This window comes from Paenibacillus sp. FSL R5-0914, assembly GCF_038004525.1.
In the GTDB taxonomy this organism is placed as follows: domain Bacteria; phylum Bacillota; class Bacilli; order Paenibacillales; family Paenibacillaceae; genus Paenibacillus_AQ.
In genome coordinates, this window is the sequence record NZ_JBBORH010000004.1 from 1 (window position 1) to 115,343 (window position 115,343).

100 protein-coding genes and 1 pseudogene (1 of these 101 running past the window's edge) are annotated in these 115,343 nt (G+C 37.8%); 64 read left to right on the forward strand and 37 right to left on the reverse strand.

Translation table 11 applies throughout. From position 1 onward, the window contains the following. The 8 genes from MKX60_RS29230 to MKX60_RS29265 form a co-directional block, all read right to left on the reverse strand. Positions 1-1,192 (reverse strand): peptidoglycan DD-metalloendopeptidase family protein (locus tag MKX60_RS29230; RefSeq protein WP_341061738.1); only part of this gene is annotated, 1,192 nt, incomplete at its 3' end. 21 nt (positions 1,193-1,213) lie between these two features. Continuing rightward, a complete protein-coding gene (locus MKX60_RS29235) occupies positions 1,214-5,563 on the reverse strand; it encodes a CD3337/EF1877 family mobilome membrane protein (RefSeq protein WP_341061740.1) in 4,350 nt (1,449 codons plus the stop codon). Between the two features lie 3 nt (positions 5,564-5,566). Continuing rightward, positions 5,567-8,203, reverse strand: coding sequence for an ATP-binding protein (locus tag MKX60_RS29240; protein ID WP_341061741.1), 2,637 nt, complete (start codon positions 8,201-8,203; stop codon positions 5,567-5,569). 31 nt (positions 8,204-8,234) lie between these two features. Then, the gene (locus MKX60_RS29245) at positions 8,235-8,636 is read right to left on the reverse strand and encodes a TcpE family conjugal transfer membrane protein (protein WP_341061742.1); all 402 of its coding nucleotides are present in this window, start codon (positions 8,634-8,636) and stop codon (positions 8,235-8,237) included. Between the two features lie 6 nt (positions 8,637-8,642). Then, positions 8,643-8,954 carry a hypothetical protein gene (locus MKX60_RS29250; RefSeq protein WP_341061743.1) on the reverse strand — a complete coding sequence of 104 codons (312 nt, stop codon included), beginning with the start codon at positions 8,952-8,954 and terminating at the stop codon, positions 8,643-8,645. A gap of 30 nt (positions 8,955-8,984) precedes the next feature. After that, a complete protein-coding gene (locus MKX60_RS29255) occupies positions 8,985-10,136 on the reverse strand; it encodes a conjugal transfer protein (RefSeq protein WP_341061745.1) in 1,152 nt (383 codons plus the stop codon). A 15-nt stretch (positions 10,137-10,151) separates the two neighbouring features. Continuing rightward, complete coding sequence (locus MKX60_RS29260) at positions 10,152-10,532, reverse strand: hypothetical protein (protein ID WP_341061746.1); 381 nt, start codon at positions 10,530-10,532, stop codon at positions 10,152-10,154. 208 nt (positions 10,533-10,740) lie between these two features. Continuing rightward, positions 10,741-11,718 carry a replication-relaxation family protein gene (locus MKX60_RS29265; RefSeq protein ID WP_179087389.1) on the reverse strand — a complete coding sequence of 326 codons (978 nt, stop codon included), beginning with the start codon at positions 11,716-11,718 and terminating at the stop codon, positions 10,741-10,743. 795 nt (positions 11,719-12,513) lie between these two features. Here MKX60_RS29265 and MKX60_RS29270 point away from each other — a divergent pair. Continuing rightward, positions 12,514-13,827: a ParM/StbA family protein gene (locus MKX60_RS29270; RefSeq protein WP_341061747.1), complete on the forward strand. Its 1,314-nt coding sequence runs from the start codon at positions 12,514-12,516 to the stop codon at positions 13,825-13,827. A 55-nt stretch (positions 13,828-13,882) separates the two neighbouring features. After that, positions 13,883-14,344, forward strand: a complete 462-nt coding sequence (locus MKX60_RS29275) for a hypothetical protein (protein ID WP_341061748.1) — start codon at positions 13,883-13,885, stop codon at positions 14,342-14,344. A 370-nt stretch (positions 14,345-14,714) separates the two neighbouring features. Here the strand turns inward: MKX60_RS29275 and MKX60_RS29280 are convergent, their stop codons facing one another. Further along, positions 14,715-14,867, reverse strand: a complete 153-nt coding sequence (locus MKX60_RS29280) for a hypothetical protein (protein WP_341061749.1) — start codon at positions 14,865-14,867, stop codon at positions 14,715-14,717. Between the two features lie 622 nt (positions 14,868-15,489). Between MKX60_RS29280 and MKX60_RS29285 the strand changes: the two genes are divergently transcribed. Beyond that, positions 15,490-16,500 (forward strand): hypothetical protein, encoded by a 1,011-nt coding sequence (locus tag MKX60_RS29285; protein WP_341061750.1) that lies wholly within the window; start codon positions 15,490-15,492, stop codon positions 16,498-16,500. Between the two features lie 111 nt (positions 16,501-16,611). Next, positions 16,612-19,035: a type IV secretory system conjugative DNA transfer family protein gene (locus MKX60_RS29290; protein WP_341061751.1), complete on the forward strand. Its 2,424-nt coding sequence runs from the start codon at positions 16,612-16,614 to the stop codon at positions 19,033-19,035. Positions 19,036-19,177: 142 nt separating this feature from the next. On the opposite strand, the gene MKX60_RS29295 is transcribed toward MKX60_RS29290, so the two are convergent. Next, positions 19,178-19,513: a hypothetical protein gene (locus MKX60_RS29295; RefSeq protein ID WP_256715909.1), complete on the reverse strand. Its 336-nt coding sequence runs from the start codon at positions 19,511-19,513 to the stop codon at positions 19,178-19,180. A 119-nt stretch (positions 19,514-19,632) separates the two neighbouring features. Continuing rightward, positions 19,633-20,277, reverse strand: a complete 645-nt coding sequence (locus MKX60_RS29300; protein WP_341061752.1) for a helix-turn-helix domain-containing protein — start codon at positions 20,275-20,277, stop codon at positions 19,633-19,635. A gap of 427 nt (positions 20,278-20,704) precedes the next feature. Between MKX60_RS29300 and MKX60_RS29305 the strand changes: the two genes are divergently transcribed. The 28 genes from MKX60_RS29305 to MKX60_RS29440 all read left to right on the forward strand — a co-directional run bounded on the left by MKX60_RS29305 (position 20,705) and on the right by MKX60_RS29440 (position 51,797). Next, a complete protein-coding gene (locus MKX60_RS29305) occupies positions 20,705-21,325 on the forward strand; it encodes a hypothetical protein (protein ID WP_341061754.1) in 621 nt (206 codons plus the stop codon). Between the two features lie 103 nt (positions 21,326-21,428). Then, complete coding sequence (locus MKX60_RS29310) at positions 21,429-21,914, forward strand: hypothetical protein (RefSeq protein ID WP_341061756.1); 486 nt, start codon at positions 21,429-21,431, stop codon at positions 21,912-21,914. Next, positions 21,911-22,756: a S1 RNA-binding domain-containing protein gene (locus MKX60_RS29315; RefSeq protein WP_341061757.1), complete on the forward strand. Its 846-nt coding sequence runs from the start codon at positions 21,911-21,913 to the stop codon at positions 22,754-22,756. The genes MKX60_RS29310 and MKX60_RS29315 overlap by 4 nt, the downstream gene beginning before the upstream one ends. A gap of 11 nt (positions 22,757-22,767) precedes the next feature. Continuing rightward, entirely contained in the window at positions 22,768-23,673 is a 906-nt protein-coding gene (locus tag MKX60_RS29320; RefSeq protein WP_341061758.1) for a replication-relaxation family protein, read from the forward strand. A 19-nt stretch (positions 23,674-23,692) separates the two neighbouring features. After that, positions 23,693-25,222 carry a hypothetical protein gene (locus MKX60_RS29325; protein WP_341061759.1) on the forward strand — a complete coding sequence of 510 codons (1,530 nt, stop codon included), beginning with the start codon at positions 23,693-23,695 and terminating at the stop codon, positions 25,220-25,222. Between the two features lie 42 nt (positions 25,223-25,264). Beyond that, entirely contained in the window at positions 25,265-25,954 is a 690-nt protein-coding gene (locus tag MKX60_RS29330) for a hypothetical protein (protein WP_341061760.1), read from the forward strand. A 9-nt stretch (positions 25,955-25,963) separates the two neighbouring features. Beyond that, complete coding sequence (locus MKX60_RS29335; RefSeq protein ID WP_341061761.1) at positions 25,964-27,031, forward strand: hypothetical protein; 1,068 nt, start codon at positions 25,964-25,966, stop codon at positions 27,029-27,031. Continuing rightward, positions 27,028-28,491: an ATPase, T2SS/T4P/T4SS family gene (locus MKX60_RS29340; RefSeq protein WP_341061762.1), complete on the forward strand. Its 1,464-nt coding sequence runs from the start codon at positions 27,028-27,030 to the stop codon at positions 28,489-28,491. The genes MKX60_RS29335 and MKX60_RS29340 overlap by 4 nt, the downstream gene beginning before the upstream one ends. Before the next feature lie 10 nt (positions 28,492-28,501). Next, the gene (locus tag MKX60_RS29345) at positions 28,502-29,542 is read left to right on the forward strand and encodes a hypothetical protein (RefSeq protein WP_341061763.1); all 1,041 of its coding nucleotides are present in this window, start codon (positions 28,502-28,504) and stop codon (positions 29,540-29,542) included. A gap of 15 nt (positions 29,543-29,557) precedes the next feature. Then, the gene (locus tag MKX60_RS29350) at positions 29,558-30,427 is read left to right on the forward strand and encodes a hypothetical protein (protein ID WP_341061764.1); all 870 of its coding nucleotides are present in this window, start codon (positions 29,558-29,560) and stop codon (positions 30,425-30,427) included. 89 nt (positions 30,428-30,516) lie between these two features. Then, the gene (locus tag MKX60_RS29355) at positions 30,517-30,729 is read left to right on the forward strand and encodes a hypothetical protein (protein ID WP_076315930.1); all 213 of its coding nucleotides are present in this window, start codon (positions 30,517-30,519) and stop codon (positions 30,727-30,729) included. Next, the gene (locus MKX60_RS29360; RefSeq protein WP_341061765.1) at positions 30,726-30,869 is read left to right on the forward strand and encodes a hypothetical protein; all 144 of its coding nucleotides are present in this window, start codon (positions 30,726-30,728) and stop codon (positions 30,867-30,869) included. Before MKX60_RS29355 ends, MKX60_RS29360 begins: the two co-directional genes overlap by 4 nt. Before the next feature lie 24 nt (positions 30,870-30,893). Continuing rightward, the gene (locus MKX60_RS29365) at positions 30,894-31,274 is read left to right on the forward strand and encodes a hypothetical protein (RefSeq protein WP_076315929.1); all 381 of its coding nucleotides are present in this window, start codon (positions 30,894-30,896) and stop codon (positions 31,272-31,274) included. Positions 31,275-31,288: 14 nt separating this feature from the next. Beyond that, the gene (locus MKX60_RS29370; protein WP_341061766.1) at positions 31,289-31,786 is read left to right on the forward strand and encodes a hypothetical protein; all 498 of its coding nucleotides are present in this window, start codon (positions 31,289-31,291) and stop codon (positions 31,784-31,786) included. A 20-nt stretch (positions 31,787-31,806) separates the two neighbouring features. Continuing rightward, a complete protein-coding gene (locus MKX60_RS29375) occupies positions 31,807-32,130 on the forward strand; it encodes a hypothetical protein (RefSeq protein WP_341061767.1) in 324 nt (107 codons plus the stop codon). Between the two features lie 89 nt (positions 32,131-32,219). Next, positions 32,220-32,786, forward strand: coding sequence for an AbrB/MazE/SpoVT family DNA-binding domain-containing protein (locus MKX60_RS29380; RefSeq protein ID WP_341061768.1), 567 nt, complete (start codon positions 32,220-32,222; stop codon positions 32,784-32,786). Between the two features lie 30 nt (positions 32,787-32,816). Next, positions 32,817-33,446 carry a hypothetical protein gene (locus tag MKX60_RS29385; RefSeq protein ID WP_341061769.1) on the forward strand — a complete coding sequence of 210 codons (630 nt, stop codon included), beginning with the start codon at positions 32,817-32,819 and terminating at the stop codon, positions 33,444-33,446. Positions 33,447-33,449: 3 nt separating this feature from the next. Next, positions 33,450-35,708, forward strand: coding sequence for a hypothetical protein (locus tag MKX60_RS29390; protein WP_341061770.1), 2,259 nt, complete (start codon positions 33,450-33,452; stop codon positions 35,706-35,708). A 12-nt stretch (positions 35,709-35,720) separates the two neighbouring features. Continuing rightward, positions 35,721-39,560 carry a hypothetical protein gene (locus MKX60_RS29395; protein WP_341061771.1) on the forward strand — a complete coding sequence of 1,280 codons (3,840 nt, stop codon included), beginning with the start codon at positions 35,721-35,723 and terminating at the stop codon, positions 39,558-39,560. A gap of 99 nt (positions 39,561-39,659) precedes the next feature. Further along, entirely contained in the window at positions 39,660-39,941 is a 282-nt protein-coding gene (locus tag MKX60_RS29400; RefSeq protein ID WP_341061772.1) for a hypothetical protein, read from the forward strand. Between the two features lie 525 nt (positions 39,942-40,466). Continuing rightward, positions 40,467-42,179 carry a fibronectin type III domain-containing protein gene (locus tag MKX60_RS29405; RefSeq protein ID WP_341061773.1) on the forward strand — a complete coding sequence of 571 codons (1,713 nt, stop codon included), beginning with the start codon at positions 40,467-40,469 and terminating at the stop codon, positions 42,177-42,179. Positions 42,180-42,459: 280 nt separating this feature from the next. After that, positions 42,460-42,690, forward strand: a complete 231-nt coding sequence (locus tag MKX60_RS29410; RefSeq protein WP_341061774.1) for a hypothetical protein — start codon at positions 42,460-42,462, stop codon at positions 42,688-42,690. Between the two features lie 447 nt (positions 42,691-43,137). Continuing rightward, positions 43,138-43,395: a hypothetical protein gene (locus MKX60_RS29415; protein WP_341061775.1), complete on the forward strand. Its 258-nt coding sequence runs from the start codon at positions 43,138-43,140 to the stop codon at positions 43,393-43,395. Positions 43,396-43,433: 38 nt separating this feature from the next. After that, positions 43,434-44,105 (forward strand): hypothetical protein, encoded by a 672-nt coding sequence (locus MKX60_RS29420; RefSeq protein WP_341061776.1) that lies wholly within the window; start codon positions 43,434-43,436, stop codon positions 44,103-44,105. Positions 44,106-44,170: 65 nt separating this feature from the next. Further along, positions 44,171-49,669 carry an RHS repeat domain-containing protein gene (locus MKX60_RS29425; RefSeq protein WP_341061777.1) on the forward strand — a complete coding sequence of 1,833 codons (5,499 nt, stop codon included), beginning with the start codon at positions 44,171-44,173 and terminating at the stop codon, positions 49,667-49,669. 12 nt (positions 49,670-49,681) lie between these two features. After that, the gene (locus MKX60_RS29430) at positions 49,682-49,966 is read left to right on the forward strand and encodes a magnesium and cobalt transport protein CorA (protein WP_341061778.1); all 285 of its coding nucleotides are present in this window, start codon (positions 49,682-49,684) and stop codon (positions 49,964-49,966) included. A 1,136-nt stretch (positions 49,967-51,102) separates the two neighbouring features. Then, positions 51,103-51,417, forward strand: coding sequence for a hypothetical protein (locus MKX60_RS29435; RefSeq protein ID WP_341061779.1), 315 nt, complete (start codon positions 51,103-51,105; stop codon positions 51,415-51,417). A gap of 98 nt (positions 51,418-51,515) precedes the next feature. Further along, complete coding sequence (locus MKX60_RS29440; RefSeq protein WP_341061780.1) at positions 51,516-51,797, forward strand: hypothetical protein; 282 nt, start codon at positions 51,516-51,518, stop codon at positions 51,795-51,797. Between the two features lie 210 nt (positions 51,798-52,007). Here MKX60_RS29440 and MKX60_RS29445 read toward each other — a convergent pair whose 3' ends face one another. Then, positions 52,008-53,765: an SIR2 family protein gene (locus MKX60_RS29445; RefSeq protein WP_341061782.1), complete on the reverse strand. Its 1,758-nt coding sequence runs from the start codon at positions 53,763-53,765 to the stop codon at positions 52,008-52,010. A 912-nt stretch (positions 53,766-54,677) separates the two neighbouring features. Between MKX60_RS29445 and MKX60_RS29450 the strand changes: the two genes are divergently transcribed. Further along, positions 54,678-55,223, forward strand: coding sequence for a hypothetical protein (locus MKX60_RS29450; protein WP_341061783.1), 546 nt, complete (start codon positions 54,678-54,680; stop codon positions 55,221-55,223). Between the two features lie 262 nt (positions 55,224-55,485). On the opposite strand, the gene MKX60_RS29455 is transcribed toward MKX60_RS29450, so the two are convergent. Then, positions 55,486-56,577, reverse strand: coding sequence for a tyrosine-type recombinase/integrase (locus MKX60_RS29455; protein WP_341061784.1), 1,092 nt, complete (start codon positions 56,575-56,577; stop codon positions 55,486-55,488). Positions 56,578-57,134: 557 nt separating this feature from the next. Between MKX60_RS29455 and MKX60_RS29460 the strand changes: the two genes are divergently transcribed. From MKX60_RS29460 to MKX60_RS29490, 7 genes are all read left to right on the forward strand, one after another. After that, complete coding sequence (locus tag MKX60_RS29460) at positions 57,135-57,548, forward strand: hypothetical protein (protein WP_341061785.1); 414 nt, start codon at positions 57,135-57,137, stop codon at positions 57,546-57,548. Positions 57,549-57,656: 108 nt separating this feature from the next. Continuing rightward, on the forward strand, positions 57,657-58,760 hold the full coding sequence (locus MKX60_RS29465; protein WP_341061786.1) for a DUF6012 family protein: 1,104 nt from the start codon (positions 57,657-57,659) through the stop codon (positions 58,758-58,760). A gap of 30 nt (positions 58,761-58,790) precedes the next feature. Continuing rightward, entirely contained in the window at positions 58,791-59,255 is a 465-nt protein-coding gene (locus MKX60_RS29470; RefSeq protein ID WP_341061787.1) for a hypothetical protein, read from the forward strand. Between the two features lie 164 nt (positions 59,256-59,419). Further along, positions 59,420-60,412, forward strand: coding sequence for a helix-turn-helix domain-containing protein (locus MKX60_RS29475; protein ID WP_341061789.1), 993 nt, complete (start codon positions 59,420-59,422; stop codon positions 60,410-60,412). Beyond that, the gene (locus MKX60_RS29480; protein ID WP_341061790.1) at positions 60,409-60,876 is read left to right on the forward strand and encodes a hypothetical protein; all 468 of its coding nucleotides are present in this window, start codon (positions 60,409-60,411) and stop codon (positions 60,874-60,876) included. Before MKX60_RS29475 ends, MKX60_RS29480 begins: the two co-directional genes overlap by 4 nt. A 664-nt stretch (positions 60,877-61,540) precedes the next feature. Further along, positions 61,541-63,151, forward strand: coding sequence for an AraC family transcriptional regulator (locus tag MKX60_RS29485; RefSeq protein ID WP_341061791.1), 1,611 nt, complete (start codon positions 61,541-61,543; stop codon positions 63,149-63,151). Between the two features lie 117 nt (positions 63,152-63,268). After that, positions 63,269-64,267, forward strand: a complete 999-nt coding sequence (locus MKX60_RS29490; protein ID WP_341061792.1) for an ABC transporter substrate-binding protein — start codon at positions 63,269-63,271, stop codon at positions 64,265-64,267. Between the two features lie 382 nt (positions 64,268-64,649). On the opposite strand, the gene MKX60_RS29495 is transcribed toward MKX60_RS29490, so the two are convergent. From MKX60_RS29495 to MKX60_RS29505, 3 genes are all read right to left on the reverse strand, one after another. After that, positions 64,650-64,928, reverse strand: coding sequence for a hypothetical protein (locus tag MKX60_RS29495; RefSeq protein ID WP_341061793.1), 279 nt, complete (start codon positions 64,926-64,928; stop codon positions 64,650-64,652). Between the two features lie 411 nt (positions 64,929-65,339). After that, positions 65,340-65,639: a hypothetical protein gene (locus MKX60_RS29500; RefSeq protein WP_341061794.1), complete on the reverse strand. Its 300-nt coding sequence runs from the start codon at positions 65,637-65,639 to the stop codon at positions 65,340-65,342. Between the two features lie 215 nt (positions 65,640-65,854). Beyond that, on the reverse strand, positions 65,855-66,070 hold the full coding sequence (locus MKX60_RS29505; RefSeq protein ID WP_341061795.1) for a hypothetical protein: 216 nt from the start codon (positions 66,068-66,070) through the stop codon (positions 65,855-65,857). Positions 66,071-66,603: 533 nt separating this feature from the next. On the opposite strand from MKX60_RS29505, the gene MKX60_RS29510 reads away from it, so the two are divergent. The 8 genes from MKX60_RS29510 to MKX60_RS29545 all read left to right on the forward strand — a co-directional run bounded on the left by MKX60_RS29510 (position 66,604) and on the right by MKX60_RS29545 (position 71,458). Next, positions 66,604-67,497: a tyrosine-type recombinase/integrase gene (locus tag MKX60_RS29510; RefSeq protein WP_341061796.1), complete on the forward strand. Its 894-nt coding sequence runs from the start codon at positions 66,604-66,606 to the stop codon at positions 67,495-67,497. 64 nt (positions 67,498-67,561) lie between these two features. Beyond that, positions 67,562-68,290 (forward strand): hypothetical protein, encoded by a 729-nt coding sequence (locus MKX60_RS29515; RefSeq protein WP_341061797.1) that lies wholly within the window; start codon positions 67,562-67,564, stop codon positions 68,288-68,290. Between the two features lie 89 nt (positions 68,291-68,379). Then, positions 68,380-68,832: a hypothetical protein gene (locus MKX60_RS29520; RefSeq protein WP_341061798.1), complete on the forward strand. Its 453-nt coding sequence runs from the start codon at positions 68,380-68,382 to the stop codon at positions 68,830-68,832. Between the two features lie 134 nt (positions 68,833-68,966). After that, on the forward strand, positions 68,967-69,341 hold the full coding sequence (locus MKX60_RS29525) for a hypothetical protein (RefSeq protein ID WP_341061799.1): 375 nt from the start codon (positions 68,967-68,969) through the stop codon (positions 69,339-69,341). A gap of 105 nt (positions 69,342-69,446) precedes the next feature. Continuing rightward, a complete protein-coding gene (locus tag MKX60_RS29530; protein ID WP_341061800.1) occupies positions 69,447-69,770 on the forward strand; it encodes a hypothetical protein in 324 nt (107 codons plus the stop codon). 318 nt (positions 69,771-70,088) lie between these two features. After that, on the forward strand, positions 70,089-70,910 hold the full coding sequence (locus tag MKX60_RS29535; RefSeq protein WP_341061801.1) for a hypothetical protein: 822 nt from the start codon (positions 70,089-70,091) through the stop codon (positions 70,908-70,910). 11 nt (positions 70,911-70,921) lie between these two features. Beyond that, the gene (locus tag MKX60_RS29540; protein ID WP_341061802.1) at positions 70,922-71,110 is read left to right on the forward strand and encodes a hypothetical protein; all 189 of its coding nucleotides are present in this window, start codon (positions 70,922-70,924) and stop codon (positions 71,108-71,110) included. A gap of 51 nt (positions 71,111-71,161) precedes the next feature. After that, positions 71,162-71,458 (forward strand): hypothetical protein, encoded by a 297-nt coding sequence (locus tag MKX60_RS29545; protein WP_341061803.1) that lies wholly within the window; start codon positions 71,162-71,164, stop codon positions 71,456-71,458. A gap of 549 nt (positions 71,459-72,007) precedes the next feature. Here the strand turns inward: MKX60_RS29545 and MKX60_RS29550 are convergent. Both MKX60_RS29550 and MKX60_RS29555 read right to left on the reverse strand, forming a co-directional pair. After that, positions 72,008-72,235 (reverse strand): helix-turn-helix domain-containing protein, encoded by a 228-nt coding sequence (locus MKX60_RS29550; RefSeq protein ID WP_341061804.1) that lies wholly within the window; start codon positions 72,233-72,235, stop codon positions 72,008-72,010. Positions 72,236-72,436: 201 nt separating this feature from the next. Continuing rightward, on the reverse strand, positions 72,437-72,676 hold the full coding sequence (locus tag MKX60_RS29555) for a type II toxin-antitoxin system HicB family antitoxin (protein ID WP_341061805.1): 240 nt from the start codon (positions 72,674-72,676) through the stop codon (positions 72,437-72,439). Between the two features lie 167 nt (positions 72,677-72,843). Here MKX60_RS29555 and MKX60_RS29560 point away from each other — a divergent pair, with 167 nt between their 5' ends. The 12 genes from MKX60_RS29560 to MKX60_RS29615 all read left to right on the forward strand — a co-directional run bounded on the left by MKX60_RS29560 (position 72,844) and on the right by MKX60_RS29615 (position 83,383). Continuing rightward, entirely contained in the window at positions 72,844-73,602 is a 759-nt protein-coding gene (locus MKX60_RS29560; protein ID WP_341061806.1) for a LytR/AlgR family response regulator transcription factor, read from the forward strand. 886 nt (positions 73,603-74,488) lie between these two features. Then, positions 74,489-74,872: a hypothetical protein gene (locus MKX60_RS29565; protein WP_076315903.1), complete on the forward strand. Its 384-nt coding sequence runs from the start codon at positions 74,489-74,491 to the stop codon at positions 74,870-74,872. Positions 74,873-74,915: 43 nt separating this feature from the next. Continuing rightward, positions 74,916-75,725 (forward strand): peptidase, encoded by an 810-nt coding sequence (locus tag MKX60_RS29570; protein ID WP_341061807.1) that lies wholly within the window; start codon positions 74,916-74,918, stop codon positions 75,723-75,725. A gap of 709 nt (positions 75,726-76,434) precedes the next feature. Further along, complete coding sequence (locus tag MKX60_RS29575; protein ID WP_341061808.1) at positions 76,435-76,629, forward strand: hypothetical protein; 195 nt, start codon at positions 76,435-76,437, stop codon at positions 76,627-76,629. 65 nt (positions 76,630-76,694) lie between these two features. Then, positions 76,695-77,216: a hypothetical protein gene (locus MKX60_RS29580; protein WP_341061809.1), complete on the forward strand. Its 522-nt coding sequence runs from the start codon at positions 76,695-76,697 to the stop codon at positions 77,214-77,216. 143 nt (positions 77,217-77,359) lie between these two features. Next, the gene (locus MKX60_RS29585) at positions 77,360-78,175 is read left to right on the forward strand and encodes a YkgJ family cysteine cluster protein (RefSeq protein WP_341061811.1); all 816 of its coding nucleotides are present in this window, start codon (positions 77,360-77,362) and stop codon (positions 78,173-78,175) included. 19 nt (positions 78,176-78,194) lie between these two features. After that, the gene (locus MKX60_RS29590; protein ID WP_341061812.1) at positions 78,195-78,689 is read left to right on the forward strand and encodes a hypothetical protein; all 495 of its coding nucleotides are present in this window, start codon (positions 78,195-78,197) and stop codon (positions 78,687-78,689) included. A gap of 219 nt (positions 78,690-78,908) precedes the next feature. Beyond that, the gene (locus MKX60_RS29595; RefSeq protein WP_341061813.1) at positions 78,909-79,385 is read left to right on the forward strand and encodes a hypothetical protein; all 477 of its coding nucleotides are present in this window, start codon (positions 78,909-78,911) and stop codon (positions 79,383-79,385) included. 214 nt (positions 79,386-79,599) lie between these two features. After that, positions 79,600-81,243, forward strand: coding sequence for an ATP-dependent nuclease (locus tag MKX60_RS29600; RefSeq protein WP_341061815.1), 1,644 nt, complete (start codon positions 79,600-79,602; stop codon positions 81,241-81,243). A 5-nt stretch (positions 81,244-81,248) separates the two neighbouring features. Then, positions 81,249-82,367 (forward strand): UvrD-helicase domain-containing protein, encoded by a 1,119-nt coding sequence (locus MKX60_RS29605; RefSeq protein ID WP_341061816.1) that lies wholly within the window; start codon positions 81,249-81,251, stop codon positions 82,365-82,367. A gap of 249 nt (positions 82,368-82,616) precedes the next feature. Beyond that, positions 82,617-82,910, forward strand: coding sequence for a hypothetical protein (locus MKX60_RS29610; RefSeq protein ID WP_341061817.1), 294 nt, complete (start codon positions 82,617-82,619; stop codon positions 82,908-82,910). After that, on the forward strand, positions 82,895-83,383 hold the full coding sequence (locus MKX60_RS29615; protein WP_341061818.1) for a hypothetical protein: 489 nt from the start codon (positions 82,895-82,897) through the stop codon (positions 83,381-83,383). The genes MKX60_RS29610 and MKX60_RS29615 overlap by 16 nt, the downstream gene beginning before the upstream one ends. A 238-nt stretch (positions 83,384-83,621) precedes the next feature. On the opposite strand, the gene MKX60_RS29620 is transcribed toward MKX60_RS29615, so the two are convergent. Beyond that, positions 83,622-84,338, reverse strand: coding sequence for a hypothetical protein (locus tag MKX60_RS29620; protein WP_341061819.1), 717 nt, complete (start codon positions 84,336-84,338; stop codon positions 83,622-83,624). 85 nt (positions 84,339-84,423) lie between these two features. On the opposite strand from MKX60_RS29620, the gene MKX60_RS29625 reads away from it, so the two are divergent. From MKX60_RS29625 to MKX60_RS29640, 4 genes are all read left to right on the forward strand, one after another. After that, positions 84,424-84,573: a hypothetical protein gene (locus MKX60_RS29625; protein WP_341061972.1), complete on the forward strand. Its 150-nt coding sequence runs from the start codon at positions 84,424-84,426 to the stop codon at positions 84,571-84,573. Positions 84,574-85,134: 561 nt separating this feature from the next. Further along, positions 85,135-85,965, forward strand: coding sequence for a hypothetical protein (locus tag MKX60_RS29630; protein WP_341061820.1), 831 nt, complete (start codon positions 85,135-85,137; stop codon positions 85,963-85,965). Between the two features lie 263 nt (positions 85,966-86,228). Further along, the gene (locus tag MKX60_RS29635) at positions 86,229-86,462 is read left to right on the forward strand and encodes a hypothetical protein (RefSeq protein ID WP_341061821.1); all 234 of its coding nucleotides are present in this window, start codon (positions 86,229-86,231) and stop codon (positions 86,460-86,462) included. Between the two features lie 132 nt (positions 86,463-86,594). Beyond that, on the forward strand, positions 86,595-87,224 hold the full coding sequence (locus tag MKX60_RS29640; protein ID WP_341061822.1) for a hypothetical protein: 630 nt from the start codon (positions 86,595-86,597) through the stop codon (positions 87,222-87,224). A 953-nt stretch (positions 87,225-88,177) separates the two neighbouring features. Here the strand turns inward: MKX60_RS29640 and MKX60_RS29645 are convergent. The 18 genes and pseudogenes from MKX60_RS29645 to MKX60_RS29725 all read right to left on the reverse strand — a co-directional run. Further along, positions 88,178-88,636 (reverse strand): hypothetical protein, encoded by a 459-nt coding sequence (locus MKX60_RS29645; RefSeq protein ID WP_341061823.1) that lies wholly within the window; start codon positions 88,634-88,636, stop codon positions 88,178-88,180. Positions 88,637-88,649: 13 nt separating this feature from the next. Then, positions 88,650-94,601 (reverse strand): RHS repeat domain-containing protein, encoded by a 5,952-nt coding sequence (locus MKX60_RS29650; RefSeq protein ID WP_341061824.1) that lies wholly within the window; start codon positions 94,599-94,601, stop codon positions 88,650-88,652. Positions 94,602-95,000: 399 nt separating this feature from the next. Then, a complete protein-coding gene (locus MKX60_RS29655) occupies positions 95,001-97,718 on the reverse strand; it encodes a DNRLRE domain-containing protein (protein WP_341061825.1) in 2,718 nt (905 codons plus the stop codon). 841 nt (positions 97,719-98,559) lie between these two features. Continuing rightward, complete coding sequence (locus tag MKX60_RS29660) at positions 98,560-98,766, reverse strand: hypothetical protein (RefSeq protein ID WP_341061826.1); 207 nt, start codon at positions 98,764-98,766, stop codon at positions 98,560-98,562. Positions 98,767-99,130: 364 nt separating this feature from the next. Further along, a complete protein-coding gene (locus MKX60_RS29665; RefSeq protein ID WP_341061973.1) occupies positions 99,131-99,394 on the reverse strand; it encodes a YolD-like family protein in 264 nt (87 codons plus the stop codon). 83 nt (positions 99,395-99,477) lie between these two features. Then, the gene (locus MKX60_RS31755; RefSeq protein ID WP_445670779.1) at positions 99,478-99,786 is read right to left on the reverse strand and encodes a hypothetical protein; all 309 of its coding nucleotides are present in this window, start codon (positions 99,784-99,786) and stop codon (positions 99,478-99,480) included. Between the two features lie 211 nt (positions 99,787-99,997). Beyond that, positions 99,998-100,198, reverse strand: coding sequence for a hypothetical protein (locus MKX60_RS29670; RefSeq protein WP_280788578.1), 201 nt, complete (start codon positions 100,196-100,198; stop codon positions 99,998-100,000). A 347-nt stretch (positions 100,199-100,545) separates the two neighbouring features. Continuing rightward, positions 100,546-101,061: a hypothetical protein gene (locus tag MKX60_RS29675; protein WP_341061828.1), complete on the reverse strand. Its 516-nt coding sequence runs from the start codon at positions 101,059-101,061 to the stop codon at positions 100,546-100,548. Between the two features lie 158 nt (positions 101,062-101,219). After that, positions 101,220-101,564 (reverse strand): hypothetical protein, encoded by a 345-nt coding sequence (locus tag MKX60_RS29680; protein WP_341061829.1) that lies wholly within the window; start codon positions 101,562-101,564, stop codon positions 101,220-101,222. 88 nt (positions 101,565-101,652) lie between these two features. Then, the gene (locus tag MKX60_RS29685; protein ID WP_341061831.1) at positions 101,653-102,216 is read right to left on the reverse strand and encodes a hypothetical protein; all 564 of its coding nucleotides are present in this window, start codon (positions 102,214-102,216) and stop codon (positions 101,653-101,655) included. A gap of 494 nt (positions 102,217-102,710) precedes the next feature. Continuing rightward, complete coding sequence (locus MKX60_RS29690; RefSeq protein WP_341061832.1) at positions 102,711-102,950, reverse strand: type II toxin-antitoxin system HicB family antitoxin; 240 nt, start codon at positions 102,948-102,950, stop codon at positions 102,711-102,713. 120 nt (positions 102,951-103,070) lie between these two features. Next, positions 103,071-103,454 carry a hypothetical protein gene (locus MKX60_RS29695; RefSeq protein WP_341061833.1) on the reverse strand — a complete coding sequence of 128 codons (384 nt, stop codon included), beginning with the start codon at positions 103,452-103,454 and terminating at the stop codon, positions 103,071-103,073. Between the two features lie 164 nt (positions 103,455-103,618). Next, a complete protein-coding gene (locus MKX60_RS29700; protein ID WP_341061834.1) occupies positions 103,619-104,341 on the reverse strand; it encodes a phosphoadenosine phosphosulfate reductase domain-containing protein in 723 nt (240 codons plus the stop codon). Between the two features lie 412 nt (positions 104,342-104,753). Beyond that, positions 104,754-104,933: pseudogene (locus MKX60_RS29705) on the reverse strand (manganese catalase family protein); the annotation flags it as partial. Positions 104,934-104,976: 43 nt separating this feature from the next. After that, positions 104,977-111,372 carry a calcium-binding protein gene (locus MKX60_RS29710; RefSeq protein ID WP_341061835.1) on the reverse strand — a complete coding sequence of 2,132 codons (6,396 nt, stop codon included), beginning with the start codon at positions 111,370-111,372 and terminating at the stop codon, positions 104,977-104,979. Positions 111,373-111,394: 22 nt separating this feature from the next. Next, positions 111,395-112,132 carry a hypothetical protein gene (locus MKX60_RS29715; RefSeq protein WP_341061836.1) on the reverse strand — a complete coding sequence of 246 codons (738 nt, stop codon included), beginning with the start codon at positions 112,130-112,132 and terminating at the stop codon, positions 111,395-111,397. A gap of 37 nt (positions 112,133-112,169) precedes the next feature. After that, the gene (locus MKX60_RS29720; RefSeq protein ID WP_341061837.1) at positions 112,170-115,019 is read right to left on the reverse strand and encodes a hypothetical protein; all 2,850 of its coding nucleotides are present in this window, start codon (positions 115,017-115,019) and stop codon (positions 112,170-112,172) included. A gap of 17 nt (positions 115,020-115,036) precedes the next feature. Further along, on the reverse strand, positions 115,037-115,343 hold the end of the coding sequence (locus tag MKX60_RS29725; protein WP_341061838.1) for an HlyD family type I secretion periplasmic adaptor subunit. 1,031 nt of this gene lie beyond the right edge of the window; only the last 307 of its 1,338 coding nucleotides appear in the window; the start codon falls outside the window, past its right edge; it ends in the stop codon at positions 115,037-115,039.

The following is a 115,343-nucleotide window of genomic DNA, read 5'->3' on the forward strand; positions in this document are numbered from 1 at the left end:
CATCCACTTCTTCATGTGTTCTTGCCAAGCAATAATCACCTTTATATGATTTATTCGCTTTAATACCAAACATATTATAATTGCATACCGCGTTCTTTCCTCTTCCAGATTCAAGTGCAGCTTGAGCAAGGGTGATACTTGCGGGCACCCCGCTCCTACGCTCCTCATACTGAGCCATTACAGCGTACTGGATAAAAAAGGGGTCGGTCAGTGATCCAAGATTTGGTGGGATGTGCACCTCTTCTTTTTCCTCTTCTTCGCTTGGGTCTGGAACAGTAGGAACGTTACCGTTACTAGAAAAGTTTGAAGAAGCCCCCCACCCCCCTCTAAGTAAGGGCCTAGTATAACCGACTCCATTTTCGTTGAATGGTGCTATTAAAGAACCATCGAAGTTAATATTACTTAGATATAACATTTTCTTAGACAAATACTTTGGGTGATCCCCAGTAAGGTACGAAGATACCGGTGTATCCCACTTTACTTTTTGAAAAGCTTTAAAGGCTTCCTCGCTTGCCACATCCGTAAGTTTCGAAATCAGCATAACGTAGGGCTTAGGATCCGTTGCTTCTTCTCCATCAGGGATTAGTTCGTAATGTAAATGAGCACCGGTTGATCGTCCTGTGTTCCCCGATAAACCGATAATCTCTCCTTTTCTCACGACTTGTCCAGTGGTTACAAAGGCTTGGCTAAGATGCAAGTAACGGCTGCTCATAGCGATTTCCGGATCGCTGTTTTGTACGACAACATAGATACCCGCATTTTGAGTGGATTCGGCATCGGAGTTTGTTGGAAAACTTACAGTCGTTACGACTCCTTCAAAGGAACTGGCGACAGGAGTACCCTCTGGGACACCAATATCAATCCCAGAGTGAAATGACGATACTTCTCCTGTCACGGGGTGCACCCGCTTCCCATAGTCACTCGTGATTAAGTCCTCCATATCGGATGCATATATCTGTGGTGGGAGGATCTTATCACTAATGACGTTTGAACTGATCACAGCATTTGCGGAAGATACTGCGCTAGCGATGATGAAGAAAAAAAGGAAAATCGCGATACCTAAAGCTAATGCACCTAAGACATATGGATTAGTTAGCAGTTGTAGGGCCTGCTTTTTTAGCATGTCCGTACCTTTTTTTTTGAGCTTCTCTAATGCCTGGCGCTTAGCTATTTCTGCAAGACTATTACTCATGATTCGCTCCTTTAGAACCTATCAACTAGGTTTTCCGGGTTTTTGTTGTGGTGTTTGTCTAGCGATTCTAGCTTTTTGTTGAACGGATTGACTGAGACTTTCGGCCGCTTGGGTAACTGGAGCGGTTTTACGAGCACGTTGCATTGTTTTTAAATGTCTGAGCTCGTCCTCTAATCCGCTTGAAATATTTGGAGAGATTTTTTGTTTAACCTCCATAGCCACTTTTTGAACTTGTTCGGTATTGATCTGGATCTTCAGATCTTCTACAGGTCCGGAACGATTTAATGCGGTTTTAGCCTCTTCCATTTTTGTTTTAAGAGTAGAATTTTTGATGTTAACAGTCTTAATATCAAGTTTTGGCGTTACTTTCCGGTTCACTCTCACATTCTGAACGACCTCTTGCTCAACGGTTCGGGTAGAAGAGTTAACTTTAGGTAACGTAACGGACTCTGAAACCTTAGTGTTCGTATGTTGTTCTTGTTTCTTGATTTCGACATGAATACCACTACGTTGATCAATTCTCACCTTGTGCATCCTACGCTGACGAAGGGATTGCTCAGATACATTACTTGTAGACTGGAGCGGTAATATAGTCGATTTCGCCTGTTCCAGCGTTGCCTTCAGCTCTGGATTTTTGATATTGACTTGTTTCATATCCACTTGAACATCTTTACTGCGCTTAATGTTCACTTTATTCAGTGAACGTTGTTGAACGGACTGCTGGGATACATTGTTTGTCGATTGAATTGGTATGGAAGTACGCTTACTAGGTTCCATTCCAGTTCCCAATTGTCGTACATTCACAGTTTCTGCATGTACTTGTGTGCCTTTATAGCGCTTGATGTTCACTTTATTCAGTGAGCGCTGTTGAACGGACTGCTGGGCCACATCATTCGTGGATTGGAGCGGCAATATAGTTGCTCTAGCTTGTTGCATTCTAGCTTTCAGATCGGATTGTTGAACATTTACGCGTCCAACTTCCACCTTAGTGCCTGAATTACGGTTAAGGTTAACCTTATGCAGCATATTCTGTTGAACGGACTGCAGGGATGTCTTTCTTGTGGATCGGAATGGTGCTAATGCTTCCGCTCCCTGCTCCATCTTCGCCTTCAACTCTGGATTTTTGATGTTAACTTGTTGCATATCTATCTGAGTACCAGATCTGCGCTTGATGTTCACTTTGTTGAGGAGTGTTTGTTGTACAGACTGGCTAGCTACACTGCTTATTGCTTGAAGCGGCAATACAGCAGATTTTGCTTGCTGTAGATTGGCTACAAGATCCGCAGGTCTGACGTTCATTCGTCCCACTTCCACTTGCGTCCCAAACTTTCTTTGTACCCGCACCTTATGAAGCTGGCTAAGCTGGGCTGAAGTAGTCGTAGTCATGTTCGCAAGCGCTGCAGGAGTCTTCCCTACGTTACCTTCCACGGAAGAGCTAACGTTAACCCGATACTTTGCTCGTAATCGAGAAGGCATGATAGAGTAGGTATCTTCTGATAGTTTTGGATCCGCTTGGATTCTTCCAGTAAATAACCGTTTAATCTCCATTTGCTGAGTAACTTGTCTCCGCTTAAGGGTAATCGGTTTAGTCTGTTCCTTTTGATCCAAACCACCAATCAACGTCTGGTCTACAATTGTGCGACGTACTTCTTGCTTCTTAGCAAGGTTACTACTCACGGAACTGTCTGGAAGCTTCGGTAATTTTGTGAGAACAGAAGCCTGACTTACCGGACCTACGATATAAGAAGGCGGAGGAATAATGACCTTATCCTGTTTAGCTTTAATATGAGTCACATTACTATCGAGCGATTGTTTAATATTTTGGTGTAGCTGTCCTTTACGCTCCTTCATTTGCGATGCGATAGCACTTCCTGGGATTTGAGGAACGCTAGAACGGAATGATTCGGTACTGATAGGAGCGGACTTATACAATGGAGTAACTTTGGTTTGACGGTCAGCCGCATTTTTTTGATGTTTCTGTTTAGATAGGTAACTCTCCGGTAAAGCCACTACTTTCGTATTTTTGTTTGTGATTGGATCAATCTTTTGGCCAAGAGCGACTTTGCGATCGTTCATCTGACTCGTTATATTGCCAGTCGGAAGCTTCGGCATCTGCGAAACAAGGAAATCTGTACTCACGGGTGCGGCAAAATGAACAACCGGTTCAGGAATATAAATGCCTGCTGCAGGAGGAGCAATTTTACGTAAAGCTTCGTTTGCCTGAAGGAGTTTCATTTTATACTCGTTAAATTCAGGCATTTCATCAAATACCGGAGCGATAGAAGTCCGGCTATTCCGGTGCATCATGGTCTCATTTACCTTTTGAGTGGTATTCAGCCCAGCAACTTTAAACCGTGAGTCCATGTTCTTAACGAAGTCAGTGTGTTCGACTGGATTGCCTGTTACTTGTGAAGTATCGATTGCACGCTTGTACTCCACTTTATAACGCTCAAAAAGTTGGATCATACAGAAGTCGTTCACTGAAGTCTGTAGCTTATGGTTCTTATTAAGGGACTTCACTCGAGCCATTTGATTAACGGCTTCTTTCGGACGATTAACCATATGGGAAGCAGCCTGGCGGATCGCATTCTCGTTTCCGTATACGGTAGCGGCTACTTCTTGGTCGTTCATACTTTCTTGAACGCCTTGTGTTAAGACAGCCTGTTTCATATCTCCACCATCGTCTTTAATTTCTTTGAGGCGGTTCTTTTCTTCCTTCCATTCTTTGTCCATGCCACGGAATGGATTCTTTGTGCCGTTACGTAGGTTCTCATTCACTCGTTGTACATAAGGGGTGTATTGAACTTCTTCCCCTGACTCGGTGGCAATACTCTCTGCTGCTTGCTTCTCCCGCTGATAACGGAGCATCATACTAGAGCTTGTAGCGTCATTAAGGACTGTGGAAGCTTTTGAAAGTGAGCTTGGATTAAAGGTACTAGGTACACCTTCCCGCTCCTTGCTGTTAAAGATTCCACTGACTTTGTTAGCGGCAGTGTTATAAAGAGTTCTGGTTACGTTACGCTGAAAGGCATCCACAACCGTTGACTTTGCTTTAGGTATTTGTGGGATAACACCTGTAGCTTTAGAGAACACACTATTAATCTCTTCTCGGTATTTAAAAATAACAAAGATTATCACGGATTCTAGTAGGAGGCCAGTGAACCAGCCCTTTCCCCCCTTAACCGCGACCACATCATAGGTTACGTGACCCATAACGAGAGATAGATCTAAGAAAAATATAGTCATGGCGGTCGTTACTGCATAGCCGATCAGTTTAATAAATTGAGAACGAATGACGGCAATACCAGCTTCTCTACCAGGAAGTAATGAAGCTAACAAAGTAACGGACATAACAGCTGCGTGAACGATTAACTTCAGACGCATAAATATGGTCATCACCGCCCAGAAACAGAAGAAACCTAATATAAAGAGAGAAAAGATAAAATATACAAGGATGATAATCATTTGCTCTGCTGATCGAGCAGCCCCCACGCCGGGATACTTATCGGCTGCTTCAGCTAAAGCCATATCTCTTTCTCCCGAGAATGGTTTTGAAGTCAGCACCTTATCAAATAGGACGGGATCTTTTGTTGAAATTTCAGTGTTATCGAACTGTAACATCGAATAAGGACGAATGACGAGTTCATTCCAAACTTGCTCGGAGATCACAGTAACTCCGTTCTCAGCGTTTGTGTTCAACCCAGTGGCTTTTGCTAAGCCTTTGTACATCGTAGTTCCAACAGAACTTACCATTTGATTGGCCGTTTTTAAGAATGCACCGGACTGTGAAAAGAATGCTATACAAATAACCAGTGCGATAAAGAAGGATAAGGATTGTTGTAATCCATCCAGGAAGCGGGTACGCACCATTAACCAAAGGATGTAGGAAACGGTAATCATTACAGCAATACCGCCTAAGCCATCGAATAGTCCTCCAGAGGTGATAACGGCTCCATTTACACCTGTAATATTTCGGATAATGTCAGATACACTGTCTATCAGAGAGTCCATGAAGGAGAAAGTAAATGCTTCACGGGCTAGAAAGTTAAAGAAGCGGGTCAATTGTACGGATACTAGAAAACACATGGACAACATTTGGTCAAAGGCATTGACTAGACTATCCTTCGCGGCGGCACTTACTTGCCAAAAGTGATGGTCTTCAGAGACCGTTTGAAACGAATAATGAGAAACGCCATATCTGTTATACAGTGCATCTTTGTTAGTATCGCTTGGTACCATCGTATCAAGGGAATTTGCGTAAATTATGCTAGCAGGGATAGAGGCTACGATAAAAAATACTAGAACTAGACCAAGGATGATCGACAGCCGCTTACTTTTTTTGAAACCGAGCGTCGAAGCCTTTATTTTCATTGACTAGTCCTCCTCTTCCTCTGAAGATGCTGCTTCATCCATATACTGCTGGAACTGTTCCAACACGGTGAAATCAGACTCCTCCGTATCAGTTCTTGGTTCAGCAGCAACTACAGGTGGACGTGTATCGAAGCAATCAAAGAGATGCTGGAAGACAACATCGATTTGTACAAGCCCAATACGACCATAGAGATCTTGCATTAAACACTGACCATTCGCTAGATTCTTGATCATATCGATATTCTCTTGGGTATCTTCCAGTCCAAAGTAGGATAAGGTATTTTTTATCTTCTTCGTATCCTGGTCACGGAAGGCGAACTTAACGCCAATATTCCCTGCTAAATCCCCGGCAACGTCAGTTGCGTTTTGTGTGACTATGATGGCTCCGCCTTTTAAGCTTCGTCCCGTACGAACAACCATATCTGCTAGTGCCTTACCCGCTTGGGTAGAGAGTAGTGCCCATGCTTCATCCATGAGTACGAATTTAAAGATGGATCGATCATGATAGATGAATTTAGTAGCGAAGCGGGCTATAGCAAACATTAAAGCTACGCTCATCTTCTCTTCCAGTGAGTAGTTTTCAGGCAGTTTTTCTGGAGAAGGCATCTTCAGATTTTGAACTTGTAATATATTAATGGCATAGTCCATTTTGATTGTTCGTTCTCCACCCGTACCAAACAAGAGTTTTGCAAAGGAGAGGGAGTGAAAACTTTCAAGTATTTCACCCAAGATTAAGGCGTCTTCACGTGTTTTTCCCATTTCAAATAAAACCGTAATACATTTCGCGAGATAAGGCTCAGTTTCACTTGCAACTTTGTTTACTGCTTGTGAAATATAACTGTAACCACGTTCATTTGTTTTCGTGGAAGAGAGATACGCTAAAATCTCAACAGCCGCTTCTTTTGCTGTTTCAATATCGTCAAAAAACATGACAAAAGGATCAAGTTTTCCCATATCTTCTTTCGATGAGGATAGTGTGGCGACCTGAATCTGTCCAGCCAGTTCAGGTAAATCCTCTGGCCAATTGGAACGTTCCCCTTTCGGGTCAAATATTAAAGTCTTTCCTCCCAGTATGGCTGCATTCTGATATGCAAGAAGGTTAGCTAGGACGGATTTACCCCCGCCCAGTGTTCCAGTTACTGTCATACTTGGACTGCGGTTTTCTTGACTCGCAAGTGCGGGGTCGAAAAATACAGGATGATCTAGTGTACCGGTAGTTCCGATATATAATCCCTTACCATCACCCAGTACTTGGGTAGCACCTATCATTCCTGAGGCTAGTTTTTCGGGTGGTATACGCTGTATATAGTCCGAAACATAGCGCGGTGAACCGGGAATAAAGTCATTAAACAAAAGCCACTGATCACCTGCAGGTAGTTCTACTTGTACGTTACCAAAATCTCGGTAATGGTCCTGAAGGATTTTACAATTGCTCTTCAGGATGTTTAAGTCTGTATGATAAAGGCCATAGGTAACATGTGTGATAAATGTAGGGTTTTTACGCTTCTTGTACTCATCCTCTAAATATAGCGCCCGCTCTTGCTTTTCTTGCAAATCGATCGGTATATTAGCGCCTGCTTCGTGGATATTTTTGACTTGATTATCGATATCCATTTTCTTCTTACTGAGCTTTTTAATTGCCTCAACCGACTCCATAACCTCAACCTTGATACTCATTTCTACAGGAAACGGTAATGTGGCTGCACTGTAGAGCCACTCACTACCTGGCATCTCTGCACTTTCTGGTAGATCAGAAAGGACCATATATGCATGATAGATATACTGATCTTTTCCATCACAAAGTTGCTGTATTTTAATGCGTCGTGGGTGAGAACAATCCATTTCCCCTTCTGTGAGTGTGATAACCTGTCTTGAATCATAAAAGAAGGTATTTAAGCCACTGCGTATACCCTTGGTTTTTTTCGGAGACCAATGCTGCTCTTCTGTTGACCGCAAACTAGGGTCCGCAATCCCCCACCAAAAGTTTCGTTTTATGAGCCACTCCGTTGTCATAGGTGTACCTCGTGTAATTTTAAGACGGCGGGATAGACGATCAAAAATTTGTCGTTCTTTTACGAGATAACTCTGAAACTCATGCTCGAAAATTTCAGGTTCATTCATTCCTGATATATTCTCAATGGTCCGCATGGGATGGCGTATGAGTTTTTTGAGTTCTACTGCGATACTACCCACTTGTTCTAATAAATCTTTATCTTCACTTTTAGGGAGATACACGGCGATATACGGACGATAGTCCGCATTATTGGCCCCATTCTCAGTATTGTAGTTCCCTTGTAGATACTCATCCATTTCACTTACTATTTGAGTCGCACGTTTTTTCAAGGGGCCAGAAAGTCTTTTTTCTTTTAGTAGTTCATGATGTCGATGGATATCATGTGTTTTTGGCAACCAAAGGATATGAAATTGATGTGTTAATAAGGATAAAAAAGAGGTTTGGCTAATTAATCTATCTATTTTCTGCTGGTCACTTAGATGGTCGTAAATAAATGAACTGATTTCATAAATTGCCCATACCTCTTTATTGCGGTTAAAGATCAAGTTTTCTTCAAAATATGCGATTGGAAATTCAATACTGACTTTACTAGGTTTCTTCTTCGCTGGTGTTAAGAGTGATGACAAATTTTAGCCTCCTTTGAAAAAGAGAGCGTGACTATCCACGCTCTCGTTTAGTTCGAAACACAACTTTGCTTCGGTACACGTATTTTTTGTTGTGCTCTATCTTACGGTACCTATGTAGATGCTTAGGACGTATTGAGAAGAGGATCATACTATATAGCCATTTATGGGGCGCTTTCCCATCTAGTTTTTGTTTTGTGATTATCCAAGTGGATAACAATGGGAGAAAAACATAGATGTACGCTCCTGGTATGAAGAATAGTATTTTACCGAGGATAATCCAAAACACTTCAATAGCACAAAAGGTAAGAACAACACGTAGATTTGCGGGAACGGGTAACTTTTTGCCTTCTAACGCATAGATAACCCAATCCAAATTCCAAATCTTTGTGTAGTTAGATACGGTGATCCGTGGTGGATCTTGTTTTTCATTCATGCTGCATTACCCGAAGAACATAGTGAAGAATTTCCCACCCAAAGTCTTCATGGATTCCCAGTTCATGATCATCGCAAGTACAAGGGTCATAGCAAAAAAGCTAAGCATTTTCATCCAATCTCTAACGAACATAAAATAAGCACCTACACACAACAAAATCCCAGGGATAACAGCACCAACATTTTTTGTTAGCCAGTTCCCTATGTTTACTCCAGGATCAGTGGCTGCGAATGCTGGCATTGCTGCAAACATGGAAACTACGAGAAGCAGAGAAACTCGAAGTGCTATTCTATGACTTGATTTGTTTTTCTGAAACATTAATAAAAAACCCTCTCAGCGCTAATTTCATTAATTTGGTGTTGCCGTCGAACTTGATTCAGGAGCGGGACTTGCAGATGATATCGGTAAATTAGTTGGTGTCTGATCTTCATTCAATTGATGAGTTCCTACTGACAACACGTAAAACTTTCCATTTGTATCAGTGGCGTTTAATGTCCATGTATTAACAAATAATTCGCCTAGATCGTTTTTAACAATGACAGAAGCCTCAATACGATAGTAAACAGGTATGCCATCTTGTTCTGTAACCTTATACATTGCTATAGATTCAACGGTATCTAAGGTGAAGTCAGATGGAATTAAGGTATCTGGTGATGAAGCATTATCTGAGTAATAGTACTTAAGCTGGCTAACATTTCCCTCTAAATAAGTTTTAAGAAAGCTTTCTGATAGTTCCTTTCCTCTAGAAAGCAAGGACTTATCAGAAACAATATTACTGTCGTCACCATCGATTGAGGCTCCCTTTTGCTGATTGCCAATAAATCGTGGGTACGTTTCAATTAGAGGACCATCATCCGTCAGAGTAACTGGAACGACCATGTATGTTTTTTTGATAATGGTCTTTCCACTTGTTAAATTAGTCGGTGTAGCTGCACTATTAGGGACATTTGAATCTGTCCCTATTTCCAAAGGAGCTTTAGTGTTGCTCATTTCTACTTCTCTTCTAACCAAAGTAGTGATATCAAAATGTGTAGGATCGATCATTTTTGAATCATAGATTTCTGCTGAGAGTACCCGTGACTCGCCTTTAACTTCAAAAAACTTTAAGCCGGCATCTTGATCGATGTTAATTATGAATTTGCTAATACGATTGATGCGGTCATTTGCATTAGTGGTATTCCAGGTAAAATACTCTGTGGCAAAATCTGTTGCGAAGCCTTTTACTGAATCAGAGATTGTGGGTGAATTGCTTTCAACGTTGGTCACTTTTTCAATGATTTGTGGTCCTCGTGCGAAAGATACCATTCCTCTAATCAGTATAAATAAACAAAAAGTCCAAAAGAGAATTCGTAAAGCCCTCTTAGGTGCCATGGTTTTTGGTGCACGCGGTTTAATCGACTTGTCTGATTTCAATTTCTTTTTTTTCTCTTCTTTTGAGGCTTCAAGAATCTCAGCCTCATCAGACTCTGCTTTTTTTTTGTTTTTTGAGAACAATCCCAAAACGAGATCACCTGCCTAAGAGGATTTTTTGTTTTTTTTACCAAAACTTAAAGAAATAATAAATATCACTACAAAAACAAGGATTAAAGCATGTTTTGTATCTAAGACCATCAACCAGCGCCAACTATCTTGAATTCTCGCCCACAACCCTGGGATTTCATTTACGATTGCGTTTGAGGAATAATCAATGATCTCTGCTACTTTTTCATGAGAATCACTTGGGGTCGTTGGCTGCTCCGTAACAGTTGGAGTTGGTAATGGCGTAGTTGTAGCAATAGCGGGTGGATCAGAAGCAGAATTATCCAATTTGCTAGGACTACGAATTAGTAGTACTGCAGCTATTAGAATGAAAAGTACACTCACACAGGCAATAGCTACTTTTTTGTTTTTTGTCATTCATTCACCTCCGATTATAGTATATATATTAATTAACTAATATGATATCTAATATATATACTAACATAATAGTATATTGTGTTGTACATGGTAAATATAAAAAAGACGAGGTTGTCAACTGTGGACAATTCTCGTCTTTTTTATGTTTACTCTTTTCGAATGGTTATAAAAATAATCAATTAATTTTCTAATAGGTATCATTGATCCCCTATTCAGTTGGAATTAATTTTTCATAAGAAGAAATTATGTCACCAATATCTCTACCTGTAAAAACCCTGTGCTTTTCTCCAAACACTTTTTTTGCAGCTTTCTCAATGTTATGGAGCCGGGTGTTATAGATGGCATCGGGAACAACAAATGCAATGATCCCCTCTCTTATTATTTTATTGCTGGAGATTTTTAGAACGTTATTATATCGAGCAAGTTTGTTTTCAATTGAAACTTGATCTGAAAAAAAAGGAGATCGTTGAACTGGCTCAGTAGATCTGTCTAATTCTACATAGAATAATTGCTCCCCTATTCTCAACACTGCATCTGGACGAACTGTAATTGTCTCGGCATCATCTTGAACAGCCAATGATGGGTACCAGTCCCAGTCATGAAACTGTTTTAAATCACTTTCTTCATTCATCCATTTATAGCGGAGGTCTAGATAGACCTTTGCTAATTCCCAGAAGTGTTGCTTTTTCGCTCTCTCCATATCTAATTCATGTTTAGAAAGCCTATTCTCTTCTAATATTCCTCTTTTCATTTCAACAACTTTTAAACCACGGGAACTAAGATAATACCAAGACTCACCGAGAATTTCGTTTTTTCTTTTATGTACAGGTAGATTAGAAGAATCAGGGTTGAAATTTGAAGATTCTATCAATCCTCTATCTTTCAAACGTTTAATTGTTCTTCTAGTAGCTATGATTGCTCTTTTTTGATTTTTTATATCCAACTCATTCCTTACTTCATTTGTAGCTAATGTGTATTCAGGATAATGAAATTGAGTTGTGTCTAGAAAATATATATTTATCGCTGTTGATTGGGGCATGCATCTGCAAAAGTAGAGATCAGTTAAGAGATTCCATTCACGTGCTGTTATTAGATCAATTACCTCTCCTATTGATAAATCGCCCTTCGGTGTCCTTTTATTTTTCTGCTCATCTTTTTTTCCTGAGGACTCATTATTAGCTGCCATAATCTTCTCTCCTTTATTTATCCATGAGTGGGCTGGGGTTGAAAATCATAAGGGTGGTTAAACCGTATTAGTCGCGTTTTTAAAATTGAGTTAAACCCTTATATGAAAAGGAATGTTTAGAAAATCCCTTAATTTAACTTGCCAACATATTAATTAACATACAACACAACATAAAGCTTTACAAAAACGAATTTTAAAAACATTAAAGGTCTTTACATTTGGTATTTGAAAAATTATACATAAAGCATTACGTGCGACACTTATTAAAATTCGAAAAATTCCTTTAGAATAAGTGTCTGTTAGAGCCTATCAAGTTAATACAAAAATAATTGAATTCGACTACTATGTATTGAGATCTATCAAGACAAATCAGTATGAATTACTCGAAATTACTAGTCGAAGTCTTGGGTTATTAATAACTAGAATTAACAGTAGTTTCTCATTTCAATTATCATCTAATAATAGGAATTCAATCTAAGTAGCAGAAAAAGATTCGGAATCATTCGGATATACTAATCATATTATTACAAGATTAGTATCAGATAAGAATAATTCAGCTGTTTCAATGAGATATAATTGAATTTTCACCAAACGGAGTATATTATGGTGGAAAAATCGTGAAATTATTATTACTTAATACGTATTTAATTAATAAAAGATTAGTATGTTATTAAGATTTAATTATTTTTCTATATGTACAATGGTATGACAACATCGTTATTTAATTTGACTAAAGGTGAACTTACTACTATAATTTTCTTTAGAGACTATGTAAATTATGGGAGGAATGATTATATGAAATTTCAGTTCAATGTGGGTAATGACCTAGGTAATAGCGAACAAGATATTTATGTAGATGGAAAGCTAGTACAGCAGCCCAACGTTTTTTCTATAGCTGGACAAATCCCTTGGGTAGATGACGATACTGATGTTGTGAAAAATTTGAAAAATATCTATGATAATCTAGCTGTTTCTATTATTGCTACTGCGGGCATCCCTACGGGCCTTTACCTTATTGGGAAACATGCTTTAAAAACAAATGGAGAAAATGTAACTAATCTCTACGTAAAAGGAAATAATTCTAAAGCAAATCAAACGGTGCCTTATGTTAATACATTAGGTGTTATTGCTGCTCGTGCTGTAGAAAAAGCAAATGAACAAGGTGAGTTACCTAATGAGATCAGTGTGGATGTTGATATGGCAACAGCCCTTCCCGTTAAGCAACATACACCATCGAATATCCAAACACTTCAGGGTAACTTCTTAAATAGTACGCACAATGTTACAGTTCATTTAGGCCTTACTAAAAAAGTTCTTGTAAAGATTAATTTTATCTATGTACATGTATTGCAAGAGGGATCACCTGCAGTGTTTTCACTTCAGATGAACTCTAGTGGAGCTTGGCGCACAGCTGGATATCAAGGTAATAATGATGAGAAAAACCCTATTTTTTCTGAATTCGGAAATACATATAGCATAGAAAATATCGATGGCAGTTACTTTGATGGGAAAAACATCCTCCATCTTGATTGTGGTGATGGTACTACTGATACACCATTTACTAGAGGTGATTCGGTAGACAAAGATTTTGGGAGTGGCGTGAATCATGGAGTAGGACATGCAATCGATCCTGCAACTAACGATTTATTAGCTTTAGCACCTCATGCTTTTAACTCAGTATCAAGACAGCAATATAGTGAGATATTGAAATCTCAATTCACATCAAGAAAACATAAGTTCTTAAATGAAGCCCTTCAAGCATTCGGGCCACATATAGATAATCAAGTAGCGCAGATCATGAAGCATGTAAGTGATCAAACTTTAATAATTGGAACAAATGATATCGATATTATTGTCGTTTATGGTGGCGGTAGCATATTAATGAAGGATAAACTTTATCCTAAACTTAAGGAACTCGCTGATAGATTGAGAATTCAGCTACTATATGTACCGAAAGAATATGCAATTACATTAAATGCTGAAGGTTTAGACTTCTTCGTAAAGAGCCCTATTTATGCAGCTTTAAAAGAAGCAAATATGAATACAGTAAAAGGTATTAAAACTAACACAAAGAATTCTAACAAGGAAGTTGCGGCTACAAACGAATAGTTTGGGGTCCTCCCTACTTATAACATTGATTACTTCTTGAGGGGGTGAACCAGAGATGAGGAAAACAGATGCACAGAGAGGAAAAGCTGCTGCATTTAAGCTCAGAGAGGACGAAGAAGAATTGGTTCTTCAATGGATTAATGCACAGTCAGTATATGGAGATTCGATGCGTTATCTCATTCAGAAAGATATAGCCGAAAATGGAATAAGAAATCTCCAGCAGTTCGTTCCTCGTTCAAGAGATATTGAATCGATTAAAAGACAGTTGATGGAAAACAATACGAATCAATCCGGTTTAAAACCTATTGAATTACCTTCCATCGAGAATGAGAATAAGGGTAGTAATAATAATTTCACTACCTACAGTGAAATTGATAAGAATAAAGATAGTGATTCTTTTATAAAGGATACAAATTTGAGTGAACCTGAAAACACTCACTCTACTAATACTGAGATTGAAAATCGTCCTGCAGGAAAAACTTTCAGCAACGATGTAATAAGCTCATATCAGAGTTAGTTATTTTGAAAAAAAGCCCTTCATCATTATGATGAAGGGCTTTTTTCTTTTCTAAAAATAGAAACCTGGTATTAATTCTTAAGAAAAGTTAATTAGGCCTGAAATAAAAGGGTTCGTTGTTTCATCGTAATTGATCTTACATTGCTGTTTTCCTAATAAGTATTTTAAAGAGATATCATTATCATTTTTTGACTAAGCTTAGAAAGCGGCGGCAAAGATGAACGAGAAAATAAATCTATAGATTAGCGCTGTGCTGTTAACTACACTCTCTGATAGCGGAGTACCCTGAAAGTGTGTCACTGTCATCGATCTTGGGCTGTTGCTGCCGGAGCTTGACTATCTACTCATACCGCTCACGGATCTTCGGTATTTACTCCTCACGTAACTTTTCGGACCTCTCAGTTGGCAAACGATTAAGCTCCTCTTTCTGTTCCGGGCTGACCTTATAAAGTTTCGTCGTTATGATATCGCCTATTTCATAAACTGTTTTCGATTTCTCTAGAACCTGGTTCTCCTTGTCCATGTTCGATCTCTTTGTTTCTCTCTTTTCTATTATTTCGTCTGTCTGGCCTTATTATAATTCCAAACCATTTCAACTACCTTTACGTAACGGCTGCTAAGTTATAATAGCCTCTGCTTTACGTTATCTAGTCCGTTAATGTATCTTCCTTAGTCTAACTCTTGTTTTAATAGAATGTACATTTTCATTAGAATCTAATACTAATTAGATTATTATATTATTATTACTATATCATTATAAAGTACAATTAAGTGTTTATCATGGATTTGAGTTGAATGTTTTTATAAGTGTGACTTTGAATTACTCTGAATCACCCCTGTAATTCAGAGTAATTCAGCAAAATAATAATACCTATTAAAATGTGCTGAAGTAGATTAATACGCATTAATATAGATTGATACGACTTGAAGTGTATTTTTACGAAAAATAGCTGAATTATGACACTAATTCAGATTAATTCGGGGCTTTACTAATTCGAATTAATACAAATTAATTCGAATTAGTCTGAGTAAGCGTGAATTGAAACATACTAATTTACTTTGAAATCTATTGGATTTTACTATTTATTTGTTAATGGATATTGTAAAATGTAGTTATGAGAATTTGGGGAAGGAGTGTTGTGTGAATGGAGTACGAATTTAGTGATATCCGGACAAAGGAAGAAGTAGAAGAAGCCAGCAAAGAAGAAATGAGAGAGCTATTAATTGAAACATTTGATAATGTATCAGTTCTCTATGAAATTTATAAAAGACGATCGTGGTTAGATAAATTGTTCACAGATAATATCTTAAGTATGGATAAGGATGCACTCTATGTATCCAATCAAGTGGCAACTATTTGTGAAACTCAAACTTATATGATTAATAACAGACGACGAGAACTGTTAGATTATATCAATCCCATTTCTATGGGAGAAGGTAGTAGTAAAACCTTTAAGCATAATTATATATCTGTGTTTAAGATGAAAATGATTATAGGTCTTACAGGTGAAGGATCCGAATATACGGTCCCACAATTAAAAGAAATTATCTATAGTGGGGGGAAACCCACAACTACGACTAATAAGTCTGAAGAACCAACGAGTAGTGATCAAATGTTTCAAATGATGCAGAAAATGAAGAGATTTGAGAAGTTTCTAGATATGATCGAGTCAGATGAGTTTTTTAAAGAAATAGATAGAAGAGTTCAAGTTACTACTGATAAATTATTGAAAGAATCATCAAGTGATGATGAAGTGCATGAAAAGATAATCAAACTATTTGACAAAATTGCATACGGTAACGAGTCTGTACCTATTAAAGAAGAGCTTTTTAAAGAGTTCGACTCTCTTTTGGAATTATATCCAAAGCAATCGTACTCAATAAATATGTATAAAACCGCTGCAGATGAAAAAATCACGAGATTTAAGCAAGATGAACGAGAATTACATGTGCAAAAAGTTAAAGGAACTATTGCCGATTTAATTGAAAAATACTCAGTATCGAATAGTGATAACGAAAGAGATACTATAAAGAATCAATTATCGAGACTATCAGACCAAAATCCAGACATGAGTTTTGATATTAGAATGTGGCTATCTACACTTTCAAAAGAAAAAGCAAAAAAAGGCTTGCTGAGCCGGTTCTTCTCTAACTAAAAATAGCATCTATCCATTCTCAAGTTGAGTAATTGGAAAGATGCTGTTTTTTATTATATATATTAATATTATATTTATGTATTATATATACTAATAAAGGGGGAATATATATTGAAGTTTTTTGGAATGATCCTCGGAGGGATATTATCAGCGTTTGGTCATATGTTTGGTTTTATATTCAAAAATGTTTACATTGAGATAAGAAGATTCAGTATGGATCCTGCGAACAAAAATACATTATGGAATATCCAGGCGTTTTTATTACTTGGATTCTTCATGATAAACTTCTTTTGGTTAATCGGTAAGTACCAAGATCAATTTTATGGGCTATCGGATCCCGTATTTTACAGAGCAATCCCACTTTTAATCCCATGTTTCTTGGGACATATCATTTACTCGTGTCCAATTTTATTTAAGAATAATTACTCCAAACCAATTATTCAAACATTCCTCAATGGATTAAGCAGCCTGGCTTTAGGACAAATAATAATGAGATTTCTCCCCTATACAATGGGACTGATAATCACTGTAGTGATTTTTATTGCTGTAATTACTTTTACTTTGTATTACACATTGCATTTTAATGTGAAATCAACAACTTTTCATAAATTAACAGCTGCTGTTGAACAATCTGAAATAAGCTCCTCCAAAAATAACAGGAATAAATCAGTTTTGAACATGGTGAAGAGGAAAGACAGTATTTCAGAAGAAGAATTATATGAATTTGACGGAATAGGTCTGAATAAAGAAGGTTGTCTATCTCACTTTAGATATTATTCTGAAGAATGTCGTTTAGATTTATTTCATACAATTCCTACGAAAGAGCGCCAAAGTCAGCAGATGTCCCTTAATAGGAATGATCGAGCACAACATGAGCAAATATTAGGGGGAACTGGCGCTGGTAAAACGGTATTAGCAACAAATTTAATCGTACAAGATTTGTTGAATGATTATATTGGTAGTACGATTATTGAACCAAAGGGATCTCTTATCAATCGTCTAGCACACTTTTTGACACGTGTTGGAAGACCATTTCGTAGGTTAGACCCACAATGCGAGACTACAGATTGTCTGAATCCTCTCTTTGTTCCAGAAGGAGAAGATATCGAACCAATGATAGAAGCAAATGTATCAGCTTTTCATGGTTATCTCGGACCAGATGCTGATATATTTTTCAAAAATAGATCAACTAATCTAATGAGGGTTTGTATAAAAGCGCTTAAGTTAGCTTATGGTAATAATTGTGGATACAATGAATTAGACCGTTTAGTACAACCTATGAATGATGATTATAGAGCAGAGGTCTTATCTGTAATTATTGAAAAGGGTTTTGAGAAACAAGTAGGCTTATTAAGAGAATACACTCGTAACATGGCTGCTAACGAAAAGACTAGAGAATACACAGAAAAAACCAACTCAAATCTTTATGATTATCTTACGATGTTAACTAGTAATAGGCATATACAAAAAATTCTTTGTGGACCGTCTACTTTTAATATTGATGATTCAATAAAAAACGGTGAGATAATTTTGGTTAATGGAGCTTATGGAACCTTACAAACTTTGACATATACGGTTGGGCGTTTGTTTATAAATCTCGTAAGAGCAAGTACCTTCAGACGTGATATTAAAGGTGAAATTCGACCACATCAAATAACGATCGATGAGATTGAAATGTTTGCCGACGAAGAATTCTCAACATTCTTAGAAATGGCAAGAGAATTCGAAGTTTTTGTTCGAGTAATTCATCAAGGAAATGAACAGTTAAATGATGTAAGCAAAAGATTAGGTGCAATGGTAAAACAAAATGCAGTGCAGAAATATCTTCTAGCAGGATTAGAGAATGAAGATGCGGATTATTACGCTAGTATGATTGGTGAATTTTATGAGATAGGACAGAGTAGTGGGACTGATGAGATGTCTACAACAGGGTTTAAAACACAAATAAAGGAGGAAAAGCGGTTTAAAGTACTACCGTCTGAAATATTACACCTAAAAGGATATAATCCAGAAACAGGTGAATCAGGCGAGTGTCTCTTCCGTCAGGTACATAACAATGTACGGTTAGAACCGGTTAAGGGATTATTTAAACCACTTCCTAGGGTATTATTTAGCCCTTTAGTTTCTGAAAAGATCGAGGATGATAATAATTTGGTAGATGAAGAACTTTACTCAAGTGATGATTTTGAGGATTTGCATGATAATGAAACGTCAAATGTAGAAAATGAACAACAGATTATTTTAGAAAAACTTAAAAAGAAGGCAAGTGATAAGAGAAGGGATGAAAATGAAAGTGAAAGTGTGAAAATAAATGATACCTTAAATATTGATGGCACAGAGATGACGGAGAAAAATGTAATTAGAAATCCTTTATGGGATAGTGAAGAAGATGTTACTGATTCAACGAGTGAAGAAATGGGAGTTGAAACTACTAAACTAAATGTGACATATAAACCAGCTGGTATCGATGACAAAACTTTGCTAGTAGCACAGAAAATTAGAAAGATCTCTGAAGAGGCTAGGAATAAACAATAAATAATAACCTAAAAAAGTATAATCTGAAAATACATTAGAGGATATTTTCTTAATATCTATATGTTAACTACTGATTGGATCTTAAGAGTTAATTAATGTTTACTAGAATAAAAAAAGCAAAGCGGAGTATTACTCCGTTTTGCTAATCTCTAGTTTCCTCTTTTAATGTTGTAAACAAGTCATTGAACTTATTATATGCTTTTACACCAAGAGGTGTTAATTGGTACAGTTTTTGTCGGCCACTAGTTGAGTATCCCACGAGACCAAGAGATTCAATCCAGTTAAGAGCAGTGTTCAAATCACCACGTCTAACTTTTGCTTGGAGTGATAAATCCTCTTTATTAAAGCTTTTGTTGGCCAGCGTTTGCATTACTAATCTTGAAGCATTTGGTATTTGCGCAATCATACGACTCAAATAGTCTTCAAGTGGAGAGTCAAGCTCGAAGTCGATAGTCGTATTATGTTCCGTATTATACACGAGAGTATCACCACCTATATTATATGATTAATCAGTATATATATATATTAACACATAAGACACAAATATATCTCTAGAATTTAATTGAAGAACAAGAAATATGAAGGCAATAGATGTACTTAACGAATAATTAAATTGCGAATAGTTCGAATAAAGGGTTTATATGAATAGTCTAGATTCTGGACATTGTTTATCTTAGTTGCTTTTGAAATTTCATTTTGGATTGAGATTGCGAGAATTTTAGGGATCTTGATGTTATTATCTTCAAAATCCTCAAAAAATGACAGTTCTCCAGTAGTTTCATCATATCTCTTTACCATTTTAAGATTAACATACCAGCCACTTTTAATACGCAAATAACCATTTTTTTCTAATGAATGTTCAAACAAAGAGAATTCAAATAAAGATTTAGATTCAAAAAAGGTTTGTGTAGAAGAGTGATATGTAACAGTATCATTGATGTCTATCCGAATAAACAGAACTTTATTTAAATCAAGATCTATAAATTCAAATTCATTTGTTGGATTTGAGACTATGTGACCAGCTATCCTCATTAATTCATTGAATGATACCCTATATCCTAGTGCGAACTTTTTTAATGTATCAGGTTTAGGGATGATTTCAAAATTAGAGAAATTCTTTCTTCCAAGCTCTACATCTCGAATATAGCCATGACTTAATGAAGTTTTTTTTGCAGCAAGCCTTAGGCTGTATCCGCATGAATGTCTTAACTTTTCTAAATATCCCCCAATAGTTTCATCCATATACAATATAATTCTCCTTATGTAATAATCTTCTAATGTACAATATTTAGTGCAAGAATTTATGGATTAAATAACCATTTAATAATGGCGTAACAAAAAAAGAAATGAAATATCAATCTAAACATAAGAGTAATTTTACACGTTTGTAATTTTTTTTAAAAGATACGAAGTGTATCATTATAAGGGAAAATTAATATCAATTAGAACAAAACGGTTTTTTTAGTTATTGGTTAAAGAATGATTTGATGAGGGGATGAAGAAAAATAGGTAGAATGCGTCCTTTAATCAAAAACATACAAATTAAATCTTGAATAAATACAGGAAAGTATTACAATCGAATTAGTATATCATAATAATTCAATTATTATGATATACTAATTAATTCTTATTAGATGTATGCATTTCTCAAATTTAGAGAGGTGATAAAATGTATCAATTTTACGATCCATCAATTAAACCTATATTAACAACTGATTTAGAAGGTAGATTTATCAAAGTTCGAACATATGGGCTTTTTAATTATGGATATCCAGACATAATACTTAATGAATATATTGAAAATTATGAAGAATTATTTTTCTCAATAATTGATCGAATCTTTAGAGTTGAATTCGACATTAACGGCACCTGGAGTCATAATGGAAGACTATTCAACCTAGAATTAGGGAAGGGTAATTTAGCAACTTTAGTCTTTGCACCAATAAATGATTTCGTGAAAATTATAACGATTAATAATCCATTTAATGAAGATCCAGTAAAATATATAACGAAAGGATTAACAAATATTTATGATCACCCTGAATTAGAAGTACAAGCATCAATAATGTTTTCAAAAGAAATCTTGGCTTTTGCAGTTGAAGAAATCAAAAAAGAGGGAGCAATCAATGAGGACTACACTATTGAGTATGAGAACTATCTATACTTATTTCATTTAACAACAGATCGGTATGGTAAAAGACTTTTTCAGATAATACATAAAGATTGGGGGTTAACTCCAATACTAAATACAAACAATAAAAATAGAAGTCACTTACAACGTATAAAATAGTGTCTTCTATTTTTTTAATATATATAGTAATATACTAATATATTAATTAGATAGTATTATATATAGATGTAAAAGTGATTCAGAAGTAGAAGGGAGCATTAGTTTGCCTCATGACAATTTTATTAAAGAACTAGATTTTGTCTTAACTCATCCGTCGTGCAGTGTCGAAAATATAGAATCTTTTTATAACCAATGCCTATTTATTTACGAAACAGTACCGCTGTTTGTAATTATCAATCATATGAAGGAAACAAAACCTAAGCTATTAAAAATTTGGGCGAATTCAAACAAAACGGTAAGTAAGCTGCTTGAAGATATGGAAATACAGAAAGATGATCTCGATAAGAAAAGAAAAGAAGAAATCCTTGTTGAGGTTGAAGATAGCTCATTACAAATTAGTCAGAACGGTTATTACATATTAATTTGGAATACTGAAATTGAACAATCCAAAATTGAAAGCTGCTTTAAACGGAAGACGTTAAAAGTGATTTCAAGGAGCTTCAAACATCTAGAATTAATAGGCTATAAACTCGAAAAAATAAATCAATATATTCTATATCTGAAAAATAAAGGAGAGTTGATTATATGAATATGTCAATCTTAGGAAACAATATGCTTGAATACAAAACCTCGCTCCGTCGAAAGATGATCCATCAAGGAGTTGTAAAGAGTATTGAAACGCATAGTCCATTTGGTGAGTCTATGCAATGTGCAATCATTGAACTGAAGAATGGTCTTAAGGGTATGATTCACGAAAATCAGTTCGATAAACATAAATTTCGATCTCTTGTTGGTTTTTTGGATCACAAAATTGACTACATGGTTTTAGATGTTACAAAACAGGGTCTTGATCCTAAGATTGTAAATGTATTTGATGAGGAAAAAGGAATAGTATTACTTTCACGAGTACAAGCTCTTGAAGAACTGCAAGAGGATTTTTGGGAAAATGCTGAAGTGAATCATGTATGTCCTGCAGTTGTATCCGGATTCGAGGAAGAACGGTTTTATGTAATGATCAAAGGAGTTTCATGTGTACTCCCGATCAGAGACTATGAATATGACTGGACGCCTTCTGCGCGCAACGTAATTCCACTTGGTAGTGAGATTACAGTGAAAATAAAAGAGATCGACCATGAAAAAAAACGTGTTATTGTATCGCGAAAAGAACTGATGGAAGATCCTTGGACTCGTGTTCATGAAAATTTCAGAATTAATGATTTCCACACCGGTGTGATAACTAGTGTTGTAGAGAATATAGGAATTTTTGTGAAATTAGCACCTGGTATTGAAAGTCTGGCTTGGTTTCCGAACCGCGTCCCAAGTCATGGGGATTTAGTGGGTATGACCGTTTCAGTCATGATTAAAAATGTTCAAGCGGGCGGCAAAAGAATTCGAAGTAAAATAATTAAATTCCCACATCACTTATATTAGGAGGAGATTATATGGAATCCCAAGTATCTCCTCTAATAATTGCGAATCAACCAGGGATTAGAATGCATCCTACTTGGGATGATCCCTTTGCTTTCGTAGTTTCTTTGGATCCACTCACTAGGCATGAATTTTTTTATATTAACGGAAAGATAAAAGACGGGTGGATCACAGATAGAGATATAGAAATCATTCGATTTCTTGCGGTACATCGCTGGATTACATTGTCTCAATTGACTCGGTTGTTCTTTTCAGGTGGCGATAATACTACGGTTCGAAATAGATTGAAAAAATTAATGAAATTAGGATTGCTGAGAAGGATTCAATGGAAAACCTACTGTAATCCACTTCAAAATCGTCCAACAATTTATGAGATGGGTTCAAGTGCAGCTGACATTCTGAAGTTTAGATATGGAGCATTTTTAGGGAATAGAGATCCTCGAAGACCAAAGGAAGTCTCTATGTTGTTCCGACACAAATATATTATTACTAACGAATTCTTCATATTACTTAGAAAATCTTTTAATGTTATACATTTTGAATTTCATCCAGTTTTAAAGCATAAAGAGGATCAGGTAGTACCAACTGCTCACTTCATTTTGGAAACACCAAAAGGGAAAAAGCTTGATTTTCATTTACTTTGCCATCGTGAAGAAGAAAACTGGCTTAAAACCATTCGCTACCAAGCGAAATTTTGTAAGGAGTACTTTGATGCAAACGGGATAAGATCAACTCTTGTTGTGCTTGTGTCATCCGATGAAAAGGCGGAATTAGCTAGTAAAATATGCGAACAAGAGGGAACCAGTGACTACACATGGTTTATAACTGATCAAGAATTAGAAGAATGTGTAGACGATGGATTAACAAATAGTTTTTTTGTTTTTAAAAACGGAGAAAAGAATTATTACGACCTTAGATGATGAAAAATGAGGTGATCAGTTGCATCGTCTATTCTTAGTATCGGATGATGAAGATTTTGCACAGTGGGTTAAAAAAGAACTTTCTGATTATGGACGCTTTGTAAGGAAAATAGATGATTTTGAGTTTTTTATACAACAGTGGAGTACTTCAGAAGCTGAGATCATAATCGCGACAGAATATGCAATAGAATCTGAAAATTCATTTTTCAAGATACTTAATCAAGTTGAAATTCAAGATCCATTTATAACGATAATGCTAATTTACTTTCGTGAAGAAGATGCATTTATTCAAAACTTAAAGGACAGAAATGTAGTTTGCATTTCATGGAATGATCTGGACTTTGGGCTAATGAAGAAAAGATTAGAACAATCACGTTTAATTAAAGAACTGCAAACAAGAGCTGAGTCTTATCCTCAAATGCATTCTAGTAATAAAAGTGAGTATGTAAGTGACGATACAGACGATACAGATGTAGAAATCAAGATTGAACAACCTGAGCTAACTATACAGTTCGGATTGGAGATAGTTGATAAAGAATCTCCTTTGGAAAATTCTTTAACCGAAAATACAGAAAAGCATTATGTAAATTCATATTCACCCATTGAAAGTAAGGACTTATTTAATGAAGAGTTCGAAAAAAAAGATGAATATATTGAGAAAACTTATGTCGAATCACACCAAGAATCCTCAGATGAAACAGATCAAGAAGACTCCCCACAATTAAAAGTAAGTGAAGATAAACAGAGTGAAGAAGAAGTGGTTTTATCAAGAAGAAATCAAACGAAGAAACGTTATCCCAAACTTCCTAGTCTTCCTAAACATGAAAATCAGATTATTTATAAAGATAGAGTCATTATAAATGAAAAGATAATTGGAACTGTTCTAATTGCTGTAGCAAGCACTAACCGTAGAGCAGGATCATCACATAATGCAATACAGATTGCACGTTATTTAAGCGGAGACTCCTTTGAAGTAGCATGTGTTGAGTTACTAGACATTAACGTGAATCCATCGGTATTTAAATTTCTAGATGATGGAACAAAAAAGTCTAAAAAAATGGACGATGGTTTTCATTCAGAAGGAATTGATTTTTATCCAGCAGCTAACTATGAGAAGTACATAAAAATTTTGAATGCAGAGTACCAATATGTTGTTGTTGATTTAGGTCAGATAGTTACGAATCAAGGAAGGAAAAGCAAAGAAGGCCGTTTTTTCAAAGAATTCTTCAGAGCAAATATCTCAATAATCAGTACCTTTCCAGCAATATGGGACTTTCAGTTCTTAGTTAACCTAGTTGATAAACTATTAAACAATTCCTGGAACAAGCCATTTAATGTGTTGGTGAATTTTACAGATGACAAGAGATATAAGAAATTTACAGACTCATTTACTAGTAGAGAAAAAAGAAATCTTCAGCTTCAGTTTTATCAAAACAACTTTCTACCTGATCCCTTAGATCTAGAAGACGATACGATATCTATTGTTCCTGAGATTTTGAGTTCAGTTATTCCTTCTAGCAAAAAGAAAAAGAGGTTTTATTTTTTTTAATCATTCGTTTTAAATTACCTAATACTTTAGGAGGTTTTTCATTTGAAATTTAAGTTGCATTATTTTTTTTCAATTTTAGTTTTATTAATTGGATTTGGAGGGCTTTTTGGATATGACCTATACATAAAACCTTATGTGCTCTCTCAGAAAGTCGTTAAAGTGAAGGTCGCTTCTGGAGGGTATCTCCCTAAAAATTATGAACTATCTACAAAAGATCTCTATCTTGAAGCTGTCCAAACAAAAGATGTACCTATAAATGCAATACATAGCATCAAAGATGTTGAAAATAAGATACTCAACGTGAATTTAACAGATGGAGTTATATTAACTGAATCTTTGGTTGATGTAGATGATTTGGAGCCAGGTCCAAATGAAGGGATCTATCCAATACCAAAAGAAGCAATTTACGCAATTAACGGCTCGTTGCGAAGTCGAGATAAAGTAGACATTTACCTAGTGAAGGATCGTACGAAAGAACAAAAGAGCGCATCTTCTGATGCAATAGATGTTCCAAGTGTAGATTCAGCTTTTCTAACAGCAGTCACAGTAAATTATGTAAGAACTGAGGACAATAATGATGTTAAAGACACTGAAAACGGTAATATCACAAACCGTACAACATCAACTGGCAAGGTTTCGGTACCTGAACTTAAAATACCTAACGAGGACGCAAAGCAACTTAAACAATATCTTGAACAAGGAGATAAACTTTGGATTGTCAGAGTTGAGTAGGAGGAGAAAATGAAAACGATATTCACAAACGGGTTAGATCAAATAACGGTTAACACGTTACGAAACATAGGCTATACAGTGATTCCACAAAACATAATACCATCTTCAGAACAACTACAAGATAACATATTAATACTTACTAGCGAAGTAGTTGATATTCAAAACCTCTCAACTATCGAGAGCGAAAATAAGGAAGCAGAAGTAATTTACTGGTATTTAAAAAAGGGAGTAAGAGGTTATCAAGCAATTCATGCTATCTGTGAACTGAATGGAGTTTATTTTGTACCACCACGAGCAACAACTGCTAATTTAATCGAAAAAATTAAATACATTCTAGAAGAAGATAATGATTTAAATGGAAATCTAATAGGTTTCTTTGGATCAGCTCCGGGAGTGGGTTGTACTAGTAACGCCAAAATTTTCTCAAAAAGAATCGCAGCCAAAGGAAAAAAAGTTATACTGCTCGGTCTTGATCTCTATGATCCGGGAAATGAACGTCAAACAAGCATTAGTTTGGATTTATTACGCCCACGTATAACTGGGAAGTTACTCCAAGCAGAAGATATTAACCTACTACTTAAACAAGATGGATATCTTTACTTACCTGGTAATCATGACACGCTCAGTGCACTAGATTACCAAGAGGATGAAATTGAATATTTACTATCATGGTGTAAAGAACACGCCGATGTAGTTGTTGCTGATTTTGGATCAATCGCAGAGAGCGCAGCTTGGTATGTGGGTATGCAAATATCAAGTTTAAGAATGATTGTTACACATATGCGACACGAGTATCGCTTAAAACAATTCATGGAATTGGCAAAACAACTAAGTATATACCCACACGAGTTCTCATTAATAATTAATCGGTCGAATGTTGCAGATGTTGTTACTCCTAAAGCGCTTGCTATGCAAATAGGGTCTGAAGTATTAATTGAAATCCCTCAGTATCCGAATTATCCAGAAAATCTACCTCTTGGGAAGAAAGAGACAATTCGAATTGATGAAATAGTAGATGGATTTCTAATTGCTCTTGGTTTGGCAGAAAACAAGCAAAAGAAAGGACTCTTTTCATGATTCTTGATAAGACAATTTCAACTTCTTCGTCAACCGTACCGTTCTCTCTTAAAGAACGAATGATGAAAAATCGCATAACAAGTACTGAAGACTTCTATTCATATCTAAATAAAATGAAAAAAGATATTACTCCGGAATTGCGGCGGGAGGATGAAGACTATTATGTACTCAATGCAAAAGCATTAATGGGAGACTTGCAAGCTATATCGTACTTCATGAATGAGATTGAGAAATATGTTCGGAAAAATCCATATGGTGGAAAAATACCGGATGCATACAGTAGCATTACTGAAGCATTGTACCATGAATGGAAGGGCTATGGACCAGCTTTCAAATGGATCACTGATCGCTCCTATAGCGATTCAACAGGGCTGCAAATCATTGGTGAACAGATCTTCTACAATAATAAAGGCGTGTTTAGTAAGTATCCTTATAAGATGCCCTCGTTAGACCGGGTAGAGCAGCTTAAGCGTACATTGATGAAGGGTGCGCCAAGTGCAAAATTGAATAAAGATAAGCCTTCTGCAGAGTTTAAAATGGATGATCCCCTGTGGCCAGGGCGATTCATCCGTATAGCGATATGGGTTTCTCCACGTGTCTGGGATGGCTTTACTACTATTACTATGCGGCGGCAAGTTGTAGAGTATATGAATTTTGATGAACAAGCTGGTACTAGCTCTATCCCTGCGGAAAGCATAGACCTACTAAGAGATCTAAGTTATCTATTTAGAAACACTGTAGTAGCCGGTCCTGTTGGATCAGGGAAATCAACATTTGCTAATACAATCGTAGGTGAACAATTACAAGGATCAACCTCTTGCATGGGGGTAGTCATGATTGAAAAACATCCAGAATCAATATTGCCTTATCAAATTAAAGGACATCGTATTATTCCGATTCAGGCTGAAAATGATGAACTAATGGAAGTTGGAATTGAGTCACTTCGTCATGATCCTAATATTCTCTTTATGACAGAAATGAGATTCCATGAGTGGGAATTTTACTTTTTCAGCGGAGAAAAGGGGTACAACGGTATAATCGGCACTTTTCATACAGTTGATTCTGAAGATATTCCATATCAAGGTGCGTTCGCTGTATTTACTCGTTTGGGAGGTAGTCTGAAGGGCCATTTAATCTCTGCGATGAAATCCTGTGAGATAGTTTTCATTATGGAACCTACAGATGCAGGTGAGAAAAAGTTAACCCGGATTTCAGAGGTCTTCTATGATGAAGCGAAAAATTCCGTATTTGCCAGTGATATCATGCGTTACGAACAAGCTACCAATGAATGGACTTATAATGATCAACTTACAGAGAGTATTGTCAAAAGAATGCAAAAAAAGAATCCGGAAGTTACTCAGCGGTTCCTTGAAGAGTTGAAAAGGTTGACTAAACTCAAACCAATGAAAGATCCATTGAAAGAAAGCTTAAAGGCAAAAATTGTACTCAACAGTCAGTGAGGAGGACTTTATGAACAATATAAGCGATTATGCTATTCGTCTTTTTTTTCACTTTTTAGTTGTTCTGGGTATCTGGAAACTAGTAAAGCCCCTCATTGATGAACAACTTCGTTATATAGCGAAGAAACGTGAATACAGGAAGAATGCAAAACATTTTAATGAAGCATCTAAAAGGAATAAACGATTTATCTATCGACATTTAGATAATCTATTGTATCTAACTCAGGATAAGTATGAACCTTTTGTTAGTGTAACAAAATTCATACTTCAAAGCGGATTTCTACTGGTCGGTATATTTATTATTACTCTATTAACAATGCAGGAGCTCCCATCGCTGTTTAGTTCAGATCCATTTTTCGATGGAAATCTGCAAACCAGTAATATAGATACAATTAAGTCTGTTTGGAAGTTACCGATGTTATTGGCAATATTAGCAGGAAGTATTCCATATATAGTTATGCGCTATAAATATACTAAACGACAAACAGAAGGTAGTTATGACTTATTAGATGTTGTGAAAATATACGCCAAATATACTTACTTATCTGTGGACGCTGCTCTATATGCAACGTCAGACTTCCTTATGGATAACAATGTACTTAAACGGCCTCTGAGAATACTTGCAGATGAGTTTTCAAATTATAGCAATGAAACGATGCTGCAAGGCGAAGCTCAAAGATTCGCTAGTACTGTCTCAACGACCTTTGCTCGTATATTCATCAGCGATTTATTAGATGCTGAGAAAGAAGGTAATGTTAATCTCAATCTTTCATTACTTGAATTAAACGATTCAATGGAGCAACAAAGAGAAACAATTTTAACTGTAAAAGCAAACAATAGTGATGCTATTAAACTAGGTCTATACGGAAATCTCCTTGTATTTATATTATCCATCAGTACATTCATGTTTATGCTAAAACCAGGATTGTATTTTAAATTACAATTTCAAACTCCGATTGGAGTCACATTTTTTATGATTATTGTTATTAGTTTTGTTATAGCATTTCTATTCAGTATCCTTCTTTCGAGACCAAAACTAGATTACCAGTAAGTGAGGTGAGAAACATTGGATAAATTATTTACTATAGTTTCAACAATTGGAATAGCGTACTTCGCATTATTGGTATTTCTAAGTACTAGCAAGAGCCACGAACGAGATCTATTTCGCAAACAAATCAATGTTAGAGCTGTAATGATGAAATTTCAGAGTGATCAATTCCAAGAGAAATTAGACAATTCTGGATATCCGGTAAAAGCCCAAAATGTTAACTTTATTCGTTACGCAACGGCCCTGATATTTTTCTTATTCATGTTCCTCAGTTCATATGTTAGAGAAATAACGCTGTCTTATAAAGAGCTTTTAATTCCAATTCTCATTTTATTAATTAGCAGTCCAATGAAATATTTACCGTTGGGATGGATTTTGAATAGGAAGTTTCAGCAAAATATCCTCCATAAGGATGGGGAGATCGTTTCATTTTTAAAACAATATCAGAATAATCGACTTAGAAATAGAGGCTATATTGAGTTTGGAGCTTTTTGCGCACAAGTTGCTCCAACATTTGAATATCTTAAAGATGATTTAAATGAACTAGCAGAAAAGGCTACAGATGATGGTGTAGAAGAAGCTATAAAATATTTTTGCGATAAGTTTCCTGCGAATCATCATTTCATGTCCAATGTTCGTTCGATCCTACTTGCAACAGAAGGAATGGCTGATAATAATGAGGCAATTGAATATCTAAAAAAACAAAATACTGCAATTTCAAAGATCTCCAGTGATCACTATCAAAAAAAATGGACAAGGATAGGGGACTGGGCTGGCATCATTAATGTAACCCCATCTATTAGTACATTCTTGATGATCGTAGTGTTGTCCTTGCAATATATCATGTTACTAAGAGGGAACTTTAATGGAGTTAGTCTCTTCCGTTAAAAATAAATATTTATATTACGATTAGGAGGGATCAAAAAAAGTTTTTGCAGGATCTAAAATAACTCAAATTAAAAGGAGAGAATTTAATAATGAAAGATCAAACTATGGGACATGGGCTTTATATCGCAGTAGGTTTTGTATGTGTGGGATTGTTGATACTTTTTCTTTTTCCAATTGTACGTGATTTAATTACGGATGCAACAAGTAAAAAGCCTACTGTACCTACCTCGATGATTGTTACCCCTGCTAAGCAAACAAATTTGATTATTACTCTACCTGATGAAGCTGTTCAAGCAGCATGAAAGATCAGACTATAGGTATAGCTATTTTTCTTGGTTTGGCATTTGTTGTGGCCGCAATATATCTTGGGGCAGCAACAGGAATGATTGGTGATGGGCAAGATAATATTATCTCTTACACAAAAAAAGTTGAGCATTATTGACTATTAGAAAGGAGTTTTTGTTAGTTGAAAGAGACCATCCTCCGGGCATTATTCATGTGGCTTATCCTGTTTGTTATGCTCCAGCCCATTTTTACATATATTGACTACCTGCTGGATCTTCAGGTTAAGGCAAACACTTCTTATATCACTCAGAAGGCTGCAACAGAGGGGATGGTCACTTCATCAATGAAAAGTGAAGTGATCGCTAATCTCACCGCTGTAGGGTTCAGCGCTTCCGCAATTTCTATAAAGAGCACGACTGAAACGGTTCAAGATCGTAAATCAAGACTCGATGTTTACATCACTGCTCCACGGATAAATTTGTTTCCATATAATTTCTCATCGAACATTGCATCGTTAAATTACTATGGTCACGGATCCATTATGAGTGAATACCTCGATTAAGGGATGATACTAAAATGGACTATATTATTAAGCTGGCTTTCGCATTTTTAATTTTTATGTTTACTTGGTTCTTTCAGGTGCAAAATCAAGAATGGGATGTTAATCGATCATTATTAAAGGATGCAAATAATATGGCAGTACATGACGCAGCACAAGAGATTAATGAAGATCAGCGTTCTCACGGACTTCTTATTATAAATTCAACTGAAGCATATGCCACATTTAAAGAGACACTACAGAAGAATCTTGGATTAGACAGCGAGCTCTCTCCACTAGAAGGGAGCCGCTTCCATGATAAAGTGAATATATTAGAGTTTGTAGTCATTGATGAATCCTCAAGTGTGAGCTTCCCTTTTCTCTACGAGGATCAACGGTATGGGATCACCAAATACATACAAGGACCGTCTGTGATCGCAGTAATTGAGACTAAGCATCCTCAACTGTTAGCTACTGGTAAGTTGCAGGAGCCTATACAGGTACCTGCTGTGCAGGAGTATAAATTCAATGAATAATATGCGGGGAGTTGAATCAGTTGGGCATAATGTGCCAAGAAGATGCCACTTTTGCAAAGACCATGACAAAGGATGTTTTAGTGCGTGTGGTATTCTCTAGCGAAATCGCATTGTCTATAGAAAGGGATAATATGGGAGTTGTAAAAAGACTCGTTATAATGATGGGGAATACTAGTCAAGTCCTTGATTTACTAGATCATGATAAATCAGAAAATGAAATTTTACAATTTATTGAGACGCAATATATAGAACTGAAAAGATCATTTGAATCTTCTGTCTTCGAGAAAAAATTCAATATAATGTTGGGTTTATCATGGAAAATTAAATTTTATATAGAAAATTAAGTAAAGTTATTTATTTGAAAATATTTCTTTAATTAACTTACAATTCGTCTTACAATATATATATAAGATGAAATGTAAGGAGGTAAAACGTGAGAAACTATTCTGCGACAGTATCATCCAAAGGGCAAATTGTTATTCCGATAAAAATAAGGAATGAGTTAAAAGTCAAAACAGGAGATAAGATTGACTTCATTCTTCAAGGCGATGTCATCACCATTCAAAAGGGAATTCGTTTTACTTGCCCCGCTTGTAAAGGCAAGAAAGATCACAATGATGAAATATGCTTTGTTTGTGATGGTAGTAGTGAGATTAACCCAAATGTATCACTTTTCTATGAAATTGAAAGGGTAGTTAGTTACTCTATCTCGGTAAATTTGAACAATGATAGGAGTGACGATGAAAATCTATCAAGCTCTTTTCCAAAGATTCAGGTACATACAAAACGATATCCAAAGAATGTAATTGCTTGGTACCAAGATTACTTGCAAGCGAAAGCTGTGGAACAATTTGTTGATCGCGGTGATATCGAGAACAACACTCTTGATATAACCGATATTGTTGATAGTTTTAATTTAAAAGAGGTCAAAGCTGCTATTATCAAACATTTGCCTTCTGTTAAGAGGTTATCTGAACTCGTAATCACAATTAATGACTAAAAACTACTATAAAAAAGGGAGATGTAATTAATGAATAAAACAATGATGAAATCAATTTTGGCAACAACTATGTTATTTAGCGCAGTTTTGGGAAATGGAGCCATAACAAGCGCAGCTGCAGTTAAACCGGCTGCTACAACAAAGCCTGCAGCTACACCAGCACCAATTATGAGAGATAATCTGTTTAAATTTGGTCTGAAAAAAGAAGTGGATCTTCCTGTGACGATTACGGCTGGAGGACTAAGTTATACTCTGGAGAAATTGATGGTTTATGATGTGAAATCCAAAGATGCTCAGGCAATCATTAAAAAGTATGGATATCGTGAACAAGTTTTTAAACAAGCTACGAAATATCTGGTATGGACAAAAATCACGATTGAAAATAACAGTCAAAATCTTATTCAACTAACTTCGAAGAGTCCAGCTAGCAAGTGGATTATCAATACGAATGGATCAAATCTTGCTGGTTCTATGCCAAAACTTAAGGCAGATGAAATAAATAGTAAAGAAGCCTTGTGGAATTGGAAATTACAACCGGGTCAGAAATTATCGACCTATCAGATGTATGTATCAACAGAGGATTTTACGGATCTTTCCATAGCCATATATTTCGGTGGTGGTTTTGATGAAAAATTTATTGTAAAACGTCAAGGGGAATAAACAATGAAAAAGATATATTTAACTGTACTAATCATTTCATTAGTACTTTCCTTTATACCTGAATCTATCGAAGCTGCAGATTCAACAAGTAAAACCATATCCATACCGGCTGAAACTTTAATTGGCTCTTCAAATAGTCAGAAAACATATTATCTAGACATCCCAAGTGGGGTGTCTAGTACTTCTATATTAACATCTTCATTAAAATATAATGGTACCAATCAAAAAGTTAGTCTTTCGATAGAGAATGGGAAAATAAAATTGATTTTAAAAGGTGTCCCGAATAAAGAGAGGATTGATGGTGTAAAAGGATATGCTGCTTCATATGAGAAACCATTTTATACTGAACCTGGAAACTCAATTTGGCGATATTCAGACGGTAGACGTTGGCAGATTAATGAATGGGATCCCAATAATAATTCGCAAAAACATTACGATCGTACCGGATCAGGTAATCCTTCGGATGATCCCCCAACATTAACAGTAGTAACTAAATCGGATGCTTCTAGAGATGGGATAAAATGGTACAACGGTAGTGTTAATGCAGGTATTGATTCTGCAGATATCGTCGAGTCATCTGTTCGTATCAATGTCGATGATAAAAAACTACCTCTAAATTATGTTAATCATAATATTGTGAATGGGAACAGATTTATTATCTACCACACTCTTGATAAGGACAAAGTGGACTATGATCCTGAAGAAGTCAGTGAGAGCTTTGGAAAAGGAGGGAATGCGCTCGGAAGAAGGTATAAGACCTTTTTGAATTATTGGTACACTGCATCGGCTAATGTAACATCCTACAAATACAGTGGAAATGTCTCCTTTGACTATAAACTCCCTACAGAACCTACACTTATCGGTACCGTAACTCTAAATAAACCTAATCCAAATCCTACGAAGCTTGGGAATAAAGATGAACCCGTACAAATTTCATTAATGGGGCAGTTGCAAGGATACAATGATGCTTCAAACATTGACGAGTGGGTGTTCTATGCTAAAGAGAAAGATAGGAACAACACACTCAAGACGAAAAAGGAGTCTGCAAAGACATTTAACGTTAGTACTCTATTTGATTTTGTGATCAAAAAGTCGAGCGTTACAGGGGAATGCCTTACCCAAGAATATGCGCTAACCGTTCTCGTTCGTTTCAAAAAACCGATCGTTACAAAGAATGGAACCATCACATCACTGGAACAGCCTCTACAAATTTCGGCAACTGTTTGTAAAAACGACCCACAAATTACTTTTCCTCCACCTCCGACTAAGCCAACAGAACCGGAAGGAAAGCCACCTATAGCAAGAATTTCAGCGCCGAGATATGTCAAAGCAGGAGACGATACACTAATTAGTGGTGCAGCATCCTATGATCCAGATGGATACATTAATATCTACGTGTGGGAAACTTCGGGTGCGCAAGGAGAGATCGGTAATGCTTCAAAAGGTTATGTGTGGTACACACCAGAACAAATTGGTAAAACATTGCCTATCGCGCTCACAGTTGTAGACAATGAAAATCAAACCGGGAGTACGAGTATAGAAATTACCGTCACTGAGCCGAAGCCATCTGCAGGCTTATCCATAGAAGGAACGCTTAAACAAAATCGTAAGATGACATTATTCAATAGAAGCCAGAGTCCTACAAGGTTTCCCTTAGTATCGAGTAAAACGCAAGTTACCATCACTGCTGTTTCTGGTGGGACGAATGCAGATATCAAGTATAGTGGCACATTGTCTGATTTTGAAAGCAAAGACGTATTGTTTAAGAAACCTGGAAAATATAAGGCTACGATTTATGTGGAAAACACGCTTGGTTACTCAGATAGTAGTGAGATTACTTTTGATATCGTTCCAGATGAAGTACCGTATAATTACTTTACTCTACCAGGAGTAGTCTATCGAAGTCCCGACTTTGGGAGCAAAGCGATTGTTTCATTAGATGATATTTCATATTCTCCTGACAAAGATGTAATCGGCCGCAGATTATGGGAGTATCGTTATGATTCTAATAATGATGGCAGCTTTGAAGGAGAAAAATGGGTGATATTTAGTAATGAAAATGCGGATCGTTTGAATTTAGAGCTGAGTGAGGTAGGGAAATATGAAGTCCGACTTACAGTCTTTGAAGAATTTGGTCAACCAACTATTGATGAGTTTGTGACAGAAGCTGACCGGAAATCTACAAATTCAGATGGACAAAAGTTAAGTTCACGGACAGTAGTAGTGAAAAATCGAGCGCCAGAAGTGGATTGGTCCTGGTAGAAAGGTGCTTAAATGAAAAAAATAAAAGAAATTTTCTCTCTAGTCCTTATAATCACTTTATTATTCGGATTAATGCCTAGCCAGAGCATATATATTCAAACCGTAGAAGCTGCGACTGGTGATCCGAATATCGTCAATTATAAGGATGTTAACATTCCTGCTTACTCCGAGTACAATGATGCAGGATGGAACTACGGAAATTCAAATATAACTATAAATAATCAAAAGCTTAATAACATTAAATACAATAAAACAACCAAACAATTAACATTTGACATTAGTCCAGATGCATTATTTACTTCAAAAGCAACTATCGCTCGTCATAAAGAAAGTGGTTCGTCGAGTATAGTCCAAGGTACAACTATGTGTGTTGGCGCAATAAGTGAGGGGGCAATGTCTCAAAATCTTCCGACTTACGCGTATGGTTGTCCATCTGGACCATATGGTCAATATGTCATGTTTAAACCACTTGAAAAACTGTTTTTCAAAGCATACGATACCGAACCAAATGTCGTTGATACTAAAATTAATTTAGCAACAGATACCCCTTATTCAAATTGGATTGGTTCAAATGTTTTTGATGGTATACCCAAAGGGATATCTATAGAATACTCGCTACAGATAGGCTATCAAAGAAACTCGGGAGGTTTGGCACCAGAAAATGGTTATGATTTAATATCTTTTGGTCATACCATTCGATTTGTATACCCCTTAATAACGAACAGTCCACCTACCATTTCGTTAAATACACCTAATAATCAAGTTCTGCAGAACGAGCCTGGACGCAATACACTTAACATCGAGGGGTATGTCCATGATCCAGATAATGATGATCTTATCGTAAGTGCGGAGATACCCAATGTATTTTATAGGAAGACGGTAGTATCTCAAACGAAAGGATATCAGTATTTCTCTATTCCTGTAGATGCTATAGGTGACTCTATTCCTCCAGGGGATTATACGATGACTGTAAAAGTAGCTGATCCTGCGAATTTGTCGGAATCTGTGAATATGACTTTTAAAGTTACCAATAGACTTAAGCGAAACGCTTTTGTCCTCGTGAATAGTCCTATCGAGAATAGCGGTACCACCTATGAAGACTATGAAGGAGATGCTAAGTACGCTGATCGAGTGAGATATGATCATGATCCGAACTACTTTGATAACTCAATGGGGATTATAGGGGATTCGGGACTATGGAGGACGAGCCTTTACACTTCATTTCCGTATACCGGACAATATGTAGTGAGTTATCAAGCTAAGGATATACCGAAACAGGATGCTCGCTTTGCTGAATATCAGATGTGGAGTAAAGATGCCGCATCTACGATGAGCTTTAAAGTCCATCGCAAGCCAATAGCGCTTTTTTCAGCAAGGCTTATCAATGGAAATGTTCAATTAATAGATTCGTCCTACGATTTAGATCATATTACAAGTGCTGATAAAGGGATTATGCAGTGGCAATGGCAATATAAAAAGAGTGTAGATGAGATGTGGATCGACGGGCAGCCACCTGGGGGAGTTTTTGAAAAGGACAGTTACGACATCCGTTTAAGAGTCCGTGATGTGGATGGAGATAATGGAATCGGTGTATGGAGTGATTGGTGTCAACGTACTGTGGGGAATGCGTCTATTAATCTACCACCGGTTGCGTTATTTACCGTTGATCCGAATATCGTTTCCTATCGTAAATCTACCACCATTACAGACAAATCTTTCGATCCAGATAATGATCCATTAGATGTATATTACTGGACTGCAATCAAAGATGGTTGGAATAAGGTATGGGAACATTGGGGTGGAGCGACAACACCGCCGAATATCGCATCATTTGGTGAAGGGAATTATCAAATCAATCTACAAGTACATGATAATCGTGGCTTGTGGTCGGATTGGTATAGTCAAAATGTACAGGTAGTCAATCATCCACCGGCTGCCGCATTTAAAATGCCTAGCGAAATTTACCGCGACACGATCATCACAATGGATAACTTAACACCAGATCCGGATGAAGATGGAGATGCTTTATCTTATGCCTGGAATGCAAAATTTAATGATTCTCCTTACTACTGGGCAGGAAACAACCGTTACCAATCTATGACCATTCGTGATCTTATTAATCGTAACGGTATTTCACACAAAAAGGCCATTTCTGATAGTTGGGAAATGCAGCTTACAGCCTCTGATGGAAAGTTAAGCTCTTATGCGACGCGTACATTTATGGTTAAGAATCATGTTCCTGTTGCTAAGATTAACGGACCTTCATCCGTAAATCAGTATGATACGAAACAATATACGTCTGAGGATATCGATGAGGATACATCAGATCAAGGCTCGTTAGAATACTACTGGAAAGTAACGAACAGTACTGGTGAAGTGAAATCATATCTTACTCGCGATATTACGCTTACTTTCTCAGATCCAGGGGTATATACGTTAGAACATTGGGCAATCGATCAGATAGGAGATAAGTCGAATATCGCTGGATTGCAAGTCCAAGTGAAAGAAAACTTGGCACCTACTATGACTTTAACTAGTCCATCAGGTACAGTAACGAACCCATCTGTGATTGACTCGGAACAAGGCGATCCATTAATCAAGTGGACTTACGCGGATCCGGAAAATGATTCACAAGAGAAATACAGGTTAGAGTTCTTTACGAAGGATGGTCTATTAGTCTCCACCATAGAAAATCCGGATCCTTCAGGATTGCTCAGACAATATCAAATCCCAAATAATACATTTGAACGGTTTGAATACTTTACAGTGCAAGGTCGGGCATACTCCAAATTTTCATGGTCAGATGTATCAAATGAAAAAACATTCATCATCGATAATGCACCTAAGCCGGGATTCACTCTGATCACAGATACTGGTAAAGATGCGACTAAGGTACCGATCTACCGGACGGACATTCTGAACATTAAGAGTACCGCCTCTGATCCGGACGAACCAAAAGGAGATACAATAAGCCACAAGTATTTCTTAAAACCATCAAGTGGAACAGAAGCCCTAGCAAGCACTCAAAAGGACTTCACGAAGCAGTTTAGTAGTAATGGTGTATTCACCTTTAGACAGCTTGTAACGGATTCTCTGGGGCTGTACCGTGAAATATCCCATAGTATAACAGTTGTGAATCGAATTCCAACAGTTAATATTACGTATCCAACTAGTACGGACTCGTCAAAACCAACGATCGCAAGTACACTCACACCGATCATTAAATGGGATTATCAAGATGAGGACAAAGACCTGCAGCAACGTTATAAGGTGCGAATTATTAACTTGGCCACCGGTGCAATCAAGGTACAATCTGGTGAACAAGTATCAAGCGCTAAGCAATGGCAGATTCCAGCCGCTTCTCTGATTGAAAATGAGAAGTATGCTGTAGAGGTTGAAGTTTTTGATGGGTTCAGCTGGAGTAATGTTTCTGCGCGTAAATACTTCATGGTGAACCTATTAAGTATAAAAGGTGGAGTGAAGCATACCGAAGAGTGGAATAATAATCGCAAAGGTTATAACTTGAAAAAGAGCGGAAATGAGGAGAGTCCAAGAGGATACAACGTATTCTGGGCAGGAGAACGATTTGTCCTGCAGGGGATAGCAACAGGTCTACCTGATACTGTGGAAGTAACGATGACAGGCGGGTATACCACGCAGTTAACGCCAACCAATAGCGATAAGACACTTTGGACAGGTGAACTCTATGACAGCTCTTTTGAAAAGCTTCCAGATGGACCCGTTTCGTTTACTTTTACTGCTAAAAATGAATACAACACAAAAGTTGATGTCGTATCAGTGGTAATTTCTGATGACTGGACAGAGTATTTCAGAAGTCATCGAATCAAGTAGTACAGTTTTAAGATATTTATTGGAGCTGCTTGTTGCAGCTCCAATTTTAAAATGAGGGTAATATTATTGTTACACATAGAATATGAGGAGAATTTATATATGAGCATTACATATAAAAAAATCACACGCTATCAAAAATACCTCATTAAAATGAATATGAACGCAAAGTTTTGGTATATGGTGCAATTAGAGATTCGGGTTGCAGAAGTTGAGAACGTCGTGGATGCTGTAATAATTCCTAGTGAACATAAATTGAGTATAGAAGAGCTTGAGAGGGATATATTTAATTTCATTAAGTTAAATCCTAGAAAAGTTTATTTTAAAGAGTATAGATTACATTCATTTTCGGTCGTTGAGGCATATCATCTTAATGCAAGTTAAAGATGTCAATTGAAGTGAAAAGAGGACAGTCTAGTTAATTACAACTAGACTGTCCTTTTGCGTATAATTCCTTATCCGACAAGACTTAGCAATCTGATCGCATGTATTCTAACGTCAATGGAAAAGAGATTCAAATCTTTTCAACTAAAACTGTGTTTCTATTACAATTAATTGACTGGATTAAACAAAATGAGTGTGCTCACGTTGCTATGGAAAGCGAGAGCATAGGTGAATTTTGGAAGCCTATTGTTAACTTACTTGAAGCCGAATGCATTGAAATTTTAGGTGTGTATGCCCAACATATGAAAGCTTGACCTGAACGTGAAACGGATGTTAAGGAGGAAGGCACCGGACAGCTAATTTATATAGAACAGCCAACATTTATCTCTGAGACTCAGATACAGACCTTGTACGATCTTAGACACAATAAAATTAATATATAGTTTACAAAAAAATACATTGAAATGAGAATATCAGAAGTATTCTTAGTATTGGATTGAAAAAAAACTCATAAAAGGAGAATTTATGAAAAAAATACTGTGCTATATATTATTGATATTATTGATACTTACAACAACAAATGCCAATGTAACTGCTTCACAATCCTTAGAAATATCAACAAAAGGATCCTCTATTTCAAAAACTGTTAGTAATTCAAATGAGCATACTGCAAAAAAAATAGATTCAACGTTAAATAAATTAAAAGAGCTAAAAAGCAATCGTAGTCAAAATGCAAAGTTTTATATAGACAACAAAAAGGTAATAACAGCACACATAACTAATTATCCACAACATTACTATTCTGAGAAAAACAAAACTTGGGAAGATATCGAGAACAAGATAATTCCGATTAAAAATTCGCGCTTACTATCTAATTCGGAAAGTGAGTATGAGGAAGGATCTGAGGCTAATTCCTTTAAGATAAAATTTGGAAGTGTTAATAAACCCAAGGTTAATTACTCAACTGGGGAATACTCTATATCATACCTTCCTCTTAATATCGCTAATAATATAAAAAAAGAGTATTTTGAGGATACTTTAACTTATAAAGGAGCTTGGGAGAGTACAGATTTAACTTATAAGATTATGAATGATCGTTTAAAGATGAACATCATCTTAAAGACGAAAGATGCACCAAAAAGTTTTACGTTTCTTATTGACGTTGATAAAGTAAAGATATCTGATATCGATAAAGATGGAAATATATATTTCTTAAACGATAAAAACGAAAGTATTGCAACAATTCCTCGAATGTGGGTAAAACAGGAGGGGGATAAGGAAATACTATATGATCGTATAGATACATCTCTATATGAAAAGGATGGCAAAACATATCTAACAGTTAATGTAAACGATGAAGGCCTAAATTATCCATTGATTATCGATCCAACAACGGTTGAAACATATAATACTAGATTTTTAACTTATAAGGTCAATATTAATATACCTGATATGAAATTTCAAAATATTCAATATATGTACTTTCAAAATTATTTTGTCCCTCACACTGATGATAATGGTGATGTTAATCCTCATCATCCAATGAATGTTTACTTAACGGAAACTAATGAGGAGGGCGAGAATCTATTTGGTAAAAATGTATCCCCTGTTGATGATGGAACTCTTGGTGTGAAAATTGGCGAAACTTCACACCAAGAATTTGATGAGGATAAAAATGCTATATTGTCTTCCTTGACTATTGATGATCCTAGCTCACTTACTGCGATTCCTGCCAATAAACTAGTTAAAGGAATTGCGTTCTGGAAGTATGAATTACATAATTACTGGGATATGAGAACAGAAGTTTATATTGAATATACAAGTGCTGATTTCGATAGCGGTATTCCAACTACACCCATTCTTATGATTAATAATGTTACCCGGAATAGTATTTCTCTTAAATGGACGCCTTCTAGAGATGATGTTGCTGTGAAAGAATATAATATTTATTCTCATCCTAAGAATGAGTTATTGGCAACAACTAATTCGACAACATTGAACTATGAATTTCTAAACCTCTCCAAGAATACATTCTACCAATATTATATTGTAGCAAAAGATAATTCTGGTAATGTATCTAATAAAAGTAATGTGCAGACTGTGAAAACGTATAACGATTCAACGCTATATAATTATAACCGTGATGGTAGGTTGAGATCCGTAATATATCAAGATGGAACTACATTTTATTTTTATTATGATGGAAATGGAAATTTAATATCTTCGAGGGTGGATTAAAGGATAGGACTAACCCTGAAAAATGGATTCTTTTGAAGGTGATTCCAGTCGCTTGCTGTAGTTCTCTGTTTCCTCAAAAATAGAGTAGTAAGATTGATGTTACAGTTGATGTTATGTCCTGATATCGAACGGAATTTTTCAGATGGTCAAAGCTTTTCAGGCTCGATTCCCGATTTGATCTCAGTTAAGTGACTGCGATAATAGACGATTCTAGTTTCGATGAAAATGAATTGATCAATAGATTCATAGCCTGGGTTATTTCAGAAATTTATGGCGGATTATGTTGAGGAGAAAATTAGTTAAATCTATTGCACTGGTTCTTAGTTTTGTTCTTTTACTTCCGAATCAACCTGTGGGAGCAGCCGAAGGCTCTTATCCGGAACAAGAGACATCTTATGAAAGTTCTTTGCTTCCGTCCGACACCAGTCCAATTCTTCCAGAAGATTTTTCGTTAAACTCTGATTTGCTTGATCAAGAAAAGGCATGGATTGAACAAGAACTAAACAGTTAGCTATTGAGGAGCAACTGCAAGTTCAAAGCTTACAGCGAAAACAAGCACTGCGATAAGAGCAAGAAGCCGCAGCAGGAACAAGATCTGATTCAATCACTACTTCAAGATATAATCGATAGAGCGGCGAGCCAGGCTATATCTAAAAATCGCGAGCTTACCGAACGAATTACCCGAATTAAAACAATGGAATTAGAAAGAAAAAGCTCTAGCCGATCTTAACGAAGAAAAAGCAGGACGCGATATGGAGTCATCGCAGAAGAAGTCGGTCTGAATCAGAAGCAAATTCAGGAGCTGTTAAACAGCGGTAAAACAATTGATGACATTGAACGTGAGTGGCGAAAACCTGCCGGGGAAATTCCGGAAATCAAACTCACCCATAGTTTAGAACTCTGGGTGAGTCAACTAGTATACGAACCCTTATCTGTCAGCAAATCGGTGTATGAACCTTTGTCCGTCAGCCAACTGGTCTATGGCACCGACAATGCATATGATCAAATGAAATCCGATGCGCCAAACGTCGATTTGAAACAATTTAATACTTTCGGTGCGTTTGGTGCGCCTCCTAAACCGGAAGAGTCAAAACTTGATATGCTCAAGGTAAAGCTGGATGAAGCACCTTATCGGGTAGAAATGGAAGGAGAAAGTGTGTCCACCGTTTCTGGTTCTTTATCTTTGTCGAAAGAAGATTTAACCTTTTTACGCTAAAAAGAACCTATGATTCCGGCTCGTCACAGTTGTATGACATGGATGTCAGTCATTACAGTTATGATACTTATGAAAATAATGTCGCTGTAAATTACAATGTGAAAGAGCATCAAACCTACTATACAATTACACACAATTATCATGTGCTAGTCAATAAGTACAAATGCAGTACAAACGCCCTTGTTATAACAGAACAAGACTATTATTCACCTTCTTTACTGCAAATCTCTCGTTATAATTCCAGTGCTGTAAGAGATCAGGCATGGAACAATTTGCCCAGCAGTTATGAAGTAGCCGGAGCCAATATGTGTAGTACTTATGATCGTTATTACGTAACTAAATATTATAGAAACGGTTCTACAGGATCTCAAACTGAAGAAATAGGAAATTATGATGGGACTGCATATATGGGTTCTTATACGACTATGCAACAGGCATCAAATGCAGCGGCGCAATATCAAAACGGGATGTCGTTCAATGGTGGAATCGTTACAGGCGCTTACGCTTTTCAAGAATATGTAGGTACACCCGAGGCACATGCGGCTGATGGAATTGGCTCCAAGAGAATACTGAATTCAGGGAATATGGCGACAAGCGCGATCTTGGAACTGAGAATTCCATTAAGTGCAATCCCAAATGCAGACTTAAGCAAAGCGGTGATCATTGCGGCCAGTGATACTGTCGACGTGGATATAGTTCAAAAAAATTAGAGCTCAGATTGTATAGAGGTAGATAAAAATTACGAAGATTCATTTAATTTTAGGAGGAATAAGAATTGAGAAAAAAAACAGTAATGCAGAAAGTATTAATAATTATATTATGTTTAATAGTACTTTTTCCTAATTACCTGATGAATGCAGCATCTAGCAAAAAAGCAGATAATTTCAGTGATAGTTCTGCCGAAACAATCATTACTGATAATTATATGGAACAAAATAATACGTTACCTACAATACCGATCCCAAAAGATATTACTTCAGCGGCCAATGCTGTTTATGATTCTGAAATACCAAAAGAATTAGCAGAAATAATGGCATTGTCATTTCAAAGAAATACCCTGAAGGGATATAGACAAGGTCTTACCTCTACGCCTAATAGAGTGGATGATTTAAAAAGAGAAGAAATTGAAAAACTCGTCTCGGCTGGAGCAAGTATAGTTGATGTTTATTGGATTAATTTAATTGCTAAAGAGTCCGCATTAGCACCAATGGTTATACTGGAAATTAAAAAAAACGAAGAGAAGCCTTGGAAAGACATCGAGATCCAAATACGAAATAAAGTTTTCGATGTACCAGCCACAGTTAAAGATGCCGTATATCAGGATACTTTTGAGACGGAGTTCTCTTTGAATCCACTAACGGTTACGGATGAGGTATATGGCAAAACCATACTTAAGGGGCAACTCGACAAAAATGTGGGGGAAATGACGACAACTAGTTTTACTTCCATGGTCAACAGTGTATTTTATGGGCTAGCAACTCAGCAGCAAATTAATCAAGCGAATAAGCAGCAATATTCAGATCGAAATGCTTCTAGTGAATTCATTGACCCAGCTTCTGGATCTTTAACATGGAAAGAGAATGAAATCAGTCTGCCCGGAAGAGATGGTCTGGATCTTAATATCGGGATAATGTACAATTCCAACCAGTCATTCGCACACATGAGAGACTATGGATCTTATGGGCAAGTAAAAAAATATAATTATCTAATTTCGCGTTATGATTTAGGCATGGGTTGGTCCTTTCAATTTCCTTCCGTTCAGTTAGTCGATGGTTATATCTACTACCATGATGGACAAGGGGCTGTGTACAGGGTTGAATTTAACGGTAGTGATTCTTTAGTCAACTACACACATTTAGTAGGGTATCAAGGAAAAGACAAGCAATTCATTCAAGATAATGGAACGTTTAGGAATAGTCTATCAAGTTCAGCTTACTATTTAGAATATAGCGATAAAAAGCGAGAGTACTTTGCTAGCGATGGTCGCTTGTTAGGAATTGTCGACCGATTTGGAAATACAATCACGTTCGAGCATATCGATCGATTAACCTATGATGGACAAACGAATAAGGTGATCTCTACCATTACAGATAGTGTGGGGAGAATAGTAACCTTCGATTATGAGAGTAATCTAAATACGACAGATACGTTTAATGGAGAAAACATTGTTCTACGTGTGCTTAATGCCGATCGAACTGAAGCGCAAAATGTCACCTTGACTAAATGGAGAAGTGAAACTAGTCTTGATGGGATTCCAGTTGGATATACACCTTATTTATGGAAGATCAGAGATCAAATAGGTCAATATTCTTGGTTTGAATATGATAGTGTGCCTGCAAAATTCCACTATGAGCAAAAAGAAGCGAATAGTTATGCAGGGTATAATAGTTATTTCAGATTAAAAGAAGTTCATTATCCTCTTTCAACGACTAATTACGACTATGACCTAGCGACGAGAAATCTGGGTGTCTACGGCTTTGGAGAAGAGGTTCGAATAAAATCAAGAAATGATATGGCAAAAAACACCTATAATCAGGTCAATTATACGTATTTGGGAGATTACACAGGATACTCTACGTATTCTGATCCCAATAATTTGCCTGAAACATACGGATTTTCATCTACTTCTACAGTGCAAAGTACTTCAGCAACCAAGGGATTGTCAACCACTACACACTTTAATGGACTACAGCAGAATATCGCGACCATAACGCAAGCGGCAAATGGTGAACGAAAAGAGGCACGTAATACAGCATTTCATTCAATATTCAAATATTTACCGACACGCACAACTAGTGCAGACTTTGCTGTTGGCGATAATGACAGCACTGCAAATACCTTGTATACAGATATCTCCTACACCGACTGGGGAGCAGTTCAGAGTCAGACGCAACCCTTAACATTAAGTCAAATCAACAACCCCAATACTAAAAGTAAATATACGACGTCATTGGACTATGAACCTAACTATCATTTCATAAAGTCAAAATCTTGGTACCAGAATGATTCTACTTTTGTCTCTGAAAATTATGAATACGATAATAATGGCCGAATAAAAAGCATTACAAATCCTAAAACGGAAATAACCAATTACACCTATGAATTAGTACCTGGTGATACGGGGAAAATCAGTAAAGTTATTGAAGAGAAACCCATGGAAAATGGCCTAGTAGCTAAAGTGACAACGGTTTATGGACCTGAGAGCAATTATGCGTACCCCACTGAAATAACTAACAATTTCACTAACATCTCCACTAGTGGTCAGGCAACACCTTCGTTCACCCAAAAAAAGATGTTATATGATATGAGCTCAGGTGCACTGAAGGAAGAAACGGATCTAAATGGTAAGACAACGAAGTACACCTATGATTTATTAGGTAGGATCAAAACCATTTCCTATCCGACAATAACCAATCTAAACGGAGAACGGTATGATGTTGAAGATCAATTTAACTACACTTCAGGTATGTTTAATTCTTCCTTATTTGATTCAGAAAATCAATCGGTTTATATGATTCAGGTCAATAGCAAGCGGAAATACACGCAGAAGTCGAATGGAGCGATCACGTATTTATCCAATCAAAATCAGTATTACGATGGATTTGGTCTCCTGAGACTCGAAGAAAACATGGATACCGGAGCGAAGACCCAATACCATGTGGATGATTTATCCAGAGCCGTTTATGTGAAAGATCCTGTAGAGAACGTAACTACCGCAAAATATAATGCTTGGGGTCAGCAAAATGAAGCTGAAGATACGTATGGTAATTTGTACATTAGTGAGTATCATCTTAAGCTCCGTAAAGAGACAAAATACATGGTGGCGGCTTCCGGAGTTGAAGCTTATCGTAGAACGAACGATGCCACACTGAAGAGTAGTTATATCGAACAAAACTATGATCAATGGGGTCAATTACTCTCCAACGTAACGTATAAAGACTGGCCCATTCAAAATGTATCTACGAAGATTTCCGAATCGTATAGTTATGATATTGCGGGCAATGTATTGACCTACACAGATCCGAACAATAACAAAAGCGACGAGGGAGTAACAACAAAGTACACGTATGATACGTTAAATCGCTTAAATTCTGTAAAAGATTCGATGAATCAAATTACCCGTTACCAATATGATCGCAGCGGTCAGGTCATACATACAACCATGCAAAGTGGTAGTAGTGGACCAGTGGTTAGCTTAAAGAGTAAAGCTAATAATGAATTGGGATTACTCTATAATAAGAAAGATGCTGCATTGCTCAGTGAGAATCAAACCTATAATCAACTAGGGTTACTTACACAAAAAACGGATCGCAATGGTACGGTTTCCAATTATCAATATGATGAAAGAAATCAGGTAGTCATTAGTTTACTCACGGGTACGGGAGGGAATACACAACAAAATAAGAGTATCTTTGGGAGTAGTGGAATCAAAACGGACACCAATGAACTTTATCTAAATGGAACAAAGGTCGCCTCGCAAACAGAAACGATAGATAATTCGAAAAGAGTAACAACATTACTCTCTACAAATACAACCGACTACTCGGCTTCGACAGGTTATGTCTATGATAAAGCTAATCGAACCACGAGGCTAACAGGGACACACAGTGGGATAGGAACCTTTTATATCAATTATCAATACAGTATGCAGCGACTAAATAAAGTGCAAACCAACGGAAGTGCAACGCTTAATACGACGGAAGCGGTGAATGCTACCTATGCGTATTTTCCAACAGGACAGGTAAAAACGATTACCTATCCGACCTTGGCAAATGGAACTGTATTAAAAACAGAGTATACGTATAATAGCTTAAATCAGTTATGGACAATGAAAAATTCAAAAGGCACAAAGGTTCTCTCCTCATACACGTATCTATACGACAACAACGGAAATATAACCTCAGTGACAGAAACGCTACTTGATGGAACAGAAAAGACAACAATGTATGCCTATGACAAATTAAATCGACTTTACAGTGTTACACGTCCTGCTGGAGCCGGAATTACCACATATGCTTACGATCTGCAAGGAAATCGACAGATTGTCTCGGATACATCTTCGATCTCGGTTGAATATGCGGATACAAGCTATACCTATGACTTAAAAAACACATTAACTAGTGTTACAAAAGATAGCACCTCAACGACAATAAGTTACTTACCTAGTGGGTTAAGATATCAAAAAACGAGCGGTAGCCTAAAAACGCAATATAACTATAATGGGAATGGAGAGGTGATCTCAGAGACCAAAAGTAATGGACAGAAAGCAAACTATGTACGGGGAGATCGATTGCTAGTAAAAAAGGATGTCACTACAACTACAACAAAGGACTATTATTATTTATACAATGGTCACGGTGATGTGGTACAAATCTTAGATACAAATGGGAACGTTGTTAATTCGTATTCTTATGATTCATGGGGGAATATTACGAACCAGACAGAAGGAATCTCTAACTCTTTTAAGTATGCAGGGGAAATATATGACGAAGAAACGGGGCTTTACTATCTGCGGGCGCGGTATTATGACCCTTCTATCGGGCGATTTATAAATGAGGATACGTATGAAGGGCAGATTAATAATCCGCTGAGTTTGAATTTGTATACGTATGCCACAAACAATCCGTTAATGTATATTGATCCAACGGGAAATTGGAATGAAAAACTAGGAATTAACTATACAATTAATGAGATGAAAAATCAGTGGACTTCGGCAAATACACTATCCGAAAAGAACTATTGGGCAAATGAAGCTGAAAAATTAAGAAAACAAGCACTTCAGGCAGGATATTCAAAAGCAGATATAATGCAAAGTACGGATAAAATGATACCGATGAAAGAAATAATGAAACAAGCAAATCAGACGTTTCCTACTCTAAGTGCTATACAAGGTTTTACACAGGATTTAAGTAATTATGTTGAGAATCATCCAGGAGAAGGCGTGGCTCTTTCTGGAAGTATGGGCATGTTTAGGGCAGGTAAAATCTCTAAACTAGAAGTAGGGCTAAACTTTACCGTTACCACTACTGCTCGGATGGAAAACCCTTCAAGATTTGTTCCAGTCCAAACATTGACTTCTGCAATCAAGTATGGAAAGGAGATGGATGATGAAAAAGGATCAGCTGCTAAGATGTTTTATACAGTGATGTATAAGAATGATCAAGCTTATAACTTAGAAGTTCTTTACGATAAAGCATCAAATACTGTTTTTCATTTTTTATATACAAGAAATGAAATAGAGAGAGCAGGACTTCCTGCTATATCAAAAAAATGAGGTGGAATTAATTTGGTTGAGAGAAGTCCAAAAGATCGTCTATATTGGTTAATGGAAATGTTGATGGATAATACAATTGAACCTTCTAATTTTTGTGATGAGTTTTACAAAACCTATGAACATGAGCTGGAAGAACCTTTAACTAGTGATGAAAAATCAATGTTCATGTTAATTTCAAAAGTAGGTTCTCGATTCTCTGAGTTTGAGGATGACTTAAAAAATTATCCTAGTGTGTATACCACTGAACAAGAGCTCAGAAAAATAGTTCGTGAAGCACTACAAAAATTGGTGAAATAAACTGATATTAGAACCACATGTGAGTCATGCTCCATGTGGTTTTTCTTTCGAAAAGAAGACAGCTTTATACATCGCCTCCGTATGTGAACATCACGGCATCAAACACGAGCGGCTTGGAGAATTCACTCGGATTGGGGAGATTATGGAAACGGACATTGCCATTGAGTCTTATGAAATCGGCAAAGCGATTATACGCAACGTTGCGTATTGTGTGAGTTGTTAGAAAGGGAAGGAAGGATCGTACATTGGTACCTACCATCTCGAACCCTTACGGAAGCGCTTCATTATGCTTTTATTGTGCGAGAAACTGGGAATGGTTTATAGTAACAGTTGGACCATTTAGGTATTCATTATATGGAAATATCTAATGTGGTTATGAAGGAGTCTAGATTGTTTTTTAGTCTTATCTACTCTGATCAGATTTTAGTTGGATAGATACTAGGAGGGCACATAAATAAAACACTTAAGTTTAAGGTATTAGTATTTTGCATTTTAATTAGTATATTTTCTGAGGGGCTAAACGCCTATGCATCTTCGGAAAGCAATTTTGTTACGAATGATCAATTACAAGACATTATGGAATAACTCAAGACGGACAGGACCACAAAAGAAGAATTGCGGACAATGGTTAAGCAGCCAGGGGACATTACGGAAGAGATCACCAGCAATTAATAGATACTCAAAAAACGAGAATCGCAATTCTTGAAGGAAATATTAACGCTCTAATTGTTGCTAAACTTACATTATTCGGCGGAATGTTTATCAGGGTTTCCAAAAGGAGCTCTTCATCTAAAGTAGAAGAGGTAGAGACACGGCTCAATGAAATGAAGCATTATCAAAAGTTGAAACCGTAAAGGAACTTAACATCAATCTCAATGTGGCAATGTGTGAAGATTCGAACTCTTATGGTTCAATTCTTTTGTAAAACAAAGCCCCTAAACATGTATTGCATATAAACGCGTGTTTAAACATACGTGTTTGCACGCATATCGTCCCCAGCGTCCCGCTCTTACGAGCTTGATCCCCGCATTTCTACTTCTTTCACTGATTGTTTGCTACTATTTTGTTCGTTCGATATGGCTGCACCGAAGAGTGGAACAATAACCGCAAAGGTTATAACTTGAAAAAGAGCGGAAATGAGGAGAGTCCAAGAGGATACAACGTATTCTGGGCAGGAGAACGATTTGTCCTGCAGGGTTATAGCAACAGGTCTACCTGATACTCTGGAAGTAACAATGACAGGCGGGTATACCACGCAGCTAACGCCAACCAATAGTGATAAGACACTTTGGACAGGTGAACTCTATGACAGCTCTTTTGAAAAGCTTCCAGATGGACCCGTTTCGTTTACTTTTACTGCTAAAAATGAAAACAACACAAAAGTTGATGTCGTATCAGTGGTAATTTCTGATGACTGGACAGAGTATTTCAGAAGTCATCGAATCAAGTAGACAGTTTTAAGGAATTTATTGGAGCTGCTTGTTGCAGCTCCAATTTTAAAATGAGGGTAAAATGAAGGTTACACATAGAATATGAGGAGAATTTATATATGAGCATTACATATAAAAAAATCACACGCTATCAAAAATACCTCATTAAAATGAATATGAACGCAAAGTTTTGGTATATGGTGCAATTAGAGATTCGGGTCGCAGAAGTTGAGAACGTCGTGGATGCTGTAATAATTTCTAGTGAACATAAATTGAGTATAGAAGAGCTGGAGAGGGATATATTTAATTTCATTAAGTTAAATCCTAGAAAAGTTTTTTTCAAAGAGTATAGATTACATTTATTTTCTGTCATTGAAGCATATCAACTTAATGCAAGTTAAAGATGTCATTTGAAGTGAAAAAAGGACAGTCTAGTTATTACAACTAGACTGTCCTTTTGCGTATAATTCCTTATCCGATAAAACTTAGCGATCTAAATATTTAAGGTAATTAACAGTTTTCCTATCTTTCGCCCAGAATTAATTCGTTGAGCAATGGATTTCGGTTATGCATCTTTAATATAGAATAATCAATAGTTTAATTTAATTTGGTTAACTCTCCTCATATATTGCGAGTAAAGGCATATACGAAATTCCGTTTAAATGTCGTCTTACCGATGAAATAGAAGTATCTAAGCGAGATAAACCTTTCTTGAATTGTTCTATATCCCCATCGAAACAATTTCTAATTAATGGCCAGTCTACTCTCGAAAGCTTGCCTTCGATAATAAAGTCCTTAGCAAAAACATTGAATTGTCTTCTCCATACGTAGCATCCAAATGGGGCCCATGGTTCAAAAGTATGCTCCACGTTATGTATATAGAGTAAATTCATTATCCATTCAAATAAATCAAAGGCGTCTCGATACTCGTCCTCTGTTGGAAGTAACATACTTAGAAATGGTTGTATTACTTTATAGAGAAAGCTGCTTTCTGGAGTGATCGATTTATTAGGAAGTTGGGTTTTAGTGTATTCGAAGACATTACATCCATGTAATTGTTGAATCAATGAAATTGTATTCTGGTCGTTTGAATCGTAGCGCCCTTTTTGGAGAAGAATGGTTTTAATCCAGTCATAACGATGATTTGCAACCGCAACAATACCTGCTGTATACATTGTAAGTAAAGCTGGGTATTGTCGGAGCTGTATAATCTCAGTTGAACCACCGATACCTGGGAGAGAAGCAATTCTATTCATTACCTTCTTAAATAAATCATGGTGATAAGGTTCCTCTCCATAAGCTATTAAAGGAATAATTAATCCAAGGAGTTTTGAAGTGAGATTAGGATACATGTCTAACTGTAATTCGAAATCTTTAAAATCATTAATTGGCATTTCAATAATTTTATTTCGAAGATTCAAACTCTCTGTGTTGAGATAGTCTTGAAGAACGATTTTTTCGTTCTTAGATATTAAATTTTTACTAGTTATTAATGCAAGATCGAATGTCAACGGATATGGTTTCTTCAATGTAGCAATGCTATCTACTTGTTTTTGAAACGAGACAAAGAAATCGTCAGCTCCAGACATTCGAATGACCTGAGCGTCACGATGCTGAATAAGCCGCTCTGCGCTGGTGCTTATGGAACCAACAGCAAGCCAATACCACGAATATCTTCGATTAACAGATCGATACATGGCTGCTTTCAATGCTTCATCCCATTCAGCTGACCAACCGGCTAAAATCAATCCGAATTCATCCAGTACTCGATCTAGAATACGATTCATAGCCTCTGAATACTCTTTAAGTTCTTCAGGAGTATTTTTGATTCGCGTATCACGATAATCCCCATGAAGCTTTATAATAGTGCAGTTAGAATGAATAAGAGGTCTTATGCCTTGTAGTGCATCATCTGAGCTAGCAACATCAAAACTTACTCCTAGTTCCTGCAAAGCCATTTCTAAAAGAGGATCGAAGTTGGTTGTCAAAATGACTCTAATATATCCTTCACTAACTAGCCATGCGATTGCTTTATGAGCGGGAGTAGGCAATTTTTCTCCAGATTCCCGCTCCTCATCATTAGGTTCAAAATACCGTTTTAATAATGCTTGTCTTTCGTCTGGTGTCTTGCATACGTCTGCTAATAGAGTATCATATCTCGGTGAATCACCGAATTTTTGAATATACCATTGTTCAGGATCTCCGTTCGTACTTTCACCATGTGCAGCTGCAATTTTCTCACATAAATCCAGAACAATTTTCCAACCGGTGGGAATGTTTGCACTTCTAGAAATACCAGAACCAAGCATTAATGCATAAACACCAGGAGAAGAATTGATAGAAAAAGAAAGTGATAAGATTGGATCCATTGAAATCCTCCTATTTAAAGCCTCAAGAGTTTAAACTGCTATTAGATTAGTAATATCGAAAAATAAAAAAATGATATCTAAATGTTTAGCGCTGAATTATCACCTATTGGGTAACAATTCAGTTGTCTGCACTACCAAGAAAAAGGATAGAAAAGAAAGGGCTGTCGCTATTCCATTTAGCTAACATGTTCTGTTATTTCAAAACATTGCGTTAAAATACGTTCCTAATAACTGCAGTTGTATTTTCCATAAATCCTCTCTCAGTTAAAAGTTTTCTAATCCCAAATCGTTGTAGGTGTATTTTTCATTATGAGAAACGGGTTGAAATCTTTACAAAAATCAAGAAGTTTTCGGCTTCTTCTACATAGAGTTCTGTAATTTCTCCAAATGGTTCTTTATAACAAATGAAGAATAATTGCATTGAGCACAGCCAAAGCCAGCAATTTTATCACTTTTCTCTACTACGGCAATCAATTCGTGGTCGGTTTATATTTAATTGTTCAATTATCTTAGCTGAGGGTCTTTTTACACCACCGTCAAATTCTTGATTTAGTTTAGAAAGTTCTTCAGCAGCGATTAAAGATACAGCCTCACACTTGCAACGGAATTCATTTCTAGTCACCTCGTCCGCTCATTTATAGATACATATTCTACCATACAAACGCAGGGAAATCTTGAAGAAAACTGCCCGTTAGTTGAACAAAGGCAACTGATCCATTGAGAGGCTACCTTTGTGTCGTATTGAGCTATCATTCCCCGTTAGCTTAATGATCAAATGGACCGAAACCTGAAAATGGTGTTTGCTGAAGACTCTGTCTTCTTGACTTTACTAACTAATGTTACATTTCCATAATATATAAGATATAATACCACTAGAATTATTTGTAATATCATATAATAGGAGACAATTTAATGGGGAATATAACAAAAAGTACAGTTAAGAATACAATGGCTAGATTTATGTTAACTCAATATGGAAAAATATATTTGAAACAAACACATCTTGATGAGATCTGGAATGAAAAGGAATGGTTTGAGAAACTCAAAAAAACATTCAATAATAAATGTGCATACTGCGACAAGAAAAAACCACTTGAAAGAGAACACTTGCTTATGATGAATGCCGAGCAGTGTGGTCTACATCATCCTGGGAATATTGTTCCATGTTGTAAAGATTGCCAAAAAAGAAAAAGACACAATAAAGATGATGATCCCAAAAAGAAAGGTAAATACTTTAGTTGGGAAGAACAGCTCGAATTTGAATGTGGTGGAACAAGCTCTGCTTTTTTTTCAATCCGACAGCGAAAAATTACTGATAGTATTATTGAAAATAAGTATCCAAAAGACGTAAGTAAAATAATTCAATCATCAATTGATACTTCAATTCAATCTTCGATCACGGAATTAGAGAAATATATGAAACCATTACAAAAAAAAATTGAAGAATCTATAAAATAAAATTCAAAATCAAAACCTTCTAACAAATAGTCCTACACCGATCTTTCAGATAACGTCTTATTCACTAACTTCACGATTTTTTCGTACCAGAAGTATTTTCGAAGAGATTGAACAATCCTGCCCGTTAACGTAACAAAGCTACCAATATAAGCCGGTAGCTTTGTTCGTTTTTGCTATTCAACTATAATTTCCCTTTAGCTTAATGGGACGTCACAGTCTACAACTTTATTTTCTTTAGACACTTATTATAGCGTACAACGCATCACATCTTCGGCAAATGAATATCTACAACCTCACTTACATCATGCTCCTTCTTAAGTGAATTTCGGAGATAATTGATCTTAGTAGTACGATCGAGTGTATGCCCAAGAGTCTCCGCAATGTGGCTTATAGGTGCTCCTGCAGCATAAGCTGTTTGTGCAAAAAAATGACGCAAGTAGTGGGGAGTGGCACGCTGATTAAGGGTTGTAGTAAGAGAAGCTTCTTCCATCTTTTTCGATAATGAAGAGGACAAGCTGCTTAATGAGTAATGCTTTCCATATCTGTTTGGATAAAAGGGTGTTTGATCTTTTGGATTAAGTTCGCTACTTAGTCCTAGTCGTTTTCGATACTCTATTAATTCTTCTAAAACGTAATCTTTAATGTTTGCATATCTAATCTTTCCACGCTTAGTAAGTGTTCTAAGATAGTAGCGTTCCCGCTTACTATCAAAAGACAAAGCTCCCCAAGCTGGAACTCTAACCTCGTTTAAACGTAATCCGGTTGTCGCTAACAATAGTAGAAGGGACTTTACTTTCGGCTGATCATTGTAATACATTATTGAGTTCTTCAGAACCTCTTCATCGAATTCACGCATTGGGATTTCTTCTTTATTGATTCTGACAGTAGTTAGGCCCCGAGATAACTTTTTGCTTATGTACTCTTCCTCGTAACACCAATCCAAGAAACTCTGAACAATCCCTATTTTTTTTGCTCGAGTTGTAGTCTTCTCATATTTACGTTCCATCAAATCCTGAAAGTTCTCAATATCGGAGCGGGACAAATCACGAATATCTGATTTTCCAATGGCAGCACTATATGACAGAAGGTTAAGGATTTCTCTAATATAATCCTTTTTAGTATTTTGATTGCGATTTGTACCTTTTAGATGAATAAAGAGGTAAAGCATCCCGTAATTAGATATTTTTTCATAATCATAGTTTCCCTTTTCATCTTCACGCTGAGAGGCATAGGACATGAGTCTGGAATAGGAAGATTCATCCAAGAGTAAGTCGCGAGTAGAGGAGGAATCAATATTATTCAAATGATTGCCATTAGAAGTTAAAATTTGATATTCGGTGCTTAAGCTGTTCATCTATGTCTCACTCCAATATTAAAGTTGAAAAAAATGATACGAACTTGTTTTCCGATAACATAATTATATAAGAAATCTAAAATTAATCTACAATCGAAAATAATGGTCTATTCTTTTTGATTAACTACTATAATCGAACATTTATAATTATATTAGTAAATCTAAAAGTATATTTAATGAAAACAACGATATACCATTTAATTAATATACTAATATAGTATTATATATATTAGATAGAGAATCGAAATAATTGAAAGGAGAACCTAAACTGCTAATCCTTATTTTATTGATTCAGGTGCTATTGATCTTAACTTCATTTAAAAAGTCATATAGAAACGTTGGAATCAGTTTTTCTGTTGGTTCTCTCATTTACGGAATGTTTTTAGTCTTCGATCCACCTAGTACTGAGAAAGATCTCCATTTTGAAGGTGTATTCTTTACAATCATCACCATACTCATTGTAATCCCAATTTATGTGATTGGATCTATTTGGTGGATAGAGGCATATCTGCAGAGGAGAAAGTCTGTATTACATAAAGAAAATGGAGAGAATCTTAATGGATAGTAAAGGGTGTTTGGAACCTATGCCGCTCCTAGTTTCAGCAATAGAGTTATCACTGGGTGTTGTTTGCGATTTCAAACCGGAAAGTCTCAAAGTAATTGAAACTGAGATTAATAGAGTATATCCAATAGGAAATGAGCCAATGTTATCTACAATAATTAGCTATGGTGTTTATCTTGGTGAAGTCTTTGTACGAAATGTACCTGGAGCATCCTGGGGGCTATATACAGGGGATGACTTATTAGATCTTGATATCCGGATCGATCGTAAAGAGCATTCTTTCGTAGGTTATCCGCTTAAGAGAGTTATGGATTTTTGGTTTGACCGTTCCCTAGCCCTCTCAGTTTATTATCAGATGAATCTTGATATGTTGGATGGCGTTATTCAACCTGAGGGCAGCAGCGCCTAGAATGATTGTAAAAATCAGTATTGCTTTTCGATGAGTCAGCAAACAAGACGAGATTTTTAGTAAGTAAAAAAAAGGACATTACCATCTATATTTAGAGAGGTGTTAAAAATGGAACGTGAGACTAGTACAATGCTCTATTTTCTATCTAACCTACATCCATTCGGTTTGAAATTAACGGAATCATTTATAATCCAGACGATTTTAGAACGTGCGAAACGAGAAAGAAAAGACAAGAGTAATAAAGAAATCTATTCTCAAGGTCTTAACATCTTCAAAGATAAGAAGAACAAACGAGTTTCCGACCTGATCGAAGAGGCTCTACAAAAAGGGTATCTCACTATTATAGGATGGCAAGATGATCAACGTATATTCACCATGACTGAAGAGGGACTGTTAGAGCTTGCTATATATTGGACAGATGGATTCTCAGAGCAATATAAATCATTCGCTTTAGAGGTTAACAGACTCTTTGAAAAGGTAAAATCTCCAGCCCCACCGATAATTACTATAATGAAGCTATACAAAAATAATTATACCTTAGATAAGGTTTATTCTAATTTCATCCAAGAAGTTGATACTAGAGGTCATATATCTAGGGAATACCATTCACACTTGTTAAATGAATTTGCAGGCGTATCGGACGTCCCGGACAGCTATTATATGTTCCATTTAGCACCTAAACTATATGTACCTTGTGAGTTGCAAGGAAAGAAAGTAACGTTGGAAATACAAGGTATAGACACTCCAGAAAATCTTGTGATATCAAGCCCTTTTCCAAACAAAAGTTATTATGCTGCAGGATTGAAAAACGGTCGTAAGAAGAGTTCTTTTGGATTTTATCCGATTATTGCTAGTAAAGAAACTTTTCCTGAAGAATTAGAAATTCTTTTGCGCTGGAGAATAGAAGAAGAGCTACTGTTAGATCATCAACTAAATATAAAGTTTGATTTTATGAATCATGAGGGCAATCTATTCTCATCAGATCAACGATTTTCACGTAGTGCTAAGATGAATGAATTTTCTCTGGTGAGCTCTGCGATTAATAGTGATATATTTTCAAAAAACCGAAAAACAGATGTTGTAGTTAAAGACATTTTCAATCATTTTGAACTTCGTGAAAGTATTAGTCTATCGAATTTCCCCGTGGAGCTTCACTCTCTTTCTTGGTCAGGGTCTCATTATGGAAAGTGGCATAAGCAAAGAAATTTGTAACTAATTCAATATGAAATGGAAGTGTGCTGAGTGTATAGAAAGATATTTAAGAAACAGGGTAAACCGTTGAGATTTGGAGACCAAATCATCACCACTTCATCTTTTTTTGCTATTGTTAATCCTGTAAAAACCAATTTTAAGAATCGTGACAAATTTTTAAATAACTTCGCAAAGCAGGCATACATACACGGACTGAGTACCGTTAATAAGCCAAGCCATGTATTGTATTGGTATGACGGACCTATCAGGAATCAAGGAGTTGACCTTTGGAATGATGGTGCATATCATCGCACTCAAAAAGGAGTAGTTGGAATTTCTGCATTATTTCTAGCAGATTCTGAAGAGACAATAGAACTGGCAAATAAAGCAGTTCATGTGTTGATCGAGAATAACAATCTAGTATTGTTACTTCCAGAGTATGCTGAAGAATTTGAAATGTACAAGATGATGTTCCCAGATGCAGTACTATTGAACGAAGAAGCTGGATTAGTATAATAAACCCAATTCCAATAATATTAAAAAGCTTAGACAGAAATACAAATATTAACCCATCAGCTGCAAAGTGAGATTGGCGTTTGAAGGTGTCCTGGATCGCCGCTCTCTTCTTCAGATGGATTTGTAAGTATAAGATATGCAATAAGAGAAGAGGAGTCGAATTAATGGGAGAATATTTAAATATCAATCAAGTGGCCGAAGAACTTAAAGTAACCTTGTCCACTGTATATAAATTAATTGATCATCCTGATCCATTAAAGAAACTTGAACCGGTTAATCCAGAGTCTTATCGGGGCGAAGGAGGTTACCGTTTTCGCAAAGAAGATGTGGAGCGGATTAAGCCTTTATATATAAGTAAGGATCTCACTACAACTCAAGCTGCTGCACGTATAGGTAGATCCAAAACTTTTCTTCAAAATCTGATGAGAAACGGTGAGCTGTCGTATTACGAAGCATATTTTCGGGGAAAGAATACATTCTTTATAAAGGAAGAGGATCTTCTAGAGTATGAACAGAGTAAACCCTCTAACGTAAAGTCTAATACCCTATATGATAAAAAAACAGGTGCATTCTTGTTCCAGCCCTACTTAAACAAAGAAAACGGCAGGATCGCTCGAATTATGGAAATGGAGCGGATAAGTCCTATGAAAATAAAAGCTAAAATGATAGACGAAGGTGGAAAGGGAATTTCATATGAGGAAGCGATCGCTACATGGAAGCCGCTTATTCAATTAGAACGTAAGGAAAGTAATAGCGCGTATGGGTATGCTTGTTTCAATTTTCCCATTCCTACTTTTTTAGATTCCATGATTTATACGATAATTGAGCAATTTTATCAGCATGTAGGGCCTGCTAATATGCGTATTTCAAAAGAAGAAGCTTCTCTAGTAGTGAAAGTGAAAAAATGTGTGTTGAAAGGTATTTCCCCTTTAACGTATCCAGACTTCATAGATAAGCTTAAATTGTATATTAGATCCGGAGAAATAATATCTGAAGGGGAAGATACGGTCATTAACACGTGCTTCTCACCGATAACATTCTACCTGCAGGAAAGTCGGAAATCCTTGATATTAAAACAAGCGTCTGAAAAAGGCATGACTATTCAGGAATGGCTCGAAGATCATTTTAATAACTATGAATGGGGAGAAGGCGTGTGATACAAATAAGAGTTTCATACAACATATATCTGATCAGTTTGCTGGACGAACTTATATCCGATTTACTAGTAAGCAATCCTGAGTATCGTATGGCAGGAGATATTGGTGATAATCCGATAGTTAATACACTAAGTCGTGAGGTTGGCCACAATCCTATGTATTATGCCTTACCCACGAAACGAGGGGTGACGTTTGATCTAACTAAATTGAGGTCATTGAGACAAGAGTTAGTTCAAATGAAGGAAGAATCTATTCAAATTGCTTTAGAAGTTATTACTTTTGAATTAAGCAGGATTAAATTAGATAACTATATAAATTGTTCAATAAAAGATGATGATTTTGAGCTGCAGTATAATGATTTTTCCTGGAGCGGCTCTGCAGAGAGTATCATTGCTGCAACTCTAAAAGTTGATGAAACTTGTGATGCTGCAGATTTCTGGATTGGATTTACTAGAGTTTCCTGATGATGTTGACTTGATTGGATTCATTGAATAGGTCAAACGATATTAGCAGAAACATCAACGGCTGAATGAAGAAGATCTATTACATAAGTAGAGGACTGGTGAGAGTAAGCAAACACACAAAAAATATTATCATCGCATCTGGGGGTTGCATTAATAGTTAAAGCAGTTACTCAAAGTATCGTAGATCAGTTTAATTAAGATCTCGAATTCTTTAACCAAAATTGGATAATAAAGAATAAAAGTCTCAGTCAAATTGACTGAGACTTTTATTCTTTAAAAATTCTCCATCGTAGCTGTCGCAGAACACCCAATTTGCCCAGCTCCTCCACATCCATGACCGATTCTGTAGTTACCAGGTGCGGAAACAGTATGTGTTTCCCCGAAGATATGATCTCAATCCACGCTCGCGTATGGAGTGCGACGGAGGAGCAGCCAAAAGTATACGGATAAAGACAGCTGTCTGGAATTCGCTAAGGAGTCTTATTATTTTCTGATGGAAGTAACAAGACTTTTTTGGATTATGATTTATTCTAAGTTGAACAAGTGTTAATTAGTCGCCTTGCCATCACTCCTCTGTTTACGTCGACGTTCCTCTCACAGATTGATTAATCGAGTCCATACATGATATGTTCAAGATAGAACATACGACTAGGAGGCTGCAGCTATGCTTGTACTGACAAATGCCCGAGTGATTCCTTGGGAAGCAGCACAGCAAACCGGAATTATTCACATAGAATCGCCTTCGCTGGTGACCTGTACAGCCACGGTGAACTTCCACTATGGGCAGGTACATGGCGTTTTACATAAAGGCCAGACCCTTTTCCTGTATCCCCCATGCTTCCTGGAGCTTATACATACTCCGGTTTCTGCCTTCACGATATATCATATTGGCTTACTGGAATACGGATTAACGAAAGAGACTCATGAGAAGCGTGTCTATGAACTTACCTCAGAGAACTTGCCTGCACATGGATCAAAGACTGGAACCAGTTCACAAGGGCTACGGATTCTTGCCATTATCCAGGAACTTACCGACAAACGTTCAGGCAGCATTCAGACCAAAGAAGCCCGCTCCCATTTTCTGCTGAGTGAGTTGCTTGAGTTGTTCAAGCTGGCGGTTAAACCTGCCACAGAAATGGTAGACAGCGCAATTCGGGATGCTATTTACTATATAAATGATCACTATGGAGATCATATCACCCGGGAAGACATTGCCCGCATGACCGGATTTAACGCAAGCTATTTCTCTAGATTTTTTCAAAAACAGGTGGGACGCAGCTTCCAGGCTCATCTGACCCGAGTTCGGATAGATAAGGCAAAGCAATACCTCCTATCCACACAGGCCACATTGAATGAAATTGCCTTGCTGGTAGGCTATGCTGACGGTCTATATTTAAGCCGCAAGTTTAAGCAATTCACCGGGATCAGCCCAAGTGAGTATCGATTACAGCCACGTGCGAGACGGATTGCAACCGTTCAGTATACAGGGGATCTGCTTGCCCTCGGCATTAAACCCGTGGCCGCTTCCTTCCTTCCTTGGGCCCTGTCTCCATTGATCCAGGATGAGTTGCATGACGTAATTGATCTGGATGAACATGGCGTGGAAGAAATACTACGCGCTGAACCGATTGATTTAATCATCGCACCGGATTACCTGTACTACTTGCCGCACAAGCTCGAACAACTTGAACGTATATCCCAGGTCATTGTTCTCCCTTGGAACCAACTGGGTCGACTCGAGACTGTTCGTCTGATTGGCCGAATTGTAGGACGAGAACAGGCAGCCGAGGATTGGATCGAACATTACACAACACGGGCCAGAACCGAATCTGATCGACTAAAAGATTTTATTAAGCCTGGAGAAACGGTTGGTCTGTATGAGCTGTGGGAAGACGGCACCATTTGTATCTGGAATGCAACCGCCAGAGCAGCCTATAACGTGTATTATGGACTTCATCTTACTCCCCACCCTAACATCCTCCGGGATGTTCTGGAGCCTGACAATCATCAATACATCGAAGAAGATCAATTGGCAGAATATGCAGCAGATCATATGTTTCTTGTTCTTCCGGCACATGAAGGTGGCCTGTATCACGATTCACCAGATACACTTAGCGAGCGCCCGGGCTGGCGCAAGGTTATGAATAACGGAAATCGTCGCATATACCCTCTCCAGCTGGAGCAATTCTGGTGTAATGATGCCTTGTCTCTGGAGAAGCAACTTGAACTTATGGTAGATATCCTGATTCGGGAGAATAGCGTTAAGGCGAGGTAACATTTGTCCATATTGAATTGGTCACATTTTGAGATGGACGTTACATGTGCACAAAAGCTACGATACATAGGAGGTTTAATTGAGAAAGATAATCATTATTGATTGGGGAGAAGCAGAATGACAGGGGTTAAATCAAAATGGTGGGCCGGGCTCATGATCTTTTTACTCGTGATAGGAATTATTGGCTGCTCAGGCCAAGCGGAAGAAACAACAGAAAATAAAACTTCCGCTCCTGCCGTAACAGAAGAACAACCAGAGACCAGCGCAGCAGCAACACAGGTCATATCGACAGTTAACGGAGATATTGAAATTCCCGTAAATCCTCAGCGTATCGTTACGCAAGGTTACCTTGCTGATTTTCTGGCACTTGGCGTCAAGCCTGTAGGCGCGCCAGATTATGAGCTGGAAAGCCCATATGTGCTTGATCATATTGAGGGCGTGGCAGACATTGGCCGGATTGACGGCGGATCAGTTGAGAAAATTTTGGCACTACAGCCTGACCTGATCGTTACTGTAGGTGGAGATGAGAAACTGAATGAGCAATATCGTAAAATCGCACCGACACTCATCATCCCTTACGGAACATACGACAATGTCCATGAAGAAATCACCGCTTTTGGTGAAATCTTGAACAAACAGAAGGAAGCCAAAGATTGGTTATCCCAATTCGAAGTAAAAGTGCAGGCCGCCAAAGAGTCTATTCAAGGACTAGTCAAGGAAGGTACAACCTTCTCCAACTTCAGTCTATTCGGCAAAGAATGGTATATCAACGGGGATGGTGTCAATCGCGGTGGACAGGCCATCTATCAACAGCTCGGACTGAAAGCACCAGACATTGTACAGAAAGAGCTCATTAATCAGGATAAAGATACCGTAGCGATATCCGAGGAAAAGCTTGCAGATTACGCAGGTGATTATATCTTTCTGGATTTGTCCAACGGAGGTTCACTGGATGAAGGTTCAGCGGTTTGGTCATCCCTGGATGCCGTGAAGAACAATCGCGTGTTCAAGCTTGACGGAGAACGCTTCTGGCCCTATGATCCACTTGCCGTGGAAGCACAGGTTCAGGAAATTGCAGATATGATTAAGGAACGTTTCGGTAAAACAGAGAACTAAAGTTTAATTCCTCTTGTCCGATATACAGAGAAAAAGAAGCTATTCAGAGATTCCCCTCTGAATGGCTTTCTTTTTTGGTATGATAAAGAAAGAACTGATAAACATTTTCCAGATAATAGCTGGATAGTGCTCAATTGGATTTAGACTATAACTGATTCCTCGTCTTCTCTTAATAGAGACTCGTCTGTAGATCTACGTCGAATCTCAGGGGAAAGCACATACTATCTCTTCTTTCTCTTATGTATTCAGCTCATACTCAGGTACCATGAGCTCTCGATCATGTCACTGTTGGCATGGAAAAAAGTCCTTCTAGCGAATACTAGCAGGACCTGTTTTACCGATGCAATTTGATTTCACTCGTTTAAACGATCAATTGTATTAATTAAATTGGTTTAATATTGAGAACGGCAACAGAATTTCCTAGTTGTAATACTGGATAACTAAGAACGGTATCAAGATTAATGTATTCAAAAACTGCTTCTCCTGGCGGATTATCTGGGTGGACTTGATAAATAAAAGCATTGATTCTCCGTGTAGGATTGGTGTTGAAAACCATTTCAACGAATTTCCCTATATTCATTCTTACAAGATCAGATGAAGCGAAATAACCAGTAACAGGTGACTTTCCGTAATTTACGTAATTTGGATAATTATTATTCATCGTCAAATCAGTCCTTCGCAATTAGAATATAATCCATACTATTCCAAAAGAGGGCTAATGACTGTGGGCGATTGCCCAATTATGATGTTGGGATTTGAACGGTCCTAAAAGCAACTATCTGATCTTGAAGCTTATGAAAGTTCCTCACCGTTACATCTAGAGAACCCAACCCTTGTCTAATATCCGTAACTACAACGAATGATTCTTTTGGATCTAAAGGTTCGACTTGTAAACTAATAATTCCATATAAGGCATCAGGGCTTATTGCCACTGTCAGGCTTTCGCCCCTAGGGATTGTGTTGGTAACCGATCTGTGTATATCTGCCTGGAAATTACGCTGATTAAAGTCGAAATTAAAATACATTGAAATGTCCCCCCATTGAGTTCTTGTCTTCCGACAATATATACCTTTTATAAAAGCGAGTTTTCGCTTCTTATTTGTTCCTTATAACAAACATGAAGTGGCATATTATTATAAATCACAGTTGTTATTCCATTTGTTGCTTTATATTCTTCTGTAAATATGCCAGTTTCCATTACATAAAAGTCGTACTTGGTTATGAAACGCGGGTCATTATCAAAGTACCTATAAAACACAGTAATTTCATTACCATCTATGTACGCCGAAAACGGATTGATTATTTGATGTTCCACTGTAATTGTTTGACCCACTATCGATAGTAGCTTAATTTGCTTAATTCCAATTTCCATGGTATGCACTCCTCTATATCAGATCACTTCATTAATATTTCCATATTAGTTAATTTGATTCATTACATGACGAAAACGATAGCCTTTTATCGGCTTTACACTGTGAGTGACTCTATTAATTAATGTAATGTCTCATCTCATGATCCATGTTCCCGAAATAAAAAAACCTCGGAGAAATCTCCAAGGGCTTTTTATTTCGTGATTGATGCTTTCATTTAAAAAGAAGAACGATGCTTTCTACGGCGAACTCTGGACTGCACAGGAATGGGGGGAAGGTACACTTTTTTTGTAGCTAGCTTAGATGCGATTAAATTTAACACGCTGGCACCTAAGGAAAATAAGGAGTCGAGTAAGGAAATGATAGCCTGCCAACCGATAACAGATACAATGATACCAAGCGTATTAAAGATTTCATGGATAAAGTGTTGCATAATAAAATTCCTCCTTAGTTTTGGGTATTCATAGAAACGATGAAGATTTGAACGTGCGGGCTTTACAGAATCTCTCTTATGAGAGCTTTCAACAATAGAGTAGAACGAAAAGCGAAAAGTCTAACACTTGCAGCATCTTAAATAATGCCGACTGATGCAGCATTCAACTTGTAGCCCGTAGGTGGTTGTTTCGCACCTGTTTTTTACCTCCTCAATATTTAAAATGTCTAAAACACCAGTTATTCATGTTTTGGATAACAAAGGAATTTCCTTGTTTTCATTCGCATATTGGCTCTTGCTACCAAATCAGCGTTAGTCCACTGGTTCAAAATGTCTTTGTGCCTTTCTGGAGTAATCATCGTTCCATCATGACTAAAAGTTGCGGCATGGTTTTATCTTTTTCGTTTCGTCGTCTTCTCTATACGAAGGACGACGAAAAGAGATATAATGGAAATGTAGAGGCCGCATTCTACCGTTTCATAACGTCGATTTATTCGTCGTCCTCTATATTTTGAATAAAAGAGAGGTTCGCAATGTTTGAAGAATTTTTGAATCAATATAAACAAATGGGAAAAGCAGATAAGACGATTCAGAATTATTTGACAACCTGGACCACCTTTGAAAAATGGATACGGTTAAGTGATCCGGATTTGGAAGACGCAGGTTTTGCAACGCAAAAGGATATTTCAGATTACAAGAGATATCTGCTACAGTATGGCGGCAGGAATGGGGGACCGGCCAAACCATCGACTATGCAATTAATATTTGTCCAACTAAACGCGATCTTCCGTTTTTTTGCTCAGAACAATTACATACCCGATAATCCAGTAGGACCGATCAAAAAGCCTCCTGCAGCTCGTCGTCTTCCGAAATGGCTTTCCCGGAATGAACAGAATGCTTTGCTTCGGGATGTCAGGTACAGGGCAGACAAAAGGGAAAATGCAATTATACTGACTTTTCTCCGGCTCGGACTAAGGGTGCACGAGCTTTGCGATCTGCAGCTCACGGATCTAATCATGAGCAAACGGAAAGGGAGCGTATATATTCGTGGTAAAGGAGACAAGGATCGTGAGCTTCCTATTAATGCAGAGCTAAGGGCCGCCCTACAGGGTTACCTAGCAGAAAGAACTTCTTCCAGTCCTTATGTGTTTGTTTCTAAGCGATCTTTAAAATGCTCTGAGCGCGGAATTCAGCATATCGTCGAGAAGTATCGAGCACGAACGCGAATCAAGGATCTATCTTGTCATAGCCTCCGACATACGTTTGGTCATGATTTGATAGCTGCCGGTAATGATCTGCAGAAGGTGGCCATGTTGATGGGTCACTATAAGGAGGACGGAACACCGAATATTGCAATGACCATGATTTACACTACGCCGGGTGTTGAGGATCTGGAGGCTGCGGTGGAGTCGATCAGCTGGACATGATTAAGGAGCGAAACAATTTGATAGCAGTAAATAGTAGATTAAATATCTTGAGGGGGAAATTAGGATGCATGTAAAAGATGTTGCAAATGTATTGGTGGGAACGAGGAAGACTTCTTCGAGAGAAGATATCCAAAAAGCTCTATTCTCCGTATTTATGTTGGAAGAATTCTTTGAAGGTAATAGAGAGATCACTGATTTGTTTAATAATCTTAACCTGAGTTTTAAGTACCTTGTAAAAGAAGAACATTCATTAAATGAAAGATCTTTGGACAGAGCAGTTGGAAACTTAGGTAAGTTGCTTCCTAAGCTGTGCCACAGTCTCGTTATTCCAGAAAAAGTGGAAGTTTTGTCTAAGAAAGAGATGGAAGCTGAGTTAGAGTTTCTTCAAATCAGGAAAGAGGAACTGGACAACAAACTGTCTGAAGAGGGTAACCTGAGCGAAGAAGAGTTCGAGGAGTTTGTCGGCAGACTCCTTTGCTTAGAGCTGTCGGTAAACAGAAAGATAGGCGTTTTAACTCCACTGTTCCTTGACTTCGAAAGAGCGAAAAATGCCAAATACAGTCTTCATGAGTTTAGGATAATTGGAGGTATTCTGCTGGGTCTTAGACAAACTTTGGGCAAGGAGTCACAAACTTTGGATGAAGAAAACAGAGTCAATTTGATCTCCTCAGCAAGACAGTTCATTGAGCGCCTAAAGCTGGGCAGTGATTTAAATGAAAGTATGAACGAAATGGCTTCTGCTATGGAAGAAGTGCGCAGAGGCAAAGGAAATACTCTCCTAGATCGAGTTTAATATAACGATTGCATTCATTCATTGGTCTGCGCGTCTCCTGGGGCTGAAGATCTGGAAGCAGGTTCGGAGTCGATCAGGAAGATGAAGAATTGTACTTCATCACCTGGAGTACCGGCGAAGAAGAAGTCCATTCGAAGGGAGAGCTCCTGCCAGGTATCCAAGAAGTGGATACACTGAGAGCCGCGGGGATTGTTTATCCAAGAGGGAAATCAGATGAGGATCAGTATCAGGCGTTGAGATCTGTAATGACTCAACCTACTTATCGTTTTGCCGGAATGGTGGTTCCCCGGGCTATGGTATTAACATGCAATTTTGCTCCGGACGAATACGAATACAGTGGTAGGTTCGATGATGAGTACATGGGATTTGTGTATGATCCAGAAAAGAACCTTCTGGATATCTCCTCCCCAGATCCGGATGCAGAAGTGCCAGACTGGATTATGGAACGGATCCCTGTGTCTGCTGTAATGAGGATTGATCAGGCTCCTGACCGGAAGAAAACAACGTTTATTGTGAAGGTTGAGCCAGAAGCAGTCCAATAATGTTTTGCAGCTAATGAGGATGATTTACCACTACCAGATGCTGAGGATCTGAAAACTGCAGTAGAGTCGATCAGTTGGACCTAGAAGCGAGGCTGAGAAATTGTGAGGAGCATTAATAAAAGGGAGGGGGAAATTTGGGTATTACTTTGAATATTAAAGATCTAGTCCCCAAGTGGGTAGTAAGTATTTCTGGTAGGTTTACAAATGATATCCTGTTCGATCCTTATTCATTGAAGATTTGGAAAAAACTTATTATCACAGTGGGACAAAAAAACTCTAGTTTTGAACCATGGTTTATCGAGAAGCTTGCAGGTTGTCGATCAATGACCAGATTATTATATTCTCAATTCCATCTTTCTAAAGAGTTGACCATTGAAAGCATCGTTTTTACTGTTGGGATGGAAGCTCTAGATCGAGGAGAACTACCTAACAATGAAAAAAGAGTCATTCAATATTCTCAAGCCTTATTAACTAAGTGGTACAGTGAGCTGTCGGATAACAATATTTAAAAAAACAGGTTTGAAACTAAGATAGGGAAATCCATACCACTAATAAGTCCTGTTGGTAAGAGAAGCGATGAAGAATTATTATCGATATTAAAAGAGCCTGAAAAATTGAGAAGAGAATTTTTCAGGACCTACTCTACTGAAAAATCTATAGATGATAAGTTCAGAGTTTTCTTACCTAATATACACGACTTTATAGATTGGAAAGATGAAAATAGTATTATTATTAGTTTAAATACCTTTGAAACCTTTGAATTGGGCTTTTTTAGAATCGGATACGACTATAATTCACTAGATGAAACGCTAGAGAAAAAAGCACATGTTAGCTGTGCAGCTGTATCTAAAGATAAACGAAAAGAAGTTGCTAATTTTTCTGATGGTGAGACGTTTGGAGATGAAATTAAAGAATCTAGAGCTATCTGGATGACATAGAGGAGATGTTTATTTGCCACGGAAACTGAAAGAGTCGTCTTATAAGATTCAATAAAAAATCAAACAATGAGATGCCAAAGTGCCGGACTGGATTATGGGGCGATTTCCTGTGTCTGCCATGATGCTGGTTGAACTGGCTCCCGGGCGGAAAGAAACCATCTTTGTGTTGAAGATCGAAGGGCAGGACGTCGAGTGAGCGATTATTCCATCGGATCAAATACGCCGGCACACTGCCGGCTACTACTAAGGGAATACCGAGTCCGGTTATCAAAAAAAGGGATTCAATATTACGATTATATATAATTGGGGGTTAAGTGATTGGATAGTAACGGAAGGTTTCATTCACAAAGGATAGGATTTGAAAGACCAAAGCTAAGTTTAGTAGACCTAAATGATGTTTTCAAAGTGATACTTGATAAATTAGAGAAAGAAAAACACTTCACAATATTTTACGGTGAAGATATTGGTTTTCAAGGATGGACTCCAGGAATTGTCGGCAATAATTTTGAAGCATATTGTCTGTCGGAAATTGGCCGCCGTATTAAGAGTCCATTTCATCAAGAAAAATTAAAGTATAAAGAAGTTGATTTATTTGACTTGATTGAACTTTTGTATAGTAATATACAATTAGAATCTCGCTCTGCATTAATGGAACATACTATTTTAAATTCTACTGAGGCAAAAGAGTATTCCAAATCCATTTTCCGTACTCAGATAAATAATCAATTATCTAGATATGACTTGGGTTGGGAGCTCACTCATGAAGGATATATAAGAGAACTAGTAACAGCTGAATTTCGTGACCTAGTAGATAACCCGATTCAAAGTGGGCATGAAGAGCGAGTGGATTCATTTATAAGAAGGGGTATTAAAAACTTCCTTGAATATGGTGCTACACAAGAAGATAAAAAGTCTGCTCTAGTTGAAATTGGTAATGGACTTGAATTTATAAGGAAAGAACTAGAAAAGCAAATGCCAGCAGCTGAAGATGATATATTTCACCTGCTCAATAAGTTCTATTTACGACATAACAATAAAAATCAAAATGTTGATTATGATACTGAAATATATTATCCGTGGATGTTTTACACATATATTTCAACATTTGATGCATATGTAAAACTAATACAAAGGCAATAGAAGAATAATGCTTGAACATCGGGCATCGAGGAACGGTTTATTTTTGTGGAAATGCTAAACGGCAAGGATTTCGAGCGGTCACGATATCAAGCCATGCGGTTGATGATCCGAAAGAGGATTTGGTGTATCTGGATACGCTGGATAGGCTGGGTCGTGATTATGACCGAAAAAGAACTTCATCAAATGGAACTGCTAGTTAAGGAATCTCGAGAATCTAAAGATCAATCCGCTAGGTAGTTCTTGCTCAGGAAATGGCCGAAAATGCGAACATCAAGGCAGCTGCTAACGAAGAACTTGCTTTGAAAACTAAGCAATATCAAGAGGAAATGCAAGAGATGAAGAGAGAGTTACAGCAGATTAAGGATGAGGCTGAAAAGAAGGAACAGAACTTTATACGCGAGATTGAAAAGCTGCAGTTAAACGCTGAAATCGATAAAGAGCGTGCCATATTGGAGACACAGCGTAAAATGATGGATAAAGAGACTGCACTGCGTGATAAGGTATCAGACCTACGAGAGCAAATCTCGGAAATAAGAAGCGGAAAATAGATTGGAATTATTTGGGGTGTACGGTTTGTTTTCGTTCTTGATTCAAGAGGTTAGGGACTGATGGGAAGAGGCTATAATACACTCTAATCAAAAACAGTAGGAGTTGGACATGAAATTAAAGTCCTTAACTTCCGCTGTTTTTTTATGTGGGGAATGCTTTGCTAGGTTAGATCTCTCGCTCGAATTTAGGAGGATCAATGGGTACTTTGCAACGGATTAGACAATATGTAGACGTTCGATCAATATATATAATTGCCGAAAAGAATCTAGTATGATTATTGCGATGGAGCTTAATCGGAGATGGCACGATATGGGTGTGATGGTTTAAACATATGGAAGGCAAAGAAAATGCTTATTTAGGTTGATGAGCCAACAGCAAGCATATGACTGAATGCTAATTGCTAGGTACGAAACGGATTAATATGGTACTGGAAGCTGCTAAGTAATACAGTTAGGATTGCCGATATATAATTATTGACAACACAAGGGTTAACGACTTTGTTAACTGTTCCACCTGGGGGAGTAGTAATTCTACTCCGGCCTGCTGCTTCATAGTGGCCATTCGTACAGATCTGCTTCAGTACATCCCATGACTAGACAAATGGCTCTCATTTGTTCTGGTGACATTGGTCGTTTTGTATTTTCAAACTGAGAGATCATAACTCGTGACATAGAAATACCCGTCTTTTCAAATACCAAGATACATAATTGATCTTGAGTCAATCCTTTTGAAAGACGAATAGGGCGCAACAGGCACATCCCACGGGATAATGCCATAATACCCTCCTACCATAAAAAGGGGTAAAGATGTTCGAGCGAATTATAACATATTAAACGCATTATTGTTACTCAATTAGTTTGTGAAATGAATTATTGATATAAAACCTTGAGTTTTTTTAAAGTATTTTGATTAATCGCTTGAACGCAAAAAAACCGTACCCTAATAAGCTGGCGGCCGGGAACGGTTTTTGTACTGTGTTAAATTGCTGTTGAAATGAAGGAATTCGTGAATCTTGGAATTTCCATACGCAAGACCTTAGTTGCATATAAATTCAGGGACGGATTGCTCGCAAGAGAGATTTCAATTAGCTCTTTAGCACAGAGCAGTGCTTCTTCTTCCGTGTCACCTACAGCGCTGAGACGAAGTTCTGGAACATAAATTGAAAAATTTTTTTCGGCATAATCTTCCTCTATTAACAAAGTGAAATCTTGTGACATGATGTATCCTCCCTAGGCATATGAAACTGTACTATTTATAGTACGATTATATCTTAAATATTGTGAGTGTGAGAGAAATTACCTAATCGGTTTTAATTTAGGTGTGAATGGTAAATTTAATGTCGAAATTTAACGATATATGAAAGAAAAAGAAAGGTGTTTGCGAAATGAATATGCAATTAACGGCAATTGTCGCCGAAAATAAGCCATTGGACCGAGAAAAGTTAGCGCGTTATGCTCATGATTTAGGTATTGAAGTAGTCAGTAAGGTTGCATCTGGGGAATGGCTTATTGATGAATGTGAGAAATATGAACCAGATATCTTATTCTTAAATCTTAGTTTAAATGGGATTGACGGCCTATCAGCATACCAAATTTTATTGGATAGAGGAATTAAGCCCTACTTAATATTGGTAACTAGTAATATGAATTCGGAGCTATTATTGACCGGATTTAAATTGAATTGTTTAGATATTTTGAACAAACCAATAAGATATGAACAATTAGTTGACGCGGTTAATAAAGCAAGGGAACTAGTGAAAAGAGACTTACTGATCTCGAAATCCACTCCAGGCAGAATCATTAAAATTATATCCCTATACAAAAAAATATACATAAATGAGAATAATCTTATTTATGCACATAAATTGAAGGGGGGACACAAGTCACTAGTATTTATAGAGGGGGAGTTCAAATCAGGGATCGAAACAACCACAACATTAACAGATATTTTAAAGCAATGTTCAAAACAGATTTTCTTATCAAACCCTTCTAATCTTATTAATCTTAATTATATTAAATCTGTATATGTCAGTGAAAAGTCGATGGGTACTTATATTATAAAACTTGCATATAACGATGTAGAAATTGAGTTGTCACGGAGGAAAAAGAGAGAGTTTGATCAATTGTTCTCTACTATAAACTAGCCGGACCTCTATTTCTCCTTATGTATCCCTAAGTTGGAACTAAAGTTCTCAGAATTCGAACTCTTCAGTTTTCCTTAACCTTCAAATCACCATAAATTTCAGGATATACATTGCCACGTGAAAATGGGACAAGGTGTCTTTTTTTAGATCAATTACCTCGGAAATTATGACTCTACTTCATACTAAACATCAAAAAAAGGTGAAAAAAATCGCTATAACCTGCTATTGTCTCTTTAGGTTCACTTGTTAAGTAAGCTGATAGGAATAATAAAAGGAAGCGGGTGTAGTGCATATGAAATGGAAAGATAGGGAATCGTTTGTCACAACCTGGAGCCAAACAACACATTATTCCTGCAGCACATATCGTGGTGTGTCCTTCATGAGCGAACGCCACATTTAGAGACATTAAATCAGGCTCGGAGAAAATAGTGTAGACAATATTAACATGAATCGCTTGATTGATTTCCAGATCAACTGCGGATCACTTTGCAACGCAGATTGGCGATTACTTCACCATCAAACAACGATTCCCTTTATCTTGAGTAGGATACTCCCCTATTCATGCGGAACGATATGGGTGAGCCGGCGTACCGGTCTACAACTTTATTTTTTTAGTCTAATGCTTTATTTTCCTCGTGTGCGGTACTCTATAGAATAAATGTATAAATAAAGAACAAAGTATAAAATTTAATCAATAATGCAAAATAAATACATGGAAATAATATACTAAAATGATAACATGTGATATATTTTAGTGGATGAACAAACATCAGTAGTTAATGAATCAACTTGAAATATTACAAACCTAAAAACAAAGTTGCTTTCTTCGATGGTAAAACCTTAATACTAAAAAACATCTGGAGACATCAAGAAAGGATGATTAATTATGAAATTGCAACATAAAATTTATGCGGGTATGGTTTTTGTAGTTTTAGTCGGTGGAACAAGTTTGTTTATCTCTAGAAATAACAATGAAGCAGATTCTTTATCCCCCAATTATTTAATAAATGATCAAGGACAAACTTACGGACATGGACCTTACCCGTCTGGAATCTCTCAAGAACCTGAATTAATCAGAGCAGTTGGTGAAAATGGAACTATCGGATATGTTAAAGCAACTGATTTAGATTCGGAAGTAACCTCGCCTGAAGAGGCAATAGTATATGAGGAAACTACGAAAGATCTGGAGTACAAATCAATTCCTTTATATAAAGACGATGGTAAAACGGTAATTGGGAAATATAAAATGTATTTTTCACATGGGGATTAATGGAAAAAAATAATCCGAAATTAAAAAAAATGGAGGAATTACAATGTTATCAAATTTAAAAAGAACCGGTAAAGTCTTAATAGTTAGTGTTATGGCAATGGTGATGGTAGCTCCAGTAGCTTTTGCAATCACGCGATCTGACCCCTTTGATACACCTTCAATAAAAGGCCATAAATATACCTTTACATCTGAGGTGTGGGATAGATATCCTACTAAAGGTACTACTACAGTAGAAGCAGTGGGAGATTTCTCAACGGTTAATGCACCTACGCCAGCAGGTTATATGGGTGGACAAGCACGTTTGTATAATAGCAATAACGGTGCTTTGGTACATTCTAGCACTTGGAAATATAACGATTCTGATGCTTGGAATATGTGGGTTTATTCACCTAGAACAACTACAAATGGTTATTATTATGCTCAAAATAAAGGCCAATTCTATAATATAGATGGATATGTTGAATATACAGGCAATAAATCACCGATTTTGCAACTATCTGGCAACCAAAGTTTAAATTCTAAAAACCTAACTGAAGCATCTGAAATTATGGAAAAATTATCTTTAAAAAAAGAGTATGATGTTAATAATAACGGTGAAACCTATGGATCTGCTTTATCAGAAAAAACAATTGGTATGGAACCAGACTTAATCTCAGCAATTGGTACTAATGGTGTTAATGGTTACATAAAATCAGAAGATCTTTCACCAAAAGTGTCAAGTATTGAAGAGGCACTTGAGCTATCTGGTGGTAATGGAGAGGTGAAAATTATTCCTCTTTATGCGGTAGATGGAACTAATGTTATTGGTGAATTTAAATTAGTAACAAACTATGAATTAGTAGAAAATCAATAGATTTTAGTTGAGAAATAATAATGAAACTTAATAAATATCAAAGGCGTTCCTCGTTTTAAGAGGAGTGCCTTTTGTCATTTAAAGTGTATGAAAAATAACTGAATTTTTCACTCTCGATCTCCAAAAACTATTAAATTTTCAAGTTATCCAGTGTCAGAAATGTATATAGATTCATTATAACCTGTTCTGGTTCGAACTATTACAATGTTCTGTATCAAATCCTCAGGTAGTGAGAGTCGGTGGGCTGCACGTGGAGGAAGTAAAAAGGATGGATGGATTCAGAAGTCCTAAGTATCAATGAATTCAAAAATAGACCAAGATACATTTGATGATTTTTTTATTGAGCAGATCACGGACGAATAAATACGAAGAAACAATCTGGAGGGTAGTATTCGCTTGCCTTGGATAGAGAACTTGATTTTTCATTTTATCGAAATTCTACTGCAAATTAGGTGAAAGCTTATTAAGAAACTATAATGATTAATCAACTTATTTGATATGGGTTGATTTTTTTGTCCGAATCGGAAGGAACAGTTAAGAGATCAAGCTCTTGTCTGTCCAATGACACAAAGTTGCCTACATTGTAGCGGATAATGATTTATTTAAGAAATCGGACTTATTTCACCAAAAATCAAATATCTTTTATAGCAATAAATTCATACCAAAGGATTTGTTAGACAGGTTACCAGACTAAAATGAGGTGAAGATCGTGGAGGAAATAATTGAACAAGAAGAGCTTCTCCTAAAATCTAAGGAGTTTAAACTCTTTTCGGGTCCGGTGTTGACTCGAATATTTAATAAGACAGGTGTAGCCGGTTATGAAATTGGTACACTTGGATCTGCAGGTTTTTTAAAATATAAAGACAGGTTTTTGGTGTTACCACTAAACATGTTGTCACATTAGGTAATGAACTACTTCCTCTATCTGACATCGCAATTCCTTATCAGTATCAAGGTGGATCAAAAGTATTGACTCTATTGAAACAAGCAGTTGATTTTGATCGAGATATAGCAATCTTTGAAGCGGCTCAAACGTCTGCAGTATTTATGGAACAGGAACAAAATAAATGTTTCTTGGAAGATGGTTTGATTAATGAAGATCCATTAGGTTATTTTGAGAATAAAAGCAATGTTGTATTTCTGCATGGTATCTCTAAAGAAGAAACTGACGTGGATTATGATGCATTCGTAGTTGATATGACAACGACACCATACACGACCTTTATTGATCGAGTTGATGAAGAATCGCAGAGAATAGTATTAATGGCAGACGTGGATGGGACTAATGGATTTGGTCAGACATGTCACCCACTGCCCGATTTTGGTGGGATGAGTGGTTCATTTGCTTATTCGTATCAAAGAGAAGATACTGAAAATCAGTTTCGATTACTAGGTATATTATCTAATGGGAATAAAGAAACAGGGTTTTTATGGGTCATACCCATAAATGAAGTCGTTGAAATATTAGAGAAGGAGTTCTTCGGTAATTAATGGGGTCGAGCAGATTGCTGCTCGGCACTTTACATTTTAAGTGGAGTTAAGCTTCTATAGGTCTTTCACCTTACAGGAGAAGGGAAATAGTCATATTTTGGCGAATATTTACAGGTGGATATTATACATGCTGGAGGTAGTTTATGGCTAAGAAAGAGCGTTGCTTCTGTGGAAGCGGGAAGGCTTCGAAAAATTGTCATCGGGTCGCTTTTGACAGTCGTGCGGCACATCTATTAAAACTTTATGATCAAGTTGAAACTACAGTTGATTCATACTTTAAACTTAATGAGAATTCCCACCAGTGTTTTTCGGGATGTAATAATTGTTGTAGCGATTTCTTTACAGTCTCAGAAGTTGAACTTGAAATAATCATGGATGAAATTCATACTACGTGGACTGAGCAGGAAATTATCAACCTATATAAAAAGGTGATGGATAATGTCAGGGCTTTTCAAGCTGAACATCCAGATTTAGATAATGCAATCCTGACTCAGCTTGATTACGAAGGCGACCTAAGTAAGTTCAAGTCATTTAAAGGTGGTAAAACAAGAACAAGCTTCCCGTGTCCCCTTATTAATGAGGAAGATGGAAAATGTTCAGTCTATAACAAACGCCCAATGGTATGTAGAACGCATGGCACAACTCATTTTGAGCTAGATGAAAAGCTAAGCTCAATTGAGAGTGCAGTGTGTGAATATATCCCGAGTCGATTACAAAATAATGTTATTACTCCTGATGCATCTGACTTACAGACAAAGTACGAGGAGACAGTCAATGTCACTTCTAAGTTGGGGTCGCTTTATATTCGGAAAATGCCACTATTTTACGGTATTCATACTTTCGCTTTGATGCAGCGATATAACCCTACTAAGCCAATGGTGGTAAATAGACACAATTTAGATATGTCGATTCAAGAGAGTAATTTGATGCAGCTAAAAAGAGCTGCAGCTATTAAGTAAGTGACAAGGGAGTTACTATATGGGACATGGAAAGCAAATATTTATAAGAAGAAGTCGCATCAATAACAAAATGAAGCTGAATAGAGATGAATGGGATTATTACTTCAACCTCGATAATGTCAGAGTTCGAGTAAAGGACTTTGATTTGAGTGGTAAATCAGTCAGCTTTTATTTTCATGCTGGTAATTGTCATGTTTATAAAGATTCCTCGAAGGGGTGCTCATTATTTCTTCAAGGTTTGGTTGATTTAGAAAAGCACAAAGATACAGATAAATCGAATCCCAAGCATTGTCCATATGTTAATCAGCTAATGCAGGAAGAGCCGGATTGCATGTTTCCGATTAATCTATACAAATATAAATGTGGTCACTACAGTACAGGTCAAGGGCAGCACAGGTTTTGTATTTCTGGCACATTAAGCAGACCCATTCCGGTAGTCATTTTGGGGTTCATCTATCATATGAATTGTGGTTCATGTTCAGAGGAAGGTTACTATACACTCAAAAGTTTTTAATTCAGTTGAAGGAGAGTGATAATTCTCATGTATACAATAAATCTGTTTGAGTCATCTATGCACTCGAATCATCTGAACAATAATACATACATAAAGTTATAGTTCGATTTGAGAGTTTTTGAAAACATTTATTTTTCCAATATCATGATGTCGGATCAAATACACAGACTACAAAATATTTTAGACATACAGGTATCTGCAAAGCTTAACTCCACTCTTTTGAAGAAAGTTGTTGGTGAAGTCCAACCTAATATTAGGGTGTTTAATCAAGGCTCCGGTTACAGGGAGTGGGAGTGGATTTTTGATTCAAATGATATTTCTGCTCTCGAAAGAGTTCGATCTGGCGATTTATACTTTACTGTTGAAGTAACGGCGCTTGTCGAAGTACGGGAGAATGGAAATAAGTTTATTGCTGTAACTGGTAATCAGCAAATAAAGATATCTGAATCGGACTGGATTCGATTTCTACAATATTTTGGCTATTCCACAAAGTACGGAATAACCCTTCCTGCATCGTTGTTAAACGACAAGAGTTGGATTCAGGCATATGAGCAGCTCGATGTTGCTCGTGGGCATATGCAGCGGGGTATGACCTACGATGCCCTTCGGCAGTGTCTCTCAGTAATTGAATCGTATACTGATGTTGGAAACGGTCGAGGGGGACCATACAGCCCCAAAGTATGGGGGACTTCCTAAGTGATATTACGGAGCAGAAAAGAGATGGAATTACTGGATTGTTAACCGGAGTATCGACTTACTTAAATAAAGTTGGGCATCACCGTAACTCAAAAATAAAAGATAACGGAAACCTACCTGCTGTTCCTATTGACCAGTATGAAGCTGAGCTAATGATAGGTGTATCTCATTTAGTAGTAGCATATTTAGAAAGACTGAGTGGGGGAAGCTACAATTGAAAATTAACAAGGTGAAAATCCAAAACTTTAAGAGTTTTTACGGGGAGTTCGTCTTAGAATTTAGTGAGGGAATGAACATTATAGTAGGCAACAACGAGGCAGGGAAAAGTACTATTCTTGAAGCGATCCATTTAGCGCTCACTGGTCTACTCAATGGCAGACAAATCAAAAATGAATTAACTCAGTATTATTTCAATAATACTGTTGTCAGCGAGTACTTAACCAAACTGGAGCAAAGACAAAGTCACGAGTTACCGTACATCTTGATTGAAATATATTTGAGTGGTGACGGTGACAGTATAGCTTTGCTTGAAGGTAACGGCAATAGCGATCGTGCTAAGGAAAGTGGAATCTCACTCAAAATTTGTTTTGATGAAAAGTATCAAGCAGAGTATGAACAGTTGGTTAGTAAAGGAGACGTAAAGACACTTCCAATTGAATATTATGATTTGGTGTGGTCTACATTTGCCAGGGAGATAATAACTCCCAAGAGCATTCCACTCAAATCTGCTTTGATTGATTCATCAAGTAACAGATACCAAAATGGATCTGATGTTTATATTTCCAGAATTGTTCGGGATAATCTAGAGCCCGAAGATATAGTGGATATTTCCCAAGCGCATAGAAAAATGCGAGATAATTTCATGGGTTCAGAGTCAATTCAGGCAATTAATGCGAAAATTCAAGAAACCGCCGTTCTAACTGGAAAGAAAGTTGAACTTTCTGTTGAGCTACTTTCTAAGAACGCTTGGGAAAACAGTTTAGTGACATATCTTGATGACGTACCTTTTCACTTCGTAGGAAAAGGCGAGCAATGCATTGTTAAAACTGAGCTTGCTCTAAGTCATAAGAGAACAAGAGAGGCTGCAGTCATCTTAGTGGAAGAACCTGAAAATCACCTCTCCCATACTAAACTGAATCAATTTATTAATAAAATCGCGGAGCATCAGCATGACAAACAAATAATTATTTCTACACATAGTAGTTTCGTTGCTAATAAATTGGGGCTAGGTAATTTGATTTTGTTAAACGACAAGAAGGCAATAAAGTTAAATGACCTAAAAAAAGATACCAGGGGGTTCTTCCAGAAGGTCGCAGGTTATGATACCCTTCGGCTCATTCTCTGTAAAAAGGCGATTTTGGTAGAAGGAGATTCTGATGAACTGGTAGTTCAAAAAGCATACATGATTTCAAATGAAGGTAAATTACCTATTCAAGACGAAATTGATGTTATTTCAGTAGGCACATCTTTTTTGCGGTTCTTAGAGATCGCAGTATTGCTAAATAAACCTGTAATAGTCGTTACAGATAATGATGGAGACGTGGAAGCTGTTAAGAGAAAGTACAGTGACTATTTGGGTGATAACGCTAAAGAAGATATTAAAATTTGTTTTGATCCAATTCTAGATGAAGGTGACTTGCTCATTGGGAAGAACCCATTTAATTACAATACATTGGAACCAAAACTGTTGAAGGTTAATGAGTTGAGCAAATTCAATACGATTTTTGGAACAGAATACGCACATATCGATGGAATGCACAAATATATGAAGTCTCATAAAACTGAGTGTGCATTGAAAATCTTTGAAACGGCTGAATCGGTTGTATTCCCTGAATACATCTCTGAAGCAATTAGGTGATCAGTATGAAGACTAATAAACTGGTTATCGCAGCTGCCGGTTCTGGAAAGACAACTTTTCTTGTGAATGAAGCATTAAGTCAACGTGAAGGAAACGTACTTATTACAACTTATACTCAAGCTAATGAAGCCGAAATTCGTAAGAAGTTTGTTGAATTGAATGGGTGCGTTCCATCCCATGTCACAATTCAAACGTGGTTTTCCACTTTACTTCAACATGGAATTAGACCTTATCAAGGTGGTTTATATGATGAGCCAATTCGAGGAATGCTTCTAGTAAATGAACCATCGGCTTTGAGATACGCTCAGGGGGCACGTAGGGTTTACTTTGGTGAAGCTACTCACTTTAAACAGCATTACTTTACAAGCGACTCAAAAGTTTACTCAGATAAGATTTCAAAGTTGGTTGTTCGATGTAATGAAAGAAGCGATGGTGCCGTTATTAAGAGATTAAACAGCATCTATTCGCATATCTTTATTGACGAAATCCAAGACTTAGCAGGGTATGACTTGGAGATTATAAAACTACTATTAAAGAGCGATTCAAGCATACTGTTCGTAGGGGATCCTCGTCAGGTAACATATCTTACCCACATCGAAAGAAAGTATGATCGCTTTAAAGAAGGGCGTATCAAAGAGTTTATTCAAACCGAGTGTCGAAGGATAGATTGTGAAATTGATGAAGAATCGTTGAATGTATCCCATAGGAATAATGATGTGATTTGTAGTTATTCTTCAAAATTATTTCCTGAATATAATCCATGCCAATCAAACCAACATGAAGTGACGGGACATGACGGGATCTTTCTAGTAAGAAAACAAGATGTTGAACATTATTTACAAAGCTACAACCCAGTTCAATTAAGAGACAGTGTTAGAGAAACGGTAAATAAAGATTACAAGTGTGTTAATTTTGGCGAATCTAAGGGTCTTACGTTCGAAAGGGTATTAATATATCCAACGCAACCCATTATTAGATGGATTAAGAATAACACCTTTGACTTAGCCTCTACGAGCCGTTCAAAACTGTATGTTGCATTAACTAGAGCGAAGTTTAGTGTAGGGATCGTCTATGACTATAATCAAGCGACTGATTTTGAAGAACTTAATAAGTATGTGATCTAATCGTGATGAAGAGAGATGGTTTGGGTTGGGATTGACCTAAGTGAATTCCAAGACCAAATAGGTAATCCCATCAATAAATAGGAACTGATATTTTGGAACGTATCAGCCTATTCATTTATATAGCCCCATGTGCCGATCAGGTAGCACATGGGCATTCTATTTGCAGCTCCTGTTCACCCGACCAGAAAGTGGCTGAAAATGGTTATTTAAGCTAGAATTGAAGTATTCATTGTTGAGCGGGGGTAAAGCATGAAAGGCAAGAACCGATACATTCTCGATAGCTCCTTGCTTGAGAAGTTCAAGCAAGCCGTAAGCGATCATGACGATTACTTGATTAACACATATAGCAACTACAATGGCAAGAATCTGTGGAGCCTGATCTGTTCAGCGAAGGATTGGCTATCCGTCTGCGTGAACGGTTTGCCATACATCGAGTTGAACCACTCTCATGACGATGTTCGTTCATTGAATGTTCTGCAGCTGATCACGACATACGATATTGTCCTTCAATCCATCGAGTATTCGAGATGGAATACCCGCTAAAGAAGGACGATTCGGTATTTAATGCAGCAGTTCCCGACGATGCGTATTTCGCGCAGATCCGAGCATGCTTCGGGGCGCATCCGGTGGACTTAAGGAGTTCTGATGGAACGAAGAGTACGGATAAGTGCTTCGCTTCTTGGTCTATCGACGATATCAGCAATAATATCGGGGGTTACGGAGATTATTCGGTTTATCTCTACAGCAACAATCCCGATGTGGTTCAACCTATTCGTTTCTCTATGAGCTTCGCCAAAATTCATGAGTATGCGATTAAACGATACTCCCTTTTATCGAACGTTATTAACGTAATAGAAAAAAATGCTATCTTTGTCGAGGAGCAGCGGCTATGGAGGATCGGGCGCAGCTCGGATGTTGTTGAGCAGCTTCAAATTCTTTTGAAGAAGAACAGTACTCGAATTCGTGATCGTGATGGGTATCATTATATGTCAGGGGACAAGAACATAGTCCTATAAGAACCCGAGCCCCGCGCGGTTTTTGTATTTTAAGGGATCAAGTTCTTGTCCTTTACTCCAGACAAGAACTTGATCCCTTATCCGTTAATGGACAGGAACATGGTCCTATTACCGATTTGATATTCATCAAATGGGCTTGGAATTAATTACCTCTTTCTTCAAGGACAAGTATATAGTCGCATTGACGATTAAATGGATGTCTAATGAAAGGTCATAATACTTAACGTTGGGGCAACGTTTACTCCTTGGTTTCTTTGTCCTTGCCGCCGATATTAAATCCTAACTTTCCATTATATTTGCCTACCTGTCCGGCAACTCCTAAGCCTGCTCCTTGACCGCCACCAAGTTGTGCCTTGGCCTGGGCGCCGAGACCATTTTCGCCACCAAGCTGCAAATGGGTTTTCAGTCCTGCGCCTTGACTGAACCCCAAGTGTCCTTCGGCATCAGTACTCATACCGTACTCTCCTCCGACCTGCGCCCCCGTATGAAAACCTGCCTCTTGACCGCCACCTATTTGGGTTTTTGCCTGTGCCGCAATCCCGTACTTGCCGAAGGCCTGAGCTTCGGCATTGAGCCCTAGACCCTGGCTGCTGTCCAGATGTGTATTGCCTTGCGTATGGATTCCATATGAAGGAGTGCCCATATGGCCGCCCGCATACATACCCATGCTACCTAAGGCTAAATTCCCGCCAGCATTTAAACCAATGCCGTGTTTACCGCCTACTTCTCCTCCGGTATTTAGCTTAATCCCTTGCCCGCTGCATACATTTTCGTCCATATAACCATTTAAAAGTTCTTTTTTGGTGTTTTCGCTGTCTGAGGGTAGATCTGCCAGGCTGCTTTCTGAACGGAAGAGATGGTAGTAATGAGAGTAAGGGAAAGGATTGTAACGGGTAAAGTAAGGGTATACGGATGGATTAGCCTGGCTGTTTGGATATTCGTTCCCAAAGGTCATCTGGGATACCTCCATTATTAAATTTATTACAACAGCCTATTCATGGATGAGTTGAAGTGACACCCTTCCTAAATAGACCATATGAATTCAAGGTTCGCAGCCGATGCACAATGAGCGAGGCGAAGTATCACTTATTTTTAACGGGGAAATCTACAACTATCGGGAGCTGCGTGAATTGGTGCCGGCGGCGTGGCAGCTGCTGAGCGCCGCGCACCTGGTTGCTTCGGACACATAGGTGGGCGGAACGACCGAAGTCAGTGACCAATCTCGTTAATTTTGTAAGAAAACATGGTTATTGATCAACTCATTTATATGGGTGGATTTTATATGCCGGAAAAAGTGGGGGAATCGGCAAAGGGACCAAGTTCTTGTCCTATAAGGGACTATGTTCTTGTCTTCCGTCACCTCCGACATCATTTGTCAGAAGACAAGAACATGTTACTATTGCCGATATAATGATTATCTAATGTATGTCTTACACCGACTTGATGCAGGCCACAGGTGTCGAATGCTCGCCTATACTCGCGTTCGGAAACAAGGAAGCGTTTGGAATCTGCTGGCGGACGGCTATTTGTGTGAGTGGATCAGAATAGACCCGGACGTAAAACCAATCCTTTGTAAAGAGGGTGCCCCGAAACGGGAAGCAAACCCAAAAAACATAGGACATTTATTCCTGCTAAGTTATATAATATAAGAGGAAAGTAATATGCTGCTTTTGCTACCTGCGACCTATTCATGAAATGTCTTAGCAAAATTGGTAGATGCTTTACTATTAATCAAGCGGGGATAAGGCTATATGAAACGAAAGAGTTGGATTTATTCGCTAATGCTAGCAATTATAGTATCTGTTGTATTCGGGGTTGGCAGTATTTATGCGGCTGCACGGAACATCACCGACATTGTCAAAGTGACCAAACCTGCTGAGATAAAAGTTGGGGAGTGGAAGTCATACGAAATAGCCATCACTGACTGGACCGATGCAGACGTTACGGAACATGACTTTACTCCAATCTCTTCAGATGAGAATGTTGTCAAGGTCGTACGAAAAACACAATGGGTTTCTGAACTTCATGCATTAAATAAAGGGATTGCTACCTTAACTGTCAATATTGGAGAAAAGTTTGAACCTTATGTATTTACTGTTCAAGTGGTGGATGATTATACAGTCATTCCTGAACCAACTAAGCCGGTAGTTATAAAGGAACCTACACACGAAGAAATTATGTTACAGGATCTTGAAGATTACATTGAGCAGTTGCAGCCATTAGGAAGCTATGAAAAGAAAGCCATAACTACGTTAAATCAAAATAGACTCCTGAACGATTCAACCAGAAAAACACTCTTTCTTACTTTAAACAATACTGTATTGCCTAATTATACTAAATTTGTATCCGGGTTGAAAAACCTCAAAGCTAATAATGTAGAGTTGAAAGAAATACATACCTACTATCTGGCAGGAGCAAAACTCCAACTGGAAGGGTTCACTATAATGCGGGACAGCTTGAAGACGACCAAAATAAATTGGTCCAAATTCAATGCAGGTGAAAAAAAGAAGGCAGAAGGAATTAAGCAATTGAACAAATCCGAAATGCTTCTTGACAAGTATGCAAGTAAATATGTCAAATAAATATATTAATGAACAGAACACTTAAAGTGCTTTAAGGGTTCTGTTATTTTTTTTTGAGGGGCCTGTGCCAAATATATAGACCGTTAAGGCATGCCGACAGGGAGCTGGGGCACGGATGCTTCAAGAATGTAGATTATGTCATAAAGATAAAGTTCTTATAAATTCTCATATCTTTACGTTACTTTTAAAGTTTTAGTTAAGGAAGGGTACTTCTCTAAGGAGTCACATAAATATCGACTTCTAAGGGCAAGGAGGAAGGTTTTATGAAATTTTTGGATAAAATTGACCATGGTACGAAGCAAGAGGCTATTCGTCGGCTGCGTGTCGCCAATTATGAGGCTATGGCGGAGGCTCTGGAGGCTTACGAGTCCAGTGCACAGACATCCCAGGGCTGGGATGAAAGCGTATCTGGAGAGGATGGCGAACTATATAAACAATTTGGCTCGACAATGCGTGAGACTATTTGGCCCTACAAGTTCAAAAAAAGTGAGGATTGAGTTAAATGCCCAAAGTCCAGGGGTATTCCCCTTTACTTCGCAAATAAACTTTTTGATGAAAATGAAAAATACATCTTATGATAAATAACCGGTTATTCACGACAGTTATAGAATTATTAGGAGGACTAATTAATGGCTAATAAAATGGAGCATTTTAAAACAGAAATTCGTGAATATAGATGTGCATGTGGAAATGGGAATTACACATTCAAATGGCATACTTACCGAGATAACTATTTCTCTGAAGATGTTATATCCCAGAAAGGGATTGATTGTCCTGTGTGCAAAGAAACACATTATATTCAAGATTACTCTTTAGTACCTAAAGCAGTAAGTGATAAAACGTCAGAAGCCTCCAATGCAGTAAAAGACTTGTGCCAGATAATTAAAGATTATGCTTTGGAGCACTACAGGGAGCCAATGTTTAAATATATCTCTAGTATTCCGGCTACAAGATGGCATAGTTTATGGCATATTGGGAGCCCATCGATTGGTACATTCCGAAAGGATATAAACGCAACTAATGGTAAAGAGGCTACGTTTAATCGACATCTTTCTGGAAGCTATGAATCTACCATATATCGTATCATGGTAACTCTTGAAAAATGCAATATAGAAGACTTAAAGTTAGCAAACTGGAACGATGATTTACAGGTGTTAATTCAAAAGAGAAATGAAGTTAAAGAACTTGAAAATGGTTATTTGTATAAAGGCCAACTTCTCAGAGATTATACTTCATATCAAGATCCGAAACTCAGCTAAACTTCAGCAAACTTTAGAAATGCCAGGTTTAATAAGAAAATAGAGTGTTAGACCGGTAAATACCGCACTTTAAATGTCTTTTATGTATTGGGGGGATTAGTTCTATGAAACAGCGGCAGTCCAGGACTTTATTTTCTTGTCTACGGAAGTCGCTGTTTCAAATTTCAAAGGTTTGGTTCATTCTAAAACTAATTAGAGTAATCACGGCAACTCGATTCTTCTGACACCAGGGGACTAGACAAGTTAGGATCATGATCCTTTAACGGTACATGTTCTTGTCCTCCGACATGTATATATTTATGTAGGAAGGGCATACTAATAAGTCGTCTGTACATATGCACAAAATACGGATTATGTGAGGATGTCAGAATGATATTATTTATTGAACGTGAAAATGTAACAGATAAAAGAATGTGTAGTGAAAAAGCGGACTGCCTCAATAAATTTTTACTAGAGACAGTCCGCTTACTTATAATAATTACTCAATTCATAGGCAAGGTATCGACCACGTGCCACTTTAAATAGAGCAGAATCGGAGGATAGTAAATTGGCTGTATCCAGTTGTAGCTGCCGTCAGCCTGAAGACTTCCTAATCGAACTGTCCCGTCGGGTGCATGCTACAGCCTCCATTTACCAGCAAACATGGACTGGAACTAGACTTTGTAGAGTATAGATACTGATGTAATAGCTCTTTCCGACCTCCAGTTTTAGTGTGATCTCGTCCGTATTTTCTTCTTCACCAAAAGCTAAACTAGAAGCAATCTCTAAAATTCGGTTTTAAAATAAAAGCATTTGATGTGCGTACAAACGATATGGAGAAATCTTCATACGGGTATTACATGGGCTATATGTGTAATTGGTTGAATAGTGGGTTCATTCGTTACCGCCCCCTTCAAATAAAGAAACCTTGAAAGGCGGGAAGCCAATCAAGGTTTCTTTATTCTCACTTAACTCTATTCACTTACTAGGATTGAATATTTCTCAAAACCAAGTTCAAATGAAATCATTTCTGAAACAAATTCAATAATAGATAAATCTTTAGAAGTGGAATACACAGTAGCTATATTTGCCTCCGATAATTCAAGAGAAACTCCCACACGATTTTCATTTTTTGATATTGATAATCCTCGGATTATTGAATTGGGGTTCTTTAACTGAAGTTGTTCGATACTTCCAAAATCCTCATTTGGATTAGTGAGTAGCTGTAGGCTATTGATCATCCTTAAATACTGAACACCTTTAAATTCAATAATGATTTTTTCAAATTTACTACCTGCGTTACTTAATTCATTGGATTTCGGATGATCAAATGTAATTTTAGCATCAACTGTTAACGTGAGTGAACACCCCAGCGGATTATTAACTAAATCTAATAAGTAGCTTTGTTCAAACAAATACCATTCAAGTTTCATCTTTATCTATCCCCTACTTTAACTTAATTGGTGTATGGTTATCTTCGCTTTTTCTCGTTACAGGATTACCCATCGGGTCTATTCTTTGACCTGACGAATCTTTAATTTCTACATGTGGGCCGGCACTTCCTGGTGCTCTATCAGTTCCTCCTTTAATTGTAATCCTTGTAACACCATTTTTATCCACCCATTTTTCAGGCCCGTTAGCTGTTTGTGTTTTTGTCCAACCTTGAGACTTGGCATAATCCCTTAGTTTGGTCGCTGTCATGGTTTTGGATGCATCAAAACCAAAAATATTTTTAACATCACCTGTCCCCTTAGCTTCAGGCTTTGAAGCGTATAAGGGGGCAGTGGCGACTGACATTAAGCTACTAAATCCCCCCATCACTATCATATTTCCTAAAGGGACTGCTTCTACGTATTCTTGATATTGAGATTTGGTCATAAACTGCCAAAACGATTGTTTACTCATTTCATTATTCGATAACCATATTATGGAGGCGTCAGCTCGATAATAACCACGCAATACTCCATTATTTATATATGGCATACCTTCTATCATAACATCTGACATTTCATATTTTTGAGGACTACTCGAACAAAATCCTTTATGTGTATTATTGCCATCAGAAGAAACGCAATAATTACCTGATGGATCACTATAAATCAACGGATTATTATGCACATACGTATAAAGGTTCTGACTCTGAGGATTATCCATCTGCCCCTCATACGTATCCTCATTCAAAAACCGTCCCACACTCGGATCGTACCACCGAGCCCTTAGATATTGGAGATCCGTTGTATCATCCCACAGCTCACCGGAATATCGGAATGGATTATGCACAGCTTCCTCTTGCTTAGTGATATTTCCCCAGATGTCATAAACGTATTGATTCAAAACAATTCCCTGTTGGTTGCGAATCTCTACAATATCTCCATGACCATTATATGCCGGATAAACGATACTTCCATCCGCATATCGAATGTACGCTAACTGGTTTCCTCTCAGGTAGCTAGCTACCAACTGTGGCTGGCCATTTACCAAAATAGCTTCACTGATAATTTGGTCGCCATCATAATAATAACGGGACGTGACGCCCTTCTCTGTACGTTCAACTAGAAGACCATCCCCGTTGTATTTGTAGTCTACTACTTCCCCATCTACAACCGCTTGGGTCAACCGATTTTGCTTATCATATACATAGGTTCTATCTGCAAAGGACTCATGTGTAGCACCGGAAACCAGCGTTTTTCGGTTGCCGCGAACATCGTAGGTATACGCCTCCCCTTGGTTCTCTGTACTGGTCAGAATCTGATTCAAGTCATCATAACCAAAGGTATCGATTATAGAGATAGTTTTCTCCCCACTTTGGGTCCAGATCCTACTTTGAATATTCTTGTTGACATCGTACGTATATTGGTAAACGTTCAATGAACGCCCTGCCAGTTCCTCGTTTACCCGGGTCAAATCAAGTCCCGCATATTGATACGTATGACGCAGCCCACTGTCCGTATCCACCTGTTTCAAATCTCCATTTTTGTTATAGCTATAGGAAATGGTGGGCTGCTCCAGGTTAGCTCCTATGCTTTTCGGTCGATTCAATGGATCGTACGCATACTTACTAACAACACCAAATGGACCTAACATTTCAATAGGATTGCCGTTGGCATCATACTCCAAAATCTGCATTTTTAATTTATCCGGATAGGTAATTTGTTTCAGGAGTCCTGTATCCGAGTCATATTGATAGGAGGTGGTTCCCATTTTGTCGCTCATGGACAGGCGGTTACCTACTAGATCATAAGTGTACTCCACTGTCTCATCGGGGCTGATTTTTTTCCATAACTGGTTGCGTTTGTCATACGTATAGTTCGTCGTTACTCCATTGCGATCCTGCTGAGACAGGAGATTCCCCGCTTTGTCGTAGCTGTAGATCGTGACCTGATTCTTCTCGTCTGTCTCGGTCAGCACTTCCCCCAGCTCATTATAGGTCTTCTGTTTGCTGCTGCCGTCCGGATAGGTCAGCGATAACTGGTTGCCCAGCATGTCATATCCGTAACGGGTGGTTTCCCCCAACGCATCGGTTACCGCAATTAGCAGACCGTTGTCATTGTACGCGTATTTCGTTGTCGAGTTGCTATTCGTCTGCTGCGCGATCTTGCCATTTACCTGATTATAAGTGTAGCTAGCAAGCTGACGGATCTCACTTCCTGGAGCCTCTTGCTCTTCAAGCTTGATTCTTTGGCCGTACAGATTAAAGGTCTCTATCTGGGAATAACCTTCTCGTGTGGTCGACGTAATCGTACGAAGCTCGTCGTTATACATTTGAATCGTTTCCGAAGCATCCGGATACTGTACGCCGGTAGACCGATTCCAAGCGTCATATTGGTATAGATTCTTGTTGCCCAGAGCGTCTTGAGTCCAAGCTTTTCGTCCGAATGCATCGTATTCCGTACTGGACTTCTTCTTATAGGCACCTTGTTCCCAGATTCCGCTCTGAACTTGCCAACCCAGTGCGTTCCATTGGGTTTGGCTGACCGCTTTATTCTCGTCGGTAACCGTTATCGTATTCAATAGGTCGTCATACACAGCATTGAGATTCGATTGATCAGCAGCATGGGTGACAGTTGTTACCCGGCCCAATAGGTCATAGGCGTAAGTGGTGCGGCGGTCTTCTCCATCTGTTGCAGCCGTCAAATTCCCGTTGGTAGAGTCGTACTCTCCACTCACCGACACCGTGCGGGTCTGTCCTTGGGCATCGCTCACATCCATTTGTTGCTTCACCGGGAAGGCATGGTTTCTGCTATCGTACTCCATTGTCGTCGTAATGTTCTTTTCTCCATTACGCACAGTCTTAGAAAGGATGTTCCCGTAGGAATCGAAAGCATTAAACGTAATGTTTTGCAGCAGCTCTCCGGCAGCATTATTTTTCCGAATGGTAATGCTCGTAACCTGACCTTGGGAGTTTCGGGTATAGGTCGTATACCGTAGAACGCCTTCATTGGCCGGCTCAAGCGTGCTTAAAATCAGATGCCGGTCGTCATAGATAGATGTAATCGTACGCCCTTGAGCATCTGTAGCCTCGATCATGTTACCGTAATCATCATAGGAAGTGCGGGTCGTCAGAACATCTCCATTTTTGTTATTGGAGGTGGCGACCTTCGTTGCTGACTGAGCCGGATACGATCGGCCGCCTACATACTTTCCGTACTCGTAATTTGTGGTTTTACTTAGTCCATTTGCGCTCTGCACCGAAGATTGCAGGTAGAAACGGACCGCTGTCTCGGTATCAATGTAATCCTTCCGGTAGTTAAATACCGTTTCCGTCAGACCGTCACTGAGGGTGGTCGAGAAATTGAAATCCTGGTTGGAAGAAGATCCCATGTCGGTGTTGTTATAATACATCGCCTGCCGGTTATATTCGGAATTTGTGCCATTTTCATAGATAATCAGATCCCAGCGTGAAGACAGACGGAAACTTTCATTATAGGAGCTTTCTCCGAGGTAACGCTTGACTGGCTGATCCTCAAAGTTGTACTTGGTAATCGCTCCCGTCGGATGCTGCACCTGGGAGATCAAGGCGTACGGGTTGGAAGCCTCTCGCTCTGTGTGGTCGCTGAACAGATTAAAGCGAGCGTTTTTGATCTTATAGCTGTACGTGGTTTTCCGACCTATCGGATCGGTGACGCTATCCAACAGCTCTATGCCTTCTTCCGTATGTTTGTTGTACACGACTTTCCGGCTTCCTTGCTTCAAGGTAACGGCCTGCGATGTATATTCAATCTCAATTGTATTACCAATTGCATCCTTGATCTGGCTAAGCAGCTTTGTACCATAGGTTGCATTATTGACATATTGAAATTTAATCGTATTCTGATTGGAATCTGCGATTTGAATTAAGAAACCCTCTGCGTTGAAATACTGCTTACGCAGTCCATCGGCGCTAGTTAGCACATACTGCGATTTCTCGTCGTTTACGATAACCGAGGTATCCAGGGCAAAACTGATGCCTTGCCATTCGCTTCCTTTCAGCGCACCATTCTCGACGGTATAGCTGCCACCGTCTCCTGGATGAACGATACTCTTGCCGTCTTTTAGTTCGATAAAAGGCAGATTCCAGCTCCAGCCTTTTCCTATGGGGTACATCTTCTCTTCTAGCGGCTTGGTGGTCTGATTATAATATTCATACCCGGTGCCGACGCCGGCTTTGTAGGTAAATATAGAAGTACCTGCGGGAGAAGCTACGTAATAACGAGCCGTTTCCACCCCATTGTTGCTATCCGCACCGAGGAAACCCCCTGCGGAAGCGTTCAATTGGGTTTGCACGGCTACTGCATCGCGATATTCATCAAAAGTGCCTCCCACGTACGACTCGATGGACGAATTCGTCCCCTCCACTTTCCGTGGCTGAACCCAGGCCGCTCCGTCCCGGGAGTACTTATAACGTACACGGCCACTGCCACTAGAAGTCCAGGCTGTGTATCGATCAGGAGAATAATATGCAGCCCGATCCACATAGCCTCCATATTTCTGAGTATATTGCCGGGTGTCCGGAGAGGCCTTCGTCCATACGGTGCCGGAATAATTGGCGTCAAAGTCTTTAGTGCAGATCCAATTGGGAGTACCATTGGTCGCACAATCTTTGATAATTGTAGGGTTGGCGGTTTTTATCAATTCCCCTGTATATCCTTCCGAATCGGAATATGGAATTTTCCCGGGGACTTCACCGCTATCTACTTCCAGTTTCCAGACTCCATTTTTGTCATACCGGCCTTGTAGAGTACGTTTACGGGTACCCGTGGCGGTTTTGCTTTTGGCTGGCGTATAGGAGCCGGTTACAGTCACAGGATCTACTTTTCTTAGCACCCCACTATATCCATTCTGAGGTGCAACGGTATCCGGAAAAGAGTTGGTGGCTGAAGTTTGGGATGCTGTCAGATACACAGAGTCCATAGGTACCAGGTAACTGCGGTTCGGAATCAGATTGACGCCATTCCGTGCCTCTTGCTCTGTATCGTAGACGCTATCGAGCTTGGGCTCCTGAAGCACAGAACCGCTGGAGTCGTCAGTCACTCCATCTGCATTGTAATCGTACTCAATAACCATTTTTTCACGCAGATATACATCATACTTGGTAATTATGGGGACTCGTCTAACATTATAAGTGACAGCCCATCGATAATAGTCATAATCGAAAGTTCGAACACCATAATCCATATCGTAGAACTGTGCGTCGCTGGTGTTATACTGACGACTCAGGGTAAACGAAAGTCCATTTCGTCCCGGCAACGTCAGATCGTCGCTTAGGAGCGACAGTCCTCCGCTTATACTAGAAATAGACTCATTGCTTGAGCCGATAGAATAAGGCGCTTCGCTGAAGGAGTTTTTGGAATAAACCGGAGGCTTCTCCAGTTTTGGATTTTCTGGCGCGTCCAGAGTAGCACTTCGCAGTAGAGAGCTTTGATTCGAGTATACATTGGAGATGACCGTCTCGGAAGCTTCCTCCGTAGCCGGATCACTGTATACGATACCCGTTACGCTACTAAACGGTACCAAGGGAATCCCTCGAAGGGCGGGTGAAGGAAGTTCGTTATACACCTCTGTGCTTACGACAGGAGAAAGATTAATTTCGGAAGAGTTAAATAGCAGAAGGGCTTCCTCATAACTGATTTGCCGATCTTCGGATTGGTAGAAAAGATTGTAAATCTCATTTAACGAATAACCCTGATCCATCTGGCTTTGGATGAATGCTTCAGTAGTTTGAAAACGATCTAAAATATCCTGAATAGATAACTGATAGACTTCGTTGCTTGATAAAACAGAATCGGAAATTACCGGAATATCTACAGCTTCTGCTTGCACAATGGATGTCGACATATCACCCAGTAAATTAATAAAAAGCATAATAGATAGCAGAAAAGCTATCGTACTTCTTGTAAATACTCTTCTGGCTTTGTCCATCATATTTTCCCCTTATTCCATAGATTGGTTAATATATATTTTTAAAAAAGTTTCTTCAAAAACAACTAACGTTCCTCTCACTCAGTAAGTCAGAGAATGGAAAACATGAATATTTACCACTACCTTTTATAAATCCCCATTCCATTGTATTCAAAATTGACTAGAATTAATGAGGTGGGGAAAGCCTCAATACGAATGAGGTTGTTAGAATCGGCGTAAATCCAACTCCATAAACAGTCATATTTCGAATAGAAGTAAAATGATTGTTGAACTTACGGACATACCGCTAGTTTAAGCATCTAAGAATTTTATAGTTTTCATGTACTGTATGATAGATTTAAAGAAGCATTCCTTTTACCCTAATTCTGGTTTTTATCTTCCTTCATGCATCTACGAGCTCTAATTTTTTTGAGCTATATCCGCGTCGACAGTATCACTGGCTGCAATGATCACCGCCTTGTTTAAGTTTGCATTTGGAATTTCACTTAATGGAATTCTCAGTTCCAAGATCGCACTTGTCGCCATTTTCCCCGAATTCAGTATTCTCTTTGAGCCAATTCCATCAGCTGCATGTTTGCCAGTCCATACTGGTGAATTGGACCAAGATCCGTTAGCAAATTTAATGACGTCTACGAGGTTCTCATGGAAACTTCTTATTTGATAATGAGCCTCAAATGAACCAAGTGAAGTACCATTGCTGCTCTTGTTTGAATAACTTGTTGCACCATTCATTGGTAGGTAGATGAAGTAATTATCGTCATCGAAGCCGTGAGGATAGATGAGATCATAATCTGAAGTGCGACCGAGTTCAATCATTATATAAAGATTAGAAGCATCAGTGTCCATATATACTTTTCGTATATCACGTTCTGGTTGTTTGACCGATTGATTAATAAAATCATCGTACCCATCCTCTACGAAAACCGTCCTCGATGGCCATTCTTTAGGATCACCCTCTGCAATCAAAGCATCTAAAGGCAAATTGTTTTTGACTTTCTTAAGGAGATTCCCGTTACTGTCATATGTGTAATTTACTTGAATACCAGTTAAGGAATTGGTTGTACTGACAATTCGATTCGATGTGTTGTATTCATAATTTATAAAACGAGTTGCAGCCGAAATGTCCGATAAAATGTACCACGAACTCCAACTGAGTCCATCCCCTATTCGAATGGCAAAATCATATGTTCCTTCCGTTAACTTCAGCAGGTATTTTTTCGTTGCTCTATTTGTGACTATACCTGAATTAAACACTTCCCAAAATCCTTTTCTCATAGCAATAATTTGATACTGCTGCTGATTTTGATTCGTCGGATTCCATGAGAAATTGACATTGTTTCCACTGTCTACATTTGCAGAAATATTATCAATCAGCAGGGGGCGGGTATTGATGCTGATAGTGGAGACTGCTTCCGCACTCCAGCTTTCCCCGTTAAACACCTTTAATTTAAGGGTCCATGTCCCATCGGAAAGCGCGACATTTTTATACTTCTCATAAGAAAGCTCTTCGCCGGAATCATACGTTTCAGATCCATTTTCTTTTATAGCAGTAATTCGGATTTTTTGTTGAAAGAGAGAGCTTGAGGCATAGTTCCATGTTAACTTTTGATTCCAAGTTGAAAAGTAGCTTGGATTTGAGAAAGTTGCCGTTGGCACTTGTATAGGTTCGCCATTATTCTTCCAACTCACCAATAACATCGAATTATCACACGTACAACCAGGATAGGTGTAGGAAGCGAAGGAAACATCAGCACCTTGATTGGTGTAATTAGTATCGACTGAATATAGGCCGATTGAGATACTTCCACTGGAGAGACTGTCTTTAGTCATTGCCGTAACATCCCAATAAGCAAATGTTTTTTCACCGTTATAATAAATTTTCGAAACAGTCCCTGCATTTGTGTAAGTCCTGGTCGGTGAAGTACTGTAAGTCGTATATTTATCCCAGACCCCTGTTACACGATAAGGCTGAATGTCTGCATTATAATAACCCGAGACACCCACTACTCTTGTTCTCAATATACTACTTATAATTGTACTGCCAGACTGAGGAACAAAATCCAGAGGAAATCTAATATAGGCATTCTTATACTTCCAGCTGTGATTAGTGCCCTTCTTTGATACTTGCAATATATTGTCGTCTCCATGAAAGATTGTTGGGTTTTCACTGTCTGTGTATGTATCATCTGCAGTACCTATCGAGCCAACTGTTGGATCAATGATCACAGGATATGCCAGTCCAGCTGAATCCCAGGTAAGATCTAGGTAGGTTTGATTTTTTTCATTCCTCTTAGTTACTAATACGTCTCTTCTTACGCCCTTGTTGTCGATCAACCAAGCCGGATCTATTCGCAGAGCGCTGTTTGCCAACTTCTGATTCAGTTCGCCAACCACCTCAAAGGATATTTTGGCTGGAGTGTTTTGATTCTTAAGAATAATATTTTCTTTAATCCCTTTATTAGTAACAATAAGTTCAACGTCTGTATTCTTCCAAGCCTCACTGTAGGTAACCTTATTATCTACTTTCTGATCCCTGGTTCCTACCGCTTTTACAGAAGCATTCATTGGAATAAAGGTCAGTTTTTCCTGTTCTTTTCCGATGGAATAACCTGTCGCAAAATTCTTCGGCATTCTGATGTTAAAAGGAGTTGCCGTTGAAATGTAATCATCATTGACAATGCTTTTACGTGAATTATTTTGCTTAGTACTTGTTAATTCTGATGCAGCTTCTTTGGACATATCTGAAGCCGCCAGGTTTTTAATTTCAGCTTCCTTTACCAGCTTTGGTTCGATCTCTTGATAAAGATTATTCACATCCAAATAATGTATCTCGTCGCTATAATATTCAGTCTGATATGTACCATCCTCTAATCCAAACACTTTACTGTTGCTAGTACGCATTTCAATGATTTCTGTCCTGGCTTTAGATACTAGGTTTTCAGGATTGAAGTAATCCTGGTCATAAATCTTTGTATCAGCCGGAATAACAGGTTGCTCCTTGGTTTCAAGTTCTTCTTCTGAAGGGAAATTACTTGATTCAACAGAGTAAACGTTTGATACTGGGATCAGGCAATAAAACAACATCAGAAAAATGATAAATTTGATTGTTTTCTGCATATAATTGTCTCCTCCAACCTTTGTGCAAACCTTTGCATTCTGAATGATAAATTACATCTGCAATTCAATTAGGGATTCATCACTAAGAAATAGAATCCAAAAAAGAATCATCATGCAGATGTTAGAAAACGGTTACAAAAAATGTGAATAGTAAATATACTTAAATGTATATAAGCAAACGCGATACCCACTCTCCCTTCCACTTTTTTTATATTCCAACCTTAAAATAGAATACTTTCTCCATTTTTTCAATCTATTCGACAAACCTTCTAAAAATTCTCGGTAAATGTCAACAAATCACAGAACTGAATTCATATAATGCACATATATGTATAGTTCTTGGCAAAGAGAGTTAATACTATCGCCATCACGTAGTCAAGTCCGAAATCTAGCGCTGTTTTGACTACCACATTTGATACATACATCACTACAGGGAATAGGAAGGATAAATTCCGCTAGAATCGCTATAGGTGTTTGGATCGTTATGGACATAGGTGTACGGATTCAGGTTCAAAGTTTTTTAAGTTCACCTTTACTTTTTGTTGAACTGCGTTCAAGTTAGTTAGAATATTTATCCATAAAACACTTCTAATGAATAAGGAGAAATTAAAGGTGTTTTTAACAACCAATAAAAGAATAAATCCTCTTAATACAATGTCCTTCTCATTGACTTCTTGACTCCATGGTTAACGGTACAAGTTCTTGTCTTCTTACATTTTTAATCCAACCGGCTTTTTATACATAATAAACATGAAAAAATCACTCCTGATGTTTTCAGGTAGCGTTTTTTTCATGTTTAGTTTCTACTTTTTGAAGAAATCTCGATAACAAAGCTTACAAATCAGTCCTCTTCGGTGATGATGAAGAAAGACTCGTTGTCCACGCTGAAAGTGAGCTCTTTATTGTCGACAATTCCCTGGAACTTATAGGAAGCTGCTGAAGCCCCGATGTAGCGAATGTTGGTTGCATTTTCTTGATCTTCAATCCGCTTGGTTAAAGCTTGAATCTCTTGTTCTGATAAATCACGATTTCCTGGATACATAGCCATATGGTTGGCCCCTCTCATGGAGTTTGATATCACCTTTGACTTTGACTTTCTTTGACTTTAGTTAGTATGCCATGTAATTTCTGTGATGTCAAATTCTTTCAATCGGATTCGTGCGAATTATCCTTGTCCTGATATATTACAAATTTTCTTTTTCAAATAACAAGAAAAATTGTATAGCTACAGAAAGAAACCTGCACTCATAAAGAGTACAGGTTTCTTTCTAGCAGTTTTATCCCTATTCATATAATAATATAAGCATTCATCTATTAAAATATACATTGTTATACTATTATCTTTCGAAATTATTATTAGATAATCAAGCTATAGGTATCAGAATCATTCATTTTCATTAATACTATATCTGCTATACATTAGCACTAATAATATTATCTATTTTGATCCAATCATAGTCATCGTTTGGCCATCTCATTTTGATTTGATTCAATTGTTTATCGATCCTCGTAGCAATTCTTTCGATAACTATATTCTCATTAGGGTCGAACATAGTTAATGTGATTGCACTATGATCCTCAATTGACTTAGCCACAACTTCATTGATTTCATCCCATGCTTGTGGATCAAGATCGGGTTTGTAGCGAATCTCTTGATTACGCTGATCTGCAATTATACGTCGTTCGTGTCCGGCATAATCATTCGACTACTCTCCCAAAGTCCATTCCCTTCTAGCTTTTTTCTCACTATTTCATCCTCCTAATATTTTGTCCAGTATTCGATATTACCTCCATCCACGCCCCACCCTATCCCGTGTACGTCTGTCTGGGAGGTTTTAAGTCTTATGTCAGGAGTTTCCCAACCTTTAATGATTACAGCCCTCTCTAAGGCAGCGTGGGGCTCCCATTCGATATAATCTTTATCAACTAGTTCTTTAAATGCCTTATAAATTTTATTGGGAGTGCGCCCGCTTTTGATCTCTAGTTCTTTGAGGGGTGGCATATGAGAATGATAAACCGAAGAATGCTTCATTATCATAATTAGCTTACGTGCTGTGTCGCTAAGCATGCCAAAGCATACTTAAGGCGCTTAACGCGTTATCTTTACGTTCATACGATTCTCTGTGTTCCAAACCTATATCAAATCTGTAGATGGCTATGATGTGCCCAAGGAACTTTTTATCCGCTGATATTTTTCGGATAATCCATGGGTATTTTAGCAGCTCACTAAATACTGTAAGGGCTGAAGTAGAACTCACATTTCTTTTGATAAATTTTACTCATGCTATTTCTCCTCTTTTTTTAACCGGTTGCCAAGCAAGGATATTATCGTTTAAAAACACTCTTGGTGCTCCGTTCCTCAAACAAGTAGCGCGTATTCTGCCGTTACGAATACCGTCCACATCTATTATTCGTTGTGTAATCTTCCCGCTTTTATCCTGATACACGATTTCAATTCTCTGGCCAGTCTGTATTTGCATAAAGAGCGCCTCCGAATAGGAACGTTTGTTTCCATTATACACGAACACATGTTTGTTTATCAACGTTTTGAAATAATTAACTACTTTTCATTCTGGCTATGTGAGCATGTAGCGGCAGACCATACTAATGCCGTAGATAACCAATCTGGAGCGATCCTAAGCCGCTCCAATATCTATTGTTGCTTGTCGTTTGAGTTAATCGTCGAATGCCTTAAACAACCACTCAGGCATGTTGTGCAGGGTGTTTATAATGACTTGATTTTGAAGCGCTTAAGTGCTACTTATTGACTCGAGTATTCTTTTTCATACATGTTAATGTTACGGCTGCAGGAAAGTATCCATTCGTTTTAAGCGATCGATTCTCTATCGTATTCATGCATCATATCCTCGATCCACTCTACATCCGTAAGAACTTCATAACAATCTACAGTCATGCGACTGTTAATTCCAGCTGCAGAGTTATCATAGGCATCCTGGGAGTCAAATATAGTGAGGACTCTATACATGATTGCAAGCAGCTCAACTAATAAACCGCGATAAGTACTTTGAGATAAGCCAGGAAAGCAAGCAGTAATAGATGGGTACGAAGCTTTAATTGCTACATCACTATCCCATTCACCTTCAAATGCCATAAGTGTGCCTTTTGCTGTGATCAGATTTTCTACTGACAAAATGTACTTTTCACCGGTACTTGTAAATAGCGCGAACACTGCAAAGCGTGCTTTAATACCACCATATCTCGATAACATGATGGATACTTCTTGAGCATGCTGTCCTAAAATCAACCTATAAATGGACTGCAAATAATATGTGGTTTGTTCACGAATGTCTAAATGAGTACATGTTAATGATTGCTGCTTCATTAATCGATTCCTCCTAAATAAAATGAAAAGAGGAAACACTTCTCCCAGTGGTTACTGTGAGAGGTGTTTCCTCTTGAAATGGTAATTATTTCAGGGAGGGATAACCCTGTTGTAAAAACGGCATTTTGGAGAAGGTTTAAGAAAACATTAATTTTAATCTATTTCTTTTCGTAAACAAACGTTTTTAAAATAATCTGTTTTGTTTTAGAATTTGCAACTTCATTATTATCAAAATCTGCAACTTCGTCACTTAAATATTCATTCGGAACCTCTATATGATAAAAGTCCCCATATTTAGTTTGTATGACTGATACTGGTTTAGATAGAACTTCCTCCGCATACTGTTTCTTTTTCTCAGGAGAAATTAGGCTTGATGTTGAAGGAACCTCATTTTGTAGGCTGGTTCCATCAGCAGAAGTTTGATTTTTAATAATAATTGCCCCTCCTCCAAGAACGACAGCAAGACTAAGCGCTATAACAATCACTCGGTACCGCTTTTTCACAATCACTCCTCCCTTCTTTAAAAAATGTATTATAACATGTAAGCAAATATTAATATAACGTTGTTCAATTCAATAATTAATAGGTTATTTAGTTGGCGTAATTAATATAACCATTACCTGAAATTGTATAATTATTAAAATTACTTATCATCACTTCATACGTGCCAGCTGGCACTGTAATTTCTTTAATCCCATTTGTACCTGTAAATCTACCAGTAATAATTGAAGTTTCTCCCATAGCGTTTTGACCTACAAGCGTATAACCTACTGATGGTTGAGCTGTAGTACTACTATCTCCCCATTGTACCACAGTAAACCGAAGAATTTTTGAGGAATAAGTTGTGAATTGGCTTGAAAACTCAGAAGAATTAGCTGCGAGATTACTAAATGTCCAATATGAAAGTGACGCTCTAGCGGAAATCTGTTCGGGATTTGTTTCTTCAGAATTAACAACCAGAGATTCGATAGGTATCGCATTTTCCATCACTTTATTATATTCTTCAAGAGTTAATTTACTCAATATGGAACTAGTATTTTTAATTGAATCATATGATGGGTATGATGTTGATAATGGATCTGCATAAGAATTTGTAGAAATTAGACCCCCTGATACTAACAAAAATACTACCATTGTTGCGAGAAATTTTTTCATGAATAAGCTCCTTTTATATAGAATATTTTGGTATTAAATATATATTAACATATAAATCTACCAAAATATAGGCGTTGTTAATTCTATCATAAAAGTGATTCTATATTAATCGATAGAATCCTATAAAAAATTAGTGCTCTGTTGAGCTGGAACATCACTTCCCTTTCCGAGATTTTGTATTAACGCACCAGAAATTTTTGATCATACATAGCATCAGAGTTTATTTATATAGCTCATTAGTACACACTGTGTTTAAAATATGAATGCATAAATGATGATGAGTCCTAAATGATTGATCTGATAAAAAAGGCAACCAGATGCAGAAGACAAGACATCACCACTCAGAAAGAAGCATAGCCTGTGATGACTATGCTTCGGCCTTTCCTAATGTTGTTGTGAGTATGCTTCATTTCAAGGTAGGATTAATGTTATGGATTCATTAAAAATATAATTCATATAAAACTTTGAGATTTCAACTTTGTTAGATATGATCACTATTCCTGATTTACATAATCATCAATGCTGACGATCTCGACGATCGCAGTGTCTTTAGGGATGGCTCTACCCTGTTGTTTAGCTATTTCAAGCTCGGCTTGTACTAAATCAATAGCATTAGCTCGCGCTTCTTCTAAAGTATCTCCTAGAACACCAAGGCGAAATACTGGAATATAGGCAGATACATTCCCCTCTGCTTTATCCTCTTCAAATAAGATCTGTAATCTAAGTGCTGTCATTATCATCATTCCTTTCAGAAAATTAGTAGTGTTTAATGGGGCGGCTAACACCTTGTCAGGCCACCTAATTGAAAAATAGAAGTGAGTTTCCCTTCTATCTCTCTTTAGGAGCCCGAAATATTATGAACTAGGGCTTAATTTGCTTAATAGATTTCCGTTTTTATAACTATGGATACGGGTCATATTACCTGTTCTCGTATTACAAACGTATAGGCGATCCGTACTCTTCGCTAGGTTGTTCGGTTTTAAATCATCGATATTGCAGATCCATTCATTTTCAAAAGAATGTATGGCATCCTCAGTTAATGGAATGAAATGTGTTCCACAATCATATACAAACCAAGCGAATTTGGAGCATTGCTCCATTGCTTTCAAGTCTTTTTTATAAAAGTCGCAGTGGAACTTCGAGTGTATAACAACCTCTTCTAGGATTCTTTTCATGCGATTAATCAATGAAGGGTGTGTTTTTTGAACGGGTTTTTCTTTAAATATTGATGTACTCATGTAAAATTCCTCCCGTTTGGCTATATATATGCTAGTTCCGCGCTCCACATTATGCTGTTTAAAGAAAGCTGATCTTCTTGGATGAAATCGCTAAGAGAAAGTGAACCTCCATTACGGCTTTTTAAAGTATGGCCTAAGTCAACCTCCATCTGCTTTAAGTACTCCTAATCCTCAGGGAATAGTCGTGAGGTACGCTGCATTTCCGAAGCTGTATTAAAGATGCAAAGTTTACAGGAACAGCGGCTTACCCACTCATAGCAGGGATGTAGTTCGATTCCATAATCCGCGGCTAATTGGCGCACCTGGTGTTTAAGCATATCTTTAATGGGTTTCAACCAATGAACGGTGCGATTCTTTTTGTTCGTCGCATGTGCCGAATGAAGCATGAAAACAGGTTTCTTAGATCGTTCCTTAGATTCTTCAGATCGTTCACCAGTCAATAACAGGATCTTGCAATTATCGAATTGACGAACCCACTTCGCATAAACATCTCTTTTCATATACGAAGTGCAGAAACGGCAGCTGGAGTCCGGAAACATTTTACGGTCCCGAATTCTCTCTTCTAAACTTAAATCACCCCATATAACGATTAAGGGAAGATCAAGTTTTTCGCTTAAGTACTGAAGGTATCCATCGGTCTGCGGCCAATCAAACAATTGTCTTTTAGTCGTATCTTCTGGATCTCCATCGACACGCATATGAACAAGCTTGATTTTTTCTTTTGGAATATGATAGCCGTGAAGGGCTACAAGCGCCGTTGCGACACTATCTACCCCACCCGATACATTGACATGGACTTCATCATATTCATGAAGCGGGAGCATCTCTGAAGGCAACTCAGTAAGTAAATACTGCTCAGCTTTACGACTAATATCTACCGGATCCACTTTATCTCCTCCTATAGGCACAAAAAAACCATGGAACGCAAAAAGACACCAAACAGGTGTCTATCGTCTCCATGGCAAAATAAGCCCTAATATTTATGAACTGGTCGTGTTCCAGTACAACTCCAACTCTGTCGAATCACTAACGACAAGAGAAAATTCGATGAATCATAATATAATATATTTACCACATTTACAGATATTCGTCAATAAACTGCAATTTATAACAGAGATGTAGTTTAGACTAGCATATTTCAGTTCTTGCAGGTATCTCTAATTTGTCCATATTGACATTCAGGTGAATTTTTAATTGATAAATCATTCATAACGTATTTATTTCCACCCGTCAAGTCCCAGACTAATTACATTTCATTAATAAAAAGAGGGTAGCCCGGATTCACTCCTTTAGGCTCACCCTTAGTTGAATATAAACCGTTGTAAACGGTACGCCTGAGTCATTATTGTAGAACAAGGCATGATCATGTGCTGCAAAATGCGGTCCTAATCTAGCTTCCTCTAATTCGCATACCGACGCGTCCTTTGTCAGCTTATAGATCATCGTGGCAATCATCTCGAGGTGGGCGAATTCTTCTGTACAATGATGCTGTCAGTCATATAACTTCTGTCAAGAGATGATTTTAGATTTTTGTCCAAGATAGAGTCATTATTGGCTGCTCAGTATATCCTTTTTCATTTCCAAATTGCGACAGATCCATATCTGAAATAGCTGAGAACGTTGACATCGCTTGGATGAGCTGTTCTGTTTGAGTCGAAACTGCTGCTAGATTAGGTATTTCTTTTCCGTCATTGAGTGAATTATTTTTTAAATGAGCAGCGTTTTTGGTCGCAGCTTGCTTAATTATTTTGGATTCTAGTTGAGTCTGGGTCCATATCGTTCCGTCAAAGAATTCCACACGTTCTATTTTGTTTACATTGGACGAAAAATATGAATCCACTGTTATCTTTTCACCTGTTTCATTTATACGTACTACTAAATCTAAATTATTTTTAAGAACTTCTACTTCATCTGGATTTACCAGCATTCGGATTGTGTCTACTCCCGAGTATGTAGTTTCAAAAACTCTATCTTGGCCATAGCCTTTTCCAAATACATAGATATCATTACTACTACTAAATGATTTACCAGCGACGTCCTTATTTCCATATAGTAAATCATTACCCTCTCCACCATCCAGAACATCATTCCCACCACTAGCATACAGAATGTCATCCCCGCCCAATCCATACATCCAATCCGCGAAGTTGTTAACCCCGTTTAATATATCATTTAATTCCGTTCCTTCCGTCATTACCTTTGTTTCTAATTGTGTTTGAGTCCATACTGTTCCATCCAAAAACTGAACCTGTTCTATTTTATGCTTGTAGGATGCAAAATACGAATCCACTATAATCTTCTCGCCCGTTTCTTTAATTCGGATCATCAAATCTAAATTATCCTGCAGAACATCCACCTCTTGAGGATTCACCAGCATTTGGATTATATCTGCTTTCGCGTTTCCTTCATCATAAATTCTATCTTGTCCGTACCCTTTTCCAAACACATACGTATCATCTCCAATATAGTATGATCCTGATTGATCAGTATCACCATACAGCAGATCATCTCCACTTCCACCATCCAAGACATCACTACCCCCACTACCATAAAGCTTATCATTTCCAGCTAGACCGTAGATTCTATCAACATTATAATTAATCCCATTAACAATATCGTCATTATCTGTACCTTCGATGATCACTCTTGATTCCAATTGTTGCTGTGTCCAAATTGCTCCATTCAGGAAATGAACTTGTTCTATTTTATTTATGCTGGATATAAAATACCCGTTCACAGTAATTTTTTCATTGGTCTCTTTAATCCGAATTATTAGATTCATATTATCCCTTATAACATCTATGTCCTCTATATTAACCAACAACTGAATTGTATCTACATCTGTGCTTGTAGTACTTCCAGTACTAGTATTACTAATATCATAGATTCTATCTTGTCCGTATCCTTTCCCAAATACATACGTGTCATTCCCGCTATTAGCAGTTCCTTTACCATCCTCATTCCCATATAACAAATCGTTACCACTTCCCCCGTCCATTATGTCAGACCCGCTACCGCCATATAATTTGTCGTCGCCTGCTAAACCATACATCCAATCAACATAACCATTGACACCATATAATGTATCATTTCCTTCTGTTCCCTTTGTCATCACTTTTGATTCCAGTTGTTTCTGTGTCCATACCGTTCCATCTGCAAATTTAACTTGTTCCACTTTGTAAGATGGATCTCTAAAATAGGAGTTTACTCTTAATCGTTCTTCTGTATCTCTAATGCTAATGATTAAATCATTATTTTCTTGTAAAACATCTATCTCATCTGGGTTAATCAATAATTGGATTGTATCTAAATTAGATTTCCTACCGTTAAGTAGATCATTGTCATTAATAACATGATTACCAGTTTTGGTATAACAGTAAATCGTATCTTGACCATACCCCTTGCCAAAGACATAGGTATCATCTCCACTGTTATTAGTACCATTACTACTTATATTTCCATATAACATGTCATCGCCAGTACCACCGTCTAATACATCATTACCACTGTCGCCGTACAACCTGTCTGCTCCACTTCCACCTTCCAGCAAATCGTTTCCACTGTTTCCAGACAGACTGTCACTCCCTTCTAAACCGTATATTTTATCATTAAATGAAAGCACACCATTTAATATGTCATCCCCATCTGTCCCTTTTGTTATCACCTTATCTTCTAGAATAACCTGTGACCATACAGTCCCATCCAGGAACTTCACGCCTTCAATTTTGTTCGAACCTCGCTCAAAGTACTTGTTCACGGTGATTGTCTCACCTGTCTCTATAATACGAAAGATGTAATCCAAATTGCTTTGTAGCAACTCCACTTCTTCTGGATTTACTAATAGTTGAACTTCATCACCATTTCCTATATAATCATAAATCCTATCTTGACCGTATCCTTTCCCAAAAATATAGGTATCATATCCCTTATTATAAACTGCACCTGTGGACTTTTGATCCCCATATAACTCATCATCTCCACTTCCTCCGTCCAAAATATCATTGCCGCCATCACCATAGAGCTTATCGTTTCCCCCGTAACCATATATTTGATCATTAAGCTCATAGTTACCAACTAATGTATCGTTGCCTTCCGTCCCTTTCATCTTAACCTTTGCCTCCAACTCCGTCTGAGTCCAAGAGGTTTCATCAGCGAATATTATCCGCTCCACTTTATAGCTCTTATTTTCAAAGTAGGAGTTAACTGTTATCTGCTCTTCTGTCTCTTTAATTCGAATCACTAGATTTAAACGATCCTGAAGAATATCTATTTCCTCTGGATTCACTAACAGCCTAATTGTATCTACGTTTTTAACATTGCCAACGTCATAGATAGTATCTTGCCCATATCCTCTCCCAAATATATAAGTGTCACTTCCGTCTGTTAAAAACCCATTTCCGTCTTCATTTCCGTACAACAAATCATTCCCACTGCCTCCGTCCAGCATATCGTTCCCACCGCCAGCATATAACTTGTCATTTCCTACCCCACCTTGCAAAACATCATTACCATTCGTCCCTATTAACGTAATCCCCACTGTCCCAACCACAGGAGCAGTAGCATTATTCAAAACATAGTTATAATCCCACACTGTTCCATCTGAGAAGCTTAGGGCTTCGATAACACTATTAGTACTTCCAAAATAATCAACAATCTTCAACTTATCATCAGTTCCAGTGACAACCAATTCTAAATTAGTTCCGTTCCGTATAAGGGTCACTTCATTCGGCAATAATCCAGCATTGAATAATACCCGATCATAATTACCTACGGTTGAGTCACTATCAATAATCGTATCGCTACCATACCCTTTACCGAATATATAGGTGTCGTTTCCAGTTCCTCCATCAAGATAATCATTGCCTGTTCCACCATCTAAGATATCATTGCCTGCTTGTCCGGCCAGGTAATCATTTCCCGCTTCACCCATCAGGTTATCATACCCAGCTCCCCCAAAAGCAGTATCATCACCAGCACCCGCTCTATATTTATCGCCAAACGAGGTTCCATAGAAGGTATCCTGTTGATCTGTTCCACTGGTTTCGGTTAGCGCATGACTTAATATGTATTCAATGCCCCAAATACTTCCATTAGCAAAAACAATGCTTTCAACTCTCTGATTCTCACTCTTAAAAAAATTCCGGACATTTATCTTCTTTGCATTGTCACCAACAGAAACTAGCAGATCATACTGATCTCTGCTCAACTTCACATGATCTGGCAAAATCCCTTCACCAAGTTGGATACTGTCTGTATTTCCTACGGTAGCATCATCTTCATAGATTTGGACAGTCCCACTATCTTTTCCAATCACATAAGTATCATTGCCTGCACCACCAAATAAGGCATCATTACCTTTATTCCCATTTAGACTGTCATTCCCGTCACCACCGAAGATCGCATCGTCCTTCTCTGTCCCTGTCAGCAGTTCTCCCTCGGATGTTCCAATAATACTGTTCTTCAAATTTGATTCTACGATCCATGCCCATTCAATATTTTGACTCGAGAAAAAGTTTCCTAACTTATTCAATCCAGATAAGTCTGCTTGATATAATTGTTTGGCTGTACGGAAAAACTCACCCAGTTGCATCTTAGCCGAATTGCCACCACTCGTTAAATAAGATTGCAATTTATTTTGGACTCCTGTTAAGTCCACGACAAACTTGTCTGCACTCCAAACAATAAATACTTCATCATACAGGAACGCCAAATGTGTCTGTGCCATAAGCTGAGCATAAACAGTTTCCTTGATGTCCTTATAGAATTCTCGAATCACATCTGCAGTATCGCCAGGCGGGACATACCCTGGTTGCTTAACGCCGTAGTACTTTTCAATAACAACTAGCTTCTGCGCATCAACAATGCCACCACGACTTTCAGGCTCCACCTGATCTGCCCCAGTCCATTTATATATCATTCGATCTAATAACTTACTTCGCTCTGACGAATCTATTTCAGTCTGAAATTGTTGTACCCACAACTTAAGTTGTCCACTAGCATCCCTCATCATCGTTTGATGAAAACTATATAGAAGACCACTACCAGCTACATCCGGTAACACCTGAATAGACTCCGGTTCTTCTAACCATTTATCAGCCACAGTATCGTACGGTGCTGTTTTCATGCGATATTCAATCATAGGGTGAGATTTGCCATCGTTAGTTCCATAAGTAGCTTGTCCAGTTTCACTGTTACCAGTAGATCCATCCGGCCATTCCAGATTTCCGTGATCCTTCAAATTAAATTCAGTAATGCCCATTGCATCCAACGTTGTTAACTCATCTGAATCTGTAACACCATCTGCATTGGCATCCTTCCAGATTTGCAACTGTTGAAAAGCTGCATCTAGCTTGTTGATAATATGATCACCGTTATCATCTAAATCTAGCAAGGCTTGAAATCCGGTTTCAGCCAAGGTTCCATCTTTGAGCATTGTATATTGCCCAAACAACTCAGAGCCGTTATTAATTTTCCCATCCTTGTTAAGATCTCTCACCAAAAGACCATCTGCGGGATTTGCCCATCCTGTTTTCTCAGCAAAACCGTCACTGTTGTAATCGAAGTAAACAGAACTATCATCGATATTTACTGTATTGTTATTACTATTCTCATCGAAATCTAAGATTATAGGATCAATATAAGCTTTGGTGGGATCTATTAATCTCTCTAAGTCATTTCTTACATTTAATTTTGGAACATAGTTATGTAGGATATTAGTAATAACATCTTTTAGATTCACAGTCTTAGAAATTTCATTTGTATTTGGATTCGCAAACGATAGTTTTTCAATACAACCTACTGTAGAGTTAGAACTATAACTGTATTCTAAAGTAATACTATCCGATGAACCTTCGAATATGATCTTCACTAATCTTGTAATAGAGGATCTACCTAAGCTTGAGGGGAATATAACTTTTGTATTAGCAAATGAGTGTCCGTAAATGATCAATTCATCCATCTTACTATTACTATCACGAGTTTCTTTAATTATGTCCTGTCCATGTCCCTTGAAAAATTTATAAGTATCTGAGCCAGCTTGGCCATATATCGTGTCATTGCCTTTTCCGCCAACTATTACATCAGCAGAATCACGCCCATACAATACATCTGAACTATTGGTACCTATAATACTTTCCTTATCAAAGTATCCTTTGTTATTCATGTAGTATTCAAACGAACTGAACGCATTATGTCTGGCGGCAGTTCCGGTTGGTTCACCGGTTTGATAACTGAATGGCAATTGTACCTGTTTCCCTAGATGAGTCCCTATTTTGACATAAGTATTTAGAACTTCACCTTCCAGGATATAATTCGTTACCGGATATTGGTCTAATGCGATAGAATTTTTCGGACGGTAGTCTGAAGGAGGCAGATTACTGTCAGGATAGTATTTGTCGTGGGTTCTGGCTGCATTAAAGATAACTGCTTTGCCAACTTGTTCTCGATTCACACTAATATACGGACTGATTTTACTTTCTATACATTCGTATAGCATTTGTTGAGCCAATTTTCCTCCCAATGAATGCCCAGTAAAACTGTACTTAACATTTTCGAGCTCGTTATATGACACTAAATTCTGAGTATCCTTGAACAATTTGATTGCACCTATTAAGAATTGTTGTGAATACCAGTCTAATGTGACATTCTCGTTATACCAGTCCAAATTTAAAGGAATTGGCCCTTCCGATCCTCTACAAGCAAAAACAACCTCCCCAGTCAACTGACCATCTACTACACGTGCAAACGATGCACCATAAAATCCGTTCTGTGAATTTTGATCCTCTACACATAACACTCTCCATTTACTTTCCGAGGTGGAGTATTTTTCTGGAAGAGGAATTTCCAATAGATTTGGCCCTGTAGTCTGTTTTTTGTAAATCTCCTGACTTAGTCTCATAAATTCATAATCGGTTATCATATAATAGAATGCCCCTTTAACATTATTTATCTCTCAAACATGGATTCCCTACTTCAAAATCATTAATGTCATTCAAATGTTCTTGATTAAGGATTTCACAGGTCCCAATGAATTCCCCTGAATTTTTTTCATAGTATTCCGATAATCCCAGCTTATCCAACAAAGATACGTCCGGAGAAGCTGCCATAGGGTATAACATTATGATTAAATTACCTACTCCTTGAACCTTCATTTTTTTTATGATAGAAAAGATCTGTTCCCTGCTCATTTTTTGGGTATACAGAAAGGAGATTTTTATAGACAGCTTTCCTGGTTTGGTCAGGAAATTATTATCCCAATAATCAAGTCCCATATTGTCATTAAAGGACAGAGACGGCGATTGGTATTCCGCTTCATATTTAATGTCACTGTTTTCTACAAAGGGGGCAATTAATGATTTGGCCCACACATTAAGCGGATAATCCGTCTGCGGGGCTCTGCCTGGACTTTTGGCGAAACTAAAAGTTAGATTTTCCTCTACCGATATCCCGCGCCCCTCATAATATCCATTCAAATTCGTTTCCTTCAGGGCTATGATCTGAAACGGCTTATCATATCTTTGTTCCATGAATTCACGTGTCTCAATCTTTATTTTCCCTGAATTGGGAGAGCCTATAGAAGAGAATAGATATACAAAAAAGTGAGGATTTACAACAACAAGATAAATCAAGGGCACGAGAATTGATACTATAATCCAGAATGGTATTTTTTGAAGTTTCATCACAAGTCCCTTTCCATCGCTTTTATAATTGATGCTGCTACTTCACAAAGTTCACCCCCACCGTCTGTTCCCCAATCAGTTTCTTTTCCCCCTTATAGCTCAGATACACCTTCACTTGCAGAGAAGGAGTGGTGAGGCTTGTTGAGAGGCCATCTATCTTGTATTTTCTGGTAACCAAAGTGAAGTTGCTTGTATCTTCCGCCGTATTTAATCCGTACTCTTTCTGCGTGATGATCTCCCCGGCGTTTTCCAGTTGAATGATAATTTTATGTTCCGTATCAAACGAATCAAAAGACAGTTGTTTCGTTAAGCCAGCCGTGAATTCTAGTGTCCCGTTATAACCAGAGACCAGTTTAGTCTGTGGATAGGAGATCTCCAGACTGTAAGGACCGGCGTTCATATTGGCAAGCCCAGTGCCCGTAGACTCCTTATCCTCCATAAATGTAAATAAGGCAGGTTTGACAAAAGCATCTGCGTTGCTGCTGTTGTCAGCAATCACTTTGTCGTTAATTGCCAAGCCAAACAGCAACTTCAAATCCGCTAATTTCGTACCTTTAGGTACTCTCCCCGTTAATGATTGAATAGCTACACTGCCATATTTCACATTTTGTTCAGAATTCGTCTCATATTCAAGAGGATTATAAATTCCATCCTTACTCTGAAAGTATCCATATAAGGGATTATGAACTTGAGTTCGTTTATTCTTATTTCGCTGAATCATCTGTACTTCCACCAGGTCTTCCATCGAACCGGGATATACCAGAACTTTGTACATTTGCGTTTCTGATTCACGACCGGCTATATTGAGCGAATAGGTATCTCCAGATGCATATTCTGACGTTGTATCTATGTTATCAATCTGGAATTGGCCAATGCTTCGGCTTGCTCCCTCTTCGTCCAACTGCAGCAACATAGTCATATCACCAGTGGGCATGGAGTAAGGGATTTTCCCGATTACCTGTAAGGAAATTGGTACATCTGGTGAAGCACTAATCACTTTATCCAATACAACAGATTTCGTGTCCACTGAAACATGATTCACTGTATAACCCGCTTTAAATTTCGGGATGGCTCCGCTCCGGTATGAGCTGCTGAACAACTCGAATTCCGTGACAATGGCATCCTCCCCGTCTACTGGTAAACGGAACGTCGAAATCTTCTTTATTTTGAAATCTCCATCCTTCGTTGAAAAATACATCCAATCTTTCACTGTCATCTGTGTATTCTGCAATCCCGGTAGACTGAACGAAGCAACAGGTCGATACAATTTGTTATTCCCTTGCTGAAAGGGTTCTTCCAATATCAATTTAAAATCCTGCAACCCCACGGTCTCGGGAAGTTGTAATTGAAAGATCATACTCTTCCGATCTTGCGGACTTAGTTCATTTTCCGTTTGGGCATCTGTTAGAGAACCTTTGTAGTTATACTTTTGGCTCACAGAACCACTCAGTTTAAATTCTGGCAATTCAATTGTTTGCTTTCCATCATTTGTAATCGTAATTGTGCCTTCGACTATTCGGTATTTTCCATCCATATGTCCCATGATGTTACTCACACTTATTGAATAAGGCGAGCTGTCTTTGATTGCCATTTTGGTGATACTATCTGATTTTGTTTGTTCTACCTCTGCTGACTTTCTTAACGGAATCTTTAATAGAGGCTGGTAAACTGGGGCTTCGCCACTGCTTAATACTTTTGCGATAATCAGGTTCATATTGTAATTGTTCAAAGACTTTGGAAGATCTGCAGAAACAGAAACCTCCAGTTGTTCCAACGCGTCCAGTGTTTTATCTGATGTGGTCTCGCTTTGAGCCAGCAGATAGGTGATCTTGTTAGCTTCAACAAAATAAACCAGACTCGGATTACCGATAGCATATTTATTATTATTTTTAAGTGTGATGGTTGTGCCTATATCCATTTCGGGCAAATCAGTTTCGGTTATGTATAGTGGATCCACTCGCAGCTGGAGTTGATCCTTGTCAGGTCTGATATAATGTCCCTTCTCTGTGTTGACAGGTATTGTAGTCCAATCTCTAGCCTGTGCAAGCTTAAAGATATGTTGTGTCAGACTCACGTTGTTTTCCTCCGTAGCCATGAACAGTTTGAAGTTTTTGGATTTGGAGGCCTTGGGAATTGTTGCATATAGATCAACAACAATTTTTCCCTTAGGGTTCAATGTACTATCGGCATTACCTTCTGTATTAAAAGGATACAGCTCACCCGAATCTGCTTGCAGCCAGTAATTGTATTTAGGAAGCTCTACCGGCTGGGTTCCCCAGCTCTCCATCTGGAAAGCCAGAGTATAGACCCGGTCATTTGCCGTTTCATACGAGTAGAAATCGCCTATAGACATGCGGATATGATTATTTTGCAGTACTGATATTTTGCTGTCTCCGGCTGCTACAGTGTTCGAATAATTTCCTGGTATTTTGACTGTACCAATGGACTTACTGAAGCCCGCATAAGCAATATTCCACTCCTTCACATCAAATTGCACGTTGGTAAGCTGCGTCTGATTAGAAACAGTTGCGTAAAAAGTGAAATCTTTACTGGATTGCGGCAATACCTTGGTATTGGTCTGAGATTCTTTAACCTGAATGGCATTCCCTGGATTTCCGGCATTGGTCTTCACCGTAATTCCATATCTCAACATATCCAGAGGTGCCTGACCTCCGTTCATTAGTCGGACCTTGAAGGACAGCACATTGTTCTTTCCCCACTGCACTAAGTAAGGTTCGAAGATCTCGATTGAACTGTTTTTGCTGAGACTTACTTTCCCTACTGTTTTAGCTGCTACATTCTTTCCTTGAGCCAACACTTGCCCGTAGCCTGACAATAGAAAAATACATAAACCAATGGTTACACATGCTGCAATTACCTTCTTCATCTTACTTCCCCTTTTTGTTATCTTAGCGTAAAGCTCTCTTCAGCGACTTTTTTGAGCGGTGACAGGAAGAAATCGATAATCCGTCTCTGGCCTGTTTTCGCTTCAACGGACACGGACATCCCCGGAGTCAAATGGATCTGATTCCCTGATGAAGTCTCCGCAGACAGTACCTTCAGCTTAGCTTTGAAGACAGGTCCAAGCTTCTCATCTTCGAAGGCATCCGGACTGACATAGATAATCTCACCTTGCAAATAACCATATTTCTGAAAAGGAAAGGTATCCACCTTCACATTGGCTGCCTGACCCTTTTTAATAAACCCGATA

Coding starts and splice junctions, on each gene's coding strand:
- MKX60_RS29505 (WP_341061795.1), bottom strand. CDS start 66,070: ATGCAACACTTTATCCATGAAATCTTTAATACGCTTGGTATCATTGTA.
- MKX60_RS29660 (WP_341061826.1), bottom strand. CDS start 98,766: ATGGCTATGTATCCAGGAAATCGTGATTTATCAGAACAAGAGATTCAA.
- MKX60_RS29605 (WP_341061816.1), top strand. CDS start 81,249: ATGAAGACTAATAAACTGGTTATCGCAGCTGCCGGTTCTGGAAAGACA.
- MKX60_RS29475 (WP_341061789.1), top strand. CDS start 59,420: ATGGGAGAATATTTAAATATCAATCAAGTGGCCGAAGAACTTAAAGTA.
- MKX60_RS29500 (WP_341061794.1), bottom strand. CDS start 65,639: ATGGAAATTGGAATTAAGCAAATTAAGCTACTATCGATAGTGGGTCAA.
- MKX60_RS29570 (WP_341061807.1), top strand. CDS start 74,916: ATGTTATCAAATTTAAAAAGAACCGGTAAAGTCTTAATAGTTAGTGTT.
- MKX60_RS29275 (WP_341061748.1), top strand. CDS start 13,883: ATGAGGAAAACAGATGCACAGAGAGGAAAAGCTGCTGCATTTAAGCTC.
- MKX60_RS29620 (WP_341061819.1), bottom strand. CDS start 84,338: ATGACCTTTGGGAACGAATATCCAAACAGCCAGGCTAATCCATCCGTA.
- MKX60_RS29370 (WP_341061766.1), top strand. CDS start 31,289: ATGGACTATATTATTAAGCTGGCTTTCGCATTTTTAATTTTTATGTTT.
- MKX60_RS29270 (WP_341061747.1), top strand. CDS start 12,514: ATGAAATTTCAGTTCAATGTGGGTAATGACCTAGGTAATAGCGAACAA.
- MKX60_RS29650 (WP_341061824.1), bottom strand. CDS start 94,601: ATGGACAAAGCCAGAAGAGTATTTACAAGAAGTACGATAGCTTTTCTG.
- MKX60_RS29315 (WP_341061757.1), top strand. CDS start 21,911: ATGAATATGTCAATCTTAGGAAACAATATGCTTGAATACAAAACCTCG.
- MKX60_RS29340 (WP_341061762.1), top strand. CDS start 27,028: ATGATTCTTGATAAGACAATTTCAACTTCTTCGTCAACCGTACCGTTC.
- MKX60_RS29250 (WP_341061743.1), bottom strand. CDS start 8,954: ATGTTTCAGAAAAACAAATCAAGTCATAGAATAGCACTTCGAGTTTCT.
- MKX60_RS29245 (WP_341061742.1), bottom strand. CDS start 8,636: ATGAATGAAAAACAAGATCCACCACGGATCACCGTATCTAACTACACA.
- MKX60_RS29690 (WP_341061832.1), bottom strand. CDS start 102,950: ATGACAGCACTTAGATTACAGATCTTATTTGAAGAGGATAAAGCAGAG.
- MKX60_RS29585 (WP_341061811.1), top strand. CDS start 77,360: ATGGCTAAGAAAGAGCGTTGCTTCTGTGGAAGCGGGAAGGCTTCGAAA.
- MKX60_RS29460 (WP_341061785.1), top strand. CDS start 57,135: ATGGATAGTAAAGGGTGTTTGGAACCTATGCCGCTCCTAGTTTCAGCA.
- MKX60_RS29515 (WP_341061797.1), top strand. CDS start 67,562: ATGCATGTAAAAGATGTTGCAAATGTATTGGTGGGAACGAGGAAGACT.
- MKX60_RS29390 (WP_341061770.1), top strand. CDS start 33,450: ATGAAAAAGATATATTTAACTGTACTAATCATTTCATTAGTACTTTCC.
- MKX60_RS29345 (WP_341061763.1), top strand. CDS start 28,502: ATGAACAATATAAGCGATTATGCTATTCGTCTTTTTTTTCACTTTTTA.
- MKX60_RS29710 (WP_341061835.1), bottom strand. CDS start 111,372: ATGATAACCGATTATGAATTTATGAGACTAAGTCAGGAGATTTACAAA.
- MKX60_RS29360 (WP_341061765.1), top strand. CDS start 30,726: ATGAAAGATCAGACTATAGGTATAGCTATTTTTCTTGGTTTGGCATTT.
- MKX60_RS29635 (WP_341061821.1), top strand. CDS start 86,229: ATGAAATTTTTGGATAAAATTGACCATGGTACGAAGCAAGAGGCTATT.
- MKX60_RS29405 (WP_341061773.1), top strand. CDS start 40,467: ATGAAAAAAATACTGTGCTATATATTATTGATATTATTGATACTTACA.
- MKX60_RS29385 (WP_341061769.1), top strand. CDS start 32,817: ATGAATAAAACAATGATGAAATCAATTTTGGCAACAACTATGTTATTT.
- MKX60_RS29455 (WP_341061784.1), bottom strand. CDS start 56,577: ATGAACAGCTTAAGCACCGAATATCAAATTTTAACTTCTAATGGCAAT.
- MKX60_RS29565 (WP_076315903.1), top strand. CDS start 74,489: ATGAAATTGCAACATAAAATTTATGCGGGTATGGTTTTTGTAGTTTTA.
- MKX60_RS29445 (WP_341061782.1), bottom strand. CDS start 53,765: ATGGATCCAATCTTATCACTTTCTTTTTCTATCAATTCTTCTCCTGGT.
- MKX60_RS29720 (WP_341061837.1), bottom strand. CDS start 115,019: ATGAAGAAGGTAATTGCAGCATGTGTAACCATTGGTTTATGTATTTTT.
- MKX60_RS29555 (WP_341061805.1), bottom strand. CDS start 72,676: ATGTCACAAGATTTCACTTTGTTAATAGAGGAAGATTATGCCGAAAAA.
- MKX60_RS29280 (WP_341061749.1), bottom strand. CDS start 14,867: ATGGACAAGGAGAACCAGGTTCTAGAGAAATCGAAAACAGTTTATGAA.
- MKX60_RS29320 (WP_341061758.1), top strand. CDS start 22,768: ATGGAATCCCAAGTATCTCCTCTAATAATTGCGAATCAACCAGGGATT.
- MKX60_RS29695 (WP_341061833.1), bottom strand. CDS start 103,454: ATGAGTACATCAATATTTAAAGAAAAACCCGTTCAAAAAACACACCCT.
- MKX60_RS29510 (WP_341061796.1), top strand. CDS start 66,604: ATGTTTGAAGAATTTTTGAATCAATATAAACAAATGGGAAAAGCAGAT.
- MKX60_RS29545 (WP_341061803.1), top strand. CDS start 71,162: ATGGCCGAAAATGCGAACATCAAGGCAGCTGCTAACGAAGAACTTGCT.
- MKX60_RS29300 (WP_341061752.1), bottom strand. CDS start 20,277: ATGGATGAAACTATTGGGGGATATTTAGAAAAGTTAAGACATTCATGC.
- MKX60_RS29485 (WP_341061791.1), top strand. CDS start 61,541: ATGCTTGTACTGACAAATGCCCGAGTGATTCCTTGGGAAGCAGCACAG.
- MKX60_RS29645 (WP_341061823.1), bottom strand. CDS start 88,636: ATGAAACTTGAATGGTATTTGTTTGAACAAAGCTACTTATTAGATTTA.
- MKX60_RS29685 (WP_341061831.1), bottom strand. CDS start 102,216: ATGAAAAAATTTCTCGCAACAATGGTAGTATTTTTGTTAGTATCAGGG.
- MKX60_RS29235 (WP_341061740.1), bottom strand. CDS start 5,563: ATGAAAATAAAGGCTTCGACGCTCGGTTTCAAAAAAAGTAAGCGGCTG.
- MKX60_RS29550 (WP_341061804.1), bottom strand. CDS start 72,235: ATGGCATTATCCCGTGGGATGTGCCTGTTGCGCCCTATTCGTCTTTCA.
- MKX60_RS29615 (WP_341061818.1), top strand. CDS start 82,895: ATGGAATACCCGCTAAAGAAGGACGATTCGGTATTTAATGCAGCAGTT.
- MKX60_RS29285 (WP_341061750.1), top strand. CDS start 15,490: ATGGAGTACGAATTTAGTGATATCCGGACAAAGGAAGAAGTAGAAGAA.
- MKX60_RS29675 (WP_341061828.1), bottom strand. CDS start 101,061: ATGAAGCAGCAATCATTAACATGTACTCATTTAGACATTCGTGAACAA.
- MKX60_RS29450 (WP_341061783.1), top strand. CDS start 54,678: ATGGGGAATATAACAAAAAGTACAGTTAAGAATACAATGGCTAGATTT.
- MKX60_RS29265 (WP_179087389.1), bottom strand. CDS start 11,718: ATGGCAGCTAATAATGAGTCCTCAGGAAAAAAAGATGAGCAGAAAAAT.
- MKX60_RS29590 (WP_341061812.1), top strand. CDS start 78,195: ATGGGACATGGAAAGCAAATATTTATAAGAAGAAGTCGCATCAATAAC.
- MKX60_RS29440 (WP_341061780.1), top strand. CDS start 51,516: ATGAGCATTACATATAAAAAAATCACACGCTATCAAAAATACCTCATT.
- MKX60_RS29715 (WP_341061836.1), bottom strand. CDS start 112,132: ATGAAACTTCAAAAAATACCATTCTGGATTATAGTATCAATTCTCGTG.
- MKX60_RS29490 (WP_341061792.1), top strand. CDS start 63,269: ATGACAGGGGTTAAATCAAAATGGTGGGCCGGGCTCATGATCTTTTTA.
- MKX60_RS29355 (WP_076315930.1), top strand. CDS start 30,517: ATGAAAGATCAAACTATGGGACATGGGCTTTATATCGCAGTAGGTTTT.
- MKX60_RS29395 (WP_341061771.1), top strand. CDS start 35,721: ATGAAAAAAATAAAAGAAATTTTCTCTCTAGTCCTTATAATCACTTTA.
- MKX60_RS29630 (WP_341061820.1), top strand. CDS start 85,135: ATGAAACGAAAGAGTTGGATTTATTCGCTAATGCTAGCAATTATAGTA.
- MKX60_RS29400 (WP_341061772.1), top strand. CDS start 39,660: ATGAGCATTACATATAAAAAAATCACACGCTATCAAAAATACCTCATT.
- MKX60_RS29560 (WP_341061806.1), top strand. CDS start 72,844: ATGAATATGCAATTAACGGCAATTGTCGCCGAAAATAAGCCATTGGAC.
- MKX60_RS29260 (WP_341061746.1), bottom strand. CDS start 10,532: ATGACAAAAAACAAAAAAGTAGCTATTGCCTGTGTGAGTGTACTTTTC.
- MKX60_RS29655 (WP_341061825.1), bottom strand. CDS start 97,718: ATGCAGAAAACAATCAAATTTATCATTTTTCTGATGTTGTTTTATTGC.
- MKX60_RS29420 (WP_341061776.1), top strand. CDS start 43,434: ATGGATGTCAGTCATTACAGTTATGATACTTATGAAAATAATGTCGCT.
- MKX60_RS29305 (WP_341061754.1), top strand. CDS start 20,705: ATGTATCAATTTTACGATCCATCAATTAAACCTATATTAACAACTGAT.
- MKX60_RS29610 (WP_341061817.1), top strand. CDS start 82,617: ATGAAAGGCAAGAACCGATACATTCTCGATAGCTCCTTGCTTGAGAAG.
- MKX60_RS29410 (WP_341061774.1), top strand. CDS start 42,460: ATGTTGAGGAGAAAATTAGTTAAATCTATTGCACTGGTTCTTAGTTTT.
- MKX60_RS29435 (WP_341061779.1), top strand. CDS start 51,103: ATGAGGAGAGTCCAAGAGGATACAACGTATTCTGGGCAGGAGAACGAT.
- MKX60_RS29465 (WP_341061786.1), top strand. CDS start 57,657: ATGGAACGTGAGACTAGTACAATGCTCTATTTTCTATCTAACCTACAT.
- MKX60_RS29495 (WP_341061793.1), bottom strand. CDS start 64,928: ATGAATAATAATTATCCAAATTACGTAAATTACGGAAAGTCACCTGTT.
- MKX60_RS29335 (WP_341061761.1), top strand. CDS start 25,964: ATGAAAACGATATTCACAAACGGGTTAGATCAAATAACGGTTAACACG.
- MKX60_RS29670 (WP_280788578.1), bottom strand. CDS start 100,198: ATGCAAATACAGACTGGCCAGAGAATTGAAATCGTGTATCAGGATAAA.
- MKX60_RS29640 (WP_341061822.1), top strand. CDS start 86,595: ATGGCTAATAAAATGGAGCATTTTAAAACAGAAATTCGTGAATATAGA.
- MKX60_RS31755 (WP_445670779.1), bottom strand. CDS start 99,786: ATGCTTAGCGACACAGCACGTAAGCTAATTATGATAATGAAGCATTCT.